The following is a 112,177-nucleotide window of genomic DNA, read 5'->3' as shown; positions in this document are numbered from 1 at the left end:
GGAGAAGCCGTCGCGCAGGAAGACGTTGAACCGGGTGAAGGCCGGGCGCCGCGCCGAGGGGATGTATTCCTTCAGGGCGATGACGCTGGGCAGCCGGATGGTGTGGCGCGGCGAGCGCACCAGGGTCTCGTATTCCGACAGCACCGAGACGCGGTCGAGATAGACCGCCTTCACCGCGTCCTGCCAGGACCACAGCGACAGCGGGAAATAGGACAGCGGACGAAAATCCGCGTTCAGCACCAAGGCCGGGAAGCCGCCGGGAGATGCTCCCGGGCTTCCCGCAGACATCCCGTCAGGCAAGCGCCGCTCCTTTCAAGCTGCGCGCATCAACCTCTGGGGCCGGACCGAGCGGATGGGCCCCAGATATCGTGGCGCCGCCGGTGTGCAGCGGATTCATGACAGCCCCGCACGGCCGGCGCAACCTCCGGCCATGCGGGTTTCACGGCGCTGTCACGCAGTGGTGTCGAGCCGCGCGGCGGCGCGCTGCAAAAACAGCGCGCCGGCCGACAGCCCCGCATCGTCGATGCCATGCGCCAGGCGGGGGCAATAAAGCGCCTCCACGGGGACACCCGCGGCGCGCAGCGCGGATTCGGCGGCGCGGCTGGCGGCGGCGGGCACCACCTCGTCCGCCTCGCCATGCACCAGCAGCACCTCGGGCCGGGCGGCGATCTCGCCCGCCAGCAGTTCCTCGCCGATCAGCCGGCCGGAATAGGCCAGGATGCCGGCGGGCGCGACCTTGCGGCGCAGCCCGGTGAAGAGCGCCATCATGGCGCCCTGGCTGAAGCCCATCAGCACCACGGCGCTTTCCGGCAGGCCGGCGGCGGCGGCCTCGCGCGCGATCATCTCGTCCAGCAGCGGCCGGGCGGCCTGGGCGCCGGCCAGCACCGGGGCGGGGCGGCGGTCGGCCAGGCTGAACCACTGGCGGCCATAGGGCCCGCCCTCGCAGGGATGCGGCGCGTGCGGCGAGATGAACAGCGCCTCCGGCGCCGCCTGCGCCCAGTGCGGCGCGAGGTCGATCAGGTCGTTGCCATCGGCGCCGTAGCCATGCAGCAGGAAGACGAGCAGCTTCGGCCTGCCCCCTGCCTTCGGTCCCCAACGCGGTCCATCGAGTGCGGCCATGCGCCATCCCCTTGCTGCGGTCAGGCCGCATCCGCTACGCGCGATCGGCCATGGCCGCAACCACCGTCACGCGCTTCGCGCCCAGCCCCACCGGACGCCTGCATCTCGGCCACGCGCACAGCGCCCTGCTGGGCTGGCGGCTGGCGCGCGAATCGGGCGGGCGCTTCCTGCTGCGCATCGAGGACATCGACCCGGTGCGCTGCCGCCCCGAATTCACCGCCGGCATCCTGGAGGACCTGGCCTGGCTGGGGCTGGACTGGGACGGCCCGGTGCGCGTCCAGTCCGAGCACCTGCCGGACTACCGCGCCACGCTGGAGCGGCTCTCGGGAATGGAACTGCTCTACCCCTGCTTCTGCACCCGCGCCGACATCGCCCGCGAGGTGGCGGCGATCGGCCATGCGCCGCACGGGCCGGACGGGCTGCTCTACCCCGGCACCTGCCGCCGCCTGGGCGCCACCGAACGCGCGGAGCGGATCGCCGCCGGCCAGCCCTACGCGCTGCGGCTGGACATGGCGGCGGCGCTGCGGCGGGCGCCGCGCCCGCTCTCCTTCCTGGAGGTCGGGCGTGGCCGGCTGCGCTGCGACCCGGCGCGCTTCGGCGACGTGGTGCTGGCGCGCAAGGACATCCCCGCCTCCTACCACCTCTGCGTGACGCGGGACGATGCGTTGCAGGGCGTGAGCCTGGTGACGCGGGCCGCGGACCTGCTGCCCGCCACCGACCTGCACCGGCTGCTGCAATCTCTGCTGGGGTGGAAGGCGCCGCGCTACCGCCACCACCCGCTGCTGCTGGGCGCCGATGGCCGGCGGCTCTCCAAGCGCGACAACGCCCCCACCCTGGCGGCGCTGCGCGAGGCCGGCCACGGCCCGGCGGCGGTGCGGGCCATGGCCGAAGGCGCGGCGCGGGGCTGAGCGGCCCGCGCCGCGGGGCAGGCCGCGTCAGGCGCGGCCGTAGGTGTCCTCGAAGCGGACGATGTCGTCCTCGCCGAGATAGGAGCCGGACTGCACCTCGATCAGGGTCAGCGGGATCATGCCCGGGTTCTCCATGCGATGGACGCAGCCCAGCGGCAGGTAGATGGACTCGTTCTCCCGCAGCATGATCCGCTCCGCGTCGCGCTCGACGATGGCGGTGCCGGCCACCACCACCCAGTGCTCGGCGCGGTGGAAGTGCTTCTGCAGGGACAGCTTGGCGCCGGGCTTGACCGAGATCTTCTTCACCTGGAAGCGGTCGCCCTTGATCAGCCCCTCATAGTGGCCCCAGGGGCGATACATGCGCCGGTGCTCGGTGGCCTCCTTGCGGTTGGCCGCCTTGAGCTGCTCCAGCAGCTTCTTCACGTCCTGCGCGCGGTCGCGGTGCATGGCCAGCACGGCATCGTCCGTCACCACCACCACGGCGTCCTCCAGGCCCACGACGCCGGTCAGGATGCCCTCGGTGCGGACATAGCAGTTGCGGGCCTGGTACAGCTCCACCGGCCCCTGCGTGGCGTTGCCCGCGGCGTCCTTGGACGAGACCTCCCACAGCGCCGCCCAGGAGCCGACATCCGACCAGCCGATATCGGCCGGCACCACGGCGGCGTGGCTGGTCTTCTCCATCACCGCGTAGTCGATGGAGATGTCCGGCGCCCGGGCGAAGGCCGCCGGGTCGAGGCGGATGAAGTCGAGGTCGCGGGTGGCGCCTTCCACCGCGCCGCGCACCGCCGCCAGAAGGTCGGGCGCCAGGCGCTCCAGCTCGGCCAGCAGCGTCGCCGCGGTGGCCACGAACATGCCGGAATTCCAGAGATGCTGGCCGCCGGCCAGGAAGCGGGCGGCGGTGCCGGCATCGGGCTTCTCGACGAAGCGGGCGACGGCGGCGACGCCCTCCAGCCCCTCCAGCGGCTCGCCCGCCTCGATATAGCCATAGCCGGTCTCGGGCGCGGTGGGCTTCATGCCGAAGGTGACGATGCGGCCGGCGCGCGCGGCCTCGGCCGCCTTGCCGAGCGCCGCGTGCATGGCGGCGGTGTCGGCGATGGCGGCATCGGCCGGCATCAGCCACAGCACGCTCTGGGTGTCCTCCTCATGCGCCAGCAGCGCGGCGGCGGCGATGGCCGGGGCGCTGTTGCGCGCCGTGGGCTCAAGCACGATGCGCGGATTCTCGATCCGCGCCTCGCGCAGCTGCTCGGCCACCAGGAAGCGGTGGTCCTGGTTGGCGATCACCAGGAGGCTGGCGAAGCTGGGGCCGACGGCGCGGTTCGCCGTTTCCTGCAGCATCGAGTGCTGCGACAGCAGGGGCCAGAACTGCTTGGGGAACCCTTCGCGGGACAGCGGCCAGAGACGGCTGCCCGTCCCGCCGCACAACACCACCGGCACAATGCGCTGCTGTCCCGTGTCCGCCATTTGTAATACTCCGCTCACAAATTCCGGAACAACATAAAGGACAAGCCAGAAAATAAAAGCCGCCCCAGGCGGTAAACCTGGGGCGGCTTCAGGCGCGGACTGGACGGCGGGGCTTCAGCCCGCCATCGCGGCTTCCTTCTTCTTGCGCAGGCCGGGCAGCAGCATGAGGCCCAGCGCCAGGGCGGAGATGGCCAGCAGCACGCCGCTGATCGGGCGCTCGACGAACACCATCGGGTCGCCGCGCGAGAGCAGCATGGCGCGGCGCAGGTGCTCCTCCATCATCGGGCCGAGCACGAAGCCCACCAGCAGCGGCGCCGGCTCCATCTTGATCTTGGCGAAGACGTAGCCCAGCACCGCGAAGAACACGGTCTGGTAGACGTCGAACACGTTGTTGTTGATGGAATACACGCCGATCGCGCAGAAGGTCAGGATCGCCGGGTACATGTACTTGTAGGGCACCTGCAGCAGCTTCACCCACATGCCGATCATCGGCAGGTTGATGACCAGCAGCATCAGGTTGCCGATCCACATGGAGCAGATCAGGCCCCAGAACAGGTCCGGCTGGCTTTCCACCATGCGCGGGCCGGGCTGGATGCCCTGGATGATCAGCGCGCCCACCATCAGCGCCATCACGGCGTTGGAGGGGATGCCCAGCGTCAGCAGCGGGATGAAGGAGGTCTGCGCCGCGGCGTTGTTGGCCGCCTCGGGACCGGCCACGCCCTCGATCGCGCCGCTGCCGAACTCGGCCTTACCGCGCGCCATCTTCCGCTCCATCATGTAGGAGCCGAAGGAGGCGAGCGAGGCGCCGCCGCCGGGCAGGATGCCGAGCGCCGAGCCAAGGATGGTGCCGCGCAGCACGGACGGCGTCGCGCGCTTCCATTCCTCCTTGGTCAGGAACAGGCTGCCGACCTTGGCCGACAGCACCGAGCGGACCTCGGGGCGCTCCAGGTTCAGGATGATCTCGGCGATGCCGAACACGCCCATCGCCATGGCGGCGAAGTTCAGGCCGTCCGACAGCTCGGGGATGCCGAAGGTGAAGCGCTGCTGGCCGGTCTGCACGTCGGTGCCGACCAGGCCGAGCGCCACGCCCAGTACCACCATGCCGACCGACTTCACCACCGAGCCCTGCGCCAGCACCGATGATATGACGAGACCCAGCAACATCAGCGAGAAGTAGTCGGCCGGCCCGAAGGAAAGCGCGACCTCGGTCAGCAGCGGCCCGGAGGCGGCGACCAGGATGGTGGCGACCGAGCCGGCGAAGAAGGAGCCGAGCGCCGCGATGGCCAGGGCCGCGCCCGCGCGGCCGTTGCGGGCCATCTTGTAGCCTTCCAGCGTCGTGACGACGGCCGAGACCTCGCCCGGAAGGTTCAGCAGGATGGCGGTGGTGGAGCCGCCATACTGCGCGCCGTAGTAGATGCCGGCCAGCATGATGATGGCGGTGGTGGCGGGCTGGCCGAAGGTGATCGGCAGCAGCAGCGAGATGGTGGCCACCGGGCCGATGCCCGGCAGCACGCCGATGGCGGTGCCGATCAGGGCGCCCAGCAGCGCGAACAGCAGGTTGTCGAAGCTGAGCGCGACACCGAAGCCGTGGGCGAGGTTGGAGAAAAGAAGTTCCATGGTTTTCCGGGCGCTCTCAGAAATTCGGCCAGACGCTGACGCGGATGTCCAGCTCGTGGATGAACACCCACCAGCACAGCACGATGAGGAAAATCACGGTGCCCAGCACGCCGATCGGGCGGTGTTCCGGCTCGGCCAGGGCCGCCACCACCACCATGGCGGCGATGGCGAGGAACAGGCCGCCCTGATCCAGCAGGATGCCGAACACCGTCATGCCGGCCAGGATCAGCGCCAGCTTGCGCCAGCCCGGGCTGACCGCCAGCACGCCGAGACCGATGACGAGCGCGAGGCCCAGCGCGTACCAGTTGCCCGAGAGCGCCGGCACCGCCGCCAGCAGGGGGTAGGCCACCAGCGTCGCGGCGATGGCGAGGGCAAGGGTGACGAAGTCGACCTTGGTCCATTTCTCCAGCGGGTCCGCGCCGCTGAACAGCGAGATCACCAGCACGATCGCGCCGAGGCCGAACTCCAGCCAGAACACCAGCATCGGCATGTAGCCGGGGCCCATGCGCCGCGCCGAGCCCAGCGTGTGCTCGGTGTTCAGCCACAGGCCGATGATTGACAGCACCACCAGTAACAGACCGGAGGCGAGGTCTTTTGCATTGATCCTCATGCCTATTCCTTCTTGAACCCCACGCGCCGCAGGCACGCCTAAATATCTCCGGAGACCGGAAAGGGCAGCCTCGCGAAGCTGCCGCCGAATGCGCGGGCGTCCTGCTCCCGGAGGGGCAGGATGACAATGCCCGATGGTTGGACGATGTCAGGCCACCGTATCAGCCAGCCTGCCGGACATGATCGAGAGCGGCCCGGCGGCAGTCATGGCCGAAGACCTTCTCAGCCCGCATTGCGGTTCCGGCGTCCCACTCGCATCCTCCCCCCAGACGCTGAATGGCGGCAACCTATGGCACCGGAATGCACCGGGGCAAGGTACCAGATATTCATGAACAAAAGTTCATGAATGCTGCAACGCAATAAAATTCCGGAACAGAGCCGGTTCCTGGCGGAATGGGACAATCGAGGCCATGACAAACGAATTTCTGTTCAATGATACAACACAGTGGTTGCACAGCTCGGCGCAGCAACAAGCACCGCATCTTGTCTCTCTACGCCGCGATATCCATGCGCATCCGGAACTCGCCTTCGAGGAGGTCCGCACGGCCGGCCTCGTCTCCGCCGAACTCGGCCGCCTGGGCATCCCGCACCGCACCGGCATCGGCCGCACCGGCGTCCTTGGCGTCATCGAGGGCGGGCGCCCCGGCCCCACTCTGGCGATCCGCGCCGACATGGACGCGCTGCCGATCCATGAGGAAACCGGCCTGCCCTATGCCAGCACCGTGCAGGGCAAGATGCATGCCTGCGGGCATGACATCCACACCGTCACCCTGCTCGGCGCCGCGGCGCTGCTGAAGGAGCTGGCGCCGCGCCTGGCGGGCCGCGTGGTGCTGGTCTTCCAGCCGGCCGAGGAAACGCTGCAGGGCGCCGCCGCCATGATCGCCGATGGGGCGGCGGACGGCATCGACATGGCGCTCGGCTTCCACAACCACCCCGACATGCCGGTCGGCCGCTTCGGCTACGTGCGCGGCGCCTGCCTCGCCGCCGCCGACCGCTTCGACCTCGTGATCCGCGGCCGATCGGGCCACGCGGCGCACCCTTACGCGGCGGTGGACCCGATCGTGGCGGCGGCGCATTTCGTCACTCAGGCGCAGACCGTGGTGTCGCGCGAGGTGAGGCCGCTGCACCCGGCGGTGGTCACCATCGGCCAGTCCTCCGGCGGCACCACCTACAACATCATCCCCGAGCGGGTGGCGCTGAAGGGCTCCGTCCGCACCCTGCACGCGGCGGCGCGGGACACGGCGGAGGCGGCGCTGCGCCGGCTGGCGCAGGGCGTCGAGGCCGGCTTCCGCGTGGAGGCCAGCATGGACTACCAGCGCATGGTGCCCGCTCTGGTGAACGACGACCGCGTGCTGCAGCCGGCACTCGCGGCACTCGAGGCGCAGTTCGGCGCGGCGCTGGTGGCGGAGGGCGAGCCCAGCATGGGGTCGGAGGACTTCTCCGCCTTCGCCAGCCGCGTGCCGGCCTTCCAGCTCCGCATCGGCTCCGGCGCCCCGGGCCGCGACGATGCCCTGCACAATGCCGGCTACCAGCCGGATGAGGGCTGCATCCCGGCCGGCGTCGAGGCACTCTCGCGCATCGCGCTCGACCTGCTTTCGCGCGCCTCCTGAAGCGGAGCTGAACCTGGCATGAAGATCTGTGTATTCGGCGCGGGCGCCATCGGCGGCCATGTCGCCGCCCGCCTGGCGCTGGGCGGCGCCGAGACCAGCGTGGTGGCGCGCGGCGCGCAGCTCGCCGCCATCCAGCGGGAGGGGCTGACCATCGAGGCGCCGGACGGCACCCGGACCGTGCGCGTCGCCGCCGGCAGCGCCGCCGAGCTGGGGCCGCAGGACGCGGTGATCGTCACCGTCAAGGCGCCCTCCCTGCCGCAGGTGGCGGAGGCCATCGCGCCGCTGCTCGGGCCGGAGACCACGGTGGCCTTCGTGATGAACGGCATCCCCTGGTGGTATTTCGACCGCCATGGCGGCCCGCTGGAAGGCCGCCGCCTGCCCGCCATCGACCCGGGCGACAGGCTGCGCGAGGCCGTCGGCATCGGGCGCACCCTGGGGGGCGTGGTCTATTCCGCCTGCACCGTGACAAGCCCGGGCGTGATCAAGGTGGAGCACGCCAACAACCGGGTCATCCTGGGCGAGCTGGATGGCAGCGTCTCGCCCCGCGCCCAGGCCATCGCCGGGGCGCTGAGCAGGGGCGGCATCTCCGGCGAGGTGACGGATGCCATACGCCGCGAGGTCTGGGCCAAGCTGATGGGCAATCTCAGCCAGGGGCCGTTCACCATCCTGTCCCGACAGGGCATCGGCGGCACGCTGGCCGACCCCACGGTGCGCACGGCCATCCTGCGGGCGATGCGCGAATCCATGGCGGTGGCCGCGGCGCTCGGCCATCCCTTCGAATACGACCTGGAGAAGCGCGTCGCCTCCTCCTCCAGGCTGGCGCACAAGCCCTCCATCCTGCAGGACCTGGAGCTGGGGCGGCCGATGGAGGTGGAGGCGCTGTTCCGCACGCCGCTGGAACTGGCCCGCATGGCGGGGGTGGAGACGCCGACGCTGGACCTTTCGGTGGCGCTCGCCACCCAGGCCGCCACCGCCGCCGGGCTCTACGCGCCACCCGCCGGCTGAGGGCGCGGGGCCGGGGGCGGACCGCCCTCCCCTGGCCCCGGAGCAGCGGAACCGCCGGCCGCCGCCACCGGCAGGGCGGTCTGCCCCAGCACCCAGCCTTCCCAGCGCCGCACCCATGGATCGTCCGGCACGAAGTCGGGCCGCGCGCCGTCCAGCACGCCCACCAGGCAGAGCAGGCCGAACATGCTGTCGAGCCGGTCCTCGCCGGCCGCATCGGCGCCGAAGCCGTCCAGCACCGCCTGCTCCAGCGCGCGGGAAGGCCGCACCGCGAGCCGCGCCATGGCGAGCAGCAGCGACGGGCCGGCGGCGCGGCGCGCTTCCCGGTCCCGCTTGCTGCCGGGCAGGAGGATGCCGAGCTGGCGCATCGCCTCGGCCGGATACACCTCCGCCAGCACGGCGTGGCCGGGCTCCAGCAATTCGGCCAGCCCGCCCTCGAAGGGCCAGAAGCGCAGCCTGGCGCCCGCCGCGAGCGCCGGCGCCAGCCAGTCCCGCCAGGCGGCGATGGCGGCCTTGCCGGACTGGTTGGCGCCCAGCGTCCAGAACACCGGCGCGCCGGCCGGGCGCTCGGCGGTCGCCATGTCGCACAGGCGGCAGAGCCCGGCGGCATCGGGCAGGCCGAGCGCCCGGGCGTGCGACAGCCGCGTCATCCCCTTCAGCCCGCGCGCCGGGTAGAAGGGGCGCGCCGGCGAGACGGTCTCCAGCGTCGGGCTGACCACGAAGAAATCCGGCGTGGCGGACAGGCCGCGCAGGAAGTGGCGGAAATCCCGCTCCGGCCGCTGGGCGGCGAAGCCGCGTGGCAGGCCCAGCGGCAGATCGAGGCCAAGCGCCAGCGGCACGCCCTCCGCCAGCAGCCCGGCCACCAGCGCGGCCGGGTCGCCCACCGGGCGCGGCGCCTCCGCGCGCCACCGCCCGCCGCGCCGTCGCGCGATGCTGACCCAGCGCTTGCGCGGATCGGTGCTCCAATCCGCATGCGCCGCGATCATCGAGACATCGTCGTCCACCGGAGGAAGCCGCATGCCCTACACCCGCACCGCGCGCCTGCTGCACTGGGCCACCGCGCTGGCCGTGCTGGCCATTGCGGCGCTGGGCCTCTGGATCGCCTGGGCGCCGCCGCAGGAGGAGGCCTTCAAGCTCCGCCTCTACAACATCCATGAGAGCCTGGGCATCACCGTCCTGCTGGCGACGCTGCTGCGCCTGTTCTGGCGCTGGCGCCACCCGCCGCCGCCGGTCCATCCGCCGCCCCCGCCCCTCCTGCAAGGCGCCGCCTTCGCCACCCATGCCGCGCTCTACGCGCTGCTGCTGGCCATGCCGGTGGTGGGGTTCCTGGCCACCAATGCCTGGGGCTTTCCCCTCTCGCTCTTCGGGGTGATCCCGCTGCCGAGCCCGGTCGGCCGCAGCGAGGCGCTGGCGCCGCCGCTCACCGCGGTGCACGGATGGATGGCGCTCGCCCTCGGGCTGCTGGTGGCGCTGCATGCCGGCGCTGCCCTTTGGCACCACTGGGCGCGGGGCGACGACACGCTGCGCCGGATGCTGCCGCGCCGCGCCGGCCCGGGCGGCGGCTGAGGCCGGCGCCAAGTTTCGTTGCGGCCCGCGGCGGCGCCAGTCTATGCCGGAGGGCGGAGGCCGCCGCGCCTCCGCGAACAGCCGAGAAGCGCCGCCAAGGCGCTCAGGAATGGAGGATCCGTCTTGCCCATCGCTTCATCCGCCGGGTTTGGCCGCCGCGCCCTGCTGGCCGCGGCCGCCGGCCTGCCGGCCCTGGCCCCTGCTTCCGCCCACGCCCAGGATGCCGCCTTCCCGACCCGGCCGATCAGCCTGATCGTGCCCTTCCCCCCCGGCGGCACCACCGACATCTCCGTGCGCGCCCTGGCGGAAGCGGCCTCGCGGCACCTGCCGCACCCGATCATCATCGAGAACAAGCCGGGGGCGGCCAACACGCTGGGCGCCGCGCAGGTGGCCCGCGCCAAGCCGGATGGCTACACCCTCACCCAGTTCCCCGCCTCCGCGATCCGCGTGCAGATGCTGCAGAACCTGCCCTACGACACGCTGCGCGACTTCACACCTATCCTCTGCGTCACCGGCTATCCCTTCGTGGTGGCGGCGAAGCGGGGGCGGTTCACGGGCGGCTGGAAGGGGTTCATCGAGGCGGCGCGCCAGGCGCCGGGCAAGCTTTCCTATGGCAGCACCGGCGCCAACGGCACGCCGCATGTCCACATGGCCGAGCTGCTGCAGCGCGAGGGGGTGGAAGCCACCCATATCCCCTTCCGCGGCGATGCCGACGGGACGCAGGCGCTTCTCGGCGGGCATATCGACGTGATGGCGGGCTCCACCAGCCTCGGCGGCGTGGTGGATGGGGGGCAGGCCGAGTTCCTGGTCGCCTGGACGCCGGAGCGCCTGCGCCGCTGGCCCAACGTCCCCACCCTGCGCGACCTCGGCTACGACAAGGTGGTGACCACGCCCTTCGGCATCATGGCGCCGGCCAGCCTGCCGCCCGCCATCCAGCGCCGGCTGCACGACGCCATGGCCGCCGCCCTGCGCGACCCCAGCTACCTGGCCATGCAGGAGCGCTACGACATGCTGCCCGAGTACCGCGACAGCGCCGCCTATGCCGCCCTGCTGCGCGACATGGTGCGGGAGGAGGCGGCGCTGATCGAGCGGCTGGGGCTGAAGGGAAGCTGAGGCGGGCTCAGCCGAGCGGCTTCTGGGCGCGCTCCAGCAGCCGGGCGAAGAAGCCCGGCTTCTTCGCCGGCTCGGCGGCCCTGGCGGCGCGCGCGGCCAGGGCCTCGCGGTCCTGCGCCTTCATCGACAGCCACTTGTCGAGGCTGACGCCCGCCTTGGCGGCGCGCTTCGCCTCATAGGCCCGCTGCCCCTCGGTCATCCGCGCCGGCTGCTGCACCTTGCCCGTCATATCCTGTTCCTCTTTCCAGGCCCTCGCCGGCCTGCCGCCCGGGGGTGAATGCCGCGCCGCGCGGCGGCCCGCAAGCGCTTCCCCGGGCCCGCCCCCCAAAGATGGCTTGCATCCCGGCGCCAGGGCATGACCCTCTGCCGCCATGGAAGCGAAAGTCAAAGCCGGGCTCTGGGCCCAGATGGCGTTGCGGCTGGCCGACATGGCCGGCCGCCCCGGCATGGTGCTGCGCAAGGGAGACCCGGATTCGGGCGGCATCCTCTGCGTGCTGCGCGGGCGGCAGGGCTGCGTGGTGCTGAGCCAGGCGCGCGACGGCGAGGGCCGCCCCGCCTGGATGCGCGGCACCGGCCCGGACCCGGTGCCCGAGCCCGTGGCCGACGCCTATGTGGAGCGCCAGCTGAAACGCGACCCCGATCTCTGGGTGCTGGAGTTCGAGGCGCCGGACCTGACGCCGCCCTTCGAGGCGCGGATCCTCTGAGCGCGGCAGCCCGGCGAGCCTCCCACCCCGCCGCTCAGAGTACCAGGTCGAGCGAGGCCAGGGCGCCCACCCCATTGCCCAGGAAGCCGAAGCTCACCGTGGCATCCTCGGCGATGCCGCCATTCCAGGCGGCGTTGCGGATCACATAGCCGGCGGCGTCCCGCGCGACGATCTCGGCGTTCCAGATCTGGGTGATCTCGTAGGGCGTGTCGAGCCGCAGCTGCCAGCCCTGCACGGCGCCGCGGCCCTCATTGGTCAGCGCCACGCTGGCCTGGAAGCCGCCGCCCCAGGCGTTCACCACCGAGACGCTGCCTTCGAGCCCGCCCTCCTCCCGCGGCGGCTCCACGGGCGGCTCCACGGGCGGCTCGACCGGCGGCTCGAGCGGCGGCGGCGGAGGCTCCGCGTCGTCGTCGAGGATGGTGCCGGTGCCGCTCATGTCGCCCGCCGTAGCGCCGCGCGGGCTGGAAAGCACCACGGAGAAGGTCTCGTCCGCCTCCGCCAGCCTGTCCGGCGCGATGGCGATGGCGATGGTCTTGCTGGTCTCGCCCGGCTCGAAGCGCAGCGTGCCGGAGGCGGCGGTGAAGTCGCCCGCGCCCGCCGTTCCGGGCGCGGTGGCCCAGTCCACCAGCACCGCCTCGGTGGCGGCGGCGGAAAGGGTGGCGGTGAACAGCATGGTCCGCGCCGCGGGCTGAGCGCCGCCCCCGCCATCGGGCCCGCCATTGGGGATGTCGCCGAGGTCGAATTGCAGCGGCTCCAGCCACTGCATCTTGCTCTCGATCACGGTGTGCCAGTCATCGGCCAGGATGCCGCCCGTGTCGCCGGAGTTCGGGTTCCAGGACCACCAGGTCCAGCTCACCCCCTGCTCGCCGGCCGCGATGTCGATGTCCCCATCGAGGTCGAGGTCGCCCGAGAGATAGCCGGTGATCGCCTCCAGCCAGAGCAGGTCCTTCGGATCCTGCAGCCTGGTGCCGAACTCGCCGAGCAGCACGGGGGCGATGTTCTCGCGGTAGAGATAGCCCCACATCTGGTCGAACTTGGCGGCCAGCCCCGCCTCGAAGCCGGGCTGCTGGAACCAGGGCTGGGCGTAGATGGAGTTCGGGTAGTCATGCGCCGAATAGACCAGCTTGTCGGCCACCGAGAGCTGGACCGGGCGGTTCCGCGCCCCCATCAGGTTGCCGCCCCACCAGTAGTTGTCGCCCTGGTGGCTGCCGACGCCCTCGACGATGATCAGCCAGTCCGGATTGGCGGACAGCACGGCATTGCCCGCCCGCTCGGCCGCCGCCGCCCAGTCATTGGCGCCGCCGCCGCCCCAGTTGCCAGCGTGTGGCTCGTTGTGCAGGTCGGCGCCGACCACCGCCGCCTCGCCCGCATAGCGCGCGGCCAGCATCTTCCAGTCGGCGATCCACTGCGCCTCGGAATAGCCCGCCTCGTACCACAGCCCGTTGCCGGAGGTGCCGGCGCCGGCGCTGCTGCGGTGGTGGTCGAGGATGATGCGCAGCCCGATCTCGCCGGCGTAGCCGATGATCCGGTCCATCACCTGCAGGCCGGTGAGGCCCTGAAGATCGGCGTTCTTGGAGAAGTCGATGCCGTTCGGCACGGCGGCGGTGTGCAGCAGCTCGGAGGAGAAGGGCAGGCGGATGGTGTTGAAGCCCTCCGCCTTCATCTGGTCCATCATCTCCCGGTAGCCGCGCGCCCACAGCCCGTGCGGGGCGAAGTTGGCGGATTCGAGCCCGAACCAGTTCACCCCCGCCAGCTTCACGGCATTGCCGTCCGCATCGACGATCTGGTTGCCCCGCGTGCTGAGGAAGCCGCTGGCCTCGCCTCCACCGCTGCCGCTGGCCGGGTCGCCCTCCGCCAGGCTGGCATCACCGATGTCATTGCGCGGCGGGGGGGGCGCGGCGTCGTCGTTGCGGATGGTGCCGGTGGCCTCCGCATCGGCCAGCGTCGCGCCGGAGGGGCCAGAAAGGCGCAGCAGCAGCGTCTCGTCCGCCTCCACCGCCCGGTCGCCCAGCACCGCCACGCGGATCGTCTTGCTGGTCTCGCCGGCGGCGAAGGTGAGCCGGCCCTGCGAGGCGGTGTAGTCCGCCCCGGCCGTCGCGGTGCCGTTGCCGGTGGCGTAGTCCACCGTTACCGCCTGTGTGGCGGCGCGGTCCAGCGTCACGGTGAAGACCAGCTCCCGCGTGCCGCCATCGCCTTCCGCCACGGCGGCATCGGCGATGGAGATGGCGGGCATGGCTTCCCCGCCGCCCATGGGCGCGCCGTTCAGGCTGAGGCCCTGGGGCTGGACCGCCGCGCTGCCGCTGGCCTGGAAACCGATGCTGGCGGTGCCGCCCGCCGGCACGGCGGCGTTCCAGGACAGGTTCCGCAGCACGTAGCGGGTGCCGACATGGCTGACGATCTCGGCGCCCCAGAGATTGGTGATCTCGAAGCCGGAGTCGAAGGTGACCGTCCAGCCATCCAGCCCCCCTTCCCCGCCTTGCAGCAAAAGGTTGCCGATGAAGCCGCCGCTCCACTGGTTGGGCACGCTGTAGGTGAGGGTCGATGCCATGGGCAGCCTCTCCGCCAGGAAATGACCGGCCCATCCTAGCCCAGGTGGCGGGAGGCCTTGCAGCCGGAGATTTCATGTCCTGCGGGGTTTTTCACTCCCCGGCTGTGAAGGAATGGCGGGGAGGAGCGGCTTTCCGCCCCTTCCCGCCATGCCCGGTCAGACGGCGGTGGCCATCTTCACCGGCGGCTTCAGCTCCGGCGGCAGCGGGCAGACATAGGGGCTCTCGGCGAGGCGCGCGGCATGGTCGGCCTTGGCGCGCTCCACCAGCCCCGGGTCCCGCAGCGCCTCGACGGCGACGCCCGCCATCACCTTGGCCACATGCACCATGCCCTTGTGGGCGATGCCCGACTTGCCCTGCGCCGTGAGCTGCCAGCTATGCCCCGGCGTGCCGATGGCATAGGTGGCGCCGCGCGCCTGCACCGTCGGCACCGCCCAGGACACGTCGCCCACATCGGTGGAGCCCACCATGGCCACGCCCTTGGCCTCCAGCGGGATGATCTCGTCCGCCAGCGGCACGCCGCGCCGCACCGGCACGCCCATCCGCTTGAAGGCCGAGGCGATGTCCTCGTCGGAGAGCGTCTTCTGGAAGGCGGCGGCGAGCGCGCGGTCCTCGTCGTCGAAGGGCGGCGGGCCGAGACGCTCAAGCTGGTCCTGCAGGGCGCGCTCCAGCGGCGTGTTGGCCAGCAGGTTGGAGACGGCGGAGACCACCTTGGTGGAGACGGTCGTCTCGGTCATCAGCGCCGCGCCGTCGGCCACCTTGCGGACGCGGGCGATCAGCGCCTGCAGCCCCGGCAGGTCGGTGGCGCGGATCAGGTAGCGCACCTTGGCCGTGCCCTGCACCACGTTGGGCGCGATGCCGCCGGCATCGAGATAGGCGTAGTGGATGCGCGCATCCGACGGCATGTGCTCGCGCATGTAGTTGACGCCGACATTCATCAGCTCCACGGCATCCAGCGCCGAGCGGCCGAGATGCGGCGCGGCGGCGGCGTGGCTGGAGCGGCCGGTGAAGGAGAAGTCGATCCGGCAATTGGCCAGCGAGTTCGCCTCGTTCACCGCCGCGAAGGGCGCGGGGTGCCAGGAGATGGCGAGGTCCACATCCGAGAAGCAGCCCTCGCGCACCATGAAGGCCTTGGCGGCGCCACCCTCCTCGGCCGGGCAGCCATAGTAGCGGACGCGGCCCTTGATGCCGTTCCTGGCCAGCCAGTCCTTCACCGCGGTGGCGGCCAGCATGGCGCCGGCGCCGAGCAGGTTGTGGCCGCAGCCATGCCCCACGCCGTCGCCCGGCAGGGGGCGGTGCTCGGCCACGCCGGCCTCCTGGCTGAGGCCGGGCAGCGCGTCATATTCGCCGAGGATGGCGATGACCGGGCCTTCCTCGCCCGCCTCGCCCATCACGGCGGTGGGAATGCCGGCGAGATCGGTGGTGACGCGGAAGCCATGCGCCTCCAGCGCCGCCTTGTGCTCGGCCGCCGAGCGGAACTCGGCATAGGCCAGCTCGGGCATGTCCCAGATGCGGTCGCTCAGCTCGATGAAGGCCTGCTGGCGCTCATCGACAAGGCGCCAGATTTCCTCGGTGTTGTGCATCGTCAGCCCCTCTCCGTCGCAATGGCGGAGCCAAACTGCGGCCGGGGCAGCGGCTTGTCGAGGCCCCGCCGGCCTCAGCGCGGGGCGGCCAGGGCCTCCATCCGGCGCAGGCCGCGCGCATCGGCCAGCACGGCGGCCAGCTCGGCGCGCGGCAGGCGGGCGGCTTCCTCCAGGGTCTCCGCCTCCTCCAGCTTCGCCAGCCCCAGCAGCAGCGCCGGGTCCAGCGGGTCCAGCCGCGGGCGGCGCGGCGGCGGCAGCATGCCCCGGTGCGCCTCCAGCAGCGCCGGCTCGCGGAACAGCCGCCGCACATCGGGCTCCGGCGCCGCCGCCGCCAGCTCCCGCTGGAGCTGGCGGGCGCGGGACAGCACGGCGGGGGCTTCCCGCTCCTCCGGCGTCAGCAGCAGGCCGAGCCGGCGCAGCCCGAGGCCCACGTCGCGCCGCGCCGTCAGCGCCGCGAGCGGGATGGCCAACGCCAGCCCCAGCACCACGGGCGACATCCACAAGGCGAGATAGGGCGAGACCAGCCAGGCGGCGGCGCCGAAGGCCAGGCCGAACAGCGTGTGCCGCCAGTAGAGCCGCGCCACCTGGCCGAGCGGCACGCTGCCATCGTCGCGCCGCTGCGCGTTCCAGCCGGAATCGTGGCCGAGCAGGATGCCCGCCACATCGGCCGACTGGGTCAGCATCGTCACCGGCGCCAGCAGGCCGGCCACCAGCGTTTCCAGCAGGATGGACAGGAAGGCGCGGATGGCGCCGCCGCTGCCCCGGCGGTCCCGGGCGTGGAACAGCAGCGCGAACCAGGCCATCAGCTTGGGCGCCAGCAGCAGCGCCATGGTGCCGATGAACACCCACATGGCGCGCACCGGATCGACCACCGGCCAGTCCGGGAACAGGCTGGGCTGGCCGGCGGGGAAGTATTCCGGCCGGATGAAGCGCGCCTGCACCGCGAGCAGCACGCCCATGATCAGGAAGACCAGCCAGATCGGCGCGGTGATGTAGGAGCCGATGCCGGTGAGCAGGTGCAGGCGGCTCACCCAGTGCAGCCCGCGCGCCGGCAGCACGGCGGCGTGCTGGAGGTTGCCCTGGCACCAGCGCCGGTCACGGATGGCGAGGTCCATCAGCGAGGGCGGGCTTTCCTCATAGGTGCCGCGCAGCCAGGGCACCATGTGGATGGCCCAGCCCGCGCGCCGCATCAGCGCCGCCTCCACGAAGTCGTGGCTCAGGATGTGGCCGCCAAAGGGCTTGCGGCCGCGCAGCTCCGGCAGCCCCGCCGCCTCGGCGAAGGCGCGGGTGCGGATGATGGCGTTGTGGCCCCAGTAATTGCCCTCCGTCCCGTGCCACCAGGCGATGCCCTCGGCGATCAGCGGGCCATAGACGCGCCCGGCGAATTGCTGCATCCGGGCGAACAGCGTGTTGCCGCCGGCGATGATAGGCAGGGTCTGGATCAGGCCGACATCCGGGTGCCGCTCCATCGCGTCGGCGAGGCGCAGGATGGTGTCGGCCTCCATCACGCTGTCGGCGTCGAGCACCAGCATCTGCGGGTAGGCGGCACCCCAGCGGCGCACCCAGTCGGCGATGTTGCCGGCCTTGCGCTCGGTGTTCTTCGGCCGCCGCCGGTAGAAGATGCGCGCGGCATCCCCCGTGCGCTCGCGCAGGCCCAGGAAGGCCGCCTCCTCGGCGACCCAGATCTCCGGCTGGGTGGTGTCGCTGAGGATGAAGATGTCGAACCGCGCCATGGCCCCGGCGGCGGTGAGCGATTCATGGATCGCCTGGAGCCCCGCCATGACGCGGGATGGATCCTCATTATAGGTCGGCATCAGCAGCGCGGTCTTCACGCCCGGCATGGGCGGGGGGCCGTCGGGCGCGATGCCGAGCCGCCGGTCCGGCCCCGCCAGCAGGCGCAGGAAGCCGCACACCGCGCTGCTGAAGGACAGCGCGATCCAGGCGAAGAGCACCACGAACAGCGCCAGCACGACGCCCTGGAGCGCCGTGGGCCGGCCGCTGTTCAGCACCAGCCACATCTCGCGCCCGGCGAAGGCGGTGAGCGCGATGGCGGCGCCGATCACCAGCAGGCGCCGCAGCCACACCAGCCGGGGCCGCGAGGGCAGCCCCCCTTCCCGCCGCGCCGGGCGCGCGCGCAGCGACTGCACCGGCATCTCCAGCGGGGCCTCGGGCGGCAGGGCGCGCCAGCCCTCCTCTCCGGGCCCGGCGGCGGGCGCCGCCCTGGGCTTCAAGCCGTCCATCGGTAGAGCAGCGTCTCGGCCACCGCCTCGCCGCCCGCCTTCATCTCGACGCGCAGCTCGACCATGCGCGCATCGCCGGGGAACAGGTCGAAGCTGATGCGCCAGCCCTGCGTCTCGGGATTGCGCTGCGCCACCACGTTGCGGACCTCGCCCGTGCTGGCGCTGACATTGACCTCCGGCCTGGCATCGGGCGCCAGGTTCTCCAGCGCGCCGCCGGCGGCGTCGAGCACGAAGAGGCGGCCGCCCTGGGTCCAGGAGGCGCCGGAGCGGGCCTCCGTCACCCGGCCGAGCTCCAGATTGCCCGGCGCCTCGTCGCACCAGTGCAGGCGGAAGGTGTAGCGGTACTCGCCCTTGGCGCGCAGCGGCTCCTTCGGCCGCCAGAAGGCCACGATGTTGTCGTGGATCTCCCCGGTGGTCGGGATCTCGACGAGCTGCACCGCCCCCTCGCCCCAGTCGCCGATCGGCTCGACCCAGAGGCTCGGGCGCTTCTCGTAGCGGGCCTCCAGGTCCTCGTAGCTGTCGAAGTCGCGGCGGCGCTGCATCAGCCCGAAGCCGCGCGGGTTGACGTCGCCGAAGGCGGAAAGCTGCAGGTCGCGCGGGTTGTTCAGCGGCCGCCAGATGCGCTCGCCACGGCCGGTGAACATCAGCAGCCCGTCGGAATCGTGCACCGCAGGCCGCCAGTCGTCGCGCCCGGCGCGGTTCAGCGGCGAGAACCAGAACATGCTGGTCAGCGACGCGATGCCGGCCGTGGCCATGTCCACGCGCGGGAAGACGGTGGATTCGACGTCGAACAGCGTGGTGCGGCCGGGGCGGATGCCGAAGCGGAAGGCGGCCGCGCAGGAGGGGCTGTCGAGCAGCGCGTGCACGGTGATGGCGTTCACCCCCTCGCGCGGGCGCTCGACCCAGAAGGCGCGGAAGAGCGGGAACTCCTCGCCCTTCGGGTCGGCGGTGCCGATCGCCAGGCCGCGCGCCGAGAGGCCGTAGATGTGGCCCCGCGCCACGGCGCGGAAATAGCTGGCGCCGAGAAAGGCGCAGACCTCGTCATAGTAGTCCGCCCGGTTGATCGGCGCGTGCAGGCGGAAGCCGGCGAAGCCGAGATCCTCGCTGCCCGGGCGCGGCAGGTTCTGGAAGTCGAACAGCTCGGGATTGTAGCGGATGGGTCGCGCGGTGCCGCCCGCCACCTCGTACATCTCGACGCGCGGCTTGTAGAGGAAGCCGCGGTGGAACATCTGCATCTGGAAGGGCAACCCGCCCTCGCGCCACAGCGCCTGGGCGGGGCGGTAGCGGATGTCGCGGTACTGGTCGTAGGTGAGGTCGTTCAGCGCCGCGGGCAGGTTCTCGGCCGGCGCCTTGAAGGGCTGCTGGGCCAGGCGCCGCGCCATCTCGCGCACCGTCCCGCCATCGAAGGGCGTCTCCTCCGGCCCCGCCGCCTGGGCCTCGGAGAAGTGCGCCGTTTCCTCCGCCAGGAGAACGGTGGACAGGGACAGGGCGGCGAGCATGGCGTCGCGGCGGTTCACGGCGGGTAACTCCCTTTTTCGGCGGCGACCAGCGAACGCGAGACCCGGGCGCGGGTTGCGCCCATGGCCACGCTGACGCCGCGCCCTTCTGATCGGGCGCCGCGAATGCGGTGAAAATAGGCCTTTTTTCAGGCCACGGCCGTGAAGCTGCCATCCTCCGTCAGATATGAGAGCACGCCGGTGCGGATGTCGAAGGAGCCGCCATGCAGGGACAGGCTGCCCTCCGCCACCCGGGTGGAAATCCACGGGAAGGTCATCAGGTTGCGCAAGGAAAGCTTCACCGTCTCCAGCTCGCACTGGGCCTGGGCGGCGTCCGGGTCGGCCGGCGCGCAGGCCAGGGTGCGGCGGCGCGCCTCGGCGGCGATGCCGGTCATCCAGGGCTCGACGAAGTCCTGCGCCCCCGGCGGGAAGCCGCGCAGCAGCGCCTGCACGCCACCGCACATCGCGTGGCCGAGCACGATGACGCGCGGCACCTTCAGCACGCAGACGCCGAATTCCAGCGCCGCGCTGGTGCCGTGATAGGAGCGGTCCGGCTCATAGGGCGGCACCAGGTTGGCCACGTTGCGGACGATGAACAGCTCCCCCGGCGCGGCGTTGAACACCATCCCCGGATCGACCCGGCTGTCCGAGCAGGCGATCACCAGCGCGCGCGGGCTCTGCCCGTCCCGCGCCAGGTCCTGGAACAGGCGGCGCCGCTCCGGCCAGACCTCGGCCCGGAAGCGGCGATAGCCGTCGAACAGCGCCTTCAGGTCATCCGGCGTGTCGGCGGGCGGCTGCTGCATTGGGGTCTCCTTGGCGATATTCCTGGTGGCGGGCAGACGGGCCGTCTCCCCGCGCCGGGAAATGCGCGGTTCGGGCGCCATGTCAACCGCCACGGCCAGGGCGCCGCGCAACGGAGGAGCGTCGCCCGGGAGCGGGCGGGTGGCGCGGCCGCTGGGCGCTTGCGAAAGACCGGGCGCAGGGGCCGGGCCACGGGCCTGCCGGGCCAAGCTGCCCGCCGCCGCTTTCCACGGGGGGCGCTTGCCTGCCGGGTGTGTCCATCATGTCACGGCATGGGCTTTCGGCGCCGGGCGCGCCGCGCCACTCATGCGGCAGCGTGGGCAAGCCTGTCGCGGCTTGTTGACGGAGGGAGATCGCAGCCGCTAAATCGAATGAGAAGCATTCTCAATTCAGGATTCGCCGATGACCCTCCAGAGCGGGCACAAAGCCTCGACCTCGCATGCCGCCTGGATGGCGAGCCTTGCCATGGGGCTGCCCGGCGCGGCCCTGGCGCAGGGCGCGGCCGCCCCGGATGGCGGCGTGACGCTCCCGACCGTCGATGTCCAGGGCACCGCGCCGGCCAACACGCTGCAGCGGGCGGCGCCGGTCGGCCGCCTGCCCGGTGCGGTGCAGGACACGCCGCAGACCATCAACGTCATCCCGCGCGAGGTGCTGGAGCAGCAGAACGTCACCACGCTGGAGCAGGCGCTGCGCAACGTTCCCGGCATCACCGCCTCGATCGGCGAGGGCAATGGCGGCGTCTCGGGCGACCAGTTCCGCATCCGCGGCTTCAGCGCCCAGAACGACATCTATGTCGATGGCCTGCGTGACTTCGGCGCCTACCAGCGCGACGCCTTCACCTATGAGGACGTGGCGGTGCTGAAGGGCCCGTCCGGCTTCGCCCTCGGCACCGGCTCGGTGGGCGGCGGCGTGGCGGTGAACACCCGCCTGCCCCGCCTCGGCAACAGCTATTCGGCCACGGCCACCGGGGGCATGGGGCCCTTCGCCCGCGGCACGGTGGACATCAACCAGCAGATCGGCGAGACGACGGCGCTGCGGCTGAACCTGATGGGCCAGTCAAGCGAGGTGGTCGGGCGCGACAATGTCGACAGCCGCAAATGGGGCATCGCGCCGTCGATCGCCTTCGGCCTCGGCACCGACACCACCTTCTCGCTGCACTACCTGCACTACGAGTACGACAACGCCACCGATGCCGGCGTGCCGGTCATCACCCTGCCCGGCCGCACGGTCGCCCGCCCCGCCACCGAGTACGGCCTGCCGCGCTCGACCTATTACGGCGTGTCCGGCGACCGCGACAAGGTGACGGTGGACCAGGTGACGGCACGCCTCAGCCACCAGGTGAGCGACTGGCTGACCCTGGCGAACGACACCCGCGTGGGCTTCTACGACCGCGACTACGCCTTCAGCCCGGTCAGCTGCGCGGCGGCCTGCGCCACGAGCTTCCTCAATGGCGGGAACCCCGCCATCGGCTACACGGGCGGCAACTCGCCCTATTCGCAGAGCAGCTGGTCGGTGCAGAACATCAGCACCGCCACGGCGCGCTTCACCACCGGGCCGCTGCGGCACGAGCTGGTCGGCGGCATCGATGTCTGGCACGAGGAGATCGACCGCAGCGGCTATTCCTACGCCACCGCCCGCAGCGGCACGATCTATGGCGGGATCAGCGACGTCGCCCTCCCCGTCAACCCGCGCTCCACCAACAGCCGCGAGACCGACACCACCGCCTTCGGGCTGTTCCTCAATGAGCGCGTGTGGCTGACCCCGCAGCTCTCGCTGATCGGCGGCCTGCGCTGGACCCGCTACCAGGTGGATTACGAGGCCGGCACCCCCGGCGCCGCGCCATCCACCGACATCAGCAAGTCCGTCAACGTGGTGGACCCGCGCGCCTCGATCGTGTTCGAGCCGGCCAGGGGGCAGACCTTCTACGCCACCTACTCCACCTCCTCGACGCCGCCCGGCTCCTACTTCAGCACCTTCCCCGCGGCGGTGAACTCCTTCAACGCCGATCTCGACCCGGAGCGCAACACGCTCTACGAGGTCGGCGCCAAGCTGAGCTTCCTCGGTGAGCGCCTCGGCCTCTACGGCGCGCTGTACCGGATCGACAAGTCGAACGCGACCGAGTTCGACGCGGTCAGCAACACCATCTCCCAGACCAGCGACGAGCAGCGCAACCAGGGCATCGAGATCGGCGTGACGGGCCAGGTCACGCCCGCCTGGACGATCAACGCCAACTACACGGCGATGGACAGCGAAACGCGCAAATCCACCAACGCGGCCAATGTGGGCAAGCGGGTGCAGTATGTTCCCGAGCACGCCGCCTCGGTGTGGACCACCTATGAGTTCAACCGCGAACAGCCCTGGAACCTGACGGTGGGCGCCGGCGCCACCTACCGCGGCCAGGTCTACCTGAACGCCGACAACACCGCCGAGGCGCCCTCGGGCCTGGCCTTCGATGCGCTGGTCTCGCACCGCATCAACGACAACCTGCGGGTGCAGGTGAACGGCTATAACCTGGGCAACGCGCTGAACTACGAGGCGATGTTCGGCAACCGGGTGGTGCCCTCGGCCGGGCGGACCGTGCTGTTCACCCTGGCGGCGGATTTCTGAGCCGCGACACGTCCCGGAGGAGCGCCACGCCGCGGCGCCCCTCCCCCTTTTCCTTCTCGCCCTGAATCGATCACATCATGCTGGTCCGCATCCCCCAGGTCCTGACGCCCGAGGAAGTCGCCTATTGCCGCCATGTGCTGGAGCAGGCCGCCTGGGTGGATGGCCGCATCACGGCCGGCGAGCAATCGGGCAAGGCCAAGCACAACCTCCAGGTGCCCGAGGATTCGGCGCAGGCGCGGGAACTGGGCGACATCATCCTGCGCGCGCTCGGGCGCAACCCGCTCTTCACCACGGCGGCGCTGCCGCTGCGCGTCTTTCCGCCGCTGTTCAACCGCTACGACGTGGGCATGACCTTCCACGCCCATGTGGACAACGCCATCCGCTTCCTGCCCGGCGCGATGCAGCGCATCCGAACCGATGTCTCCTCCACCCTCTTCCTGACGCCGCCGGAGGAATACGATGGCGGCGAGCTGGTGATCGAGGACACCTATGGCGTGCAGAGCGTGAAGCTCCCGGCCGGCGACATGGTGCTCTACCCCGCCACCAGCCTGCACCGGGTCGAGCCGGTGACGCGCGGCAGCCGCTGGTCCTCCTTCTTCTGGACCCAGTCCATGGTGAAGGATGACGGGCAGCGCCGCCTGCTCTACGAGATGGACCTCGCCATCATGCGCACCCGCGCCGACCTGCCGGACGACCATCCCGGCGTGCTCGGCATGACGGCCGCCTACCACAACCTGCTGCGGCAATGGGTGGAGATGTAGCCGCTCCCGCCTGTCCCCCCTTCCGGCGGCCCCCCGGCGGCGGCTCCGGCCGCCATCGATACGGCCGCGAACACAACCGGTTGACAGACCAGACCCCACGCAAATGCGTGTTGCTTCATGGGGCACAACCCTTCATGGAGGGCCCTGGCTCGCCCTGCCTGCCACTTTCCCCGGCGCAGGCGCCACCTGCCCGCATCGGCGCGGCACGAGCCTCCGGAATCCCCTTCAAGCCCGGCGTGAACAGCCGGCCCAGGACTGCCTTCATGATCAGATCCCGGCCTGTCGAAATCGATGGCCGCTTTGTTGGCGTCGCCGTGACCCAGGATGGTTCGCTGCGCTTCATTGCGGTCGATCCCGCGGCACGCGGTGCCGAGGGCACGGTGTTTCCGTCCCTGGCGGCCATGCAGCGCCGCGTGCGCGCCGCCCTGCTGGAGAGCAACCTGCCGCCGGTGCGCCGCGCCGGTTGAGGATCCTTGCCGGCCCTGCTGGCTAAGACGCCACGAAGCGGCCATTCTCTCCCCCCTGTGCAGGTGGCGAATGGGAACTGGCCCAGGCCGTCCTTCCGCCCCATTGTTTCTGAGGGAATGACCTGGTGCGTATTGTTGTTACAGGCGGCGCGGGCTTCATCGGCTCCGCGCTGGTGCGTCATCTGGCGCTGGATCTCGGGGCGGCCGTCCTGGTGATCGACAAGCTGACCTATGCCGGCGACCGCCGCTCCATCGCCGCGTGCGAGGACAAGCCGGGCTTCGGGTTCCTGGAGGCCGACATCGCCGATGGCGATGCCATGCGCGCCGCCTTCGACCGGTTCCGCCCCGACGCGGTGATGCACCTGGCGGCCGAGAGCCATGTGGACCGCTCCATTGCCGGCGCCGCGCCCTTCGTGCACACCAACGTGGTCGGCACCTTCGCCCTGCTGGAGGCGGCGCGCGGCTACTGGAACGCCCTGGAGGGGGATGCCAAGGCCGCCTTCCGCTTCCTGCACGTCTCGACCGACGAGGTGTATGGCTCGCTCGGGCCGAACGACCCGGCCTTCAGCGAGACCACGCCCTACGACCCCCGCTCGCCCTATTCGGCCACCAAGGCCTCGTCCGACCACCTGGCGCGCGCCTGGCACGAGACCTATGGCCTGCCCACCATGGTCACCAACTGCTCCAACAACTACGGGCCCTACCATTTCCCCGAGAAGCTGATCCCGCTGATCATCCTCAACGCGCTGGAGGGCAAGCCCCTGCCCGTCTATGGCGATGGCAGCAATGTGCGGGACTGGCTGTTCGTCGAGGACCATGTGCGGGCGCTGGCCACCGTGGTGCGGCAGGGCCAGCCGGGCGAAACCTACAACATCGGCGGCAAGGCGGAGATGCGGAACATCGACGTGGTCGAGGCCGTGTGCGACCTGCTCGACCGGCTTCGCCCGGACCCGGCCGGCCCGCGCCGCCGCCTCATCACCTTCGTCACCGACCGCCCCGGGCATGACCGCCGCTACGCCATCAATCCCGGGAAGATCGGGCGCGAGCTGGGCTGGCAGCCGCAGGAGACCTTCGCCACCGGCATCGAGAAGACGGTGCGCTGGTACCTGGACAATGCCTGGTGGTGGCAGCCGCTGCGCGAGGGCCGCTATGCCGGCCAGCGCCTGGGACTGCTGGAAACCACGCCCGCCGCCCGCGCGGGGTAGCCGGCGCAGGCCGGCTTTGGCCGGTTATCGCGCGCGGCTTCGTGATGCAGCCGCCGCGGCCGGCCCGGAACCTGACCTAGCCCGACCTGGGACAATGGCTTACGAAGCCGGCCGGCACCGCGCTGGCCGGCTTCGTGCCGTGGTGCCACGGAGCCGTTGCGAATTCTTCACGGCTCCGGCCTTGCCAGAAGGGCGGCCGGCTGGTCTGGTGGAGGCGCAACGTCACGCGATCGCGGATGGAGGGCGTGCCCATGCCCGAAGACTGGATCACCAAGGTTTCCGACCTCACCCTCTGCCTCAGCGGCTATCCGATCCGCATCCGGCTGCACACCGGCCGGGCGAAGCCCTATGCGCTGGAGGTCGATGGAGAGGCCGTGCGCAGCTATTCCTCGCTCTCCCAGGCGCGGCATGAGGCCCTGCGCAGCGCCGCCGAATGGGACAAGCGGGTGGAACAGGCGCTGGCCGACGGCACCGCCTGAGAGACGCGCGGGAAGAACAACAGAAAAGCCGGCAACCATCTGGTTCCGGCTTCCGAAATCCCGAAGGGGAAGGTGGGAATGGTGGGCGCACTAGGGCTCGAACCTAGGACCCGCTGATTAAGAGTCAGCTGCTCTACCAACTGAGCTATGCGCCCCACCGGGACGTTTTGGCTTGTGGCCGCCGCGTCCGTGAGGGGGCTTTTACCCGATGGCCGCTGGAAGGCAACCCCCTTTTCGCGACTTTTTTCATTCGCGCGCCGCGCCGAATTCCGCGTCGCGGTGGACATGCACGGAGATCAGCAGGCCGAAGCCCAGCATGCTGGTCAGCATGGCCGAGCCGCCATGGCTGATCAGCGGCAGCGGCACGCCGCCCACGGGAATGCTGCCGGTGACCATGGCGATGTTGACGAACACATACATGAAGTAGTTGACGCCGAGCCCGATGGCGACGAGGCGCCCATACTGGTGCCGGCAGCGCAGCGCCACGGCCAGCGCGAAGAACACGACCAGCGCCAGCAGCGCCAGCGTGCCCGCCGCCCCCACCAGCCCGAACTCCTCGGCCAGCATGGTGAAGATGAAGTCGGTCTGCTTCTCGGGCAGGAAGTTCAGGTGGCCCTGCGTGCCCTGCAGGAACCCCTTCCCCCAGATGCCGCCCGAGCCGAGCGCGATCTTGGACTGGATGATGTTGTAGCCGGCGCCCAGCGGGTCGCTCTCGGGGTCGAGGAAGGTGTTGATGCGGGCGCGCTGGTAGTCGTGCAGGTGCTCATAGGCGATCGGCGCGACGATGGCCGCGGCGGCGATCAGGATGGCGAACTTCCACCACCGCACCCCCGCCGCCCAGAACACCGCGCCGCCGATCATCAGCGTGATCAGCCCGGTGCCGAGATTGGGCTGCTTCAGGATCAACCCCACCGGCAGCAGCACCGCGGCCACCGGCGGCAGCAGGAAGATCGGGTTGCCGACGCGCTCCCAGCTGGCGCGGTGGAACCAGTGGGCCAGCGCCAGCACCAGCATGATCTTCATCAGCTCGGAAGGCTGGAGCTGGATGGGGCCGAGCTCGATCCATCGCTGCGCGCCCTTGCCCACCTGCCCGTGCAGCGCCACCAGCACCAGCAGCGCCACGCCCGCCGCGTATCCGGCCCAGGACAGCCGCGCGATCAGGCGGATATCGACCAGGGCGATGGAAAGCATCATCACCAGCCCGAAGCCGAAGCGCAGCGCGTGGCGGCCGGCATAGGGCTCCGGCGCGCCGCCCCCGGCGGAATAGAGCGCCACATAGCCCACCGCCGCCACGGCGCAGAGCAGCAGCACGAAGCTCCAGGGGATCAGCCAGAGCTTCTCCAGCACGCCCGTGCCGCGGTCGCGCAGCAGCAGGCGGCGCTCGAACACCGTCACCGGCGGCGCTCCTGGCCATGGCCTGCGGCGGGATCGGGGATGGCGGCGGCGGCCTGCCGGTCGGGCGGCGGGGGCGCATCGGGGCGCAGGCGGTTCATCACCTCCACCATCACCTCCCGGGCGAGCGGCGCGGCGGCGCCGGAGCCGCTGGTGCCGTGCTCCACCACCACCGAGAGGGCGTATTGCGGGTTCTCATAGGGCGCGAAGGCCACAAACAGGGCATGGGGCCGCCATTCGCGCGGCAGCGTCTCCACTCGGAAGCCGCGCTCGCGCTGCTCGCGCGAGACGCGGCGCACCTGGGTGGTGCCGGTCTTGCCCGCCATGGCCCCCAGGGCGGCGGGCAGCCGCGCCACGCGCGCGGTGCCGCCCTCCTCGTTCACCACCGCCCACATCGCCTCCCGCACCAGCCGCAGGTCGCGCTCCGGCAGGCCGAGGCCCGGCCAGTCCTCCGCCCTCACCCCGCGCACGGGCTGGCCGCCAATGGCGCGGGTCAGGTGCGGCTGCACCGCCCGCCCCGTGGCGAGCCGCGCCGTCATGGTGGCGAGCGAGAGCGGCGTGAGCTGGTAGAAGCCCTGGCCGATGCCATGCACCACCGTGTCTCCCAGGTTCCAGGCCTTGCCCTGGCGGGTGCGCCATTCGCGCGTGGGGACGAAGCCCGGCCGGGTGCCCGGCAGCTCCAGCTCCAGATCGACACCGAGGCCGAGGCGCTTGGCCATGGCGGCGATGCGGTCGATGCCCATGCGGCGCGCCGCCTCGTAGAAATAGACGTCGCAGGAATGCTTCAGCGCCGCGCGGAGATCCATGCCGCCATGGCCGCGCCGCTGCCAGCAGTGGAAGCGGCTGTCGCCGAGGTCGTAGTGGCCGGGGCAGACGATGCGCTCGGCCGGCGTCACCACCCGGGCCTCCAGCGCGGCCAGGCCCACCACCATCTTGAAGGTGGAGCCCGGGGCGTAGAGCCCGTTGGTGGTCTTGTTGATCAGCGGCGTGGCGCGGCTGCGCGTCCATTCCCGCCATTGCGCGGCCGAGATGCCGGAGCTGAACAGGTTGGGGTCGAAGGAGGGCTGGCTGGCCATGGCCAGCACCTCGCCATTGCGGGCATCGAGCACGACGACGCTGGTGCCCTCCCCGATCCGGCCGCGCACCGCCTTCTGCAGCGCGGCATCGACCGAGACCTGCAGGTCCTGCCCGCGCACCCCCTCGCGCCGGTCCAACTCGCGAATGACGCGGCCCACGGCGTTGACCTCCATCTGCACCGTGCCGGCGCGGCCGCGCAGCACCCGGTCGTGGTGCCGCTCGATGCCGCTGCGGCCGAGGCGGATGCCCGGCAGCAGCAGCAGCGGGTCGTCGTCGTCCTCCGTGTCGGCGGGGGGCGCCACATAGCCCACCACATGCGCCAGGTGCTCGGCATAGGGGTAGTGGCGGGTGGTGCCGACATCGACGCTGATCCCCGGCAGGTCCGGCGCGTTGACCTCGATGCGCGCCATCTCCTCCCAGGACAGGAACTCCCGCACCACCACCGGCACGAAGCGGCGGCGGCGGCGGATGTCGCGCTCGATGCGCGCGCGCTCGGCCTCGGTGAGCGGCACGAGGCGGCCGAAGGTTTCCAGCGTGGCGCCGACATCCTCCGCCTGCTCGGCGGTCAGCAGCACGCGCCAGTTCAGGTCGTTGGCCGCCACCACCCGTCCCGCCCGGTCCAGGATGCGGCCGCGCGGGGGGGCGATCAGGCGGGTGGAGACGCGGTTCTCCTCGGCCAGCGTGGCGTAGCGGTCCCCCTCCTCCAGCGCCAGCTTCTGGAGGCGGTAGCCCAGGAAGCCGAACAGCCCGAGCTGCCCCGCCCCCAGCAGCAGCGCGCGCCGGGTGAACACGCCGCGGCGCCGTTCCTCGTCCCGCTTGCTCATCTCAGGCCCGATCCTCCGCCCGGCGCATCGCCTTGTGCAGGCCGGTCAGCAGCGCCGCGATGGCGGGGTAGAAGCCGGCGCTGAGGGCGAACTGCACCAGCGCGGGCGCCAGGGCCGGCAGCCGCCAGGAGAGCACAGCCTGCAGCACGAAGCCCAGCGCCGCCGCCGCCGCCGCCACCCCCGCATAGGCCAGCCATACCACCCAGAAGGACTGCCGCACCAGGAAGCGGCGGATGCGCAGCGCCACGCCATGCGCCAGCAGCAGCGTCAGGATCCCGACGCCGAGCGGCGCGAAGCCCAGAAGGTCTTGCAGCAGGCCGAGCAGGAAGCAGGCCGGCGGCCCCATGGCGCCAGGCCGGAACACCGACCAGAAGAAGACGCAAGCCAGCGCCACCGCCGGCAGCGCCGAGGGCAGGCCGACGGGTGCCGAGGTCAGCACCATCAGCAGCGCCGTGCCCACCGCCGGGAAGGCGGCGCGCGCCACCGCGTCCAGCCGGCGCAACAGGCCCATGGGTGGCTGCGGCCGCCCCTTCATGCGGCGCGCGGGCCCCGCTCAGCGCCGCGCGCGGGGCTCGGGGCGGGCCACCGCCTCCGGCGGCAGGATGCCGGAAAGGCCGAACTCGAAGATGCGCAGCAGGTCCAGCCGGTCCAGCCGGGCGAACAGCTCCACCTCGGCCGCGCCGCCCTCCGTCCAGCGCACCACGCCGACCGGCAGGCCGGCGGGAAAGGCATCGGCCTCGGCGCTGGTCACCACCCGCTCGCCCTCCTGCGGCGGCGCGCCTTCCGGCCAGTGCTGCAGGCGGGGCCGGTCGCCATTGGTGCCCACCATCATGGCGCGGGAGCGGCTGCCCTCCAGCACCACGGGGATGCGGCTGTTCATGTCGGTCACCAGCAGCACGCGGGCGGAACGGCTGCCCACCTCGCTGACGCGCCCCGCGAGGCCCCGCTCGTCCAGCGCCACCTGCCCCTTGCGCGGCGCCTGGCCGGGCTGGGTGGAAAGCAGCACGGCGCGCGCATAGGTGCCGCCGGCATCGGCCACCACGCGGGCCGTCTGGAAGCTCGCCGCCCCCTCCGGCACGTAGCGGAGCTGGCGGCGCAGCAGGGCGTTCTCCGTCTCGAGCGCCAGGGCGGCGGCCTGCCAGCGGTGCAGCCGCTCGTTCTCGGCCCGCAGCCGGGCATTCTCCTCCCGCATGGCGGCCAGGAAGCGAAGCTCCTCCACCGCGTTCCGCACCGCGCCCACCGGCTCCGCGATCACGCCATAGATCGGCGCCAGCGTGTCGGCCAGCGTCATGCGGGCACGCTCCACCAGCCCCGTCTCGGCCTTGCCCAGCAGCATGGCGCCGAAGGCGGCGGCCACCAGGATGGGCATGGACAGGCGCGACAGGGCCTGACGCAGCGGAATGCTGAGACGGATCACACGGCCTCCACCCGCCCCGGAAGGGCGGCGCTGTTCCTCAATACAGGGAGGACAACGCTCAATACATGGAGGAGAGCACGTGGCGGAGCCGCTTCATTTCATCAAGGGCGCGCCCGGTGCCGAGCGCCACGCAGGCCAGCGCGTCCTCCGCCACCGAGACGGGCAGGCCCGTCGCCTCGCGCAGCACCTGGTCCAGCCGCTGCAGCAGGGCGCCGCCGCCGGTCAGCACGATGCCCTTGTCCACGATGTCGGCGGCCAGCTCGGGCGGCGTGTTCTCCAGCGCCACCTTCACCGCCTCGATGATCTGGCTCACCGGCTCGGCGATCGCCTCGGCGATCTGGCGCTGGCTCACCACCACCTCGCGCGGCACGCCGTTCATCAGGTCGCGGCCCTTGACCTCGGTCATCGGGCCTTCCTCGCCATAGTCGGGATAGGCGGCGGCGCCGATCTCCATCTTGATCCGCTCCGCCGTGCTCTCGCCGATCAGCAGGTTGAAGTGGCGGCGGATGTAGCTGATGATCGCCTCGTCCAGCTTGTCCCCGCCCACGCGCACGCTGCGAGCATAGACGATGCCGCCGAGGGAGATGACGGCGACCTCGGTCGTGCCGCCGCCGATATCGACGATCATGGAGCCGGAGGGCTCGGTCACCGGCAGGCCGGCGCCGATCGCGGCCGCCATCGGCTCCTCGATCAGCAGCACCTTGCGGGCGCCGGCGCTTTCGGCGCTTTCCTGGATGGCGCGGCGCTCCACGGCGGTGGAGCCGGAGGGGACACAGACAATGATCATCGGGCTCGCGAAGGAGCGCCGGTTGTGCACCTTGCGGATGAAGTGCTTGATCATCTCCTCCGCCACCTCGAAATCGGCGATGACACCGTCGCGCAGCGGGCGGATGGCGGCGATGTTGCCCGGCGTGCGGCCCAGCATCATCTTGGCCTCCTCCCCTACCGCCAGGACCTGCTTGCGGCCGCGGATGTCGGCGATGGCGACCACGGAGGGCTCGTTCAGCACGATCCCCCGGCCCTTGACATAGACCAGCGTGTTGGCCGTGCCGAGGTCGATGGCCATGTCGGCCGACAGGAAGCCGAACAAGCGCGAGAACATCAGGGAAAACCTTCCGGGTGGCGGGCGGGTCGGGAGCGGGGAGGCGGCGTCCGCCCGGCGGCGGTCCGGAGCGGAAGGCGCCGTGGATTACCGCCCTCCGCGGCCCCGCTCAAGCGGCATTGCAGATGACGATCGGGCAACCTTTCGCCCCCTGCCCCGTTTCATCCGCATGACCCTCCAAATTCTGCAAGGAGCATGTTGATGCGCAAGTCCTCTCTGGCCCTGCTGGCTCTGGCGAGCATCGGCCTCGGCGCCTGCGGCTACTCCACCGGCGACCGCGCCGCCTCGGGTGGCCTGCTGGGCGCGGGTGCCGGCGCGGCGGTGGGCTCGCTCACGGGCAATGCCGGCACCGGCGCCCTGATCGGCGGCGCGGCCGGCGCGGCCGGCGGTGCCCTGACCAACTCCAACCAGGTGGATCTCGGCCGCCCCGTCTGGCGCTGAGCCACCTGGCCCCGAGCGGCTTGGCGCCGGCCATCCGGCGCTGAGGCGGGCTGCCGGCACCGCCGGACACGCCGTGGCTCCCCCGGCTGGGAGCCACGGCGTTGCCATGTCCGGCGCCGGAGCATCGCCCGGGAATGGCTGCCGCGCCACGGCACGATGCGCGGAAAAGGCCAGGGAGCATGAACCCCCTGGCCCCTGCGGAGCGGCGGTGCCGCTCCGTGCTCGTGCCCGGCTCAGGCGGTGCGCATCATCTCGGGCGGGGCGGTGCGGGCGCGCTTGGAGAGCAGCTTGTTCAGCGCGTGAACATAGGCGCGGGCCGAGGCGATGATCGTGTCGGTGTCGGCGCCCTGCCCGTCCACCAGCTTGCCGTCCTCCTCCAGCCGCACCGTCACGCGCGCCTGCGCGTCGGTGCCGCCGGTGACGGACTGCACGGCATAGAGCTTCAGCGTGGCGTTGTGCGGCACCACCTGCTGCAGCGCGTTGAAGGTGGCATCCACGGCACCGTCGCCGCCCGCCACCGCCTCCACCTTCTCGCCGTCGATCTCCACGGCCAGCGAGGCGGTGGGGCGGGTGCCCATGCCGGTCGCCACCGTCAGGGCGAGCAGCTTCAGCCGGTCATGGGCGCGCACCACCTCGTCATCGACCAGCGCCACGATGTCCTCGTCGAACACGCTCTTTTTGCGGTCGGCCAGGTCCTTGAAGCGGCGGAAGGCGTCGTTCAGCTGGTTGTCGCCCAAGCTGTAGCCCAGGCTCGCCAGCTTGTCGCGGAAGGCGGCGCGGCCGGAATGCTTGCCCATCACCAGCGCGTTGGTCGCCCAGCCGACGCTCTCCGGCGTCATGATCTCGTAGGTGGTCTTGTCCTTCAGCACGCCATCCTGGTGGATGCCGCTCTCATGCGCGAAAGCGTTGCGGCCGACGATGGCCTTGTTGGGCTGCACGTCGAAGCCGGTGATGGTGGCCAGCAGGCGGCTGGTCTTGAGGATGTTCGTCGTCACGATGCCGGTGGTGTAGGGCATGACATCCGCGCGGGTGCGCAGCGCCATGGCCACCTCCTCCAGGCTGGCATTGCCGGCGCGCTCGCCGATGCCGTTGATCGTGGCCTCCACCTGCCGCGCGCCGGCCTCCAGGCTGGCCAGGGTGTTGGCCACCGCCAGCCCCAGGTCGTCATGGTTGTGGGCGGAGAAGATCACGCCATCGGCGCCCGGCACGCGCTCGCGCAGCATGGTGAAGATGCGCGTGAGGTCGGCGGGAACGGCGTAGCCCACCGTGTCGGGGATGTTGATGGTGGTGGCGCCGGCCTTGATCGCGGCCTCGACGCAGCGGCACAGAAAGTCGGGGTCCGTGCGGCTGCCATCCTCGGCCGACCACTCGACATCGGCCACGTGGTTGCGCGCCAGCGTGACGGACTTGGTGATGGCCTCCAGCACCTCCTCGCGGCTCATGCGCAGCTTGACACGCATGTGCAGGTCGGAGGTGGACAGGAAGGTGTGGATGCGCTGGCGGGCGGCGGGCTTCACCGCCTCGACGGCGCGCAGGATATCGCCGGGCGCGGAGCGCGACAGGCCGCAGACCACCGGCCCGTCCTTGGCGAAGCGCTGCGCGATGGACTGCACGCTCTCGAAGTCGCCCTGGCTGGCGATGGGGAAGCCCGCCTCCATGACGTCGATGCCCAGCTCGGCCAGGGCTTCCGCCATGCGCAGCTTCTCCTCCAGGTTCATGGAGAAGCCGGGGGACTGCTCGCCGTCGCGCAGCGTGGTGTCGAAGACGATGACGCGGTTGGGCGCGATGGTGCCGAAGCTGGGATGGTTGATGGCCATTGGAGGCGTTCCTTCGTTCTGACTTGGGCCGGGCCGGCATGGGCGCGCGAGGCACCCAGGGGTTCCCCTGAGCGAAGCCGGCCAGTCAGCCGGGCGTCACGCCCAGGGGCGGCTAAGTCGAAGGAGAAGGAGGCCGGAAAGGGCGCGCGCGGCCAGTGCGGCGGAGCCGCTGGCGAGGCCGGAGATGCGCGCGGTGGCGTTCATGCCGGCAACGATAGGCAGCACCCCCGCACGCCGCAAGCCCTTTTCTTTCCGCGGCGCGCCGGGGCCGGGCGCGCTAGCCGGCCGGCGGATGCACCTTCAGCCAGTGGCGGGCGATCTCCTCGCGCGTCGCCACCCAGACATCCCGCTGCGCCACCACATGGTCCAGGAAGCGGGCCAGCGCGGCGGCGCGGCCGGGGCGGCCCACCAGCCGGCAATGCAGCCCGACGCTCATCATCTTGGGCGCCACCGCCCCTTCCGCGCGCAGGAAGTCGAAGGCGTCCGTCAGGTGCTGGGTGAAGCCGTCATTCGCGGTGAAGCCGGGCGGCACCGCGAACTTCATGTCGTTGTTGTCGAGCGTGTAGGGGATGACGAGCAGCGGCCTGCCGGCCACGGTCACATAGTAGGGCAGGTCGTCGTCATAGGCGTCGCTGTCATAGAGGAAGCCGCCATGTTCGGCGACGAGGCGGCGCGTCCGCTCACTGATGCGCCCCGTGTACCAGCCCACGGGCGGCTTCCCCACCGTGCGGGTGATGGTCTCGACGCATTGCGCGATGTGCCGGCGCTCGGTGGCCTCGTCCACGTCCTGGTAGTTGATCCAGCGCCAGCCATGGCTGGCCACCTCGTGCCCCGCCTCGGCGAAGGCGCGGCCGATGCCGGGGTTCAGCTCCAGCGCGCGCCCCACGCCATAGACGGTGAGCCTCAGCCCGCGCTCGGCGAACATCCGCAGCACGCGCCAGACGCCGGCGCGGGCGCCGTAGTCGAACTGGCTTTCCTTGCCGATGTCGCGCTGGCCGAGCACCGGGCTGCCGCCCGGCGTCTCGTTCAGGTAGATCTCGCTGCCGGCATCGCCGTTCAGCACGCTGTTCTCACCGCCTTCCTCGTAGTTCAGCACGAAGGACAGGGCGAGCCTCGCGCCCCCCGGCCATTGCGGGTCGGGCGGGTTCGGGCCGTAGCCCAGGAAGTCGCGCGGATAGCCGCTCTCGGGCGCCAGGATCGTCATGGGGACGAAGCTTGGCGGCGCAGCGAGCGGGGCGTCAACCGGGTGGAGCGGCCATCGCCCTGCCCTTCATGGCCGCCCGGCGGCGCGGGCCCGGCGCTTTCAGGCCTTGCCGGCCGGCAATGTCCCACGCACCAGGGACTGGATGAAGGCGAGCTTCTCCACCACCGCGGGCGACAGCACGAAGGGATAGAGGTCCGGCGCGCCCATGCAGCGGTTGAGGCTGTTCACCGCGGCGGTCAGCGGCACCCAGGCATCCATCACCGGCTGGATCTCGGTGGCCCTGTAGGGGTCGAAATCCACCTCGGCGCTCATCTCTCCCGTGCGGTCGGCGCGCGGGTCGATGCCGATGCCGAAGGCGCGGGCCATCTCCAGCGTGTCGATGATGTGCAGGTAGTGTGCCCAGGTCTCGGCGAAGTCCTCCCAAGGGTGGGCGGTGGCGTAGGTGCTGACGAAGTTCTCCTGCCAGTTGGCGGGCGGCCCCTCGTTGTAGTGGCGCTGGAGCGCGGCGCCGTAGTCCTGGCTGTCATCGCCGAAGATGGCGCGGCATTCCTCCAGCCGGCCGCCGTCGCGCACCAGCCGGTCCCAGAAGTAGTGGCCGGATTCGTGGCGGAAATGGCCAAGCAGGGTGCGGTAGGGCTCGCCCATGGATTCGCGGCGCTTGACGCGCTCCGCATCGTCCGCCTCGACCAGCGCCAGGGTGATCAGGCCGTTGTCGTGCCCGGTCATCACGCGCGGCCCGTGCTCCTCCGGCGGGTCGGCCAGGAAGTCGAAGGCCAGGCCCTCCTCGGGATCCTCCAGCCGGTTCCTCAGCGGCAGGCGGAGGCGGAGGAAGCTGTACATGGCGCGCCGCTTGGCGCTCTCGATCTTGCGCCACTGCGCGGCATGCTCGGGATTGGACAGGTCGGGAATGGTGCGGTTGTGGCGGCAGGCGAGACAGAACTCCTCGGCGGCCTCCTCCGGCACCAGCCAGTTGCAGGCGTCATGCGCGGCATTGGCACAGAAGCGGTAGCTGCGCTCCCGGTCGGCGCGCGGCCGCCAGAGCTGCCCCGCGGCCTGGGAGGGCGTGGTGCCCTGCGCGTTGGGCGCCGGCCCTTCGGCGGCCTGGCCCGCCGCCTGCTGCGTGGCCGCCGCGCCCGTGGCGTCCTGCGCCACGCCGCCTCCCGGCTCGGCCGGGTCCAGCGCGGAAAGGCGGTTCACGCCAGGCACGTAGCCGAGCGTCGCGCCGCAGGATTCGCAGCGGGTGTTCTCGAAGTAGAGAAGCTGTCCGCAGACCTCGCAGTTGAAAAGCCGCATGCCGTCCATTCCTTGACCCGCCGGCGCCATCGCACCGGGCGAGGCTGGAACGAATCTGGCCTGCCGCGGTTGCGGCGGCGGAACAGGCAGCCCGAGGGCGCAGGCCTGGCCGGCGACATGGAAAGGGGCGCCGGAGCGCCCCTTCGCGGTTCAGTTCCTGGTCTTGTCCACCAGGGCGCCCTTGGTGATCCAGGGCATCATGGAGCGGAGCTTGGTGCCGACCTCCTCGATCGGGTGCTCGGCCAGGCGGCGGCGGGTGGCCTTGAAGCTCGCCTGGTTGACCTTGTTCTCCAGCATCCAGTCGCGGGTGAACTTGCCGCTCTGGATGTCGTTCAGGACGCGCTTCATCTCGGCCTTGGTCTCGGCGGTGATGATGCGCGGGCCCGTCACGTACTCGCCATACTCGGCGGTGTTGGAGATGGAGTAGTTCATGTTGGCGATGCCGCCCTCATAGATGAGGTCGACGATCAGCTTCACTTCGTGCAGGCACTCGAAATAGGCCATCTCGGGCGCGTAGCCGGCTTCCACCAGCGTCTCGAAGCCCGCCTTGATCAGCTCGACCAGGCCGCCGCAGAGCACCACCTGCTCGCCGAACAGGTCGGTCTCGCACTCTTCCTTGAAGGTTGTCTCGATGATGCCCGAGCGGCCGCCGCCGACGGCGGAGGCGTAGGAGAGCGCGATCTCCAGCGCATTGCCCGAGGGGTTCTGGTGCACCGCCACGAGACAGGGCACGCCGCCGCCCTTCTGGTACTCGCCGCGCACGGTGTGGCCCGGGCCCTTCGGCGCGATCATGAAGACATCGATGTCGGCGCGCGGCTCGATCAGGTTGAAGTGCACGTTCAGGCCGTGCGCGAAGGCCAGCGCGGCGCCTTCCTTCATGTTGGCGTGCAGGTGCTCGCGGTACAGGTCGCCCTGGCCCTCGTCCGGGGTCAGCACCATCACCACATCGGCCCACTTGGCGGCCTCGGCGGGGGAAAGGACCTTGAAGCCGGCGGCCTCGGCCTTCTGGGCGGAGGCGCCCGGACGCAGGCCGATCACGACCTCGGCCACGCCGCTGTCGCGCATGTTCATGGCATGCGCATGGCCCTGGCTGCCGAAGCCGATGACCGCGACCTTCTTGGCCTTGATCAGGTTCACATCCGCATCACGGTCGTAATAGACGCGCATCTCTGGCGCACTCCCCCGAAAGGTTCACACATTCCACGGCAGGACCCCCGCCCCGCCGCGCATCCTCGCCCGGGGGGCGGCCCGCCCCCCGGCCGTGCTCAGACGGTCAGGCTGGCCGTGCCGCGCGCGATCGCCACCGCGCCGGTGCGGCTGACCTCGGCGAGCCCGATCGGCCGCATCAGGTTGATGAAGGCGTCCAGCTTCTCGCCGCTGCCCGTCATCTCGAACACGAAGCTCTCGGTGGTGGCGTCCACCACGCGGGCACGGAAGGCGTCCGCCAGGCGCAGCGCCTCCTGCCGGGCGGAGCCGCTGCCCACCACCTTGATCAGCGCCAGCTCCCGCGTCAGGTGCGGCCCCTCCAGCGTCAGGTCCGCCACCTTGTGGACGGGCACCAGCCGGTCGAGCTGCGCCTTGATCTGCTCGATCACCATCTCGGTGCCGGAGGTGACGACGGTGATGCGCGAGAGGCGCCCCTCGGCATCCACCGGCGCCACGGTCAGGCTGTCGATGTTGTAGCCGCGGCCGGAGAACAGGCCGATGACGCGGGCGAGCACGCCGGCCTCGTTCTCCACCAGCACCGCGATGGTCGCGGCGCGGTGCGTCATGTCGGATGGGTCAGGCATCGTCTGTCCTGGAAGGGTCGGTCGGGATGAGGAAGGCGAGAGCGGAAAGGCGCGGCGCTCAGACGAGCGCCGTTCCCTCATCCGTCACCCCGGCGCCGCCGGTGATCTGGCCCGAGGCCAGCAGCATCTCGTTGTGCGCGGCGCCCGAGGGGATCATCGGGAAGACGTTTTCCTTCTGGTCCACCGCGATGTCGGCGATCACGGGGCGGTCGATGGCGATCATCTCGCGGATCACGCGGTCCAGGTCGTCCGTGCTCTCGGCCCGCAGGCCGACGCCGTGGAAGCTCTCGGCCAGCTTCACGAAGTCCGGCAGGGCCTCCGAGTAGCTCTCGCTGTAGCGGCCGCCATGCAGCAGCTCCTGCCACTGCCGCACCATGCCCATGTACTGGTTGTTCAGGATGAACACCTTCACCGGCAGCCGGTACTGCGCCAGCGTGGACATCTCCTGGATGTTCATCAGGATCGAGGCCTCGCCGGCGATGTCGATGCACAGAGCGTCGGGGTGCGCCACCTGCACGCCCATGGCGGCCGGCAGGCCGTAGCCCATGGTGCCGAGCCCGCCCGAGGTCATCCAGCGGTTCGGCTTCTCGAAGCCGAAATACTGGGCGGCCCACATCTGGTGCTGGCCCACCTCGGTGGAGATGAAGGTGTCGCGGCCGGTCTCGCGCGTCAGCTCGTAGAGCCGCTTCACCGCGTGCTGCGGCTTGATGATCTTGCTGTCCTGGACGTAGCGCAGGCAGTTCGCGCCGCGCCACTCGTCGATCTGGCGCCACCAGCCGGCCAGGCTCTCGCGGTCCTGCTGCGCGCCATCCGCCTCCCAGGCGGCGATCAGCGCGCGCAGCACGGCGGCGGCGTCGCCCACGATCGGCACCTCGACCTTGACGTTCTTGTTGATCGAGGAAGGGTCGATGTCCGCGTGGATCTTCACCGAGTCCGGCGCGAAGGCGTTGAGCCGCCCCGTCACGCGGTCGTCGAAGCGGGCGCCGATGTTGAACATCACGTCGCACCCGTGCATGGCGAGGTTCGCCTCGTAGGTGCCGTGCATGCCCAGCATGCCGAGGAACTGCGGGTCGCTCGACGGATAGGCGCCGAGGCCCATCAGGGTGTTGGTGCAGGGCAGGCCCGCCATGCGCACGAACTTCGTCAGCAGCGCGCTGGCCTCAGGGCCGGCATTGATCACGCCGCCGCCGGCATAGACCACGGGGCGCTTCGCCCCCTTCAGCAGCGCCACCGCCTTGGCGATCTGCGCCGCCTCCGGCTCGGTCTGCGGGCGGTAGGAGCGGTGCTCGGCCTGCGGCGCCGGCCTGTAGGGGCCCTTGCCGATCAGGATGTCCTTCGGCAGGTCGATCACCACCGGGCCGGGGCGGCCGGAGCGCGCCACATAGAAGGCATCGTGCACCGTCTCGGCCAGCTTGTTGATGTTCTTGACCAGGTAGTTGTGCTTGGTGGCGGGCCGGGTGATGCCGGTGGTGTCCGCCTCCTGGAAGGCGTCGTTGCCGATCAGGTGCGTCGGCACCTGCCCCGTCAGGCAGACGATGGGGATGCTGTCCATCAGCGCGTCCACCAGGCCGGTCACGGCGTTGGTGGCGCCGGGGCCGGAGGTGACCAGCACGCAGCCCACCTTGCCGGTGGAGCGGGCATAGCCCTCGGCCGCGTGCACCGCCGCCTGCTCGTGCCGCACCAGGATGTGGCGGATGGCGTTCTGGTTGAAGATGGCGTCGTAGATGGGCAGGACGGCGCCGCCCGGATAGCCGAAGATGACCTCTACGCCCTGCTCCTTCAGCGCGCGCAGTACGATCTCGGCACCCGTCAGGGACTGGGTGTCGGACGCGGCGGGAAGGATGGCGGAAGACATGCTGCTTCTGGCTTTCCTGTGGTTGCGGACCCGGCGGCGTGCGGAAGCGGTTCCCGCCGGGGCCCCCGATCTACGCGCCCGGATGGCCCGCGTCAACGCGCTAACAAACAAACGCGAAAATTTCCCTCAGTTCACTTTCCGAAAATTGCTCCATCCCTGTTACACGCGCATGGATCGTATGCGTCTCGCTGGGGGCGGCCAGGGCCTGGTGGCGGAACCAGGTGGCCTGCCGCTTGGTGTACTGCCCGATGGCCAGGCAGGCGCGCCGCCCCGCCTCCGCCAGGTCCCACCGGCCGGCCAGCATGGCGGAGACCTCCGGCACGCCATGCGCGCGCATCGCCGGCAGGGCGGGGTCCAGCCGGCGCGCCAGCAGGGCGCGCACCTCCTCCACCGCCCCCGCCTTCAGCATCGCCTCCCAGCGCAGGCCGATGGCGTGGCGCAAAGCCTCGCGCGGCGGGTCGATGCGCAGGGCGGCGAAGCGCCAGGGCGTGCCGTCCGGCAGGCGGGCGGGACCGGTGCCGCTCTCGCTTCCGCTTCGGGCCAGCCAGTCCGCGAGGCCCCGCCCGGTGCCGCGCCACACCTCCCAGGCGCGCGCCAGGCGCTGGCTGTCGGTGGGACGCAGCCGCGCGGCGGTGCCGGGGTCGGCCGCCAGCAGCCGGGCATGCAGCGCCGCCGGCCCCTCCGCCGCCAGCAGGCCACGCGCCTCGGCCCGCGCTTCCTCCGGAATGGGCGGGATCTCCACCAGCCCCTCCACCAGCGCCCGGAAATACAGGCCCGTGCCGCCGCACAGGATGGGCAGGCGCCCCGCGGCACGGGCCGCCTGCATCTCCTCCAGCGCCCTGCCCCGCCACCAGGCGACACTCGCCGCCTCGGCCGGATCGCGCTCGCCATAGAGGCGGTGCGGCACCTGCGCCTGCTCCCCGGGCGGGGGCTGCGCCGTCAGCACCGCGAGCCCGGCATAGACCTGCATGCTGTCGGTGTTGATCACCACCCCGCCCAGCCGTTCCGCCAGGCCCAGCGCGAGGGCGGACTTGCCGCTGGCGGTGGGGCCTGCCACCAGCAGGGCGAAAGCTTCACGCACAGATGGTTGATCCCTCATCGGCCAGCGGGCATGGTCCGCCCCCCATGCAGCATGTGCTCACCCTGATCGCGCCCGCAGGCCAACTGCAGGCGCCCCTCGCCGCGCGAGTCCGCGCCGCCCTCATCGCCCTCGGCGCCGATGCGGCCTCCCCCGAATGGCTCGCGGAGGAGGAGGCGCTCGACATCCCCTTCGCCCGCCTCGCCCCCGAGCAGGCGGACGCCGCCGCCCGCGCCGCGCTGGAGGGCTTGCCGGTGGACTGCGTCGCCCAGCCGGCGGAAGGCCGGCGCAAGCGCCTGCTGATCGCCGACATGGACAGCACCATCGTCACCAGCGAGACGCTGGACGAGCTGGCCGCCTATGCCGGGCTGAAGGAGCGCGTGGCCGAGATCACCCGCCGCTCCATGAATGGCGAGATCGACTTCTCCGCCGCGCTGCGCGAACGGGTGGCGATGCTGAAGGGCCTTTCCCTTTCGGCGCTGGAGGCCACCTGGGAGCAGACCCACCTGATGCCGGGCGCGGCCGAGCTGGTCGGCACGATGCGGGCGCATGGCGCGCATTGCGCCCTCGCCTCCGGCGGCTTCACCTGGTTCACCGGGCGGGTGGCGGAAAAGGCCGGCTTCACCAGCCACCACGCCAACATCCTGGAGGATGACGGCGCCAGCCTCACCGGCACCGTGGCCGAGCCGATCTTCGACCGCGACGCCAAGCTCGCCACCCTCAAGCGCCTCTGCGCCGAGCTCGGGCTGCCGCTCTCGGCCAGCATCGCGGTGGGGGATGGCGCCAACGACCTGGCCATGCTGGACGCCGCCGGGCTCGGCGTGGCGTTCCGCGCCAAGCCGGTGGTCGCGGCGGCGGCGCGGGTTCGGGTGGACCATGCGGATCTTCGCGCCCTCCTTTTCGCGCAAGGCTATCGCGCGGGGGAAATCGTCTCCTGAGGATGCGAGAATAAAAGAAAGGCCGGGGGAAGGAATTCCCCCGGCCCGTCTTTCACGCCGGCCCGGAGAGGGCGTCAGCCGGGGTTCCCGCTGCGCTCGGGCTGGAGGCGCAGCGGCACGAAGCGCTGGCCCTGGCCGTTCTCGATCAGCATCAGCGCGCTCGGGCGGTTCTGCTTGCGCAGGCGGGCGAGCTGCTCCTGCACTTCCTGCGGGGTGGAGACGCGGTTCTGCTGCACCTCCAGGATCATGTCGCCCGCGGTCAGGCCACGCTCGGCGGCGCTGCTGCCGGGCGAGACCTCGGTGATCACCACGCCGCGCGCATCCTCGCGCAGGCTGAAGCGCTCGCGCGTCTCGGGCGAGAGCGGCGCCACCTTCAGGCCGAGGCCCGAAAGCTCCACCGCCGCGCCGGGGCGCGCCTGCTGCGGCGCGGCGCCGGCCGCGGCCTGCTGCTCGGCCGGCAGCTCCGCCACGGTGACGCGCAGCGTCTCCTCCCGGCCGTTGCGCCACACCACCACCGGCGCCTCGGTGCCCACGCTGGTCTCGGCCACGATGCGCGGCAGCTGCCGCATCTCGCGCACATCCTGGTTGTTGAACTTCAGGATGACGTCGCCGTTCTGCACGCCGCCCTTGGCGGCCGGGCCGTCCTCCTGGGCGCGGGCGACCAGCGCGCCGCGGGCGCCGCCCGGCAGGGCGAGGCTCTCGGCGATCTCGTCCGTCACCTGCTGGATGTTCACGCCCAGCCAGCCGCGCCGCACCCGCCCGCCGTCGCGGAGCTGCGCCACGACGTTTTTGGCCAGGTTGGCGGGAATGGCGAAGCCGATGCCGATGGAGCCGCCCGAGGGGGAGACGATGGCGGTGTTGATGCCGATCACCTCGCCCTTGACGTTGAACAGCGGGCCGCCGGAATTGCCGCGGTTGATGGCCGCGTCCGTCTGGATGAAGTCGTCATAGGGCCCGGCATTGATGTTGCGGCCGCGCGCCGAGACGATTCCTGAGGTGACGCTGCCGCCGAAGCCCAGCGGGTTGCCGATGGCCAGCACCCAGTCGCCCACCTCGGCGGTGTCGGAGTCGCCGAAGGGCACCACCGGCAGCGGCTTGTCGGTCTTGACCCGCAGCACGGCGAGGTCGGTGCGGCTGTCGGTGCCGACCAGCTCGGCCCTCAGCGTGGTGTTGTCGTGCAGCACCACGTTGATCTCGTCGGCGCCATCGATGACGTGGTTGTTCGTCACGATGATGCCGGACGCATCGACGATGAAGCCGGAGCCCTGGCTCTGCTGGCGGCGCGGCGGCTGGCCGGGGCGCGCGCCCGGCGGCCGGTTACGCTCGAAGAACTCGCGGAACAGCTCCTCGAAGGGACTGCCCGGCGGGGCCTGCGGCATCTCGGGCGCATCGGGGCGGTTGCCGCGCGCCTGCAGCGTCTGGCTGGTCTGGATGTTGACCACGGACGGCAGCAGCTTGCGCGCCAGCGGCGCGAAGCTTTCCGGCGTGGTGGCGACAGGACCCGGTGCCGCCGGCGTGTTGGGCGCGACGGTCGCCGGCTGGGCCACGGCACGCAATGGCTGGGCAAGCGGCACGGCGACGACCGCGGCACTCAGGATCAGGGTGGCGAGACGCATCGGCAAACCTCGCTTGAAACAAGCTGAACCCGGACGCGGATCGGTCCGGCATGGGGAGAGAATGGGGCGGGCCGGGCGGCACCGGAAGGGCAGGCCGGCCCGGCAGGGGCGGAAAAGCTGTTACAAAGAGCTTCGCCCCCGCCCGGGTTGCAACGAAGCCTGACGGCGTGCCCCGCCCTCAGGCGCGCACCAGCAGGGTGGCGGCCATCACCGCCACCACCGCGACGCCGAGCCCGGCCATGCGCAGCCGCTCCGGCGGCTGCAGCGCGAGCGTCGCCAGGGCGCGGCGCATGGCGCCGGGGAAGGCCGCGTAGAGCAGTCCCTCCAGCGCCAGCACCACGGCGAGGCCGGCCAGCACCTCCATGGCCGTCATGCGCCGGCCCGGCTCAGTTGGCCGGCGCCGCCGGCGCCGCTTCCGCGCCCGGCGTGGGCCGCACGCCAGGCAAGGGAAGGCCCGGGCGGCTCTGCCGGAAGTAGCGGAAGAACTCGGAGTCCGGCGTCAGCACCAGCCGCGTCTCGCCCTCGGAGAACGCCTCCTGATAGGCCTGCATGGAGCGGTAGAAGCCGAAGAACTCCGGGTCGCGCTGATAGGCGTCGGCGAAGATGCGGATCGCCTCCTGCTCGCCCTGGCCGCGCAGCGTGTCGGCCTGCGCCTGGCTTTCGGCCAGGATCACGGTGCGCTCGCGGTCGGCGCCCGCGCGGACACGGGCCGCCACCTCGGCGCCCTCGGCGCGCGCCTCGCGCGCCACGCGCTCGCGCTCGGACTGCATGCGCCGCAGGATGGCCTGGGTGTTCTCCTCCGGCAGGTCGGCGCGGCGGATGCGGACATCCTCCACCGCCACGCCGAAGCGGCGGGCCTCCTCGTTCACCTGACGATTGATCTCCGTCATGATCCGGGCGCGATCCGAGGACAGTACCGCCAGCAGCGGCTCGCCACCCAGCACCCGGCGCAGCGCCGAGACCACCACCGAGGACAGCCGGGCGCGGATGCCCGCCTCCTGCGCGCCCACGGTCTGGAAGAACAGCAGCGGATCGGTGATGCGGAAGCGGGTGAAGCTGTCCACGATCAGCCGGCGCTGGTCGCTCAGGATCACCTCCTCGCCCGGCGCGTCATAGTCCAGCAGCCGGCGGTCGAAGCTGATGACTGTCTGGATGAACGGGATCTTGGCGTGCAGGCCGGGCTCGTTGATCACCCGGATCGGCTCGCCGAACTGCGTCACCAGCACCTGCTCGGTCTGGTGCACCGTGAACAGCGAGGAGGCGGCGGTGGCGAGGCCCACCAGGACCACGCCGCCCAGCAGCAGCATGCGGTTCATCGGGCACCTCCCTGCGCGGCGGCGGCGGGGCGCGAGGGCGCGTCGAGCACGGCGGGCGGCGCCGGCGGCGCGGCGTCGGAGCGCGGCGGCGCCGGCTGGCGGGTGGAGCCGTCCAGCGGCAGATACGGCACCACGCCCTGCAGGCGGTCATCCACCAGCAGCTTCGGGTTGCGGCGCAGGATCTCCTCCATGGTCTCGAGGTAGAGGCGGCGGATCGTCACGTCCTGCGCCACTTGGTAGGCCGACAGGATGGAGGTGAAGCGGGAAGCCTCGCCGCGGGCGCGGGCGACCTGGCTCTCCTTGTAGCCCTCGGCCTCCTGGATCATCCGCTGCCCCTCGCCACGGGCGCGGGGGATGATGTCGTTGCGGTAGGCCTCGGCCTCGTTGCGCATGCGCTCGCGGTCGGCGTTGGCGCGCTGCACGTCGCGGAAGGTGTCGATCACCTCGGCCGGCGGCTCCACCTTCAGCAGCTGGATCTGGGTCAGCTCGATGCCCGAGCCGTACTGGTCCAGGATGAACTGGGTGCCGGTGCGCACCGCCTGCTCGATCTGCGCGCGCGCTTCCGTCAGCGCCGGCTGGATGGGGGTGCGGCCCACCACCTCGCGCATCACGCTCTCGGCGGCCAGCTTCACCGTCTGCTCGGGGTTGCGGGTGTTGAACAGGTACTCGCCAGCGTCGCGGATGCGCCAGAACACCGCGAAGTCGATGTCGATGATGTTCTCGTCGCCCGTCAGCATCAGGCTTTCCTCGATCACGTCCCGGGCGGGGACGGGCCGGGTCAGCGGCGTGTCGCCGGAGGCGCGGAAGCCGACATCGATGCGGTTGATGCGCGTCACGCGCGGGGTGGTGACGCTCTCCACCGGCCAGGGCAGGCGGTAGTTCAGGCCCGGCATGGTGGTGCGGTCGAAGGCGCCGAAGCGCATCACCACGCCCTGCTCGTCCGGCTGCACGCGGTAGATGCCGCTGGCCGCCCAGAGGCCGAGCAGCACGACGGCGCCGAGGCCGATCCAGCGGCCGGCGCCGCCGCCACCGGGCAGGAAGCGGCGGATCGCCTCCTGGGCCTGGCGGATCGCCTCGTCGAGATCAGGGCCGCCGCCGGGACCGCGCCCGCCGCCGCCGCCCTGAGGCGGTTGTCCCCAAGGTCCACCGGGGCGTGGATTGCCCCATGGGCTGCCTCCTTGGCCGGATCCGCCACTACTGTTCCAGGGCATAGGCTGGCTGCTCTCCCGTCTACTTGTGCTCCCGGCCACAGACGCTTGCGCACAGGCGGTGCATGCGCGACAGGGCCGGACCATATGTCGCCCTGTCCGGGCCGGGGCGCAATGCATCCGCATCACGCCACAGCGAGGGCGGGGCCGATATTGTCCGGTATGAAGGGGTTTTCAAGCGATGTCGGAGTCACTGTCGGAGGCCGTTCGCGCCGCCCTCGCCACGCTGCGGGACCCGGAAAGCGGCCAGGACGTCGTTTCCTCCGGCATGTTGCAGGGGCTCTCGGCGCGCGACGGTATGGTGCAGTTCGCCCTCGCCGTGCCACGCGAGCGCGCCCGCGCGCTGGAGCCGCTGCGCGCCGCGGCCGAGCGGGCCGCCGCCGCCGTGCCCGGCGTGCTGTCCGCGACCTGCGTCCTGACGGCGCACCGGGACATCCCCGCCCCCGGCCCAGCGGCGCAGGGGCACGCCCATGCCCCCGGTCACGGCCATGCCCATGCCCACGGTCCCGCCCCGGCCCCCGGTGCCGCGCGCGCCACCCGCCCCGCCCCCGGCCAGGGCCCGATGCTGCTGCCGGATGTGGGGGCGATCATCGCCGTGGCCTCGGGCAAGGGCGGCGTCGGCAAGTCCACCACGGCGGTGAACCTGGCCGTGGCGCTGGCCGCCGAGGGGCAGCGCGTCGGCCTGCTGGACGCCGACATCTACGGCCCCTCCCTGCCCCAGATGCTGGGCACGCGGGAAAAGCCGCGCGCCACGGGCGGCCGCATCATCCCGCTTTCCCGCTGGGGACTGAAGGCGATGTCGATCGGCTTCCTGGTCGAGGAGGAGACGCCGATGATCTGGCGCGGGCCCATGGTGATGGGCGCGCTCGAGCAGATGCTGGGCCAGGTGGAATGGGGCGCGCTCGACGTGCTGGTGGTGGACATGCCCCCCGGCACCGGCGACGCGCAGCTCACCATGAGCCAGCGCGTGCCGCTGGCGGGCGCCGTCATCGTCTCCACCCCGCAGGACGTGGCGCTGATCGACGCCCGGCGCGGGGTCCGGATGTTCGAGAAGGTGAAGGTCCCGGTCCTCGGGCTGATCGAGAACATGTCCTACTACTGCTGCCCGAATTGCGGCCACACGGCCAACATCTTCGGCCATGGCGGCGCGCGCGCCGAGGCGGAGCGGATGGGCGTGGAGTTCCTGGGCGAGCTGCCGCTGAAGCTCGAGATCCGCGAGCTGGCCGATGCCGGCACGCCCATCGTCATGGCGCGCCCGGAAAGCGAGGAGGCGGGCCGCTACCGCGCCATCGCGCAGCGGCTGCGGCGGAAGCTGGGCGAGGGCGGCAAGGGCCCGCGCATCCTGGTGGACTGAAGGAGGGGTGGAGCGAAGGGCGGGAGCGCGGGCAGCCTCAGCGCCCGCTCTTCGCGCCCTGGCGGGGCGGGGCGGCGCTCCTGGCCTTTCCGGTCCGCATCACGCCGCGCTGGGGCGCTGTGGAGCGGCCGAGCGCGAAGCCGCCCACGCCGGCCAGCAGCAGCAGCGCGCCGAGGTCGCCCACCATGGCATGGGCGAGCGGGATGCCCACCAGCAGCACCGCCACGCAGACCCACACCGCCAGCCAGCGGCGCCAGGCGAAGCCCGCGATCAGGCCCTTCAGCCGCCGCCACGCTCCGCGGGGCTGTTGCGCGGCCTTTCCGCGCCCGCCATTGCGGCGCGGCGCGTGCTCGGTGGTGCGGGGTGCTGCGGCCATGGCGGCCCCTCCCAGGCGGCCCCCCCCTCAGCCGGCGCGGCCAAGCTGCTCCATCAGTTCGCGCCATTCGCGCTTGGAAAGGCCGCTGGTTTCCTGCGCCACCGCCTCGCCCGCCAGCAGCCGCTTCACCACGCCCAGCATCTGCGCGGACAGGGTGACGGCGCCGAGGCGGTAGTCGCGGAAGGCTTCCGCCACCGCCGGCACCCAGGCGTCGAGCACGCCGAGCATCGCCTCGGCATAGACGCGGATCTCGTACTGGGCATGCGGGTCGGCGCGCAGGCGCAGGAAGTGCAGCAGGTTCTGGAGGTCGGTCTTCCAGTACCACTGGGTATAGGCGTTCAGCGTCAGGTTCATGCGCGCCAGCTCGCGGGCCAGGCCCTGGCGGGCGGGGTCCAGCGTGTTGCCCGCCTCGTCCAGGTTCAGCATGGCCTGGTAGTGGTCGTAGTTGCGCATGGCGTCCTGGCGCAGCAGCTCCAGCACCTCCGCCGCCTCGGCGCCCTGCAGCACCGCGCCCCGCCCCTGCCGGTTGCTGGCGGACTGCGCCGCGAGCTGCTCCGGCGCCGGCAGGTAGAACTCCCGGTCCATGATGGAATAGCGGGCCGAATACTCGTTCACGTTCGCCGTGCGGTGGCGGATCCACTGCCGGGCCACGAAGATCGGCAGCTTCACATGGAACTTGATCTCGCACATCTCGAAGGGCGTGCTGTGCCAGTGCCGCATCAGGTAGCGGATCAGGCCCCGGTCCTCGTTCGCCGCGCGAGTGCCGCGGCCATAGGAGACGCGGGCCGCCTGCACCACCGCCGCGTCGTCGCCCATGTAGTCCACGACGCGGACGAAGCCGTGGTCCAGCACCGGCAGCGGCTCGAACAGCATGGCCTCCAGCGCCGGCACGGTGGGACGCCGCGTTTCCGCCCGCGCCGCCCGCGCTTCCGAGAGTTCCTGTTGCTGCGCGGCGGTGAGTTCCATGCGATCAAACCCTGGGCGTGCGGCGCCGCCCCGGCCCTGAGGGCCACGGCGGAGCCGGAAGTCTCGGAAAAGGCGCCGGGCACGGCGAGCGTGGCCCCGGGCACCGGAAGGGCCAGCATCTAGCCAAAAGGGCGCCGCTGAACCAGCACCCATCTCGGCGGGGCGGCAGGGGGCGGAGCAAGGCCCTGGCGCGCCAGGGCATCACGCAATTTTCATGAAAATTCCTTCATCTTTTTGCGGTCGATCAATCCGCCCGCCGCTGCCGTCGGGCCATGCTCCGCGCCGAATCGGAAAGGAGGCTCCTGTCATGGTCAGCACCAGCATCTTCCCCGGCCGCTACGTGCAGGGCGCCGGCGCGCTGGAACTGCTCGGCGAGGAGGCGGCGCGCCTTGGCCGCCGGCCGCTTGCCGTGGTGGACAAGGCGGTGGCGCCGCTGCTCGGCAATTCGCTGGCCGGCCAGGATGGCGCCCCCTTCGCGCGGGAGGCCTTTGGCGGCGAGTGCTCGGAGCCCGAGATCGCCCGGCTGGAGGCGGCGGCGCGCGCGGCGGGGAACGACCTCGTCATCGGCGTCGGCGGCGGTAAGGCGCTGGACACGGCCAAGGCCGTGGCGCACGGCCTCAACCTGCCGGTGATCGTGGTGCCGAGCCTCGCCTCCACCGACGCGCCATGCAGCGCCCTGTCCGTCATCTACACGCCGGAGGGCGCCTTCCACCGCTATCTCTTCCTGCCGCACAACCCGCAGGTGGTACTGGTGGACAGCGCGCTGATCGCGCGTGCCCCGGCCCGCTTCCTGGTGGCGGGCATGGGGGATGCGCTCTCCACCTGGTTCGAGGCGGAGGATTGCCGGGTGAAGGGCGCTGGCAACATGACGGGCCGCCCCGGCAGTGCCACCGCCCATGCCCTGGCGCGCCTCTGCTACGACACGCTGCTGGAATATGGCGAGCAGGCCTTGCGCGCCTGTGAGCAGCAGGTGGTGACCCCGGCGCTTGAGCGGATCATCGAGGCCAACACCCTGCTGTCCGGCCTCGGCTTCGAGAGCGGCGGCCTTTCGGCGGCGCATGCCATCCACAACGGGCTGACGAAGCTGCACGGCACCCATGCCTACTGGCACGGGGAGAAGGTGGCGATCGGCACCCAGGCGCTCGCCATCCTGGGCGGCCGCCCGCCGGCGCTGATCGACGAGGTGTTCGGCTTCTGCGCCCGCATCGGCCTGCCTACCACCCTGGCCGGGATCGGCCTCGGCGATGCGGATGACGCGGCATTGATGCAGGCCGCCGAGGCCGCCTGCGCGCCCGGCGAGACCATCCACAACGCCCCCTACCCCGTCTCGCCCGGCGCGGTGCTGGCGGCGCTGCGGGCGGGGGACGCGATCGGCCGTGGCATGGCCTGAGCGCCTGGCGCGCGGGCGGGGCGGATTTCGGGGGCCACCCCCTCGATTTCCGCCGCAGGCCGGACTATATCTGCCCCGTCCCCTCGGGGACTATGGCGATAAACGGCATGTGGAATAAGCGTTGCGGACCCGGGGGCAGTGCCCGGCGTCTCCACCAGCATCGCCGCCAGGGATCGTCTGGCGGGCTTCTGGGGACGAAACAGGCTCGACGCGCGTGGTAAAGCCATGTCTTTTGCCCGGCATTGTACCGCCGTTATCGGGCTATATCACAAGTGCCAACGATAACAGCCGCGAGGCTGTGGCGCTCGCTGCCTAACAATAGGTAAGCGCGGTCCGGGGGGAACCGGGCAACAGAATCCCCCCACTGATTGGCCTCTCCCGTTCCTTTCCTGACCCGGGCCACTTCCCGCACCCTGGGAGCATCCGGTATGGGTCATGCGTTTTCTGGGCGTCTGCCGGGGTATGCTGCATGACGGATGAGACCAGGCAGGCGGAAAGCCTGCTGCCTTACGATCGCTGGACCGAGGACGCGATGCGCGAGGTCGCGCTGCGGGCCCTGGAGCATGCGGGCGAGCACGGCCTGCCCGGCGAGCACCATTTCTACCTGACCTTCCGCACCGACCGGCCCGGGGTTTCCATCCCCGGCCACCTCAAGGCCCGCTACCCGGAGGAGATGACCATCGTCCTCCAGCACCAGTTCTGGGACCTGAAGGTCAACCGGGAGCAAGGCTTCGTCACCGCCGGCCTTTCCTTCGGCGGCGTTCCCGCCACGCTGGTGATCCCGATCTCCGCCATCACCGCCTTCTGGGACCCGCATGTGCGGGTGGGGCTGCGCTTCCCCTCGGCCGAGGGCACGGAAGCGCCCCGCCCGGCCGCGGCGGACGCCGCCCCCGCTCCCATGGCGGAACAATCCGAGGAGGGCCCGGCGGCTCCGGCGGAGCCCGAGGGGCCCGCCCAGGTGGTGAGCCTCGACGCCTTCCGCCGCCGCCCCGCGCGGGACTGAGCGGCACCGCCCCCCGGCGGGCCGCGGACCACGCCGGGCTGGCGCATCGGTTTGCCGCATTGGTTTGTGGGGCGCGCTGCGCTACCTACCTGTCTTCCGGCGCGACGCCGCCCGCCCGGCGGCGCCCTGCCCCTGCCGTATCCGCCCTTGCCGAGCTGCCGGAGCGTCCGATGACCCCTGACAACATCCCCCCCGCCGCCCCCCTGGCCGACACCCCGCTGAACGAGACCGATGCGGGCATGCCGGTTTCCCAGCGCAGCAAGGGCTTCCTGTACTCGCCGATGCTGCCGCTGGGCGAGGACCGGACGCCCTACCGGAAGCTGCCGATCGAGGGGGTGAAGGTCATCGAGGTCGAGGGCAGGAAGGTCCTCAAGGTCTCGCCCCAGGCGCTGGAGCAGCTCGCCTTCACGGCGTGCCGGGAGGTCAGCCACTTCCTGCGTCCCGGCCACCTGCAGCAGCTCTCCAACATCCTGAAGGACCCCGAGGCGAGCGCCAATGACCGCTTCGTGGCGCTCGACCTGCTGAAGAACGCCTCCATCTCGGCCGGCGGCGTGCTGCCCATGTGCCAGGACACCGGCACCGCCATCGTCTTCGGCAAGAAGGGCCAGCGCGTCTGGGTCGAGGGCAATGAGGAGGAGGCGCTCTCCTACGGCGTCCACCGCACCTATACCGAGACGAACCTGCGCTATTCCCAGATGGCGCCGCTCTCGATGTTCGAGGAGGTGAACACCGGCAACAACCTCCCCGTCCAGTTCGACATCTACGCCTCCCCCGGCGAGCACCATGCGGACGAGTTCCACATGATGTTCGTCCTCAAGGGCGGCGGCTCGGCCAACAAGACCTTCCTCTACCAGCAGACGCGCGCCGTGCTGAACAAGCCGAAGCTGCTCGCCTTCCTGGAGGAGAAGATCAAGACGCTGGGCACCTCCGCCTGCCCGCCCTACCACCTGGCCATCGTCATCGGCGGCACCTCCGCCGAGACGACGCTGAAGACGGTGAAGCTGGCCTCCACCCGCTACCTCGACGAGCTGCCCTCGACCGGCGACAAGTCCGGCCATGGCCTGCGCGACCGCGAGCTGGAGCAGGAGGTCCACAAGCTGACGCAGAACCTGGGCATCGGCGCGCAGTTCGGCGGCAAGTATTTCTGCCACGACGTCCGCGTCATCCGCCTGCCGCGCCACGGCGCCAGCCTGCCCATCGGCATCGGCGTGTCCTGCTCGGCCGACCGGCAGATCAAGGCCAAGATCACGCCCGAGGGCGTGTTCCTGGAGGCGCTGGAGCACGACCCCGCCCGCTTCCTGCCCGAGACGACCGACGAGATCCTGGGCGGCGAGGTGGTGAAGCTCGACCTCAACCGCCCGATGGACGAGATCCGCGCCGAGCTGTCGAGGCACCCGGTCAAGACCCGCGTCTCGCTCACCGGCACCATCGTGGTGGCGCGCGACATCGCACACGCCAAGCTGCAGGAGCGGCTGGACCGCGGCGAGGGCCTGCCGCAATACCTGAAGGACCACCCGGTCTATTACGCCGGGCCCGCCAAGACGCCGGAGGGCATGCCCACCGGCTCCTTCGGCCCCACCACGGCCGGGCGCATGGACAGCTACGTCGCCGCCTTCCAGGCCGCCGGCGGCAGCCTGGTGATGCTGGCCAAGGGCAACCGCTCCAAGGCGGTGACCAATGCCTGCAAGCAACATGGCGGCTTCTATCTCGGCTCGGTCGGCGGCCCGGCGGCCCGGCTGGCCCAGGACTGCATCCGCAAGGTCGAGGTGCTGGAATATCCGGAGCTCGGCATGGAGGCCGTGTGGCGCATCGAGGTGGAGGACTTCCCCGCCTTCATCGTGGTGGACGACAAGGGCAACGACTTCTACGACGGGCTGGAGTAAGAACGGCCATGCCGGCGCTCCGCCTCCTTGGCGGCGGGGCGCCGGCAGCCCACGCCCCGCCGGCGGGCTGGCGCGTTTTCCGGCCCGGGCGGAGCGACACCGCCGGGCGCAAGCCTGCCCGCCGCCGCGGGCTGAGGAGCACCGCATGGAACGTCGCCTGATCTCCTCGGGCAGCCGGTTCGAGGACGAGATCGGCTATTCGCGCGCCGTGGTGGCGGGGGACACCATCTATGTCTCCGGCACCACCGGCTACGACTATTCCACCATGACCATCGCCGAGGGCGTGGTGGAGCAGTGCGAGCAGACCTTCCGCAACATCGCCGCCGCGCTGGAGCAGGCGGGCGCCACCATGGACGACGTGGTGCGCGTCACCTTCATTGTGCCGCGGCGGGAGGACTGGCCGCTCTGCTGGCCCGTCACCCGGAAGTGGCTGGGGACCGCCCGCCCGGCCTCCACCATGCTGCATGCGGGGCTGCAGACGGATGCCATGCGCATCGAGATCGAGGTGACGGCCCGGCTGCGGCCGGCGCCGCATGAGCCCGTACGCGGCGAGGGAGGAAGCTGAGCATGCGTTTCGCGGTGGACCGGCTGGATCACCTGGTGATCACCTGCCGGGATGTGGAGATCACGGCCTCCTGGTACCAGCGCGTGCTGGGCATGGACCGCGAGGCCTTCGGCGAGCGGCGGCGCACGGCGCTGAAGTTCGGCGGTCAGAAGATCAACCTGCGGCCCGAAACGGCGACGCAGGAGGAATGGTTCACCGGCCCCGCCGCCGCCCCCGGCGGCCAGGATCTCTGCTTCGTCGTCGCCGTGACGGCGCAGGACGTGGTGGCGCACCTGCACGAATGCGGCGTGACGGTGGAGCTGGGCCCGGTGGCCAAGGCCGGCGCCCTCGGCTCCATCACCTCCGTCTATTGCCGCGACCCGGACGGCAACCTGATCGAGCTGGCCACCTACGGCGCCCGCGCCTGAGCGCCAGCCCCGCGAGGCCGCGCCGGGCGCATGCCCGGCGCGCCACCATAGCACCTCCGGGCCGCCACATTCCGGCGCGAATCCGCGCTACACTGGGCACGCAATGCCCAGGAGGGCGACCCGAATGACCCCGTTCCGCTCCTTGTTCATGGCCGGCGCTGTTCTGGCGGCCACCGGCCTCGCCAGCCCCGGCGCCCATGCGGGGGACTGGCACCGCCACCGCGGCGGCCATGGCGGCGCGGTGGCGGCCGGCATCATCGGCGGCCTGGCCGTGGGCGCGCTGGTGGGCGGCGCCCTGGCCGCCCAGGCGCCGCCGCCCCCCGCCTATTACGCGCCGCCGCCCGCCTATCCGGTGCCCCCGCCGCCCGTGGCCTATTATGCCCCGCCCCCGGTGGCCTACTACGTCCCGCCGCCCCCGCCTCCGCCCGTGGTCTATTACGAGCCGCCGCCGGTGGCCTATTACGCCCCGCCGCCGCGCCGCCACCACGGCTGGTGAGCCATGCTTGCCGGGCGGGCCGGATTCGGTGGCGCGGCAACCTACCCGGCCCCTCCGTCGCTCCCCACCTGAGCCGCACAGCAGGAAAGGGGGCGCCATGTCCGGGACACCGACCGAAACCCGCACCGAGACGGACAGCCTCGGCACCATCGAGATCGAGGCAGGCCGCTACTGGGGCCCGCAGACGGAGCGGGCCCGCCGCCTGTTCCGGATCGGCACGGAGCGCTTCCCGCGCATCCTGATCCGCGCCGTGGGACTGCAGAAGCAGGCCGCCGCCGAGGCCAACAAGGCCCTGGGCGAGCTGCCGCCCGAGATCGCCGACCCGGTCATCGCCGCCGCCGCCGAGATCGCCGCCGGCGAGCGGGACGCCGACTTCCCGCTTCCCGTCTGGCAGACCGGCTCCGGCACCCAGACCAACATGAACGCCAACGAGGTCATCTCGAACCGCGCCAACGAGATGCTGGGCCAGCCGCTCGGCAGCCGGAAGCCCGTGCATCCGAACGATCACGTCAACCGTGGCCAGTCCTCCAACGACAGCTTCCCCACCATGATGCACATCGCCGCCACCGAGGCGGTGGAGCACCGGCTGATCCCGGCGCTGGAGGTGCTGCGCGCCGCGCTGGAGAAGCGGGCGGAGGAATGGGGCGGCATCGTGAAGGTGGGGCGCACCCACCTGATGGACGCGGTGCCGGTGACGCTGGGCCAGGAATTCGCCGCCTGGGCCGCGCAGGTGGCGCATGGCCAGGACCGGCTGCGCGCCACCCTGCCCCGGCTGCGCCTGCTGCCGCAGGGCGGCACCGCCGTCGGCACCGGCCTCAACCGCCACAGGGATTTCGACACCGCCTTCTGCGAGCGGGTGCGCGCGCTGACGGGGCTCGACTTCCAGCCCAACCCGAACAAGTTCGAGGGCATGGGGGCGGAGGATTCCTTTGTGGAGCTTTCCGGGGCGCTGAACACCCTGGCCGTGTCACTCACCAAGATCGGCAACGACATCCGCCTGCTCGGCAGCGGCCCGCGCTCCGGCTTTTCCGAGCTGCTGATCCCGGCGGACGGGCTGTCCTCCTCCATCATGCCGGGCAAGACCAACCCGACGCAGTCCGAGGCGCTGACCATGGTGGCGGCGCAGGTGATGGGCAACCACACCGCCATCACCGTGGCGGGCGCGCAGGGGCACCTGGAGCTGAACGTCTTCAAGCCCGTCATCATCAACGCCACGCTGCAATCCGTGGCGCTGCTGGCCGATGCCGCCGAGAGCTTCGCGCATAACATGGTGGACAAGCTGGAGCCGAACCGCGACCGCATCGCCGAGAACCTGGCCAAGTCGCTGATGCTGGTGACGGTGCTGAACCCGCGCATCGGCTATGACAAGGCCGTCCAGATCGGCAAGAAGGCGCTGGCCGAGAACCTGACGCTGCGGGATGCCGCCGACCGGCTCGGCTATGTCAGCCCTGCGGATTTCGACGAATGGGTGAAGCCCGAGCAGATGGTCAGCCCCGGCGCCACCCTGGCCGGTGCCGGGTGACCGGCCTCCGATGACCGGCCTCCGATGACCGGCCTCCGATGACCGGCGCCTATCTCCAGAAGCGGTCCTTCACCCTGGCCGGCCACCGCACCAGCGTGGCGCTGGAGCCCGCCTTCTGGAATGCGCTGGAGACGATGGCGGCGGCCGAGGGGCTCGCCCTCTCGGCGCTGGTGCAGCGGCTCGACGCGGCGCGGGAGGACCCAGAGCTACCGCTGGCCAGCGCCTTGCGGGTGGCGGCGCTGCTCGGCCGCCGCCAGGCTGGCTGAGGCGGGGTTCCTCAGCCCTTCTCGCGCATCAGCCGCGCCTTGTCGCGCTGCCAGTCGCGGGCGGCGATGGCGTGGCGCTTGTCGGCCTTGTTCTTGCCCTCGCCCAGGCCGAGGACGACCTTGGCGATGCCGCGGTCGTTGAACAGGATCTCGAGCGGCACCAGCGTGACACCCTCGCGCGCCACGGCGCCCAGCAGGCTCTCCACCTGCTTCTTCTTCAGCAGCAGCTTGCGCGGCCGGCGCGGCTCGAAATGCGAGACGAAGCTGCCCGCCTGCCATTCGGGGATGTAGCTGTTGAACAGCCACAGCTCGCCATCCCGCTCGCCCGCCCAGGCCTCGGCGATGGCGGCGCGGCCGGCGCGCAGCGACTTCACCTCCGGCCCCAGCAGCACCAGCCCGGCCTCGTAGGTGTCGCCGATCTTGTAGTCGAAGCGCGCCTTGCGGTTCTGCGCGGCGGTGCCGTGGGAGATCAGCGATTTCTTGCGGGGCTCGGCCATTGTTCTCTCAGTCTCGCCCCCGCCCGTGGCGGGGATGCTGGGGTGGGGAGGAACGGCGTCCTTCCCGCCCCGGTTTCAGCGCGGCGGCGGCTCCGGTCCGGCCGGGCCGTCAGTTCAGCAGCCCGGCGCTCACCATGGCGGCCTTCACGCGGGCGCGGGTGCCCTCGGCCACGGGCGCCATGGGCAGGCGGCAGAAGGCCGAGGACTTGGCCAGCAGGCTGGCGGCATACTTCACCGGGCCGGGCGAGGTCTCGCAGAACATCGCGTCGTGCAGGGGGGTCAGCCGGTCCTGGATGGCCATCGCCTCCCCGATCCGCCCCGCCTCCCAGGCGGCGTGCATCTCGGCGCAGAGCCGCGGCGCCACATTGGCCGTCACGCTGATGCAGCCCACGCCGCCGGCGGCGCGGAAGGCGAGCGCCGTGTGGTCCTCGCCCGAGAGCTGGCAGAAATCGGTGCCGCAGGCCAGGCGCGTGTGCAGCGGGCGGGTCAGGTTCGCCGTCGCGTCCTTCACGCCCACGATGTTGGGGTGCTTCGCCAGCCGCGCCATGGTTTCGACCGACATGTCGATCACGCTGCGGGGCGGGATGTTGTAGATGATGATCGGCAGGTCAACCGCATCGGCGATGGCGGTGAAGTGCAGGTACAGCCCCTCCTGCGTCGGCTTGTTGTAGTAGGGCGTCACCACCAGCGCCGCGTCCGCCCCCGCCTCCTTGGCGTGGCGGGTCAGCGCGATGGCCTCGGCCGTGCTGTTGCTGCCGGCGCCGGCGATCACCGGCACCCGCCCGCCCGCCGCCTCGACGCAGAGCTCCACCACGCGGCGGTGCTCGTCATGCGACAGGGTCGGGCTCTCGCCGGTGGTGCCGACGGGGATCAGGCCGGCGGTGCCCTCGACCACCTGCCAGTCCACGAATTCCTGGAAGGCTTTCTCGTCCACGGCGCCGGCCTCGGTCATCGGCGTGATCAGCGCGACGAGGGATCCCTTGAACATCGGACGAAAACTTTCCTTCCCGGGGTGGCGAGGCGAGCGCGGCGGGAAGCGGCAGGTCATGCCGCCCGCCATCGAGGCAGAGGCCGGAAGCTAGGCGCGGCGAGGGCGCCACACAAGCGGCGCGCGCGCATGGTTGCCCTTCGGCCAGGCGGGACAAGGCGGGGCCGATCGGCTAGGCTGCGCCGCCATGTTCCCCGCGCCGCGCCGCCCCGCCCTCCGCACCGTCCCGCGCCACCGCCTGCCCGCCGCCCCGTTGCTGGCCGTGGCCCTTCTCGCTTGCGGCCTCGGGGCGCCGGCCCGGGCGCAGCCCTGGGCCCCGGAAGGCGCCCGCGCCACCGGCCGCGCCGCCATGGTGGCCGCCCAGGCCGGCCGCTGGAGCGAGGCCGAGAGCATCGCCAGCCAGGGCGCGGACCCGCTGGCGGCGAAGATCTTCGCCTGGCTGCGGCTGCAGGTGCGCGGGCTGGCCACGGCGCAGGAGATCGCCGACTTCACCGCCGCCAACCCGGCCTGGCCCCTCCGGCAGAGCCTGACGTTGCGCGGCGAGGAAAGCCTGCCCGTGCTGGCCGACGACGCGCTGGTCCTGCGCCTCTTCGCCCATGTCCCGCCGCGCGGGCTGGTGGCGGTGCGGCAATATGCCGAGGCCCTGCAGCGCCGGGGCGACGCCGCGGCCGCCCAGCGCGCCCTGCGGGAAGGCTGGCGCGACGCCCCGGCCGACCCGGGGGCCGAGCCCGGCTTCCTGGCCGCCTTCGGCACCGTGCTGACGCCGGCCGACCACCAGGCCCGCTATGAGCGCCTGGGCTGGACCCGACAGGGTGCCGCCGCCGCGCGCATGCTGCCCCTGTTGCCACCCGAGACCCGCCTTTCCGCCGAGCTGCGCCTGGCCATGGCCGCGGAGCAGCCGGGCGCCGAGGCCGGCGCCGCCGCCCACGCCGCCGGGGATCTCGGCCTTTCGCTGGAGCTGGCCCGCTACCTGCGCCGCCAGGAGCGCGACCGCGAGGCCGCCGCCGTGTGGCAGCGCGCCGAGCCCTTGCAGAACGACCTGTCCCCCCTGGCGGCCCGCACCATCTGGACAGAGCGGCAGGTGCTCGCGCGCAAGCTGCTGCGGCTGGGCGACGTGCCGGCCGCCTACCGCGTCGCCGCCGCGCATGGCCAGAGCGAGGGCGAGGGGCTGCACGATGCGGAGTTCCTGGCCGGCTTCATCGCGCTCCGGCGGCTGGAGGACCCGGCGCGCGCCGCGCGCCACTTCGCCGTGCTGGGGCGGGGCAGCGAAAGCGTCATCACCAATGCGCGGGCGCATTACTGGCGGGGCCGCGCGGCCGCGGCGCAGGGCCAGGCCGAGGCGGCGCGCGGCCACTACGCCGCCGCCGCCGGCCTGCCCGCCGCCTTCTACGGGCAGCTCGGCGCCCTGGCGCTGGGCGAGAGCGCGCCGCAGCTCGCCGCGCGCATCGCCGCCACCCGCGCGCCGCAGCCCGCCCCCGGCGCCGCCGAGGCGTTTCTCGGCAAGGAGCTGGCCCAGGCGGTGCTGACGCTCGCCGATCTCGGCGACACCGACCGCACCCGCGCCTTCCTGCTGCGGCTGGAGGAAACGGCGCCGGACGCCGCCGAGCGGGTGCTGACGGCGCGGCTGGCCAACAGCATCGGCCGCCCGGACCACGCGGTGTGGGTGGCGCGCCGCGCCGGCGCGGACGGGGTGATGCTGCTGCCCGAGGGCTGGCCCGCGCCCTACGCCCTGCCTTCCGGGGCCGCGGTGGAGCCCGCCTTCGTCTATGCCGTGACGCGGCAGGAAAGCAATTTCGACCCAGCCGCCGTATCCCCGGCCAATGCGCGCGGGCTGATGCAGCTGCTGCCCGCCACCGCCAGCGGCGTGGCGCGGCAGCTCGGCGTGGCGCACCAGGCGAGCTGGCTGACCACCCAGCCCGAGCACAACATGCAGCTCGGCGCGCAATACCTGGCCGACCAGCTCGCCCGCTTCGGTAACCTCGCCATGGCGGCGGCGGCCTACAATGCCGGGCCGCGCCGGGTGGATGAATGGCTCCTCACCTATGGCGACCCGCGCCTGCCCGGACAGGCCGGCGGCGCCGACATGATCGACTGGATCGAGCAGATCCCCTTCTCCGAGACCCGCAACTACGCCCAGCGCGTGGTGGAGAACGCCGTCATCTACCGCGCCCTGGCCGGCGAGGGCGCGCTCGACCATCCGCTGAAGCCCTGGTTGCCGGTGGGGGTGGCGCGCTGATGCCCGAATCCGCCACGCCCCTGCCCGCCCCCGCCCCCGCCCCCCTCCCCGCCCTGGCCGGAGGCGCGCTGCTGCCGCGGCTGGTGGCCAGCATGGGCGGCATCGGCCATCTGCGCCCGGCGCCGGGAAGCTGGGGCTCCGCCCTGGTGCTGCCGGCGGCGCTGCTGGGGCCGGAGGGCTGCCTCGCCCTCGCCGCCCTGCTCTCGCTGCTCGGCTGGTGGGCGCTGGAGCGGCTGCCCGCCGCCAAGGCCGATCCCGGCTGGGTGGTGGTGGATGAGGGCGCCGGCCAGTGCCTCGCCCTCGCCGCTCTGCCGGCGGCGGCCGGCGCGCCGGGGCTGATCCTGGCCTTCCTGCTGTTCCGCCTGTTCGACATCACCAAGCCCGGCCCGGTGGGCTGGGCGGACCGCCAGAAGGGCAGCACGGGCGTGATGCTGGACGACCTCATCGCCGGCGCCATGGCCGCCGCGCTGATCCTGGCGCTGCGCGCGGCGAGCCCGTTCTGGGCCCCCGCCCTCGGCCTGCCGGAGATGGGGTTCTGACCATGCTCGACGACGCCATCCGCGCCCGGGCCGCCCTGCTGCTGGAGGAACTCCAGGCCCGTGGCCTGACGCTCGCCACCGCCGAGAGCTGCACCGGCGGGCTGGTTTCCGCCGTGCTGACGGCCGTGCCGGGCTCATCCGCCACGCTGCTCGCGGGCTACGTCACCTATTCCAACGGCGCCAAGGCGCGGATGCTGGGCGTGCCGCAGGAGATGCTGGCGGCGCATGGCGCCGTTTCCGAGCCGGTGGCGCGCGCCATGGCGGAGGGCGCGCTGCGCGATTCGGGCGCCGACCTCGCCGTTTCGCTCACCGGAATCGCAGGCCCGGGCGGGGCCACGCCCGGCAAGCCGGTGGGGCTGGTGCATCTGGCGGCGAGCCGGCGCGGCGGCGGCACCCTCCACCGGCGCTGCGTCTTTCCGGGCGACCGGGACGCGGTGCGCGCGGCCAGCGTGGCCATGGCCCTCGAGATGGTGGGGCGGCAGGCCCGGGCGGATGCGGCCGCGCCGCCCGCTTGACGGCGCCTCCCCCGCGCGGCGCGCCGGGCGGACGGGGTGCCGCCCTCGCGGCATCGGGAATTCACCGCCGCGCTTCCGGCCTTTATGACGCAGCCGCCGGACTGGCGCGGCGTGCGGGCACGCCGCCGCGCGCCCCATGGCCCGGGCAGGTGACTTCATGGATTCGACTCAGGAATTGACCATACGCCTGCGCCAGCAGGCGCTGATCGCGGAGCTCGGCCTCGCCGCCCTGCGGGGCGGGACGTTGCAGGCGCTGCTGGAGATGGCGGCGCGGCTGGCGGCCAGCGGAACGGGGGCCCCCTTCGGCAAGGTGCTGGAATACCAGCCGCAGGAGGGCGCCTTCCTGCTGCGCGCCGGCATTGGCTGGCGCGAGGGCAGCGTCGGCGCCGCGCGCATCGGCGGCGGGCCGGAAAGCCCGGCGGGGCTTGCCTTCGCCAGCGGCGAGCCCGTCATCTCCAACGACCTGGCGGGCGAGCGCCGGTTCCGCGCGCCGCCCCTGATGGCCGCGCACGCCCTCCGCAGCGCCGTGAGCGTGGTGATCCGCGGCGCGGCCGGGCCGTTCGGCGTCCTGGAGGTGGACAGCCAGGAGGGTGGCGCCTTCACCGCGCCTGACGCGACCTTCCTGGAAGCCCTGGCCCACACGCTGGCCCTGGCGGTGGACCGCGAGCGGCGGGAGCGCGAGCTGGCGCGGCTCGCCGCCCTTTCCGCCGACCATGCCCGCGAGGCGGAGGAGGCGCGGGCCACGCGCGACGGGCTGCTGCGCGAGAAGGAGCTGCTGCTGCGGGAGGTGGACCACCGGGTGCGGAACAGCCTGACGGTCACGCGATCCCTGCTCTCGCTGCAGGCCCGCCTTTCCCCCGACGGCACGCGGGAGGCGCTGGAGGAGGCGACGCAGCGCGTTTCCACCATTGCTCTGGTGCATGACAGGCTCTACCGGGCGGATCGCATCGGCACGGTGGAACTGGGCAGCTACCTCCGCGGCCTGTGCGGCGACCTCGACCGCTCCACCGGGCTCGGCGACTCCGGCCGCGCCCTCCAGGTGCTGGCCGATGCGCCCGAATGCTTGGCCGACCACGCCATCACCATCGGCCTCGTCGTCACCGAGGTGGTGAGCAACGCCGCCAAGCACGGCGCCGGCGCCGTCCGCGTCCGGTGCCTGCGCGACCCCGCCACGGGCGGCCTGCGGCTGGAGGTGGAGGATGAGGGGGTGGGCCTGCCGCCGGGCTTCGACCCGGCGGAAAGCGACGGGCTGGGGATGCGCCTGATCCTGGCGTTGAGCCAGAAGCTGGGCGGCGAGCCGCGCTGGAACGGCCCCGCCTTCCGTCTCGACATCCCCGATCCCGCCACGCTGCTGGACTAGGCTTCCATGATTCCGCGCCGAAAGGGCGCGCGCCGGCCACCTTGCCGCTGGCGCCGTTCGCGGAACGCGGCTAAGAGCGCACCGCCATGATGACCGTCCTGCTCGTCCTGCACCTGTTCGTGACCCTCGCGCTGATCGGCGTCGTCCTGCTGCAGCGCAGCGAGGGCGGCGGGCTCGGCATCGGCTCCTCGCAGGGCATGGGGTCGTTCATGAGCGGCCGCGGCACCGCCAACCTGCTGACCCGCACCACCGGCGTCCTCGCCACGCTGTTCATGGTGCTGGCGCTCGCCATGGCGCTGCTGGGCCGCGGCGAGGCCCAGCGCGGCTCGATCCTGGATGCGCCGCCGCCGCCCGCGGCCACGGGCGAGCAGCCGCTCCAGCCCGGCGCCGCCCCGGGAACGGCCGCCCCGGCCCAGCCGGCGGCACCGCCACCGGCCTCGGTGCCCACCAACTGAGGATCGCGAATCGGGCGCCGGGGTCACCCCCAGGCGCCCGAACCGTTTTAATGGAGGCCCCGCTTCGGCGGCGCCGCCACCCCCGGGTCCGGCCGGACCCCTGCACTTTGGAAACATCAGCCTTGCCGTGCCACCGGGTTCCCGGCGGCCGCGCGGCGCGTTAGAAAGGTCGCCCATGACGCGGTTCGTATTCATCACCGGCGGCGTGGTTTCCTCTCTCGGCAAGGGCATCGCGGCGGCAAGCCTCGGCGCGCTCCTGCAGGCGCGGGGCTACAAGGTCCGCATTCGCAAGCTCGACCCCTACCTCAACGTCGATCCGGGCACGATGAGCCCGTATCAGCATGGCGAGGTCTTCGTCACCGACGATGGCGCCGAGGCCGATCTCGACCTCGGCCACTATGAGCGCTTCACCGGCGTGCACGCGACCAAGGGGGACAGCTTCACCTCGGGGCGCATCTACGCCGAGGTGATCGCCAAGGAGCGGCGCGGCGACTATCTGGGCGGCACCGTGCAGGTGATCCCCCACATCACCGACGCCATCAAGGACGCCGCCAAGGCGGACACGGACGGGCTCGACTTCGTGCTGGTCGAGGTGGGCGGCACGGTGGGCGACATCGAGAGCCTGCCCTTCCTGGAGGCGCTGCGCCAGCTGCACAACGAGCTGGGCCCGCAGCGCAGCCTGTTCATGCACCTGACGCTGGTGCCCTACATCCCCTCCGCCGGCGAGCTGAAGACCAAGCCGACGCAGCATTCCGTGAAGGAGCTGCTCGGCCTCGGCATCCAGCCGCAGATCCTGCTCTGCCGCTGCGACCGGCCGATCCCGGAGAACGAGCGCCGCAAGATCGCGCTGTTCTGCAACGTGCGCCCCGAGAGCGTGATCCCGGCGCTCGACGCCAGCTCGATCTACGCCGTGCCGCTGCAGTACCACCAGGAAGGGCTGGACCGCGAGGTGCTGCGGCATTTCGGCCTGTCCATCTACGGCGAGCCGGACCTGTCCAACTGGCAGCGCATCGTCCACCGGCTGGAGAACCCGGAGGGCGAGGTGAAGATCGCGGTGGTGGGCAAGTACATCACCCTGCTCGACGCCTACAAGTCGCTGGCCGAGGCGCTGGCGCATGGCGGCATCCAGCACGGCGTGAAGGTGAAGCTGGACTGGGTGGACAGCCAGATCTTCGAGACGCCGAACGCCGTCGAGCGGCTGTCCGGCGTGCATGGCATCCTCGTCCCCGGCGGCTTCGGCGAGCGTGGCGCGGAAGGCAAGATCGAGGCGGTGCGCTTCGCCCGCGAGCGCAAGATCCCCTTTCTCGGCATCTGCTTCGGCATGCAGATGGCGGTGATCGAGGCGGCGCGGAACCTGGTCGGGCTGGAGAAGGCCTCCTCCACCGAGTTCGGCCCGAGCGAGGAGCCGGTGGTCGGCCTGCTCACCGAGTGGCTGCGCGGCAATGAGCGGGAGAAGCGCCACGCCGAGGGCGACCTGGGCGGCACCATGCGCCTCGGCGCCTACCCGGCGGCGCTGGCCGAGGGGTCGCTGGTGCGCAAGGTCTATGGCCAGGCGCAGATCGAGGAGCGCCACCGCCACCGCTACGAGGTGAACATCGGCTACCGCGAGCGGCTGGAGGAGGCGGGGCTGCGCTTCTCCGGCCTGTCGCCGGACGGCCTGCTGCCCGAGATCGTCGAGTATCCGGACCATCCCTGGTTCATCGGCGTGCAGTACCACCCGGAGCTGAAGTCGAAGCCCTTCCAGCCGCATCCGCTCTTCGCGGGCTTCGTCGGCGCGGCGGTGAAGCAGGCGCGCCTCGTCTGAGGCGGCACCTGGCCGCCGTGCCGCCCCGCGCGGCGCGGCGGTGCCCATGACCGGCGCCCGATCCGGCGCCCGATACGGAAACGTGGGCGCCGGCCAAGCCCCCGCCCCTTGCCCTGTGCGCGTCGCTATCCTATCCGCCCAGGGTCCGACATCTCCTGTCCGACACACCGAGAGGGACCCGGAATGACCGCCATTGCCGACATCATCGCCCGCGAGATCCTCGATTCGCGCGGCAACCCCACCGTCGAGGTCGATGTCGTGCTGGACAGCGGGGCCATCGGTCGCGCTGCCGTCCCGTCCGGCGCCTCCACCGGCGCGCATGAGGCCGTCGAGCTGCGCGACGGCGACAAGGCGCGCTTCCACGGCAAGGGCGTGCAGAAGGCGGTGGCCAATGTGGAGGGCGAGATCTTCGACGCGCTTTCCGGCATGGACGCCACCGAGCAGGTCAAGATCGACGAGACGATGATCGCGCTCGACGGCACGCCGAACAAGTCGCGCCTCGGCGCCAATGCCATCCTCGCCGTGTCGCTGGCCACCGCCAAGGCGTCCGCCGAGCATTACGGCGTGCCGCTCTACCGCTATGTCGGCGGCGTCTTCGCCCGCACCCTGCCGGTGCCGATGATGAACATCATCAATGGCGGCCAGCACGCCGACAACCCGATCGACATCCAGGAATTCATGATCATGCCGGTCGCCGCCGGCTCCTCCGCCGAGGCCGCGCGCATCGGCTCCGAGGTGTTCATGAGCCTGAAGAAGGCGCTGCACGACGCCGGCCACAACACCAATGTGGGCGACGAGGGCGGCTTCGCCCCCGACCTGAAGTCGGCCGACGAGGCGCTGGGCTTCATCGCCAAGGCCTGCGAGGCGGCCGGCCACCGCGTCGGCGAGGACATCATGTTCGCCCTCGACTGCGCCTCCACCGAGTTCTTCAAGGGCGGCGTCTACGACATGGAGGGCGAGGGCAAGAAGCTCGACGCCGCCGGAATGGTGGACTACCTGGCCGGCCTCTGCGCCAAGTTCCCCATCATCTCCATCGAGGATGGCTGCGCCGAGGATGACTGGGAGGGCTGGAAGCTGCTGACCGACCGCCTGGGCGGCACGGTGCAGCTCGTCGGCGACGACCTGTTCGTCACCAACCCCGAGCGCCTGCGCCAGGGCATCGAGCGCCGGACCGGCAACTCGATCCTGGTGAAGGTCAACCAGATCGGCTCGCTGACCGAGACGCTGGAAGCGGTCGAGATGGCGCACCGCGCCGGCTACACGGCGGTGATGTCGCACCGCTCGGGCGAGACGGAGGACAGCACCATCGCCGACCTCGCCGTCGCCACCAATTGCGGGCAGATCAAGACCGGCTCGCTGAGCCGCTCGGACCGGCTGGCCAAGTACAACCAGCTCATCCGCATCGAGCAGGGCCTCGGCCCGGCCGCGCGCTATGCCGGCCGCACCATCCTGAAGCGCTGACCGGGGCACTGACCGGGACTGGGGCCGGGGCACTGGCAGGGCCTGGGGCCGGGGGTGTTGCCACCCCCGGCCCTCTCGATTTCGTGGCCCTGGCGCCACGCTGCCGCCCGAAACCAGGAGCGGCCGCTATCCTCCTCTTGCACAACGCCTTTTGCATGCCGTTAATCCGTGCTGCGGTGCGGAGAGCGGAGTGATTCCCATGCGGGCCATCAAGCGGACGATCCAGGTTCTGTGGCTGCCGCTGATCTTCGCGGGGCTGATCTGGCATTTCGCCTGGTACGCGGTGCATGGCCCCCGCGTGGGTTCCCTGGCGCGGGAAGCGAAGGCCGCCGAGATCGAGGCCGCGCGCATCACCCTCGCCCAGGCCGAGACGGAGCGCGAGGCCATGGAGCGTCGCGTGGCCGGCCTGCGCGGCGACCGCATCGACCGCGACCAGCTCGACGAGCGCGCCCGCGCCCTGCTCAACATGGTGGGCAAGAACGAGCTGGTGATGCCCTACGGTCCCAACAAGCGCCTCTTCTGAAAGCGCCTCTTCTGACCGGCCAGCGGACCCTCACCCGCCGCCCGCCAGCTCCAGCAGCGCGCGCGAGGCGCGGCTGGAATAGCGCTCCCGGTGCCGCAGCGCCTTGAAGCTGCGCGGTGGCAGCGCGATCGGCGCCTGCACCAGCAACCCGGCGGCCAGGTGCGGCCCCGCCGCCCGCTCTGACACCACGGTGGCGCCGCCATCGGCTTCCACGGCCGCCAGCACCGCCTCGTTGGAAGGCAGCTCCAGCGTCACGGACAGCGCTCCGGGGGAAAGGCCCGAGGCGCGCAGCAGGTCCTCGAAGGCGGCGCGGGTGCCGGAGCCGGCCTCGCGCATCACCCAGGGGCTTTCCGGCAACTCGGCCAGGGTGAGCGGCCCGCGGCGCGCCCAGGGGTGGCGCGGCCCCACCACGACCACGAGCTGGTCGCGCGCCAGCACGGTCTGGGAAAGCGCCGGCTCCGTCACCTCCCCCTCGACGAAGCCCAGCTCCGCCTCGCCGCGCAGCACCGCCTCCACCACGCTGGTGGTGTTGCCCGCCCCCACCTCCACCGCCACGCCCGGGCAGGCGGCGTGGAAGCGCACCAGCAGCGGCGGCAGCCAGTAGCTTGCCACGGTCTGGCTCGCCTGCACCCGCAGCGTGCCCCGCAGCGCGCCGCCAAGCTCGGAAAGCACCAGCTCCGCCGCCTCGGCGCGGGCCAACACGGCGGCCGCCTCGGCGCGGAAGATGCGCCCTTCCGCCGTCAGCTCGATGCGCCGCCCGATGCGGTGGAACAGGGCGATGCCATGCCGCCCCTCCAGGGCGCGGATGGCGGCGCTGACCGCCGATTGCGTCAGGTGCAGCGCCTCCGCCGCGCGGGTGACATGCTCGCGCTCCGCCACCGCCAGGAAGACGCGGAGCTGGTCCAGTGTCATGCGCGGCCTTTGCCTCCAATCGTTCGGTTTTATCGAACGGAATGACAAGAACAACCCGTTGGATTGAACAAGGCATGGCCGGCAGGATCGGCGTCACCCAAACGCAACGGTTCTGTCATGCCGCCCGCCTCCTCCGCCGCCACCGCGCCCGTGGCGCGTCCGACCTTCTCCTGGCTCCGGCGGATGGCGCCGGGCCTGCTGCTCTGCGCCGCCGTCTCGGGTGTGGCGGTGCTGCTCGCCCAGGCCCAGGCCGCTTTCCTCGGCCGCGCCTGGCTGGACCCGCTGGTGCTGGCCATTCTGCTCGGCACCGCGCTGCGCAGCCTTTGGCCGGTGCCGGCGCGCTTCGCCCCCGGCATCGCGCTCAGCGCCAAGACCCTGCTGGAGGTGGCGGTGATGCTGCTCGGCGCCTCGCTCAGCGTCACCGCCATGCTGGCGGCGGGGCCGGCGCTGATCCTGGGCATCGCCGCCGTGGTGGCCCTGGCCATCCTGTTCAGCTACGGCCTGGGGCGGATGCTGGGCCTGCCGAAGCGGATGGCCATGCTGGTGGCCTGCGGCAACTCCATCTGCGGCAACTCGGCCATCGCCGCCGTGGCGCCGGTAATTGGCGCCCAGGCGAAGGACGTGGCGAGCGCCATCGCCTTCACCGCGGTGCTGGGCGTGGGCGTGGTGCTGACACTGCCGCTGCTGGTGCCGGTGCTGGGGCTGAGCGAACTGCAATATGGCGTGCTGGCGGGGCTCACCGTCTATGCCGTGCCGCAGGTGCTGGCCGCGACGGCGCCAGTGGGCCAGCTTGCCGTGCAGCTCGGCACGCTGGTGAAGCTGGTGCGCGTGCTGATGCTGGGGCCGGTGGTGCTGGGGCTTTCCGTGCTGGCCGGGCAGCGGGGGGGAAGCAAGCCGGGGCTCGCCAAGCTGGTGCCCTGGTTCATCCTGGGCTTCCTGGGGCTGATGGCGCTGCGGGCGCTCGGGCTGATCCCGGAGGCGCTGCTGGCGCCGATCTCGGCCGTCACCGGTGCGCTGACCCTGCTCGCCATGGCGGCGCTGGGGCTTGGCGTCGATGTGCGGACGGTGGCCCGGGCAGGCGGGCGCGTCACCGCCACCGTCATGCTGTCGCTGCTGGCGCTGGGGCTGGTCAGCCTGCTGCTGATCCGGCTGGTCTAGGCCGGAGAAGGCCAGGGGGAAGGCATTCCCCCTGGCCCTTCTTCCGCCCGCGTCAGCGCCGGGCCTCGATGGCGTCCCAGATGGCCTTCTCCAGATGCACGCCGTCGAAGCGGGCGAGCTCCTGCAGGCCGGTGGGCGAGGTCACGTTGATCTCGGTGAGATAGTCGCCGATCACGTCGATGCCCACGAAGATCAGGCCGCGCTCCTTTAGCGCCGGGCCGATGCGGGCGCAGATCTCCTTGTCCCGCTCGGTCAGCTTCACCGCCTCGGGGCGGCCGCCGACATGCATGTTGGAGCGGCTCTCGCCTTCCGCCGGCACGCGGTTGATGGCGCCCATCGGCACACCATCCACCAGGATGATGCGCTTGTCCCCCTGCCGCACGGCGGGGACGTATTGCTGGATCATCAGCGGCTCGCGCGAGCGTTCCGCGTAGAGCTCCAGCAGGGAGTTGAGGTTGCCGTCCTCGGGGCGCAGGTGGAACACGCCGGCGCCGCCATTGCCGAACAGCGGCTTGACGATGATGTCGCCATGCTTCAGGCGGAACTTCCGCACCTCCAGCGGGTCGTGGGTGATGATGGTGTCCGGCATCAGATCCGGGAACTGCATCACGAACAGCTTCTCGGGCGCGTTGCGGACATGCGCTGGGTCGTTCACCACCAGCGTCCGGGGATGGATCATCTCCAGGATGTGGGTGGCCGTGATGTAGGCCATGTCGAAGGGCGGGTCCTGCCGCATCAGCACCACGTCCATGGTGGAGAGGTCGTGCTCCGCCGCCTCGCCCAGCGTGTAGTGGTTGCCCTTCTCGCGCCGCACCTCGACGGGCTGCATCCGCGCCAGCACCTTGCCCGAGGCCAGCGTCAGGTCCTTCACGTGGTAGTGCCAGAGCTGGTGGCCCCGCGCCTGCGCCTCCAGCATCAGCACGAAGGTGCTGTCGCCGTCGATGTTGATCCCCTGGATCGGGTCCATCTGGACCGCGACCTTCAAGCCACGCGCCATGGAATGCTCCGTGTGTGCCGTTTCGTCGCGCCAAGTGGTGGCACCGCCGGGCGCGGAATGCCAGGGGGAGGCTGCGCGGGCCGACATCGGCCATTGACCGCGCTTCCGCCACGCCCGATTCATGGCGGCATGACGATCCTCTCCGGCAAGGCCAGACTGGCCGGGGTGCTGGGCTGGCCGGCCTCGCATTCCCGCTCCCCCCGGCTGCATGGCCACTGGCTGCACCGGCACGGCATCGACGGCGCCTACATCCCGCTGCAGGTGCGCCCCCAGGCGTTCGCCGACGCCGTGCGCGCCCTGGTCTCGCTGGGCTTCCAGGGGGCCAACGTCACCATCCCGCACAAGGAGGCGGCCTTCGCGTTGTGCGATTCGGTGGCGGACACCGCCCGGCGCGCCGGCGCGGTGAACACGCTGGTGTTCCGCGGGGGCCGCATCGAGGGCTCCAACACCGATGGCTACGGCTTCCTGGAAAGCGTGCGGGAGCAGGCGCCGGGGTGGCGGGCGGAGGACGGCCCGGTCGTGCTGCTGGGCGCGGGCGGCGCGGCGCGGGCCATCGCCGCCGCGCTGCTCGATGCCGGCTGCCCCCGCCTCACCCTGGTCAACCGCAACCGGGCCCGCGCCGAGGCCCTGGCCGGGGCGCTGGGCGGCCCCATGACGGTGGCCGAGGCGCCGCCGCTGGACGATGCGGCGCTGCTGGTGAACGCCACCAGCCTCGGCATGGCCGGCCAGCCGCCGCTCGAGATCGACCTCGCGCCGCTCCCTGGCCATGCCGTGGTGGCGGACGCCGTCTATGTGCCGCTGGAGACGCCGCTGCTGGCGGCCGCCCGCGCCCGTGGCCTGCGCGGCGTCGATGGGCTGGGGATGCTGCTGCACCAGGCGCGGCCCGGCTTCGCCGCCTGGTTCGGGGTGGAGCCGGTGGTGGACCAGGCGCTGCGCGATTTCGTGGCCGCCGACATCCCGCGCCGCGCCGCATGAAGATCCTCGGGCTGACGGGCGGCATCGGCATGGGCAAGTCCACCGCCGCCGCCACCTTCCGCCGCCTCGGCGTGCCGGTGTTCGACGCGGACGCCGCCGTGCACCGCCTCCAGGGACGTGGAGGCCGTGCGGTGCGGCCGATCGGCGAGGCCTTTCCCGGCACGGTGCGGGACGGCGCGGTGGACCGCGAGGCGCTGCGCCGCGTGGTGCTGGCCGACCGCGCGGCGCTGCGCCGGCTGGAGGGCATCGTCCACCCGCTGGTGCGGGGCGAGGAGCGGCGCTTCCTGGCCCGCGCCCGCCGCGCCGGGCGGCGGCTGGTGGTGCTGGACATCCCGCTGCTGTTCGAGACCCGTGGCGAGGCGCGCTGCGACGCGGTGGTGGTGGTCTCCGCCCCCGCCCCCGTGCAGCGCGCCCGCGTGCTGGCCCGCGGCGGCATGACGCCGGAGCGGCTGGACGCCATCCTCGCCCGCCAGACGCCGGATGCCGAGAAGCGCCGGCGCGCCGACCATGTCATCCGCACCGGCCTGTCGCGCGGCCATGCGCGCCGCGCCATCCGCCGACTTCTGGAGCAATACCGATGAGCCGCGCCCTGGTGCTGGACACCGAGACCACCGGCTTCGACCCCGCCACGGGCGACCGCGTGCTGGAGGTGGCGGCGGTGGAGCTGGTCAACCTGGTTCCCACCGGCCGCTTCTACCACCAGCTCATCGACCCGGAGCGGGAGGTGCCGGAAGAGGCCACCAAGGTGCACGGCTTCACCTGGGACATGCTGCGCGACAAGCCGAAATTCGCCGAGATCGCGCCGGCAATGCTGGAGTTCCTGGGCGACGACCCGATCGTCGCGCACAACGCGCCCTTCGACTTCGGCTTCCTCGACGCCGAGCTGAAGAAGGCCGGCCACCGCCCGCTCGACCGCGCGCGGATGGTGGACACGCTGGTGCTGGCCAAGAAGCGCTTTCCCGGCCTGCCCAACAGCCTGGACGCGCTCTGCCGCCGCTACGGCATCGACAACTCCATGCGCACCTCGCACAACGCGCTGCTCGACGTGCAGCTGCTGGCGCAGGTCTATCTGGAGCTGATGGGCGGCAAGCAGCCGGGGCTGGCGCTGGCGGCGCGCCCGGTTGCCTCCAGCGCCTCCAGCATCCAGCTCGACGCCGCGCCGGTGGCGCGCACCCCGCGCCCGATCGTGCCGAGCGAGGCGGAGATCGCTGCCCACGCCGCCTTCCTGGGCAAGCTCAAGGAGCCGCTCTGGTCCGCGCTGCTGGGCGAGGAGAAGCCCGCCGGCTGAGGCGGGCGTCCCTTCCCGCCTCTAAGGCAGTTTCCGTTCGCCCTGGCTCACGTCCACTGCTCCAGCCTTCTGTTCTTGCGAGCATCTTCACCCGATCAGATGCTTTCATCTGATCGGGATCTGCTCTAGCTGTTCCAGTCGGGGGCGAAGTCCGGGTTCACGCGGCGCCAGTCCTTCGGCAGCGCGTCGATCGCGGCGACGTCCTCCGCCGTCAGCTTCTCCGCCAGGGGAACGGCGTCGAGATTGGCCTGCTGCGTCTCGCGCCGGCTGGCCTTGGGGATGGCCACCACCATCTCCTGCCGCAGCAGCCAGGCCAGCGCCACCTGCAGCCCGCTGGCGCCATGCCTGCGGCCGATCTCCGCCAGCACCTGCTGGCTGGCCAGCGCCCCCTGCCCCAGCGGCGAATAGGCGGCGAGCGCGATGCCGCGCGGCCGGCACCAGTCGAGCAGCGCCCGCTGCGAGAGCAGCACATGGTATTCCACCTGCAGGCAGGCGGGCTCGGCGCCCATCTCCTCCAGCCGCCGCATCAGGCCGAGCGGGAAGTTGGAGACGCCCCAGCGCCGGACCAGCCCCTCGGACTTCGCCCTTTCAAGCTCCGCCACCGCCGCCGCGAGATCCATGTCCGGGGCCGGCCAGTGGATCAGGAACAGGTCGAGGTAATCCGTGCCCAGCTTGGCGAGCGAGCCTTCCAGCGAGCGGCGCAGCGCATCGGGCGCCAGCTTGTCGTGCCACACCTTGCTGGTGAGGAAGACCTCGCCCCGCGCCACGCCGGAGGCGGCGAGGCCCGCGCCCACCTCCGCCTCGTTGGCGTAGCGGTCGGCGGTGTCGAGATGCCGGTAGCCAAGCGCCAGCGCGCTTTCCACCGCCGCCTGGCCTTCCGGCCCGGCCAGCTTCCAGGTGCCCAGCCCCAGCTTGGGGATGGCGATGCGGGACGATCGGGCCAGCGGGATCATGCGGTCTTCCTCGGCGGGAGGGGCGGATGCGGCGGGGACCGGGGCCGGGCCCGCCGCGCGGCGCAACCCTGGACATGGCCCCGGGGTTTCACCGGACATGCGGCCCTTCAGCCGGGCTCCTGCGCGAGCGACCGCCGGGCAGCTTCCGCCAGGAAGCCGCTGGCCACGGGCAGCACGGCGTCGTTGAAGTCGTAATGCGGGTTGTGCAGCTCGCACCCACCCTCGGCCGGACCGTTGCCGATCCAGACAAAGGCGCCAGGCACCTGATGCAGGAAGTGCGAGAAGTCCTCCCCCGTCATGGCCGGCCCGAGGTCGCGGCGCAGGCTGGTCACCGCCGCCGCAGCGCCAGCCGCCAGCTCGCGCGCCTCGGGGTGGTTGGCGGTGACGGGCACACCGCCCCAGACGCGGCTGGTGGCCTGCACGCCGAAGGTGGCGGAGACGCCCTCGGCCACGCGCCGCAGCCCGTCCTCGATCTCGCGGCCGATTTCGGGCTTGATGAAGCGCATGCTGCCCTTGATGGTCACGCGGGCCGCGATCTGGTTCTCCGCCTCGCCGCCCCGGATCATGGTCAGGCTGACCACGCCCGTCTCCATCGGGTCGATGTTGCGCGCCACGATGGACTGGCAGGCGACGATGGCGTGGCCGGCCGCCACCATCGGGTCGCGCGTCAGGTGGGGCAGCGCGGCATGGCCGGCATGACCCTCGATCACGATCTCGAAGCGGCGCCCGGCCGCCATCACGGCGCTGTCATGCACGGCGATGGTGCCGGCCGCCAGGCCCGGCCAGTTGTGCCAGCCGAAGATGCGGTCCATCGGGAAGCGCTGGAACAGCCCGTCCTTCACCATGGAGGCGGCGCCGCCGCCGCCCTCCTCGGCCGGCTGGAACACCAGCCGCACCGTGCCGGACCAGCTCTCGTCCTGCAGCAGCAGCGCCGCCGCGCCGAGCAGGGCGGTGGTGTGGCCGTCATGCCCGCAGGCATGCATCACGCCCGGATTGGTGCTGCGCCAGGCCAGGTCCTGCGCCGCTTCCTCGATCGGCAGCGCGTCCATGTCGGCGCGCAGGCCGACGCTGCGGTTGCTGCCGGGCCGGTGCAGGGTTGCCACGACGCCATGGCCCCCAACATCGGTGGCGATGTCGGTCACACCCAGCTCCTTCAGCTTCTCCACCACGAACGCCGCGGTCGGCCCTTCATAAAGGGTGAGGCTGGGATTGGCGTGGAGATGCCTGCGCCAACGCGTGAGTGTTTCGGCAAGGGTCGGGTCCATGTGCTAGGGCATACTCCCTAAGACGATGCGCCTCAAATCCCGACTTGCCCTTTTCGCCCTGTCCGCCGCCGTCGCGGGTGCCCTTCCCCTCACGGCCATGCTGCGCGCCGCCGCGCAGCCCGCGCCGGACAGCCGCGCGGAGGAAGCCGGGCCCGCCGCCGATCCCGCCGCGGCGGCCGAGGCCGAGAACAACCTGACCTATGCCGTCACCCTGCCGGAAACCGGCGACGAGGCGCTGGACACCGCCATCCGCAACGCCTCCAGCCTGGAGCGGCTGCGCGAAACCGCGCCTGTCGATGCCTATGGGCTGATCGGCCGCGCATTGGCGGAATCGGACAACATGCGCGACGCGCTGCGCTCCGAGGGCTATTACGGCGGCAGCGCCCGCGTCACCATCGACGGCCAGACGCCCGATACGCCCGGCCTCGCCGAGCGGCTGCTGGCCCGCCCGGAGGGCGCCGAGCCGGTGCCGGTGGCCGTCACCGTGGAGCAGGGCCCGCAATACCGCCTGGCCCCCGTGCGGCTGCAGGCGGAACCCGCCGGCGCCTCCATCGCCGATGCGGGCGAGACGGGGCTGACGGAGGGCGACCCCGCGCGTGCCCAGCCGGTCCTCGACGCCGAGGGACGGCTGCGCGACACGCTGCGCGATGCCGGCTACCCCTTCGCCGCCGTGCGCCGCCGCGTGACGGTGAACCACGACACGCGGCGCATGGAGGTGACCTTCACCATCGCCCCCGGCCCGCGCCCGCAATTCGCCCGGCCCGGCGTCAGCGGCGAGGAACGCACCGACAGCGCCCTGTTGGGGCGCATCGTGGCGCCGATGCAGGGCCAGGGCTTCAGCCAGAAGACGATCGACGAGACGCGCAAGGACCTGCTCAGCCTCGGCGTGTTCAGCACCGTGCGCGCCCGCGCGGGCGAGCGGCTGGACGAGGCCGGAAACCTGCCGGTCACCTTCACCGTGGCGGAGCGGCCGCTGCACGCCATCGGCTTCGGCGCCGCCTATGAGACGCGCTACGGCCCCACCTTCACCACCTACTGGGAGCACCGCAACCTGTTCGGCGGCGCCGAGCGGCTGCGGCTGGAGGCGGAGGTCAACCGCCTCGGCACCACGGGCGACACCAGCGACACGGGCGGCAAGATCGGCGCCAGCCTGCGCACCCCCTGGTTCGCCGGCCGCAACCAGACCCTGACCTTCGACATCGCCGCCCTGCGCGAGCGCCCCGACGCCTATGACCGTGACGCCTTCACCCTGGGCGCGCTGCTGGAGCGCGAGTTCTCGCCGCGCCTGACCTATGGCTTCGGGCCCCAGATCGAGTTCAGCCGCGTCACCCAGGACAACGTGACCACCAACTACCAGCTCATCGGCGTGCTGGGGCAGCTCCGCTGGAACGACACGGACAGCCCGCTGAACCCGAGCCGCGGCATCCGCGCCGCGCTGCTGGTCAACCCGATCTACTCGCTCGGCGAGAGCAACGCCTTCACCCGGCTGCGCGGGCAGGCCAGCACCTATCTCGACGTCAGCGGCGACAAGGGCAGCATCATCGCGCTGCGCGGCGTGGTGGGCAGCATCGTCGGCGCCTCCTTCGGCGGCGTGCCGCCGGACAAGCGCTTCTATGCCGGCGGCGGCGGCTCGGTGCGCGGCTATTCCTACCAGTCGGTCGGGCCGCGCACGGCCAGCGGCGAGCCGGCGGGCGGGCTTTCCCTGGTGGAAGGCAGCATCGAGCTGCGCCAGCGCATCAACGGCCCGCTCGGCATGGCGGCCTTTGTCGATGCCGGCTCCGTGACGCGCGACCCGACGCCCGATTTCGGCAACCTCAAGGTCGGCGCCGGCCTCGGCGTGCGCTACCTCACCGCCATCGGGCCGCTGCGCGCTGATGTCGCCATCCCGCTCAACAAGGAAAGCGGGGATTCCGCCTTCGGCCTTTATGTCGGCATCGGGCAGGCGTTCTGATGCGCCGGGTGTTCCGCTGGGCCCTGGGCCTGCTCGCCATCCTGATTCTGCTGCCCGTGCTGCTGGTGGGCGGCGTGCTGGTGGGCGCCAACACCGCGCCCGGCCAGCGCATGATCGCCGACCTGGCGCAGCGCTTCGTGCCCGGCCTCGTCATCGAGGGGCTGCACGGCCCGATTCCTGGCGCGCCCGGCTTCGCCCGCCTCACCATGGCCGACGCCAAGGGGCCGTGGCTGGAGGTGGAGGATGCGCGGATCGACCTCGACCTGCGCGCCCTGCTCTCGCGCGACCTGCGGATCGAGGCGCTGACCGCCCGCCGCGTCGCGCTGCTGCGCCTGCCTGAGGCCGGTGAGCCCGCGCCTGAGCCGGAGCCGCAACAGGAGCCGGGCGGCCCCATCCCCACCCTGCCCGACCTGCCCGTGGCGGTGCATCTGGACCGGCTGGCGGTGGAGCGCATCGAGATCCCGCGCGAGCTGGTCGCCGCCACGGTGGAGGAGCACGGCCCCGCCCCGGGCTTCGCGCTCTCGCTGAACGGCGAGGCCAGCCTCGTCGCCGCCGCGCTGCGGGCGAAGCTCGCCGTGCAGCGGCTGGAGGCGGAAGGGCGGCTCGACCTGGAGCTGGGCCTCGACCCGCAGGCGCGGCTGCTGGCCGACCTCCGCGCGCAGGAGCCTCCCGGCGGCGTGCTGGCCACCGCGCTCGGCATCCCCCAGGCCCCGGCCGAGCTGTCGCTGCGGCTGGACGGGCCCGCCAGCGGCGCCGATCTCCGCGCCAGCGCCGCCTTCGGCGAGCTCGCCGGCTTCAACGCCCAGGGCCGCGTGGCGCTGGACGCGGCGGGCGGCGGCGCCCTCACCCTCGATGGCCATCTCGACGCGCCCGCGAACCTCGCGCCCGAGCCGGTGCGCAACGTGGATTTCTCGCTGGGCGCGAAGCTGCCCGCCGGCGGCCAGCCGGAACTGGAGAATCTCCGCCTCTCGGCCAGGGCCGGCGAGATCACCGCGCGCGGCAGCCTGGCGCTGCTGGAGGCCGAGGCGCGCATCGCCAACTCCGCCGCGCTGGCGCCCCTGGTGCCCGAGATCGTCGGCTGGGATGGCATCACCCTCACTGCCCGCGTCGAGGATGGCGAGCGCATCCAGGCGCAGCTCCGCCCGCGCGGCCTGCGCGGGCCCGACCCGATGGGCGCCGTGCTCGGCCCCGATCCGGAGGCCGATTACCGTGGCACCGCCTTCCGCATCGACAGCCTGGAGGTGCGCGGCCAGGGTGCCCGCCTGCATGTGCAGGGCAGCGGCTGGGACGTGCTGGACCTAACCGCGCGGCTCGACGTGCCGGAGCTGAAGGCGGTCCGCCCGGAGCTGGCCGGCCCCCTCGCCGTGGATGCGCGCGTCACCGGGCCGGCCGCCGACCCGGCCATCCAGCTCCGGGCGGCGAGCCCCGGGCTGTTCGTCGCCGGGCGGCGGGTGGAATCGCCGGAGCTTGAGGCGGCGCTTCCCTCCGTCAGCGGCCGGGCGGGCACGCTGCGCCTGACGGCCCGCGCCGAGGGCCAGCCCGTGGACATCGCCCTGCGCGCGGCGCAGGAGGGCGAGCTGGTGCGGCTGGCCGAGGGCAACATCACCTTCGGACCCATCCGCGGCCAGGTGGCCGGCACGCTGAACACCGCCACCACCCTGTTCGACGGCCAGGCCAGCATCGCCGCCGAGAACCTCGCGCCGCTTTCACAGCTCGCCGGGCAGCCGGTGGCCGGGCGGCTGCGGGTGGAGGCCAAGCTGGCGCCGACGCCTGAGGGCCGCCAGTCCATCGACGCCCGCATCGAGGCGCCCGATGTGGAACTGGGCGGCCAGCGCTACAGCGCCAACGCCCTGGTGAAGGGCACCGACGCCGCCTTCGACTGGAACCTCCGCGCCGGGCTGCCCCAGGCCGATATCGAGGGCCGCGGCCGCTTCAGCCGCGACGAGCTCGGCATGCGGGTGGACATCGCCGCGCTGGAGGCGGCGCAGGGCGAGATGGGCATCCGCCTCGCGGCGCCCGGCGCCATCCTGCTGCCGAATTCCGGCGCGGTGGAGATCCCCGGGCTGCGGCTGGCCGCGCGGCCCGCCGGCAACCTCACCGTCAGCGGCCGCTGGGGGCCCGAGACGGCGGATATCCGGGTGGCGCTGGCCGCCCTGCCCGCCTCGCTGGTCAACATGTTCGCGCCCGAGCCGCGCCTGTCCGGCACGGTGGTGGGCGAGGCGCGCGTCACCGGCCCGACCTCGGCGCCGGAGGTGAACGCCACCCTCAACGGCACCGGGCTGCGGGCGGAGGCGCCCTGGTCGCGCGGCTGGCCGGCGGCCACGCTGCGGGTCGAGGCGCGGCGCGCGGGCAGCGGCGCGGTGCAGGCCAGCGCGGCGCTGCGCATGGGCAGCGTGGTGACGCTCGATGCCCGCGCCGAGCTGCCGCAGGGGCCGGGCACGAACGCGCCGCTTTCCGCCAGCCTTCGCGGGCAGGCGAACCTCCAGCCGCTGCTGACGCCGAGCCTGGGCGGCGGCGCCAACCGCGTCACCGGCCGCATCGCGCTCGATGGCGGCGCCTCCGGCACGCTGGATGCGCCGGTGCTGAACGGCACCGCCACCCTGTCCGGCGGCGAGGTGCGCAACCCGCTCTTCGGCCTGCGGCTCACCGGCATCAATGGCCGGGTGCGCGCCAATGGGGACCAGGTGGTGCTGGAGAACCTCGTGGCACGCGCCGGCGAGGGCAGCATCACCGCGCGCGGCAGCGCCCAGCCCTTGGCCGCCGGTATCCCGATCGACATCACCATCACCGCGCGCGACGCGACCCCGGTGCAGAGCGAGCTGGTGACGGCGCTGCTGGACGCCGATCTCCGCTTCACCGGCCCGTTGCAGACCGACCCCGCGCTGGGCGGCACGGTGCGGCTGCGCCGCGTGGCGGTGAACATCCCGCAGGCGCTGCCTGGCGGCGGCGTGCCGACGCTGGGCGATGTGCGCGAGCGCGGCGCCGACGCGCCCGCCCCTCCCCCGCCCGGCCCTCCCGCCCCGCCCATCCGCCTGAACGTGACGGTGGAGGCGCCGCAATCCATCCTGGTGCGCGGGCGCGGGCTGGATGCCGAGCTGGGCGGCACGCTGCGCGTCGGCGGCACGGCGGCGGACCCGCAGCCGGCCGGCGCCTTCACCATGCGCCGCGGCACCTTCCAGCTGCTGGACCGCCGCATCGTCTTCAACCGTGGCGCCATCACCTTCGATGGCGACCTGCAGCCGAGCCTGGACTTCCTGGCCAGCACCTCGGCCCAGGGCGTGACGATCAACATCACCGTCCTCGGCCAGCCTTCGGAGCCCGAGATCGGCTTCACCTCCGAGCCCGAGCTGCCGCAGGACGAGGTGCTGGCGCGGCTGCTCTTCGGCCGGCCGGTGGACAAGCTCTCGCCGCTGGAGATCGCGCAGCTCGCGGGCGGGGTGGCCAACCTGGCGGGCGTGGCGCCGGGCGGCGGGCGCGGCTTCCTCGGCCGCCTCGCCGACCGGCTGGGGCTGGACCGGCTGGGTGTCGGCAACCAGCAGGGCGGGCTGGAGAACCCCTCCGTGCAGGCGGGCGGCTATGTCGGCCAGGGCGTCTATGTCGGCGTCGAACAGGGCGCCGAGGGCGGGCCGCGCGTCGGCGTGGAGGTGGAGCTGACGCCGAGGCTGAAGCTGGAGAGCAGCACCGGCGGCGAGGCGGGCGAACGGGTCGGCCTGTCCTACGAGTTCGAGTACTGAGGGTCCGCGCGCCCCCGCCAGCGCGGCCCCGCCCGGCTCTCGGCGCCCGTTCCGCAGGCCCGCCGGCTGCGCTATGGTGCCGGCATGGACACGGAACGACTCAGGCCGGAGCCGATCGACCTGGGGCCCCTGCCGGGGCTCCTGGGCCATCTGCTGCGCCGTGCCCATACCCGCATGCTGCTGGACTTCACCGAGAGCACCGCCGAGTTCGGCGTCACCTCGGGAGAGTTCGCGCTGCTCTGCCTGGTGGAGGCCAATCCCGGCGTTACCCTCGGGCAGCTCGCCACGGCCGCGGCGCTGGACAAGTCCACGCTGAGCCCCGCCATGCAGCGCCTGACCGAGCGCGGGCTGGTGGAGCGCCATGCGGTGCCCCATGACCGCCGCGCCCAGGCCCTGCGCCTGAGCCCCGGGGGAGCGGCATTGCTGCCCCCCCTCAAGGACCGCATCGCGGAGCACGAGACCCGGCTGAGCCAGCCTCTCGAGGCGTCGGAGCGGGAGATGCTGATGCGGCTGCTCCGCAAGCTGAACGGTCTCTGAGGCTTTTCCCTCCCCTTCTTCCACCTTCTTCCGGATGTCCGCGCAGCAACAGGCGGACTCCACGCTCACCAAGGAAATGACGATCATGCGTGCCTTCGACGGCCAGATCTCCGGCAACCGCCCCATCTCCCGCACGCCCGAGGAGAAGAAGCGCCAGCTGCGCGACCTGAAGGAAGCCCTGGCGGCGCTCAAGCCACATGCCGCCGCCTCGCTGCGGGAGTCGCTGGTCGCCAAGATCAAGGCCCTGGAAGCCGAGCTCGCTCCCCGCCGCTGAACCCGCCCTCCATGCTGAAGCTGCGCCCGCCCTCCGCCGCCGTGGCGGGCATCGGGCTGATGCTGTTCGCGGCGATGTGCGGGGCGGGGGTGAATGCCTGCTACCGCGCCGCGCTGCGCGAGGGGCTGCCGGTGCCGCTGGTGCCCTTCGCGCGCGGGCTGATCACCCTGGCGCTGCTCGCGCCCTGGATCCTGCGCGCCGGCCCCATCGCGGCGCTGGCGACGCGCCGCCCCAGGCTGCACCTGGCACGCGGCGCCGCCGGCATCGCCACCTTCCTGCTGCAATTGCTGGCCATCACCCTGCTGCCGCTGGCCGATGCGGTGGCGATGATGAGCGCGCGTCCGCTCTGGGTGCTGCCGCTGGCGGCGCTGCTGCTGCACGAGAAGGTGCGGCGGGACCGCGCCCTGGCCGCCGCCATCGGCTTCCTGGGCGTGCTGATCATCGCCCGGCCCGGGGGCGACGTCTCCCTCGGCACGCCGGCCGCGCTGGCGGCGGGGCTGTGCAGCGCGCTGGTGCTGATCAGCTTCAGGGCGCTCTCCGCCACCGAGCCGCCGGCACGGGTTGTGGCGTGGTACTCAGTGCTGTCGGTGCTGTTCTGGGGGCCGGTCTCGGCCTTTGTCTGGCAAACGCCGGGGCTCTTCGCCATCGCCATGCTGGTGGGCGGCACGCTGTTCGCGCTGATGAGCGACCTCGCGGCCTCGGCCGCGGCGCGGCGGGCGGAGGTGGGCCTGCTGGCGCCGATCGAGTACGCGCAGATCCCGGCCAGCGCCATGCTGGGCTGGGCCATCTACGCGGAACAGCCGGGCTGGGGGCTGGCGGCTGGCACGGTGGTGATGCTGGGCGCCACGCTCTACCTGGTGCGGCGCGGCAGGCAAGGCTGAGCGGCGCGAGGCTGGACGGAGGGCAGGGCCGGGCGGCGCGAGGCCATCCTCGGCCAGGGCCGGCCCGGTCAGGCGGTGTCGCCTGGCCGGGCCGAGAGGCTGGCGGGATGCGGGGCCGGGCGGCTCCGGTCAGGAGGCCTTCTGGCCCGCCTCCGCCTTGCTGTCGGCGGGCTTGCCCAGCTCGTCCGGCTTGGCGGCGGCGGCGCCGGGCTTGGGCTTCTCCGGCGCCGGCAGCTCCACCTCGATCGCCAGCGTGCTCATGTCGCCGCCGCGGTCGAGGGAGATGTTCACCGCCTTCGGATCGATGGCGACATAGCGCGCCACCACCTGGATCAGCTCCTTCTGGAGGCGGGGCAGGAAGTCGTCGCCCGTGCGGCTGATGCGCTCATGCGCCAGCACGATCTGCAACCGCTCCTTGGCGGCACCCGCGCTTGGTGGCGGCTTGCTCTTGCCCCGAAAGACGTCGAGCCAGCTCATGCGGCCCTCCCCCCGAACAGGCGCGACAGGAAGCCCCTCTTCTCCGGCTCGATGAAGCGGTGCGGCCGGTCCTCGCCCAGGAAGCGGGCCACCGCGTCCTTGTAGGCCTGCCCGGCGTTGGACACATCGTCCAGGATCACCGGGCTGCCGGTGTTGGAGGCCTTCAGCACGCTCTCGCTTTCCGGGATCACGCCCAGCAGCGGGATGGCCAGGATCTCGCGGATGTCCTCGAGCTTGAGCATCTCGCCCTTCTCCACCCGCTCCGGCGCGTAGCGGGTGACGAGAAGGTGCTCCTTCACCGGGTCCTTCTTTTCCTCGGCGCGGCGGGACTTGGACTGCAGCACGCCCAGGATGCGGTCACTGTCCCGGACGGAGGAGACTTCCGGGTTGGTGACGACGATCGCCTGGTCGGCGAAGTAGAGGGCCAGCAGCGCGCCCTTCTCGATGCCCGCGGGGCTGTCGCAGACGATGTAGTCGAATTCCTGGCTCAGCTCGTCGATGATCTGGGCCACGCCCTCCTTGGTGAGGGCGTCCTTGTCCCGCGTCTGGCTGGCGGGAAGGATGGAGAGGGTGTCCACGCGCTTGTCGCGGATCAGCGCCTGGTTCAGCCGCGCCTCGCCGCTGATGACGTTCACGATGTCGAACACCACGCGGCGCTCGACGCCCATGATCAGGTCGAGGTTGCGCAGGCCGACATCGAAGTCGATCACCACCGTCTTCTTGCCGCTCTGGGCGAGACCGGTGGCGAAGGCGGCGGAGCTTGTGGTCTTGCCGACCCCCCCCTTGCCCGACGTCACCACGATCACTTGCGCCATTGAAACTCTCCTCTCTGCCGGGTGGGGAGCGGGCTCAGCCCAGCCGGTCGAACCGCATGTTCTCGCCGATCAGCCGCACCTGCGCCGGCTTGCCGATCGGCGCATCCGTCAGCCCTTCCCGCACGGCATAGTAGCCGGCGATGGAAACCAGTTCCGGATCGAAATTCATCGCGAAAACGCGCGCTTCCATGTTGTCGGCCCCGCCGGCGATGGCCCGCCCCCGCAGGGCGCCATAGACGTGCAGGTTGCCGTCCGCAATCACCTCGCCGCCCGGATTGACGGTGCCGTTGATGATAAGGTCGGCACCCTGGGCCCAGATGCGCTGGCCGGCCCGCACCGCGTGGTCGACGATCATGGTCGGGCGCATGGAGCCGGGCGGCAGGGGCGGCGCCGGCGGCGGCTCGCTGCTGGCCGGGGCGGGCTGGGGCGGCGGCACCGCCACCTCCTCCTGGGCACCGGCCGCGCGCAGCGGGGGGAGGCCCGCGCCCTGCGCCGCGGCCTTCATCTCCGGCGTGCCGCCCACCGTGCCGATGGGCATGATCTCGATGCGGCGCAGCTCGGCCGCGAGGGTCGGGAAATCGACCTCGTGCGGCGCCACCGCCAAATCGTCCAGCCCGATCACCAGCGGCGCGAAGCGCAGGAAGCCAGGGGCGCGGCGGAACTGGTCGCCAAGGGCGGGCACGATCACCTCGGGCCGCGGATCGAGCAGCCGGAGCACCAGGAGGTTGAAGTTCGCGCCGCGCAGCCGGAATGGCTCAAGGCGGGGATTGGCGGCGGGAGCTGACATCGTGCGCGGAAACGATCCTGGCTGGTCGGGTTGCGGAAATCCGGCAGTCCGGGCGGACCGGCCGCGGCATGATGCCATCAGCCAGCGCCCTGTTCGCCAGGAATTCTTCTTTTATACAAGGCCCGCGCGCCAGGGCGAAGCCCAGGCCGCGCAAACCCCGCCCGGCGCGGTCGTTTTTTGCCGCCCGGCGTGGGCGCCGCGCCACAGCCTGCCCGCAAAGGACCGCGCACCGCGCATGAGCAAGAGCATTCCCCGCCGCGCCGATTACCGGCACTTCCAGGACATCCCCACCCGCTGGGGCGACCAGGACAGCTACGGCCACATCAACAACGCCGCCTACTACTTCTACTTCGACACGCTGGTGGCGCTGTTCCTGGCGGGGCGCGGCCTGCAGCCCGCCCCGGCCGATCCCGGCTCCAGCCTGGCCGTGGTGGTGGAGACCATGTGCCGCTTCCACAGCCCGGCCTACTTCCCGGACGTGCTGGCGGGCGGGCTCCGCGTGGCCCGGATCGGGCGCAGCTCGGTGCGCTACGAGATCGGCCTGTTCCGCGCCGGGGAGGAACTGGCCTGCGCCGAGGGCCATTTCGTGCATGTGCAGGTGGACGCGGCGACCCAGCGCCAGACCGTGCCCGTGCCCCAGGCGCTGCGCGACGCCCTGGCCGCCCTGCTCGTGCCGGAAGCGGAGGCGGGCTGACACGCCCAGCCTGGCGGCGGCACCCGGGCGGGAATGGCCCGAAGGCCCGGGGACGCTGCCCCCGGGCCTGGGCCGACCGCATCAGCCCCGCGTGCCGGCTTCGGCCGACTTGCGCTCGATCAGCTCGATCTTGTAGCCGTCCGGGTCCTCGACGAAGGCGATGACGGTGGTGCCGAACTTCACCGGCCCCGGCTCGCGGGTGATCCTGGCACCCTCGGCGCGCAGCCTCTCGCAGGTGGCGTAGACATCCGGCACGCCGATGGCGAGGTGGCCGAAGGCGTTGCCCAGCTCGTACTTCTCGACGCCGTAGTTGTAGGTCAGCTCGATCACGCCCGCGCCGCTGCTTTCCGGCGCGTAGCCCACAAAGACCAGCGTGTACTTGCCGTCCGGCACGTCGTTGCGGCGCAGCTCCTTCATGCCGAGCAGGCGGGTGTAGAAATCCACGCTCCGCTCCAGGTCGCCGACGCGGATCATGGTGTGCAGGAAGCTGCTCATGGGTGTTTCCCTGTCAGGAAATGGTTTCGGACCAGGCCTCGTGGGACGGGTCGATGGCGAGCAGGAACAGGCCCGCGGCCTCGGCCGCCGCGGCCGTCGCCGCACGATCGACGATGATGGTGCCGTTCGCCTCGATGGCAATACCGCGCAGCCCCGCCGCGGCGGCGTTGGCCACCGTGTCCGGCCCGATGGTGGGCAGGTCCACCCGCCGGTCCTGGCCCGGCTTCAGGATCTTGACCAGCACGCCGCCCGGCCCCTCGCGCCGCAGCGCGCCGGCGCGGGCCAGCATGGCATCGGTGCCCTCGATCGCCTCCACGGCCAGCACCAGCCCCTGCTGCACCACCGCCCCCTGCCCCACATCGGCCCCGCCCATCGCGCGCAGCACGGCGAGGCCGCGGCGGATGTCGCGCCGCGCATCCTCATCGGGGAGATGGCTGGTCAGGGCTGCGGGCTCGCGCACCAGGAGATCCTCCAGAACGGCATAGGCCTCCATCGGGTAGAAGCCCTCCTCGAGCAGGACCCGCACCACGGCGGAGAGCAGCGAGTCGTCGCCGCCGAAGGCCTTCATGCCGATGCGCGGCAGCAGCCGCGCCGCGCCCGCATCCGGGCGCAGGGCGAAGAAGCTGGGGCGGGAAACGCGGCCGGCCAGCACCAGGTCGCGCGCCCCGGCGGCGCGCAGCCATTCCAGCATGCGGCCGGCGGCCCCGAGGCGGCAGACGATGTGCGGATAGGCGGCGTAGTCGCGCGGGTCGCCGAAGCCCTCCAGCACCACCACATGCGGCACCCGCCCGGCGGCGGCGGCGGCGGCGGCGGCGCGCTGCGGCAGCAGCCCGCCCCCCACGATCATCCCCAGCGGCCCCTTGCCGCTCGGGCCCGCCTCCGGCATCCGTATCCCGTCCAGCAGCCCGCCCGTCCTCGGCATCGGCTCAGCGCCCGGCAGCCGTCACGCCGCGGCCTCCGCGCCATCCTCCTCGTCCAGCAGCTCGCGGCCGGCGCGGCAAAGGCCACGGCGGCTGTCGGCGCGGATGAAGGCCAGGATCTCGCGCACCACCGGGTCTTCGCCGAAGCTCGCCTCGGTGACGGACACGCGGTCCTGGAACACGCCGGCGGTGCGGAACAGGCTGCGATAGGCGGCGCGCAGCGTGTGGATCTGGCTGCGCGGGAAGCCACGCCGCTTCAGCCCGATCAGGTTCAGCCCGGTCAGCCGCGCGCGGTTGCCCATGACGGCGCCGAAGGGGATGATGTCGGCCTCGACGCCGCTCATGCCGCCCACCACCACCTGCCGCCCGATGCGGACGAACTGGTGAATGGCGGCGCCGCCGCCGACGAACACCGTGTCGGCGATCTCGACATGGCCGCCCAGCATCACGTTGTTGGCCAGGATGACGTGGTGGTCGAGCGTGCAGTCATGCCCGACATGGGCGTTGACCATCAGCAGGCAGTCCGCGCCCACGCTGGTGATGCCGTGGCCGCCGATGCTGCCCCGGTGCACCGTGGCGTGCTCGCGGATCAGGGTGCGGGCGCCGATGACGACGCGGGTCGGCTCGCCCTTGTACTTCAGGTCCTGCGGCGCGAGGCCGATGGTGGCGAAGGGGCTGACCTGCACCTTCTCGCCGATCTCGGCATGGCCCTCGACGATGACGTGGGAGGCGAGCACCACGCCCTCGGCCAGCACGGCGTCCGCGCCCACGGTGCACCAGGGCCCGATGCGGCAGCCGGCGCCGATGCGCGCGCCCGGCGCGACGATGGCGGTCGGGTGGATCTCGGCGGTGGGGTGGATGCGGCCGTCGGCGGTGTTGTCTGTCTGCGTCACGCGTTCGAGCATCCGCTCAGCGGTCCATGATCATCGCGGCGTAGCTGGCTTCCGCCACGGCCGCGCCATCGACGCGCGCCACGGCGTTGAACTTCCAGACACTGCCGCGCTGACGGTCCTTGTTGATGTGAATCCGCAGCTGGTCGCCCGGCACGACGGGGCGGCGGAACTTGGCGTTCTCGATGCTCATGAAGTAGACGATCTTGCCATGGGCGCTCGGGCCCAGCGTCTCGACCACCAGCACCGCCGCGGACTGCGCCATCGCCTCGATGATCAGCACGCCCGGCATCACCGGATGGCTCGGGAAATGGCCCTGGAAGAACGGCTCGTTGATGGTGACGTTCTTGATGCCGATGGCGCTCTCGCCGAGCTTCATCTCCACCATGCGGTCGATCAGCAAGAAAGGGTACCGGTGCGGAATGGCGCGCATGATGCGCGCGATGTCGCAGGTCTCCAGGTTCTGCTTCTGCGCCGCCTCGTCCGAGGCCGGCTGTTCTTGCTGGTCCATGCCGATCAGTCCGTATGTCCTGGCCGCCCTGCCGGCGGCCCCTTCTGTTCTGCCAAGTCCCCTGCGCCGGCAGGACCGGCGGCGCCCTTCCGGGCACCCAATTTCCGCAGGAAGAGCGCGGCCCGCAAGGCGTCCTTCACCGGCATGGCGGGAGAGCCGGTCACATCCTGGCCGGGCGGCACGTCGCTCTGCACCCCGGCCTGCGCGCCGATCCGCGCCTTGCTGCCGATGTTCAGGTGCCCCGTCAGCCCCGCCTGGCCGGCGATGGTGACATAATCGCCGAGCCGGGTGGAGCCGGAGATGCCGACCTGCGCGACGATGACGCAGCCACGGCCGGTGGTCACGTTGTGGCCGATCTGCACCTGGTTGTCGAGCCGCGTGCCCGGGCCGAGCACCGTGTCGCCCAGCGCGCCGCGATCGACGCAGGCATTGGCGCCGATCTCCACCTCGTCGCCCAGCAGCACGCGGCCGAGCTGCGGGATGGTGAGGTAGCGGCCCTCCGGCGTGGGGGTGAAGCCGAAGCCCTCCTGCCCCACCCGCGCGCCATGGTGCAGCGTGACGCGGTGGCCGGCGACGCAGCAGATGGCGCTGGCATGGGCGTGGATGCGGGCGTCGTCGCCGAAGACGCAGCCGGGGCCGATGACGGCGTGCGGCCCGACATAGGCGCGCGCCCCCAGCACCGCACCCGCGCCGATGACGGCGAAGGGCCCGACCTCGCTGCCCTCCCCCAGCACCGCATCGGGCGCCACGCTGGCGGTGGGGTGGATGCCGGCGGCCGGCGCGGGGGCCGGGTGGAACAGCGCCGCCACCCGCGCGAAGGCGAGGTGCGGCGAGGCCACGGGCAGCGCCACGCAGCCTTCCGGCACGGCCCCAGCCAGGGCGGGCGGCAGGATCACCGCCCCCGCCTGGCTTTCCCGCAGCGCGGCGAGGTGGCGGCGCCCGTCCAGGAAGGCGATCTGCGCCGGCCCTGCCTCGTGCAGCGGCGCCACATCCTCGAAAAGACGCGCGCCATCGGCGGCGAGGCTGCCTTCCGGCAGCCCGGCCGCCGCGGCGATGCGGTCCAGGCGGTGCGGTCCGGTGCCCGCGTGGAAGCGCGGGTCCGCCGCCATCCCGCTCAGTTCCGCCGCGGCGCCTGCTGGCCCTGGGCCGGGCGGGCGGCCGCGGGCGTGGCCGCCGGCGCCGCCTCGTCGGCCGCCAGGTTGACCGAGCGCAGCACCTTGTTGAGCTGGGCGGAAACCTCGCCCGTCAGGTCGAAGGGCGGCTCGTTGTAGATGACCACGGCGCGCGGCAGCACCATGTTCACCTTGCGGCTGGCGGAGACCTGGCGGATCACCACCGCCAGCGCCTGCTCGATCTCCTGCAGCGCCTGCTGCGCCGCCTGCTCGATGTTGCGGCTGCGGTCGCGGAAGATGCGCTGGCTGTCCGTCACCCGCTCCTGCAGGTCGCGCTCCTTGTTGCGCAGCTCCTCGGGCGAGAGGCTGCCGCGCTGGTTGACCAGCTGCTGCTGCTCCTCGCGCCAGCGGGTCTGCTCGCGCTGCAGGTCGTCGTTCAGCTTCTGGCGCCGCTTCTCGATCTCCTCGCGCACCTTGTTGAAGGCGGTGGAGTTGCGCTGCACCTCGGGCACGTCAACGATGCCGATGACCGCGGTGGGCGGCGCCTCGCCGGGCGGCAGCGGCGCGGGGTTCGGCTGCACGGCGCGCTGCGCGGGGCGCTGCGGCGCCTGGGCCGGGCGCTGCGCTGGCTGCTGCTGCTGCGCCTGGCCGGGGGGGACGAACCATTCCTGCTGCTGGGCCACCGCCGCCCCGCCCGAAAGCAGGGTGGAGGACATCAGGGCCATCGCAAGCGCTGCGGAGACGCGTCGCGCCATGTTCGGGAAACTCCGTCGAATTAGGCTCAGAAGCGCGTGCCGAAGCCGAAGCGGAAGACCTGCGTCTCGTCGTAGGACTTCTTCACCACGGCCTGCGCCAGGTCGATGTTGATCAGACCGAACGGGCTGCGCCACGAGATGCCGACGCCCGCGCCCACGCGGGGGGCGGAGTCGTCGACGATGTTGGGTGCGGAATCGATGCCGGTGAGCGAGCCGACATCGATGAAGGCGCGGCCGAGCAGGCCGAGCTCGGACGGCACCGGGAGCGGGAAGCGCATCTCGGTGGTCTGCGTCCAGATGGTGCGGCCGCCCAGCGAGTCGGTGGTGTCCCGGTCGCGCGGGCCGGCGCCGGCGACGGCGAAGCCGCGCAGGTTCTCGCCGCCGAGGAAGAAGCGGTCGATGATCCGCTCGTCCTTCTCCTTGCCGCCATAGCTGAACATGTGGCCGACGCTCGCGGACAGGGCGAGCACATAGTCCGGATCGCCGAGCAGCCGCTCGAAGGGGATGTAGTAGGTGCCGTCGACGCGCGTGCGGAGATAGTTCACGTCGCCGCCGAGGCCGGCGAGGTCGGTGCCGAGGCGCAGCACATAGCCCTCGCGGGGGTCGAGGCGGGAGTCGCGCGTGTCGTAGGTCAGCGTCTGGCCGATCTGCGACAGGACGGTGACGCCGCTCTGCTCCTCGATGTAGATGCTGGCATCGTCCAGCACGTTGAACACGTTTCGGCGCGACAGGGTGTAGGACCAGGACTGGCGCAGCCGCTCGTTGAACTCGTAGCCGGCGCGCAGGCTGAAGCCGGCGCGGCGCTCCTCATAGCCCGAATAGTCGGTCAGGTCGCGCACCACGTAGAACAGGTCGATGCCCACGGCCAGGTTGCGATCGAGGAAGGACGGGTCGGTGACCGACAGGTCCACCTGGCTGCGGCGCTGCGCCAGGGTGGTGTTCACCCGCGCATCGACGCCGGTGCCCAGGATGTTGCGCTCGCGCAGGCCGAGATCGGCCAGCGCGCCCGCATCGGTGGAATAGCCGCCGCCGATCGAGATCTCGCCCGTGGCGCGCTCGACGACATTGGTGTTCAGGTTGACCTGGTCCGGCGTGGCGCCCGGTACCGGGTTCACCTGCACGTCCTGGAAATAGCCCAGGTCGCGGATGCGCTGGCGCGAGCGGCGCACCTGCGCGGCGTTGAACGCATCCCCCTCGGCGATGCGGAACTCGCGGCGGATGACGCGGTCCTGGGTGCGGGTGTTGCCGGTGATGTCGATGCGGTTGACGTAGACGCGCTGGCCTTCCTTCACCTCGAAGACCAGATCGACCTTCCGCCCCTCGCGGTCGCGCGTGATGCGCGGCTCCACCTCGACAAAGGGCGCGCCGGCGAGGTTGGCCTCGTCGGTCAGGGTCTGCACCATGCGCTCGACGGCGTCGCCGTCATACCAGTCGCCGGAGGAGATCTCCATCACGCGCTGCAGGCGCTCGGGCCCGACATTGCGCAGGCCGGAGGTGATCTCGACCTTGCCGACCCGGTAGCGCGGGCCCTCGTTGATCGTGTAGGTGACGAAGAAGCCGCTGCGGTCCGGCGCCAGCTCGGCCGTGGCGCCGGTGACGTTCACATCGGCGTAGCCCTGGCGCTGGTAGTAGCGGCGCAGCAGCTCGCGGTCGAAGTTCAGCCGCTCCGGCTCATAGGTGTCGGACGAGCTGAAGGGGCGGTACCACGCCGCCTCGCGGGAGGAGACGATCTCCTTCAGCCGGCTGTCCGAGAAGTTCTCGTTGCCCACGAAGTTGATGCGGCTGATCAGCGCCGCGTCGCCTTCCGTGATCTCAAAGACGAGGTCCACCCGGTTCTGGTCGCGCTCGATCACCTTGGGCTCGATGCGCGCGGCGAAGCGGCCGCGGCGGGCATAGAGCTCCAGCAGGCGCTGGCGGTCGGCCTGGGCGGCGGCGGGGGTGAACACGGCGCGCGGGCGGAGCTGCACCTCGGGGCGCAGCGTGTCGTCCGAGAGCTTGCTGTTCCCCTCGAAGGCCACCTGGTTGACGATCGGGTTCTCCTGCACCCGCACCACCACCCGGTCTCCCTGGCGGCCGATCTGCACGTCGCGGAACAGGCCGGTGGCGAAGAGGGTGCGCAGGCTGCGGTCCAGCCGGTCGGGATCGAAGGCGTCGCCCGGCTGCACCAGCATGTAGGAGCGGACGGTGTCCGCCTCGATCCGCTGGTTCCCTTCCACGTCGATCTGGCGGATGACGCCGTTGGCGGGCTGGGCCGCCGCGGGAGCGCCACGCCGGGTCTGCGCCGCCGCCTCGGGCGGGAGCAGCACGGGCATGAGGCAGGTGGCGGCGAGCAGGAGGGCGCGGGTAGCGTGCAAAGGTCGGATCCGGGCCGGTTGAAGGGGGCCAAGGGAAAACCGCCGAAAACGGGGCGTCTCGGGCCGCGGGAGACTACAAGGGAACGGCGCGCCCCGCCACCCCCACAAGGCTTCCGGCCGCTCATGAAGTTTCGGCAAGGGTAACAAGGTATTACCGCGCATTGCGCGAACGGCGCCTGAAGCGGGCGGGGAAAGGCGCCCCCTTCCCCCCCGCCCCCCTGCTCAGCCCGCCAGCCCGCTCACCCAGCGCACCACGCCCAGGCTCGACAGGTCGTTGAAGGTGGCGAAGATGAAAAGGGCGATCAGCAGCGCGAAGCCGGCACGGAAGCCATACTCGATGGCGCGCGGCGGCAGGGGGCGGCCGCGGACCGCCTCCGCCGCGTAGAACAGCAGGTGCCCGCCATCCAGCACCGGGATGGGGAAGAGGTTGATCAGCGCCAGGTTGACCGACAGGATCGCCATGAAGGAGACGAGGCTCGCCACGCCGAGCTGCGCCACCTGCCCCGAGATCTGCGCGATGCGCAGCGGCCCGCCCAGCTCCTCCGTGCCGCGCTGGCCGGCGATCATCTGCCACAGCCCGGCCAGGGTCTGCACCGTCACGTCCCAGGTCTGGGCGGCGCCGGCGGCCAGGGCGCTGAACGGGTTCATCCGGCGGAACTCCGTCGCGCCGCCGGAGATGCCGAGCACGCCCACCGTCGCCTCGCTGGCGGAGCGGCTGTCCGGCGTGGCGCGCAGCGCCTGCTCCTGGCCGTCGCGGCGGATGCGGATCTCCACCTCCTGGCCGGCGCGCGGCTGGATGTGGGCCTGGATCTGCTCGAAGCGGGACACCGGCATGCCGTCGAGGCTGAGAATGCGGTCGCCCGGCAACAGCCCGGCGCGGGCGGCGGCGCTGTTCTCCACCACCGTGCCGATCGTGGCGTTGGGCTGGGGCTGGCCCACCGTCATGTACAGCCCGGCGAACATCACGATGGCCAGCAGGAAGTTGGCGATCGGCCCGGCGGCGACGACGATGGCGCGGTCACCCACGCTCTTGTCGTGAAAGGTCTCGCCGGCGCGCCAGCGGGCGCGCTGCTCGGGCGTGGCGTCCTCCGGCCCCTCCTGGCCGTGCAGCTTCACGAAGCCGCCGAGCGGAAGCCAGGAGATGCGCCATTCGCAGCCGCGCCGGTCGGTCCACTGGCGGAGGGGGCGGCCGAAGCCGATGGAGAACACCTCCACATGCACCCCGCGCCAGCGGGCGGCGAGGTAGTGGCCCAGCTCATGGATGAAGACGAGCACGCCCAGCACCACGATGAAGGCGATGATGGAGCGGAAGGGCTCAGGCAACAGGTCCAAGGTCGCGTCTCCGGCCGAGGCGGGCGGCGCCGCGGCTTGCCGAGGGGTGTGCCGGGCCGGTGGGCCGGCGCGGCACGGTCATCATGCCACATGGCCGGCCATGTGGGGGGCATCCGGCGCGGCGCGCCGCGCGGAAGCCAGGTGGCGCGGCATGCCGCGCGGGGTTCAGGCGGCGCGGCGGGCGGCGCGCGCCAGGGCATCCTGCCGCGCCGTGGCGTCCAGCGCCAGCACGGCGGGGATGTCGGGGATCGGCGGGGCGCCCAGCGCCGCCAGCGTCTCCTCCACCACGGCGGCGATATCGAGGAAGCCCAGCCGGCGCTGCAGGAACAGGCCGACGGCCGCCTCGTTCGCGGCATTCAGGATGGTGGGGGCGCCGGCGCCGGCCCGCAAGGCCTCCCGCGCCAGCCGCAGCGCGGGGAAGCGCACGGGGTCGGGGGCGAAGAACTCCAGCCGCGCCAGGGCGGCGAGGTCCAGGCGCGGCACGTCCACCGCCATCCGTTCCGGCCAGGCCAGGGCGTGGGCGATGGGGGTGCGCATGTCCGGCGAGCCGAGCTGCGCCAGGATCGAGCCGTCGCGGTACTGCACCATGCCGTGCACCGCCGATTGCGGGTGCACCAGCACCGCCAGCTTCTCCTCCGGCACCGGAAAGAGGCGCGCGGCCTCGATCAGCTCCAGCCCCTTGTTCATCATGGTGGCGGAATCGATGCTGATCTTGGCGCCCATCGACCAGACGGGGTGGCGCAGCGCCTCCTCGGGCGTGACGCGCGCCATGCGCTCCAGCGGCATCTCGCGGAACGGCCCGCCCGAGGCGGTGAGCACGATCTGCTCGATGGCCTCCGGGTCGCGCGCGTCGAGCGCCTGGAAGATGGCGTTGTGCTCGGAATCGACCGGCAGCAGCGTGGCGCCGCTGGCGCGCGCGGCGGCCAGCACCAGCTCGCCCGCGCAGACCAGCGCCTCCTTGTTGGCCAGGGCCAGGGTGCCGCCATGGGACAGGGCGGCGAGCGCCGGCTCCAGCCCCGCGGCGCCGACAATGGCGGCCATGGTCCAGTCCGCCGGCCGGGCGGCCGCCTCCAGCACCGCCTCCCGCCCCGCCCCCGTGGCGATGCCGCTGCCGGCCAGCAGCGCCGCCAGCTCCGCACCGGCCGAGGCATCCGCCAGCACGGCGACCTGCGGGCGCAGCCGCAGCGCCTGCTCGGCCAGCCCCCTGGCATCCCGCCCCGCCACCAGGGCGACCACGGGGAAGCGGCCGGGCTCCGCCGCGTCCAGCAGCGCCACGGTGCTGCGGCCGACCGAGCCGGTGCTGCCGAGGATGGTGACGCTGCGCGGGCCGGGCGCCACGCGGCTCGGGCCGGGGGAAGTCAGCGCCACAGGGGCACCCCGTAGCCCACGCCGAAGGCCAGCAGGGCGGCCACCGGCGCCGCGGCCAGCAGCCCGTCCAGCCGGTCCAGCAGACCGCCATGGCCGGGGATCAGCATCGAGGAATCCTTCACCTTGAAGTGGCGCTTCACCGCGCTCTCCAGCAGGTCGCCGAGCTGGGTGGCGATGCCGAGGAGCGCCGCCACCATCAGCACCTTGACGACATCCGGATTGCCCGGCGCCAGCCAGTCGGCCGCCAGCCAGCCCACGCCCATGCTGCTGACGAGGCCGCCCGCCGCGCCGGACCAGGTCTTGCCGGGGGAGATGGCGGGCGCCAGCTTGGGCCCGCCGATCAGCCGGCCGAACAGGTAGGCGCCGATGTCGCTGGCCCAGACCACCATGAACAGGAACAGCACATTGCCGCGCCCGGCGTCGTTGTCGTGCCGCAGCTCGATTAGCGCGATGCCGGCCAGGCCGATATAGAGCACGCCGGCGGCGAGCCAGAGGGCGGGTGGCGGCGGGGCGGCGCGCCGGCGCAGGCGCGGCGCGCTGATCCAGGTGGCCAGGAAGCCCGCCAGCAGGCAGACCAGCCCCGGCACGGCCTGCCCGAACACCGAGAGCGCGCAGGCGACGAACACCACCGCCGGCACCGCGATGCCCGGCCAGGCCCGGCTGCGCAGGCCGCAGAGCCGCACCCATTCCCAGGTGAGCAGCGCGATGGCCACCGTCATCAGCGCCGTCCAGGGGATCGCGCCGAGCCAGATGCACAGCACCGCGCCCGGGCCCAGCACGGCGGCGGACAGCGCCCGCTTCTTCAGGTCGCGCCAGCGCTTGGCGGAATCGGCGGCGGGGGATGGCGGCTGGACGGTTCCGGCCATGTCTCAGCCCGCGCCCACGCCGAAGCGCCGTGACCGGCGGCGATACTCGGCCAGGGCCTGCTGCAGGTGTTCCGCCTGGAAGTCGGGCCACAGCACGTCGAGGAACACGAACTCCGCATAGGCCGCCTGCCAGAGCAGGAAGTTGGACAGGCGCTGCTCGCCCGAGGTGCGGATGATCAGGTCCGGGTCCGGCATGCCGCTGGTGGCGAGGCGGGACTCCAGCATGGCGGCGTCGATCGCCTCCGGGTCCAGCCGGCCGGCCGCCGCCTCGCGCGCCAGCGCCCGGGCGGCGGCGGCGATCTCGGCCCGCGCGCCGTAGGAAAGCGCCACGGTCAGGTTCAGCTTGGTGTTGTGGGCGGTGGCCGCCTCCGCCTCGGCGATGGCGGAGACCGTCTCGGGTCCGAAGCGCTCGCGCTCGCCGATGACGCGCAGCCGCACCCCGCCCTTGGCCAGGGCGTTCACCTCGTGGCGCAGGTAGAGGCGCAGCAGGCCGGTGAGGTCGCGCACCTCGTCGGCCGAGCGCTGCCAGTTCTCGGAGGAAAAGGCGAACAGGGTGAGCCAGGGCAGCCCCGCCTCCCCCGCGGCCTGGACGGCGCGGCGCACCGCCTCCACCCCGGCCTTGTGGCCAAGCGCCCGGGGCAGGCCGCGTGCCTGCGCCCAGCGCCGGTTGCCGTCCATGATCAGGCCCACATGGAGGGGCCCGCCCTGCGGTCCGGCCGTCTGGGGGGAGGACATATCCGGCAGCGCCGCCAAGGCGCCGCCAGCCAGTTTCTGGTTAAGAGGCGCCGCGCTCATGCTGCCGGTCAGACCGCCTTGATGTCCTTTTCCTTCTCGGCGAGAAGCTCATCGACCTTCTTGATCGTCTGGTCGGTCAGCTTCTGCACCTCGTCGGACCATTTCGCCGCCTCGTCCTTGCCGATCTCGGACTTCTTCTCCCAGCCCTTGATCTGCTCGTTGCCGTCGCGGCGCACGCCACGCACCGCCACCTTGGCGGCCTCGGCGTACTTGGCGGCCTGCTTGGCCAGCTCGTTGCGGCGCTCCTGGGTCAGCGGCGGCAGCGGCACGCGGATCACCTGCCCCTCGGCCTGCGGGTTCAGCCCGAGGCCGGAATCGCGGATGGCGACCTCCACGGCCTTGGCCGCGCCGCGATCCCACACCTGCACGGACAGCATGGAGGGGCCGGAGACGGAGACGTTGGCCACCTGGTTCAGCGGCTGGTTGGCGCCATAGACCTCGACGCGGATCGGCTCCAGCAGGGCCGGCGAGGCGCGGCCGGTGCGCAGGCCGGAGAATTCCTTCTTCAGCGACTCCAGCGCGCCATCCATGCGGCGCGTGAGGTCCTGCTTCAGCGTGTTCAGATCGGCAGGTGCGGCCATGCGGGAGCCTCCTTCTTCTTCTGTCTCAGAGATCGACCACGGTGGTGAAGCGGCCCTCGCCCTGCATCACGGCGGTGAAGGCGCCCTGCTCGTGGATGTTGAAGACGATGATCGGCAGCTTGTTCTCGCGCGCCAGGCTGATCGCGGCGGCATCCATCACCGCCAGGTCGCGCGCCAGCATGTCGAGATAGGTGAGCGTGGTGTAGCGCTCGGCGTTCGGGTTCTTGCGCGGGTCGGCGGAATAGACGCCATCCACCTGCGTGCCCTTGAACAGGGCGTCGCAGCGCATCTCGGCGGCGCGCAAGGCGGCGGCGGTGTCGGTGGTGAAGAAGGGGTTGCCCGAGCCGGCGGCGAAGATCACCACCCGCCCCTTCTCCATGTGCCGCTCGGCGCGGCGGCGGATGAAGGGCTCGCAGACGCTGCTCATCGGAATGGCGGACTGCACCCGGGTCGGGACGCCGGTCCGCTCCAGCGCGCTCTGCATGGCCAGCGCGTTCATCACGGTGGCCAGCATGCCCATGCTGTCCGCCTGGGCGCGTTCCATGCCGGAGGATGCGCCGGCGACGCCGCGGAAGATGTTGCCGCCGCCCACCACCACGCAGACCTCGACGCCCAGATCCACCACGCCCTTGATGTCCTCGGCGATGGCGCGGACCGTGGCGTTGTCCAGCCCGTAATCCCGCGTCCCCATCAGCGCCTCGCCCGAAAGCTTCAGCAGGACACGCTTATAGATCGGGCTCGGCATCGGTTCGGTTCCAGCGTCAGGGGCGGCAGGGTGTGCAGCGGGGCGGCACGATAGGCAGCGGGCCAGCGCGCGGCAAGCGCACGGCCCCGGGAGCGGGAGGGGCGCCCCCGCCGGAACCGTGCCCGGTCAGGCCGCGGCAGGGCCGCGAACCGGGCGGGGGGGGGGAAGCAGAAAGGCGGGGGCGGCGGCCCGCATGGCCGCGCCCCCGCCCCACTGTCTCAGGCCGGTGTCAGACCGTGCCGGCGGCCGCCGCGACCTCGGCGGCGAAGTCGCTGGCCTGCTTGTCGATGCCCTCGCCGAGCTGGAAGCGGGCAAAGCCCGTCAGCTTGGCGCCGGCCTTCTGCACGATGGCCTTCACGCGGCTCTCGCCGTCATGCACCCAGACCTGCTCCAGCAGCACCACTTCCTCGTAGTACTTGCGGATGCGGCCCTCGACCATCTTCTCGATCACGGCGGGGGGCTTGCCGGAGGCCTGGGCCTGCTCGGTCAGCACCGCGCGCTCGCGCTCCAGGGCGGAGGTGTCCACCGCCGAGACGTCCAGCGCCTCCGGGCGGGCAGCGGCGACATGCATGCCGATCTGGCGGCCCAGGGTCTCCAGGGCCTCCAGCTCGGACGCGGCCTCCAGCGCCACGACCACGCCGATCTTGCCCAGGCCCGGCTTCACCGCCGAGTGGACATAGGTCGCCACCGAGCCGGACGGCACGGTGAAGCGCTTGGCGCGGCGGATCGTCATGTTCTCGCCGATGGTGGCGATCAGGCGGGTCAGCTCGTCCTGCACCGAGTGGGTGGTGCCGGGGAAGGTCGTGGCCTTCAGCTGCTCCACATCGTCGCCTACTGAGAGGACCAGGCCGGCCACCTCGGAGACGAAGTTCTGGAACAGCTCGTTGCGCGCCACGAAGTCGGTCTCGGCGTTCACCTCGACCATGCCGGCAACCTGCGGGCCGGTGGCGGTGCCGATCAGGCCCTCGGCCGCGACGCGGCCGGACTTCTTGGCGGCGGCGGCGAGGCCCTTCTTGCGCAGCCAGTCGATGGCCGCCTCGGTGTCGCCGCCGTTCTCGACCAGCGCCTTCTTGCAGTCCATCATGCCCGCGCCGGTCTTCTCGCGCAGTTCGCGCACCATCGCGGCGGTGATCTCAGCCATGGGAAAGCTCCTGTCTCGCGGTCTGGTTCAGGCGATCGGCGTCAGGCCTGGGGCGCCACCGGCGCGTCCGGGCCGCCGACGGCCGCCTCGGCCTCGGCCACCGCCGTGCCCTCGACGCCCTCGGCCACGGCGCCCTCGATCCCGGCCAGGTCGTCCGCCGGCAGGTCCTCGCCCGCGCCGATGTCGACGCCCGAGGCCTGCAGCTCGGCCGAGATGCCATCGAACACGGCCGCGGCCATCAGGTCGCAATACAGGTTGATGGCGCGGATGGCGTCGTCATTGCCCGGGATCGGGAAGGCCACGCCCTCCGGATCGGCGTTGGAGTCGACCACGGCGACCACGGGGATGCCGAGCTTGTTGGCCTCCTCGATCGCCAGCTTCTCCTTCACCACGTCGATGACGAAGATGATGTCCGGCAGGCCGCCCATCTCGCGGATGCCGCCCAGCGCGCGGTCGAGCTTCTCGCGCTCGCGGGTCAGCATCAGGATCTCCTTCTTGGTAAGGCCCTGGGTGTTGCCGCCGAGCTGCTCGTCCATCTGCTTCAGGCGCTTGATGGAGCCGGTGATGGTCTTCCAGTTGGTCAGCATGCCGCCGAGCCAGCGGTGGTTGACGTAGTACTGGCCGCAGCGGGTCGCGGCCTCGGCCACGTACTCGGCGGCGGACTTCTTGGTGCCGACGAACAGCACGCGGCCACCGCCGGCCACCACGTCGCGCACGGTGCGCAGCGCGCGGTCCAGCATCGGCACGGTCTGCTGCAGGTCCAGGATGTGGACCTGGTTGCGCACGCCGAAGATGTACGGCGCCATGCGCGGGTTCCAGCGGCGGGTGTGGTGGCCAAAGTGGACACCGGCCTCGAGCAGCTGGCGCAGGGAAACTTCGGGCATCGCCATGGGGGCGGTCCTTCACGTCACGTCCGGTTGAGCCTCCGCGGCGCTAAGCCCGGGATGTCTCCCCGGGACCGGACCCTCATCGCCCGATGAAAGACGGAAGGGCGCACCGCGTGCGGAATGACCGGCCCGGGGAACGGACCTGGGCCGGCGCGCCGCATATGGCGCAAACGGCCCTCCGCCGCAAGCCTTATCGGCCTTCAGCCCGGCGGCGCGGAGAGTGCCACCACGCCGGGCAGCACCTTCATCTCCTGTGCCAGCCGGGGCGAGACGTTCCAGCGGCCGGGCAGCATCACCTCCACCTCCTGCCCCTCGCCCAGGCGCGGCACCAGGATGACGGTGCCCTTGCCCTGCCCCTCGCGCGCCAGCAGGGCGCGGATCGGCTCCACCGCCGCCATGTCCTCGATGCCGAGGCGCAGCATCTGCCCCACCCCGCTCGCCGCCTTGTCGAGCGATTCGACGGCCTGGGCGGTCAGCCGCAAGGTCTCGCCATCCATCCGCGCCTCGGCCGTGACCAGCAGCGCGGTGCCCTCGGCCAGCAGGGGCCGGTTCTTCAGCAGCGTCTCGGAGAACAGCGTGACCTCGACGCTGCCGGAGGAATCCGAGAGCCGCACCCAGGCCATGCGGCTGCCGGTGCGGGTGGTGCGCTCCTTGCTGTTCACCACCGTGCCGGCGATCTTGAGGATGCCAGCCCCCGCCTCCGCCCGCACCTGAAGCTGGGCGATGGGCGTGGTACGGAGCTTGCGGAGCACCTCCCGATAGGTGTCGAGCGGGTGGGCGGACAGGTGGAAGCCCACCGCCTCCGCCTCCTGCCCGAGGCGCTCCAGCTCCGGCCACTCGTTCACCTGCGGCATGCGCAGCGGCTCGGGGCTGGCATCGCCGCCGCCGAACAGGCCGATCTGGCTGGAGCCGCGCTCCTCGGCCGCGGCCTGGGCGCGGCGCAGGATCACCTCGGCGGCCGCCGTCATGCGCGCCCGGTTCTTCTCCAGGCTGTCGAAGGCGCCGGCGCGGGCCAGGTTCTCGAGCTGCATCTTGTTGAGCAGCTTGGGGTCCACGCGCTGGGCGAAGTCGGCCAGGGAGCGGAACGGGCCCTTCTCGTCGCGTGCCTTCACCATGTCGCGCATCGCCTGCATGCCGACGCGCTTGACCGCGGCGAGGGCGAAGCGGATGCAGGCCGTGCCATCCTCCCTCGTTTCCACGCGGAAGTCGGCCGCCGAGCGGTTCACGTCCGGCGGCAGCACGGGAATGCCGAGGCGGGCCGCCTCCTGCATGTGGTTGGCGAGCTTCTCCGTCTTGTCCATGTCGAAGGTCATGGAGGCGGCGAGGAAGGCCACCGGGTGGTTCGCCTTGAGATAGGCAGTGTGGTAGGCGACGAGGGCGTAGGCGGCGGCGTGCGACTTGTTGAAGCCGTATTCCGCGAACTTCTCCATCAGGTCGAAGATCTCGCCGGCCTTGCCCTCCGGCACGCCGTTCCGCACCGCGCCATCGACGAAGATCTTGCGCTGCGCCTCCATCTCGGAGCGGATCTTCTTGCCCATGGCGCGGCGCAGCAGGTCGGCGCCGCCGAGGGAGTAGCCTGCCACGTCCTGGCTGATCTGCATGACCTGCTCCTGGTAGACCAGGATGCCATAGGTCTCCTCGACCAGGTGGCGCATCGCCGGGTGCACCGGCTCCCAGGCCTCGCCATGCTTGCGGGCGCAATAGGCCGGGATGTTCGCCATCGGGCCCGGGCGGTAGAGCGAGACGGCGGCGATCAGGTCCTCGAAGCGGTCGGGGCGCATCATGCGCAGGCAGTCCCGCATGCCCTGGCCTTCGAACTGGAACACCCCGGCGGAATCGCCGCGCGCCAGCATGTCGTAGGTGCGCTTGTCGTCGAGCGGCAGGGCGGCGAGGTCGATGGCGTGCCCCTGCTCGGCCAGGATCTCCACCGCCCGCTGCAGCACGGTCAGCGTCTTGAGGCCGAGGAAGTCGAACTTCACCAGCGACGCGTTCTCCACATACTTCATGGAGTACTGCGTCACCAGCATGTCGGAGCGCGGGTCGCGGTAGAGCGCCACCGTGTCGATCAGCGGCTTGCGCCCGATCACCACGCCCGCCGCATGGGTGGAGGCGTTGCGGTAGAGCCCCTCCAGCACCAGGGCGGTCTCCATCAGCCGCTCCACCGTCTCGTCGGCCTCGCGCATCTCCTGCAGGCGGGGCTCGCCGTCGATCGCCTGTTGCAGCGTCACCGGCTTGGCCGGGTTGAACGGGATCAGCTCGGCGATCTTGTTCACCTGGCCATAGGGCATGCCCATGACGCGGCCGACGTCGCGCACCACCGCCTTGGCCTGGAGGCGGCCGAAGGTGATGATCTGCGCCACCCGGTCCTCGCCATATTCGCGGCGGACATACTGGATCACCTCGTCCCGCCGCTCCTGGCAGAAATCGATGTCGAAGTCGGGCATCGAGACGCGCTCGGGATTGAGGAAGCGCTCGAAGAGCAGGCCGAAGCGCAGCGGGTCGAGGTCCGTGATCAGCAGCGCCCAGGCGGCCACCGAGCCGGCGCCCGAGCCGCGCCCCGGCCCCACGGGGATGCCCTGCCCCTTCGCCCACTGGATGAAGTCCGCCACGATCAGGAAGTAGCCCGAGAAGCCCATCTTCTCGATCACGTCCAGCTCGAAGGTGAGCCGCTCGCGGTACACCGTGCGGGCCTCCGGCGTGTTGGGCGTGCCCTGGGCATCGAGCCGTGCCTCCAGGCCGCGCGCGGCCATGTCGCGCACCGTCTCGGCCTCGGTCATGCCGGGCTGCACCTTGGGGCAGATCGGCAACTCCGGCTTGCGGCTCTCGGCCATCACGGCGCAGCGGCGGGCGATGGCGAGCGTGTTGTCGCAGGCCTCGGGCAGGTCGGCGAAGAGGCGGCGCATCTCGGCGGCCGACTTGAAATAATGCTCGGATGTCAGCCGGCGGCGGTCCGGCTCGGCCAGGGTGCGCCCCTCGGCGATGCAGAGCAGCGCGTCATGCGCCTCGTACATCGAGGATCTGGCGAAATACACGTCATTGGCGGCGACGACCGGCAGCCCGGCGGCATCGGCCAGCGCCACGAGGGCGGGGTCCAGCCCGCGCTCGACCTCCAGCCCGTGCCGGGTCAGCTCCACCGCCAGCCGGTCCCCGAAGCTTTCCTTCAGCGCGTCCAGCAGGCGCAGCGCGGCATCGCGCCGGCCCTCCTGCAACAGCCGCCCCAACGGCCCGCAGGTGCCGCCCGTGAGCAGGAACACGCCCTCGGCGTGCTGCCGCAGCAGCTCCAGCGTGATGGCGGGCTTGCCCGAGGGGTCGTCCCGCAGGAAGCCGTGCGAGGAAAGGCGCTGCACGTTCTCCAGGCCCTGCGGGTTGGTGGCCAGCGCCACCACGCAGTCCGGGGCGAGGCGCAGCACCTCGGGGCGCGGGTCGGCCGCGCCGCGGGAAAGCCAGAGCTGGCAGCCCATGATGGGCTGCACCCCCTTGCCCGCGCAGGCCTTGGCGAATTCCAGCGCGCCGAACATGTTGGCCGTGTCGGTCAGCGCCACCGCCGGCTGGCCATCCGCCCGGGCCAGCTCGGCCAGCTTCTCCGCCTTGATGGCCCCCTCGGCCAGGGAGTAGGCGGAATGGGTGTGCAGGTGGACGAAGCTGTCGGTCATGCCCCTGTGCTTAGCACAGGCCGGGCCCACCCGAGGATAGGGCCTTCCTTTCCATCTCCACCCTTCCGCTTCCCGCCCTCCCCCTGGCCGCTGCGGCGGGAAGCGCCTATTTCCGGCGCCGAGGCGGCAGGAGAGCGCGCATGAACTGGTTCACCGGCTTTGTGGTCTATTTTCTGATCTGGTGGACGGTGCTGTTCGCCGTGCTGCCGGTCGGTGTCCGGCCTGACGCGGAGGGGGACGCCACCACGGGCGGCTGGCGCGGCACGCCGCAATCCCCTGGCCTGCTCAGGAAGGCGCTGTGGACCACCGTGATCTCGACCATTCTCTGGGCAGGCCTGGCGCTGCTGATCAACAGCCCCTGGCTCAGCTTCCGCGAAGGCTGGCTGGCTATGCCCATCAAGTAGGCAGGAATCTACAAAAAAAACCCCACCTGCCTGATATGGGGCAGATGCGTCTGAGGCGCCTGTTTTTGTGGCGTTTGAAGGGTGTTTTTGCGTTGCAGCGAATCACGGTGCCCTGCACGATCAGTCCCAGGAAGAGAGCTGGTTCTCTTCCTGCCGTGTGACTGGCGTTTCCTCCCTAAACTCGGGCCGCACCCTCAGGGTGTGGCCCTTTTTTTTCTGCTTGTATCGCCCACGGTGCAGCGCTCCAAGCAAAAACTCGGAATGAACGACTAAAAATGTCGTCAAGGGTAAACGTTTGGTATTTTTATTGCGGCGCAACATAGGATGCGGCCCTTACTTCCGGCCCGGGCCCCCTCCCCCTGGCGCATACGGCGCCGCGCCCTTACCTTCCGCCGGCCGTTTCTCCGACCGGAGCTGATCCCTTGCGCCTCTCCCGCGCCTTCCTGCCGACCCTCAAAGAAATTCCCGCCGAAGCGTCGATCGCCTCGCACAAGCTGATGCTGCGCGCCGGCATGATCCGCCAGACCAGCGCCGGCATCTATGCCTGGCTGCCGCTCGGCCTGCGCGTGCTGCAGAAGGTCAGCCAGATCGTGCGGGAGGAGCAGGACGCCGCCGGCGCCCAGGAAATCCTGATGCCGACGATCCAGAGCGCCGATCTCTGGCGCCAGTCCGGCCGCTACGACGACTACGGCAAGGAGATGCTCCGCATCACGGACCGGCATGAGCGCGAGATGCTGTTCGGGCCGACCAACGAGGAAATGGTGACGGACATCTTCAAGTCCTACGCCAAGTCCTACCGCGACCTGCCACGCAACCTCTACCACATCCAGTGGAAGTTCCGGGACGAGATCCGCCCCCGCTTCGGCGTGATGCGCGGCCGCGAGTTCCTGATGAAGGACGCCTATTCCTTCGACATCGACGCCGAGGCCGCTCGCCTCTCCTACAAGAAGATGTTCGTGGCCTATCTGCGCACCTTCGCCCGCATGGGGCTGAAGGCCATTCCGATGCGGGCCGACACCGGACCGATCGGCGGCGACCTCAGCCACGAGTTCATCATCCTGGCCGAGACGGGCGAGAGCCAGGTCTACCTGCACAAGGACCTGCTGGATTTCGACGTGCTGGCCCAGAAGCCCGATTACGAGGGCGATCTGGACCCCACCGTCGACTTCTGGACCAGCCGCTACGCCGCCACCGACGAGATGCATGACGAGGCGGCCTGGAACGCGGTCGGCGCGGAGAACCAGGTCTCGGCCCGCGGCATCGAGGTGGGCCACATCTTCTTCTTCGGGGACAAGTACTCGAAGTCGATGGGCCTGACCGTGGCGGGGCCGGACGGCAACCCGCTGGTGCCGCAGATGGGCAGCTACGGCATCGGCGTCTCCCGCCTGCTCGGCGCGCTGATCGAGGCGAACCACGACGAGGCCGGCATCAAGTGGCCGGACGCCGTGGCGCCCTTCCGCTGCGCCATCCTGAACCTGAAGCCCGGCGACCTCGCCACCGACGCCCTGTGCGAGAAGCTCTACGCTTCCCTCGGCGGCGATGCCGTCTATGACGACCGCCCCGAGCGCGCCGGCGTGAAGTTCAACGACGCCGACCTGGCGGGCTATCCCTGGCAGGCCATCATCGGGCCACGCGGTGCCGCCAACGGCATCATCGAGCTGAAGCGCCGCGCCACGGGCGAGCGCCAGGAGGTCTCCATCGAGGCCGCGCTGGCGCAGGTGCTCGGGAAGTAGCGGGCCGCATGTTCGGGGCGTTCGAACGGAAGGTCGCGTTCCGCTACCTGCGGGCGCGCAAGGGCGAGCGCTTCGTCTCGGTGATCGCCGGCTTCTCGCTGGTGGGCATCGCCCTCGGCGTCGCCACGCTGATCATCGTGATGAGCGTGATGAACGGCTTCCGGCAGGAGCTGCTGGGCCGCATCCTGGGGCTGAACGGACATCTCGGCATCCATGCCGCGTCCGGCGGCCCGGGCGGCGGCCTGCGCGACTATGACGACATCGCCGAGCGGGTGCGCCGCCTGGCGGGGGTGGCCAGCGCCACCCCCATCGTCGAGGGACAGGTGCTGCTGACCAGCGAGGCCGGCGGCGCCACCGGGGGCCTCGCGCGCGGCATCAGGCCCGAGGATTTGCGCGCCCGGCCGCTGCTGGCCGGCAACATCCGCGCCGGCACCCTCGATGCCTTCCAGGGCGAGGACGCCATCCTGATCGGCACGCGGCTGGCGCAGAAGCTCGGCGTGCGGCTGGGCGACAAGGTGACGCTGGTCTCGCCCCAGGGGCGGGCCACCGTGATCGGCACCGTGCCGCGCCTGCGCGCCTACACGGTGGTGGCGATGTTCGAGGCGGGGATGAACGAGTATGACAGCTCCTACGTCTTCCTCCCCCTGCCGGCGGCGCAGATCTACTTCCAGATGCGCGACGCCGCCTCGCAGATCGAGGTGTTCGTCCACGACCCGGACAATGTGCGGGCGGTGTCGCGGGAGATCGCCCAGGCGCTGTCCCCCACCCCTGTGCGGGTGCTGGACTGGCAGGCGGCCAATTCCTCCTTCTTCGCCGCGGTGCAGGTGGAGCGGAACGTGATGTTCCTGATCCTCACCCTCATCATCATCGTGGCGGCGTTCAACATCGTCTCGTCGCTGATCATGCTGGTGAAGGACAAGGGGCGTGACATCGCCATCCTGCGCACCATGGGTGCCACCAGCGGCGCGGTGATGCGCATCTTCCTCCTGTGCGGCACCTCGATCGGCGTGCTCGGCACCGCCATCGGCTTCGCGCTCGGGCTGGTGTTCTGCCTGAACATCGAGCACATCCGGCAGTTCCTGCAATCGCTCACCGGCACGCAGCTGTTCAGCCCGGAAGTCTATTTCCTCACCCGCCTGCCGGCGGTGGTGGACCCCGGCGAGGTGACGCAGGTGGTGCTGATGGGCCTCGGCCTTTCGCTGCTGGCCACGCTCTATCCTTCCTGGCGCGCCGCGCGCACCGACCCGGTGGAGGCGCTCCGCAATGAGTGAACGCCTGCGCCTCGCCGCCGTCGAGCGGCGCTACCGCACGGAGGCGGGCGAGTTGCCCGTGCTGCGCGGGGCCGACCTGTCCTTGCACGCGGGCGAGATCGTGGCGCTGGTGGCGCCTTCCGGCACCGGCAAGTCCACCCTGCTGCACCTAGCAGGGCTGCTGGAGAAGCCGGATGGGGGCGAGGTGTTCATCGACGGACGCCCCGCCGGCACGCTGGGCGACGAGGCGCGCAGCGCGCTGCGCGGCCGCAGCATCGGCTTCGTCTACCAGTTCCACCACCTGCTGCCGGAGTTCACGGCGGAGGAGAACGTGGTGCTGCCGCAGATGGCGCTCGGCACCGCCGAGAAGGCCGCCGCGCAGCGCGCGCGGGAGCTGCTGGCCGGCTTTGGCCTGGAAGGCCGGGAGCAGCACCGCCCCGGCCGCCTTTCGGGCGGCGAGCAGCAGCGCGTGGCCATCGCGCGCGCCCTGGCCAACCGCCCCGGCCTGCTGCTGGCCGACGAGCCGACCGGCAACCTGGACGTGGCCACCTCCGACCGCGTCTTCGCGCAATTGCTGGAGGCAGTGCGCGGCGCCGGCGTAGCCGCATTGATCGCCACCCACAACCCGGACCTCGCCGCCCGCATGGACCGCGTCGTCACCCTGCGCGACGGCAGGCTGGCCGCGGCCTGAACTGACAGAAAAAAGATGGGGTCCAGGGGAATTCCTTCCCCTGGCCTTTTCCTGTCCTCAGACCCGCAGCAGGTGGATCTCGACGCTCGGCCGCTTGCGCAGCCGCCGCCCCATCGCCTTGCGCAGCGCCGTGCGCGCCGCGTCCCGCAGCGTGTCGTCCTCGCGCTTCAGGGCCGGCGGCATGTCGGTCACGGCGCGGGCCAGCTCGTCGGCGATCTGCCCCGGTTCGGCATCGCCCATGTCGAACAGCCCGGGCGCGGACACCACCGGGTTGCCCAGCACCCGCCCCGACTGGTCCACCGCCAGCGAGGCCACGACGATGCCGTTGAACAGCATCCGCCGCCGTGCGCCCAGCACGCCGCCTTCCAGCGGCAGCAGCCGCTCGCCATCCAGCGCGAGCTGGCCGGTGGGCACGCCCTCCACCACCTCCGGCGTGGCGTTGCCGGAAAGCGGGCCGAGGCGCAGCACGTCGCCATCCTCCACCAGCACAGGCGTGGAGCCCATCTCGCGGGCGAGCGCGGCATGCTCCTGCAGGTGGCGCCACTCGCCATGCACCGGCACGGCGAAGCGCGGCTTCACCAGGGAATAAAGCCGCTTCAGCTCGTCCCGCGCCGGGTGGCCGGAGACATGCACCATGTGGTCGTCCGCCGTCATCACGCGGCAGCCGCCACGGGCCAGCTCGTCCTGCATGCGCAGGATGGCGCGCTCATTGCCCGGGATCATGCGCGAGGAGAAGATCACCGTGTCCCCTTCCCCGAGCGAGATGCGCGGATGGGTGTCGGCGGCGATCTTGGACATGGCCGAGCGCGGCTCGCCCTGGCTGCCGGTGCAGATGATCAGCAGCTGGTCGTCCGGCACGTCATCCGCGTCATCCTCGTGGATGAAGGGTTCGACCTCGCGCATGTAGCCGCACTCGCGCGCCGCCGCCTCGGCGTTGCGCAGGCTGCGGCCGAACAGCGCCACCTTGCGGCCCGCGGCCTGCGCGGCGAGCGCGATGGATTCCACCCGCGCCACGTTGGTGGCGAAGCAGGTGACGGCGACGCGCCCCTTCAACTGGCGGATCAGCGCGGTGAGGTTGCGGCGCACCTCCGCCTCGCTGCCCGAATGGCCCTCCACCAGCGCGTTGGTGCTGTCGCACACCATAGCCAGCACGCCCTCGCGGCCCAGCTCGGCGAAGGCGGCCTCGTCGGTCGGCTCGCCCACCAGAGGGTCGGGGTCCAGCTTCCAGTCGCCGGTGTGCAGCACGGTGCCATAGGGCGTGCGGATGGCGATGGATTGCGGCTCCGGCACCGAATGGGTGACGCGGATGAAGCGCAGGCCGAACGGCCCGAGCTGCAGCGAGCCTCCCAGCGGAACGGTGATCAGCTTCACCTGCCCCATCAGCCCCGCCTCCCCCAGCTTGCGGCGCAGCACGGCGGCGGTGAAGGGGCTGGCATAGACCGGGCAGCGCAGCTGCGGCCAGAGCGGCGCCACGGCGCCGATATGGTCCTCATGCGCATGGGTGATGACCAGGCCCAGCAGCTTGTCGCGGCGTTCCGCGAGCCAGGCGGGGTCGGGCACCATAACTTCCGCCTCGGGCTGCTCCGCGCCACCGAAGCCGATGCCGCAATCGATCGCCAGAAGCTGCCCGTCGCAGCGATAGACATTCAGGTTCAGGCCGATCTCCCCCGTCCCGCCAAGCGGGATGAAGGCCAAGTCTCCATTATTGTTCATTGATTCTCGCCAGTGGTGATGTTCATGCAGTCATGCCCCTGGGGGCAGGTTTCGTGGCCCTCGTCAGTCCGGCGCCTTTGCGGGGCGCGGACGCGTCAGGCAAATCCTTGAAACAACAGGTGGGGTGGCACTCCCGTCCCGCCAACAGGCCTTGCGCGTCCGCAGAGCGGGTATGCCGGAGTCTCGCCTGTCTCTGTCTCACGCCGTTCACATAACCCCAGCAGGGGGCGGATTGCATCGGCCGAACAGGGCCCATGCCGATCACGGATTGCGGACGGCGCGGCCGCTCAACCGGCTGTTGGCAGTGGCACAGGAACTATCTCGCCTGAGGAGATGGCCTGGAGGCTCGTACCGGTTCGCAGCAGAAGCCGCCCCTCGGGCGAGAGGCCCTCATAGGTTCCCTCCAGAATGCCCTCAGGGCGGTTCAGGCGCAGCCTGCTGCCCTGGGCCGGCCCCCGTGCCATCCAGGCGAGCCGCACGGGCGCGAAGCCCTGGCGCCCCTGGAGCTCGCGCCAGCGGTCGAGCGCCGCCAGCAGCGACCAGGCGAAGGCCACGGGCTCCGGCGGCACGAGGCCGGCCTGGCGGAGGCTGGCTGTCGGGCGGTCCGGCAGCACCGGCGCCTCGGCGAGGTTCACCCCGATGCCGCAGGCCAGCCAGCCGATGCCCCCATCCTCTCCGGGCGTCCCTTGCGTCAGGATGCCGGCGCATTTGGCGCCGTCCAGCAGCAGGTCGTTCGGCCATTTCAGCCGCAGCCGGGACGGGTCGGGCAGCAGCGGCGCCAGGGCGTCGGCCAGGGCGACCGCCATCAGCAACGACCATTGCGGCAATTCTCGCGCGAGCCCCTCGGGGCGCAGCAGGAAGGAGAGGTAGAGATTGCCGGGCGGCGAGCGCCAGTGCCGGCCCTGCGTGCCGCGCCCTGCCACCTGCCGACGGGCGAGGATGGCGAGGCCCTCCGGCTCCCCCTCCAGGGCGGCGGCCAGCACGCCATCCTGCGTGCTGGCCAGTTCGTCATGGACGCGCAGGCGCCACGCGGGAGCGGCGCCCGTCACCTCACCCCACCAGCGCGGCCACGGCCGCCTGCGCCGCGGCCAGGAAGGGCGCCGGGAAGGCGAAGAAGAAGACGGTGAACAGCCCCGTCCCCGCCAGCACGACGGAGATGCTCGTCGGCCGCGCGTCGAAGGCGTCGCCTGCGTCGAAATACATCACCTTGATGACGCGCAGGTAATAATAGGCGGAGACGGCCGAGGTCAGAACGCCGACCACCGCCAGCACCCAGTAGCCGCCATAGACCGCCGCCAGGAAGACGTAGAGCTTGCCGAAGAAGCCGGCCAGCGGCGGGATGCCCGCCATGGAAAGCATGAACACCGTCATGGCGAGCGCCATGGCGGGGTCGGACTTGCCGAGGCCGGCGAGGTCGTCGATCCCCTCCAGGGCGCGGCCGTTGCGGCGCATCGCCACCAGCACCGCGAAGGCGCCGACATTGGTGAAGAGATAGATGGCCATGTAGAGCAGCAGGCCGCGAATGCCGAGGTCGCTGCCCACCGCCAGGCCCATCAGCGCGTAGCCGACATGGCCGATGGAGGAATAGGCCATCAGGCGCTTGATGTTGCGCTGCCCGATGGCGGCGAGCGCGCCCAGGATCATGGAGCCCAGCGAGGCCAGGATCAGCACCTGCTGCCACTGGTCCACCAGCTCGCCGAAGGGGCCGGCCGCCACACGGGTCAGCAGCGCGATGGCCGCGACCTTGGGGGCGGAGGCGAAGAAGGCCGTCACCGGCGTCGGCGCGCCCTCATAGACGTCGGGCGTCCACATGTGGAAGGGCACGGCCGAGACCTTGAAGGCCAGGGCCGCCAGCACGAAGACCAGCCCGACCACCAGGCCGAAGGGCACGCCTTCCGTGGCGCCCACCGCGTCGGCGATGCGGTCGAAGTTGGTGGAGCCGGCGAAGCCATAGACGAGGCTCGCGCCGTAGAGCAGCAGGCCGGAGGCCAGCGAGCCCAGGATGAAGTACTTCAGCCCCGCCTCGGCCGAGCGCTCGCTGTCCCGGTTGAAGGCGGCGATGACGTAGAGCGACAGCGAGAGCAGCTCGAGGCCCAGATACAGGGCAATGAGGTCGTTGGCCGAGACCATGACCATCATGCCCAGGCTGCTGAACAGCAGCAGCAGCGGGAACTCGAACTTCGACAGCCCTTCCTTGACGTTCCAGTCCATCGCCACGAGCAGGCCGAGTGCGGCGCCCGCCAGCACGAGCAGCTTCATGAATCGCGTGAAGTCGTCCGACACGTACTGGCCGGCGAAGGCGGTGCCCTCGGGCTGCGCCAGCACCAGCACGGCGGCCAGCAGCATGGCGCCGAACACGCCCATGTTGATGGCGAAGCTGGTGTCGCGCCTCGGCAGCACGCCGGCCACCAGCGCGGCCAGACCGGCGGTCGCCAGCACCAGCTCGGGGAGGACGAGGGTCCAGTTCATGCCGGTCACATCCCGGCCAGGCGCGGCAACGCCATCGCGGCCTCATGCCGCGAGACGAGGGCCGCGACGCTGGCCTCGAAGAAGGAAAGGAAGGAGGACGGATAGATGCCCATCCACAGCGTCAGCAGGATCAGCGGCGCGAAGGTCACGTATTCGCGCGGGCTGAGGTCCAGCAGGGCCTTCAGGTCCTCGCGGGTGATCTTGCTGAACACGACCCGGCGGTAGAGGTAGAGCATGTAGGCGGCGCCCAGGATCATGCCGAGGGCGGCGCCGAAGGCGACCCAGGGATTGGCGTTCCAGGCGCCCACGATGACCAGGAACTCGCCGGGGAAGCCGGCGGTGCCGGGCAGCGCCACGGAGCCCATGGTGAACAGCATGAACACCAGCGCGTAGCCCGGCATGATCTTGGCGACGCCGCCATAGCGAGCGATCTCGCGCGAGTGGACCCGGTCGTAGAGCACGCCGACGCAGAGGAACAGCGCGCCGGAGACGACGCCGTGGCTCAGCATCTGGAAGATCGCGCCCGAGATGCCCTGGTGGTTCAGGGTGAAGATGCCGATCGTCACGATGCCCATATGGGCGACCGAGGAATAGGCGATCAGCTTCTTCATGTCCTCCTGCGCCAGCGCCACCAGCGAGGTGTAGACCACGGCGATGACGGAAAGCGCGAACATCAGCGGCGCGAACCACTCGGTGGCCTGCGGCAGCAGCGGCAGCGAGAAGCGCAGGAAGCCATAGGCGCCCATCTTCAGCAGCACGCCCGCCAGGATGACGGAGCCGGCGGTGGGCGCCTCCACATGGGCGTCCGGCAGCCAGGTGTGCACCGGCCACATCGGCACCTTCACGGCGAAGGAGGCGAAGAAGGCCAGGAACAGCCAGACCTGGGTGCTGGGCGCGATGGTCAGCTCGAAGAGCGCCGGGATGGAGGTGGTGCCGGCCTGGTACC

General features: G+C 71.7%; 103 protein-coding genes, 1 tRNA gene and 1 other RNA gene (2 of these 105 only partly in view). 45 read left to right on the top strand and 60 right to left on the bottom strand.

All coding sequences use genetic code 11. From position 1 onward, the window contains the following. Window positions 1–288, bottom strand: the beginning of a protein-coding gene (locus CR162_RS03705) for an HNH endonuclease (protein ID WP_099094174.1). 288 nt of this gene lie to the left of the window's left edge; the window shows 288 of its 576 coding nt (coding positions 1–288); it begins with the start codon at window positions 286–288; its stop codon lies beyond the left edge, outside the window. A 162-nt stretch (window positions 289–450) separates the two neighbouring features. Next, the gene (locus CR162_RS03700; RefSeq protein WP_099094173.1) at window positions 451–1,119 is read right to left on the bottom strand and encodes an alpha/beta hydrolase; all 669 of its coding nucleotides are present in this window, start codon (window positions 1,117–1,119) and stop codon (window positions 451–453) included. Between the two features lie 50 nt (window positions 1,120–1,169). On the opposite strand from CR162_RS03700, the gene gluQRS reads away from it, so the two are divergent. Further along, on the top strand, window positions 1,170–2,027 hold the full coding sequence (gene gluQRS / locus CR162_RS03695) for a tRNA glutamyl-Q(34) synthetase GluQRS (RefSeq protein WP_099094172.1): 858 nt from the start codon (window positions 1,170–1,172) through the stop codon (window positions 2,025–2,027). A 27-nt stretch (window positions 2,028–2,054) separates the two neighbouring features. Here gluQRS and CR162_RS03690 read toward each other — a convergent pair whose 3' ends face one another. The 3 genes from CR162_RS03690 to CR162_RS03680 form a co-directional block, all read right to left on the bottom strand. Next, entirely contained in the window at window positions 2,055–3,488 is a 1,434-nt protein-coding gene (locus CR162_RS03690; RefSeq protein WP_099094171.1) for a mannose-1-phosphate guanylyltransferase/mannose-6-phosphate isomerase, read from the bottom strand. 114 nt (window positions 3,489–3,602) lie between these two features. After that, the gene (locus CR162_RS03685) at window positions 3,603–5,105 is read right to left on the bottom strand and encodes a tripartite tricarboxylate transporter permease (RefSeq protein WP_099094170.1); all 1,503 of its coding nucleotides are present in this window, start codon (window positions 5,103–5,105) and stop codon (window positions 3,603–3,605) included. 16 nt (window positions 5,106–5,121) lie between these two features. Next, on the bottom strand, window positions 5,122–5,715 hold the full coding sequence (locus CR162_RS03680) for a hypothetical protein (RefSeq protein ID WP_099094169.1): 594 nt from the start codon (window positions 5,713–5,715) through the stop codon (window positions 5,122–5,124). A 409-nt stretch (window positions 5,716–6,124) separates the two neighbouring features. Here CR162_RS03680 and CR162_RS03675 point away from each other — a divergent pair, with 409 nt between their 5' ends. Both CR162_RS03675 and CR162_RS03670 read left to right on the top strand, forming a co-directional pair. After that, window positions 6,125–7,324 carry a M20 metallopeptidase family protein gene (locus CR162_RS03675; protein WP_099094168.1) on the top strand — a complete coding sequence of 400 codons (1,200 nt, stop codon included), beginning with the start codon at window positions 6,125–6,127 and terminating at the stop codon, window positions 7,322–7,324. A gap of 18 nt (window positions 7,325–7,342) precedes the next feature. Further along, window positions 7,343–8,329 carry a ketopantoate reductase family protein gene (locus CR162_RS03670; RefSeq protein ID WP_099094167.1) on the top strand — a complete coding sequence of 329 codons (987 nt, stop codon included), beginning with the start codon at window positions 7,343–7,345 and terminating at the stop codon, window positions 8,327–8,329. Here CR162_RS03670 and CR162_RS03665 read toward each other — a convergent pair. Further along, entirely contained in the window at window positions 8,308–9,345 is a 1,038-nt protein-coding gene (locus CR162_RS03665; protein ID WP_176559700.1) for a hypothetical protein, read from the bottom strand. The two genes, CR162_RS03670 and CR162_RS03665, sit on opposite strands and share 22 nt — an antisense overlap. Here CR162_RS03665 and CR162_RS03660 point away from each other — a divergent pair. Beyond that, window positions 9,344–9,892, top strand: coding sequence for a cytochrome b (locus tag CR162_RS03660; RefSeq protein ID WP_099094166.1), 549 nt, complete (start codon window positions 9,344–9,346; stop codon window positions 9,890–9,892). The genes CR162_RS03665 and CR162_RS03660 overlap by 2 nt on opposite strands. 123 nt (window positions 9,893–10,015) lie before the next feature. Continuing rightward, the gene (locus tag CR162_RS03655; protein WP_176559699.1) at window positions 10,016–11,005 is read left to right on the top strand and encodes a Bug family tripartite tricarboxylate transporter substrate binding protein; all 990 of its coding nucleotides are present in this window, start codon (window positions 10,016–10,018) and stop codon (window positions 11,003–11,005) included. A 7-nt stretch (window positions 11,006–11,012) separates the two neighbouring features. On the opposite strand, the gene CR162_RS03650 is transcribed toward CR162_RS03655, so the two are convergent. After that, complete coding sequence (locus tag CR162_RS03650) at window positions 11,013–11,234, bottom strand: hypothetical protein (protein WP_099094164.1); 222 nt, start codon at window positions 11,232–11,234, stop codon at window positions 11,013–11,015. A 142-nt stretch (window positions 11,235–11,376) separates the two neighbouring features. Between CR162_RS03650 and CR162_RS03645 the strand changes: the two genes are divergently transcribed. Further along, window positions 11,377–11,709 carry a DUF1491 family protein gene (locus CR162_RS03645; RefSeq protein WP_099094163.1) on the top strand — a complete coding sequence of 111 codons (333 nt, stop codon included), beginning with the start codon at window positions 11,377–11,379 and terminating at the stop codon, window positions 11,707–11,709. A 34-nt stretch (window positions 11,710–11,743) separates the two neighbouring features. Here the strand turns inward: CR162_RS03645 and CR162_RS03640 are convergent, their stop codons facing one another. The 5 genes from CR162_RS03640 to CR162_RS03620 form a co-directional block, all read right to left on the bottom strand. Next, on the bottom strand, window positions 11,744–14,257 hold the full coding sequence (locus CR162_RS03640) for a cellulase family glycosylhydrolase (protein WP_099094162.1): 2,514 nt from the start codon (window positions 14,255–14,257) through the stop codon (window positions 11,744–11,746). A gap of 156 nt (window positions 14,258–14,413) precedes the next feature. Next, window positions 14,414–15,838: a M20 family metallopeptidase gene (locus CR162_RS03635; RefSeq protein WP_099094161.1), complete on the bottom strand. Its 1,425-nt coding sequence runs from the start codon at window positions 15,836–15,838 to the stop codon at window positions 14,414–14,416. Between the two features lie 74 nt (window positions 15,839–15,912). Continuing rightward, window positions 15,913–18,078 carry a glucans biosynthesis glucosyltransferase MdoH gene (gene mdoH / locus CR162_RS03630; RefSeq protein ID WP_099094160.1) on the bottom strand — a complete coding sequence of 722 codons (2,166 nt, stop codon included), beginning with the start codon at window positions 18,076–18,078 and terminating at the stop codon, window positions 15,913–15,915. Then, window positions 18,066–19,577, bottom strand: a complete 1,512-nt coding sequence (locus CR162_RS03625) for a glucan biosynthesis protein (RefSeq protein WP_099094303.1) — start codon at window positions 19,575–19,577, stop codon at window positions 18,066–18,068. Before CR162_RS03625 ends, mdoH begins: the two co-directional genes overlap by 13 nt. A gap of 146 nt (window positions 19,578–19,723) precedes the next feature. After that, window positions 19,724–20,377, bottom strand: coding sequence for a carbonic anhydrase (locus tag CR162_RS03620; RefSeq protein ID WP_176559698.1), 654 nt, complete (start codon window positions 20,375–20,377; stop codon window positions 19,724–19,726). Window positions 20,378–20,777: 400 nt separating this feature from the next. On the opposite strand from CR162_RS03620, the gene CR162_RS03615 reads away from it, so the two are divergent. From CR162_RS03615 to CR162_RS03595, 5 genes are all read left to right on the top strand, one after another. Next, window positions 20,778–22,982 (top strand): TonB-dependent receptor, encoded by a 2,205-nt coding sequence (locus tag CR162_RS03615; protein WP_099094159.1) that lies wholly within the window; start codon window positions 20,778–20,780, stop codon window positions 22,980–22,982. 77 nt (window positions 22,983–23,059) lie between these two features. Then, window positions 23,060–23,743 (top strand): Fe2+-dependent dioxygenase, encoded by a 684-nt coding sequence (locus tag CR162_RS03610; RefSeq protein WP_099094158.1) that lies wholly within the window; start codon window positions 23,060–23,062, stop codon window positions 23,741–23,743. Between the two features lie 263 nt (window positions 23,744–24,006). Continuing rightward, complete coding sequence (locus CR162_RS03605) at window positions 24,007–24,210, top strand: hypothetical protein (RefSeq protein WP_099094157.1); 204 nt, start codon at window positions 24,007–24,009, stop codon at window positions 24,208–24,210. Between the two features lie 125 nt (window positions 24,211–24,335). Continuing rightward, entirely contained in the window at window positions 24,336–25,415 is a 1,080-nt protein-coding gene (gene rfbB, locus CR162_RS03600; RefSeq protein WP_099094156.1) for a dTDP-glucose 4,6-dehydratase, read from the top strand. A 251-nt stretch (window positions 25,416–25,666) separates the two neighbouring features. After that, window positions 25,667–25,894 (top strand): hypothetical protein, encoded by a 228-nt coding sequence (locus CR162_RS03595; RefSeq protein ID WP_141563062.1) that lies wholly within the window; start codon window positions 25,667–25,669, stop codon window positions 25,892–25,894. A gap of 79 nt (window positions 25,895–25,973) precedes the next feature. Here CR162_RS03595 and CR162_RS03590 read toward each other — a convergent pair. The 6 genes from CR162_RS03590 to CR162_RS03565 form a co-directional block, all read right to left on the bottom strand. Beyond that, window positions 25,974–26,049 (bottom strand) — tRNA-Lys (locus CR162_RS03590). 91 nt (window positions 26,050–26,140) lie between these two features. Beyond that, window positions 26,141–27,289 carry a rod shape-determining protein RodA gene (rodA, locus tag CR162_RS03585; RefSeq protein WP_245870103.1) on the bottom strand — a complete coding sequence of 383 codons (1,149 nt, stop codon included), beginning with the start codon at window positions 27,287–27,289 and terminating at the stop codon, window positions 26,141–26,143. Next, entirely contained in the window at window positions 27,286–29,187 is a 1,902-nt protein-coding gene (gene mrdA / locus CR162_RS03580; protein ID WP_099094154.1) for a penicillin-binding protein 2, read from the bottom strand. The genes rodA and mrdA overlap by 4 nt, the downstream gene beginning before the upstream one ends. Window position 29,188: 1 nt before the next feature. After that, window positions 29,189–29,698, bottom strand: a complete 510-nt coding sequence (mreD, locus tag CR162_RS03575; RefSeq protein WP_245870102.1) for a rod shape-determining protein MreD — start codon at window positions 29,696–29,698, stop codon at window positions 29,189–29,191. Between the two features lie 42 nt (window positions 29,699–29,740). Continuing rightward, entirely contained in the window at window positions 29,741–30,604 is an 864-nt protein-coding gene (mreC, locus tag CR162_RS03570; protein ID WP_099094152.1) for a rod shape-determining protein MreC, read from the bottom strand. Window positions 30,605–30,662: 58 nt separating this feature from the next. Further along, window positions 30,663–31,706: a rod shape-determining protein gene (locus tag CR162_RS03565; RefSeq protein ID WP_099094151.1), complete on the bottom strand. Its 1,044-nt coding sequence runs from the start codon at window positions 31,704–31,706 to the stop codon at window positions 30,663–30,665. A 201-nt stretch (window positions 31,707–31,907) separates the two neighbouring features. On the opposite strand from CR162_RS03565, the gene CR162_RS03560 reads away from it, so the two are divergent. Further along, window positions 31,908–32,147, top strand: coding sequence for a YMGG-like glycine zipper-containing protein (locus CR162_RS03560; RefSeq protein ID WP_099094150.1), 240 nt, complete (start codon window positions 31,908–31,910; stop codon window positions 32,145–32,147). 233 nt (window positions 32,148–32,380) lie between these two features. Here CR162_RS03560 and CR162_RS03555 read toward each other — a convergent pair whose 3' ends face one another. From CR162_RS03555 to miaA, 7 genes are all read right to left on the bottom strand, one after another. After that, window positions 32,381–33,964, bottom strand: a complete 1,584-nt coding sequence (locus CR162_RS03555; RefSeq protein ID WP_099094149.1) for a 2-isopropylmalate synthase — start codon at window positions 33,962–33,964, stop codon at window positions 32,381–32,383. Window positions 33,965–34,241: 277 nt separating this feature from the next. After that, window positions 34,242–35,168, bottom strand: a complete 927-nt coding sequence (gene puuE / locus CR162_RS03550; protein WP_099094148.1) for an allantoinase PuuE — start codon at window positions 35,166–35,168, stop codon at window positions 34,242–34,244. Between the two features lie 99 nt (window positions 35,169–35,267). Further along, entirely contained in the window at window positions 35,268–36,461 is a 1,194-nt protein-coding gene (locus CR162_RS03545; protein ID WP_099094147.1) for a zinc-binding metallopeptidase family protein, read from the bottom strand. A 150-nt stretch (window positions 36,462–36,611) separates the two neighbouring features. Then, entirely contained in the window at window positions 36,612–37,628 is a 1,017-nt protein-coding gene (ilvC, locus tag CR162_RS03540) for a ketol-acid reductoisomerase (protein ID WP_099094146.1), read from the bottom strand. Window positions 37,629–37,726: 98 nt separating this feature from the next. Next, window positions 37,727–38,251, bottom strand: coding sequence for an acetolactate synthase small subunit (gene ilvN, locus CR162_RS03535; RefSeq protein ID WP_099094145.1), 525 nt, complete (start codon window positions 38,249–38,251; stop codon window positions 37,727–37,729). Between the two features lie 58 nt (window positions 38,252–38,309). Further along, window positions 38,310–40,106: an acetolactate synthase 3 large subunit gene (locus CR162_RS03530; RefSeq protein WP_099094144.1), complete on the bottom strand. Its 1,797-nt coding sequence runs from the start codon at window positions 40,104–40,106 to the stop codon at window positions 38,310–38,312. Between the two features lie 100 nt (window positions 40,107–40,206). Further along, on the bottom strand, window positions 40,207–41,205 hold the full coding sequence (miaA, locus tag CR162_RS03525; RefSeq protein ID WP_099094143.1) for a tRNA (adenosine(37)-N6)-dimethylallyltransferase MiaA: 999 nt from the start codon (window positions 41,203–41,205) through the stop codon (window positions 40,207–40,209). 26 nt (window positions 41,206–41,231) lie between these two features. Between miaA and serB the strand changes: the two genes are divergently transcribed. Continuing rightward, a complete protein-coding gene (gene serB / locus CR162_RS03520; protein ID WP_099094142.1) occupies window positions 41,232–42,122 on the top strand; it encodes a phosphoserine phosphatase SerB in 891 nt (296 codons plus the stop codon). 74 nt (window positions 42,123–42,196) lie between these two features. Here serB and CR162_RS03515 read toward each other — a convergent pair whose 3' ends face one another. The 4 genes from CR162_RS03515 to hflK form a co-directional block, all read right to left on the bottom strand. Continuing rightward, on the bottom strand, window positions 42,197–43,738 hold the full coding sequence (locus tag CR162_RS03515; protein ID WP_099094141.1) for a DegQ family serine endoprotease: 1,542 nt from the start codon (window positions 43,736–43,738) through the stop codon (window positions 42,197–42,199). A 178-nt stretch (window positions 43,739–43,916) separates the two neighbouring features. Then, on the bottom strand, window positions 43,917–44,111 hold the full coding sequence (locus CR162_RS03510; protein ID WP_099094140.1) for a DUF2065 domain-containing protein: 195 nt from the start codon (window positions 44,109–44,111) through the stop codon (window positions 43,917–43,919). 13 nt (window positions 44,112–44,124) lie between these two features. Further along, window positions 44,125–45,054: a protease modulator HflC gene (gene hflC / locus CR162_RS03505; protein ID WP_099094139.1), complete on the bottom strand. Its 930-nt coding sequence runs from the start codon at window positions 45,052–45,054 to the stop codon at window positions 44,125–44,127. Beyond that, complete coding sequence (gene hflK, locus CR162_RS03500) at window positions 45,051–46,265, bottom strand: FtsH protease activity modulator HflK (RefSeq protein ID WP_099094138.1); 1,215 nt, start codon at window positions 46,263–46,265, stop codon at window positions 45,051–45,053. The genes hflC and hflK overlap by 4 nt, the downstream gene beginning before the upstream one ends. Before the next feature lie 178 nt (window positions 46,266–46,443). Between hflK and CR162_RS03495 the strand changes: the two genes are divergently transcribed. Then, entirely contained in the window at window positions 46,444–47,616 is a 1,173-nt protein-coding gene (locus tag CR162_RS03495) for an Mrp/NBP35 family ATP-binding protein (RefSeq protein ID WP_099094137.1), read from the top strand. Between the two features lie 37 nt (window positions 47,617–47,653). On the opposite strand, the gene CR162_RS03490 is transcribed toward CR162_RS03495, so the two are convergent. Then, the gene (locus CR162_RS03490; protein WP_099094136.1) at window positions 47,654–47,992 is read right to left on the bottom strand and encodes a hypothetical protein; all 339 of its coding nucleotides are present in this window, start codon (window positions 47,990–47,992) and stop codon (window positions 47,654–47,656) included. Window positions 47,993–48,019: 27 nt separating this feature from the next. Next, complete coding sequence (gene thyX, locus CR162_RS03485) at window positions 48,020–48,958, bottom strand: FAD-dependent thymidylate synthase (RefSeq protein WP_099094135.1); 939 nt, start codon at window positions 48,956–48,958, stop codon at window positions 48,020–48,022. Between the two features lie 307 nt (window positions 48,959–49,265). Between thyX and CR162_RS03480 the strand changes: the two genes are divergently transcribed. The 9 genes from CR162_RS03480 (at window position 49,266) to CR162_RS03440 (ending at window position 56,490) form a co-directional block, all read left to right on the top strand. Beyond that, on the top strand, window positions 49,266–50,348 hold the full coding sequence (locus tag CR162_RS03480; protein ID WP_099094134.1) for a glycerol dehydrogenase: 1,083 nt from the start codon (window positions 49,266–49,268) through the stop codon (window positions 50,346–50,348). Between the two features lie 38 nt (window positions 50,349–50,386). Continuing rightward, window positions 50,387–50,714: a transfer-messenger RNA gene (gene ssrA, locus CR162_RS03475) on the top strand. A gap of 103 nt (window positions 50,715–50,817) precedes the next feature. Next, entirely contained in the window at window positions 50,818–51,351 is a 534-nt protein-coding gene (locus tag CR162_RS03470; RefSeq protein WP_099094133.1) for an SspB family protein, read from the top strand. A 239-nt stretch (window positions 51,352–51,590) separates the two neighbouring features. Next, complete coding sequence (locus CR162_RS03465) at window positions 51,591–53,234, top strand: fumarate hydratase (RefSeq protein WP_099094300.1); 1,644 nt, start codon at window positions 51,591–51,593, stop codon at window positions 53,232–53,234. 145 nt (window positions 53,235–53,379) lie between these two features. After that, complete coding sequence (locus CR162_RS03460; protein WP_099094132.1) at window positions 53,380–53,799, top strand: RidA family protein; 420 nt, start codon at window positions 53,380–53,382, stop codon at window positions 53,797–53,799. A gap of 2 nt (window positions 53,800–53,801) precedes the next feature. Beyond that, window positions 53,802–54,206 carry a VOC family protein gene (locus CR162_RS03455; protein WP_099094131.1) on the top strand — a complete coding sequence of 135 codons (405 nt, stop codon included), beginning with the start codon at window positions 53,802–53,804 and terminating at the stop codon, window positions 54,204–54,206. A gap of 124 nt (window positions 54,207–54,330) precedes the next feature. Then, a complete protein-coding gene (locus CR162_RS03450; protein ID WP_099094130.1) occupies window positions 54,331–54,702 on the top strand; it encodes a hypothetical protein in 372 nt (123 codons plus the stop codon). A gap of 97 nt (window positions 54,703–54,799) precedes the next feature. Beyond that, window positions 54,800–56,224: a class II fumarate hydratase gene (locus tag CR162_RS03445; RefSeq protein ID WP_099094129.1), complete on the top strand. Its 1,425-nt coding sequence runs from the start codon at window positions 54,800–54,802 to the stop codon at window positions 56,222–56,224. Between the two features lie 38 nt (window positions 56,225–56,262). Beyond that, a complete protein-coding gene (locus tag CR162_RS03440) occupies window positions 56,263–56,490 on the top strand; it encodes a ribbon-helix-helix domain-containing protein (protein WP_099094128.1) in 228 nt (75 codons plus the stop codon). 11 nt (window positions 56,491–56,501) lie between these two features. Here CR162_RS03440 and smpB read toward each other — a convergent pair whose 3' ends face one another. Together smpB and dapA are read right to left on the bottom strand one after the other, a co-directional pair. After that, window positions 56,502–56,987 (bottom strand): SsrA-binding protein SmpB, encoded by a 486-nt coding sequence (smpB, locus tag CR162_RS03435; protein ID WP_099094127.1) that lies wholly within the window; start codon window positions 56,985–56,987, stop codon window positions 56,502–56,504. A 109-nt stretch (window positions 56,988–57,096) separates the two neighbouring features. Continuing rightward, window positions 57,097–57,975 (bottom strand): 4-hydroxy-tetrahydrodipicolinate synthase, encoded by an 879-nt coding sequence (dapA, locus tag CR162_RS03430; protein WP_099094126.1) that lies wholly within the window; start codon window positions 57,973–57,975, stop codon window positions 57,097–57,099. Window positions 57,976–58,162: 187 nt separating this feature from the next. On the opposite strand from dapA, the gene CR162_RS03425 reads away from it, so the two are divergent. The 8 genes from CR162_RS03425 (at window position 58,163) to CR162_RS03390 (ending at window position 66,868) form a co-directional block, all read left to right on the top strand. Beyond that, complete coding sequence (locus tag CR162_RS03425; protein WP_099094125.1) at window positions 58,163–60,211, top strand: lytic transglycosylase domain-containing protein; 2,049 nt, start codon at window positions 58,163–58,165, stop codon at window positions 60,209–60,211. Continuing rightward, window positions 60,211–60,750 carry a phosphatidylglycerophosphatase A family protein gene (locus CR162_RS03420; protein ID WP_099094124.1) on the top strand — a complete coding sequence of 180 codons (540 nt, stop codon included), beginning with the start codon at window positions 60,211–60,213 and terminating at the stop codon, window positions 60,748–60,750. The genes CR162_RS03425 and CR162_RS03420 overlap by 1 nt, the downstream gene beginning before the upstream one ends. Window positions 60,751–60,752: 2 nt before the next feature. Further along, a complete protein-coding gene (locus CR162_RS03415) occupies window positions 60,753–61,265 on the top strand; it encodes a CinA family protein (RefSeq protein ID WP_099094123.1) in 513 nt (170 codons plus the stop codon). Window positions 61,266–61,422: 157 nt separating this feature from the next. Then, entirely contained in the window at window positions 61,423–62,625 is a 1,203-nt protein-coding gene (locus CR162_RS03410) for a histidine kinase dimerization/phosphoacceptor domain -containing protein (protein WP_176559696.1), read from the top strand. An 86-nt stretch (window positions 62,626–62,711) separates the two neighbouring features. Continuing rightward, complete coding sequence (gene secG / locus CR162_RS03405) at window positions 62,712–63,080, top strand: preprotein translocase subunit SecG (RefSeq protein ID WP_099094121.1); 369 nt, start codon at window positions 62,712–62,714, stop codon at window positions 63,078–63,080. A 175-nt stretch (window positions 63,081–63,255) separates the two neighbouring features. Further along, the gene (locus CR162_RS03400) at window positions 63,256–64,884 is read left to right on the top strand and encodes a CTP synthase (protein ID WP_099094120.1); all 1,629 of its coding nucleotides are present in this window, start codon (window positions 63,256–63,258) and stop codon (window positions 64,882–64,884) included. A 183-nt stretch (window positions 64,885–65,067) separates the two neighbouring features. Then, window positions 65,068–66,345 carry a phosphopyruvate hydratase gene (gene eno / locus CR162_RS03395; protein ID WP_099094119.1) on the top strand — a complete coding sequence of 426 codons (1,278 nt, stop codon included), beginning with the start codon at window positions 65,068–65,070 and terminating at the stop codon, window positions 66,343–66,345. A 199-nt stretch (window positions 66,346–66,544) separates the two neighbouring features. After that, window positions 66,545–66,868, top strand: coding sequence for an FtsB family cell division protein (locus tag CR162_RS03390; RefSeq protein ID WP_099094118.1), 324 nt, complete (start codon window positions 66,545–66,547; stop codon window positions 66,866–66,868). A 30-nt stretch (window positions 66,869–66,898) separates the two neighbouring features. Here CR162_RS03390 and CR162_RS03385 read toward each other — a convergent pair whose 3' ends face one another. Further along, on the bottom strand, window positions 66,899–67,780 hold the full coding sequence (locus CR162_RS03385) for a LysR family transcriptional regulator (RefSeq protein ID WP_099094117.1): 882 nt from the start codon (window positions 67,778–67,780) through the stop codon (window positions 66,899–66,901). A 117-nt stretch (window positions 67,781–67,897) separates the two neighbouring features. Here CR162_RS03385 and CR162_RS03380 point away from each other — a divergent pair, with 117 nt between their 5' ends. Further along, the gene (locus CR162_RS03380; protein ID WP_099094116.1) at window positions 67,898–68,938 is read left to right on the top strand and encodes a YeiH family protein; all 1,041 of its coding nucleotides are present in this window, start codon (window positions 67,898–67,900) and stop codon (window positions 68,936–68,938) included. Between the two features lie 52 nt (window positions 68,939–68,990). Here CR162_RS03380 and gshB read toward each other — a convergent pair whose 3' ends face one another. Then, window positions 68,991–69,935 (bottom strand): glutathione synthase, encoded by a 945-nt coding sequence (gene gshB / locus CR162_RS03375; RefSeq protein WP_099094299.1) that lies wholly within the window; start codon window positions 69,933–69,935, stop codon window positions 68,991–68,993. Between the two features lie 129 nt (window positions 69,936–70,064). On the opposite strand from gshB, the gene CR162_RS03370 reads away from it, so the two are divergent. The 3 genes from CR162_RS03370 to dnaQ are packed head-to-tail and all read left to right on the top strand — an operon-like array spanning window position 70,065 to window position 72,198. Beyond that, window positions 70,065–70,910 (top strand): shikimate dehydrogenase, encoded by an 846-nt coding sequence (locus tag CR162_RS03370; protein WP_099094115.1) that lies wholly within the window; start codon window positions 70,065–70,067, stop codon window positions 70,908–70,910. Then, a complete protein-coding gene (gene coaE, locus CR162_RS03365) occupies window positions 70,907–71,491 on the top strand; it encodes a dephospho-CoA kinase (RefSeq protein ID WP_099094114.1) in 585 nt (194 codons plus the stop codon). Before CR162_RS03370 ends, coaE begins: the two co-directional genes overlap by 4 nt. Next, the gene (gene dnaQ / locus CR162_RS03360; protein WP_099094113.1) at window positions 71,488–72,198 is read left to right on the top strand and encodes a DNA polymerase III subunit epsilon; all 711 of its coding nucleotides are present in this window, start codon (window positions 71,488–71,490) and stop codon (window positions 72,196–72,198) included. The genes coaE and dnaQ overlap by 4 nt, the downstream gene beginning before the upstream one ends. A gap of 125 nt (window positions 72,199–72,323) precedes the next feature. Here dnaQ and CR162_RS03355 read toward each other — a convergent pair whose 3' ends face one another. Both CR162_RS03355 and CR162_RS03350 read right to left on the bottom strand, forming a co-directional pair. Next, complete coding sequence (locus CR162_RS03355; RefSeq protein ID WP_099094112.1) at window positions 72,324–73,151, bottom strand: aldo/keto reductase; 828 nt, start codon at window positions 73,149–73,151, stop codon at window positions 72,324–72,326. A gap of 107 nt (window positions 73,152–73,258) precedes the next feature. After that, entirely contained in the window at window positions 73,259–74,416 is a 1,158-nt protein-coding gene (locus CR162_RS03350; protein WP_099094111.1) for an amidohydrolase, read from the bottom strand. Window positions 74,417–74,441: 25 nt separating this feature from the next. Here CR162_RS03350 and CR162_RS03345 point away from each other — a divergent pair, with 25 nt between their 5' ends. From CR162_RS03345 to CR162_RS03325, 5 genes are all read left to right on the top strand, one after another. Continuing rightward, the gene (locus tag CR162_RS03345; RefSeq protein ID WP_099094110.1) at window positions 74,442–76,367 is read left to right on the top strand and encodes an autotransporter assembly complex protein TamA; all 1,926 of its coding nucleotides are present in this window, start codon (window positions 74,442–74,444) and stop codon (window positions 76,365–76,367) included. Next, a complete protein-coding gene (locus tag CR162_RS03340; RefSeq protein ID WP_099094109.1) occupies window positions 76,367–80,101 on the top strand; it encodes a translocation/assembly module TamB domain-containing protein in 3,735 nt (1,244 codons plus the stop codon). Before CR162_RS03345 ends, CR162_RS03340 begins: the two co-directional genes overlap by 1 nt. Before the next feature lie 84 nt (window positions 80,102–80,185). After that, the gene (locus CR162_RS03335) at window positions 80,186–80,638 is read left to right on the top strand and encodes a MarR family winged helix-turn-helix transcriptional regulator (RefSeq protein WP_099094108.1); all 453 of its coding nucleotides are present in this window, start codon (window positions 80,186–80,188) and stop codon (window positions 80,636–80,638) included. 85 nt (window positions 80,639–80,723) lie between these two features. Next, the gene (locus CR162_RS03330) at window positions 80,724–80,912 is read left to right on the top strand and encodes a hypothetical protein (protein ID WP_099094298.1); all 189 of its coding nucleotides are present in this window, start codon (window positions 80,724–80,726) and stop codon (window positions 80,910–80,912) included. A gap of 11 nt (window positions 80,913–80,923) precedes the next feature. After that, window positions 80,924–81,793, top strand: a complete 870-nt coding sequence (locus tag CR162_RS03325) for a DMT family transporter (RefSeq protein ID WP_099094107.1) — start codon at window positions 80,924–80,926, stop codon at window positions 81,791–81,793. Between the two features lie 129 nt (window positions 81,794–81,922). Here CR162_RS03325 and minE read toward each other — a convergent pair whose 3' ends face one another. From minE to minC, 3 genes are read right to left on the bottom strand one after another with little or no spacing between them, the layout of a single operon-like run. Next, window positions 81,923–82,270 carry a cell division topological specificity factor MinE gene (gene minE / locus CR162_RS03320; RefSeq protein ID WP_218014827.1) on the bottom strand — a complete coding sequence of 116 codons (348 nt, stop codon included), beginning with the start codon at window positions 82,268–82,270 and terminating at the stop codon, window positions 81,923–81,925. Next, on the bottom strand, window positions 82,267–83,085 hold the full coding sequence (minD, locus tag CR162_RS03315; protein WP_099094106.1) for a septum site-determining protein MinD: 819 nt from the start codon (window positions 83,083–83,085) through the stop codon (window positions 82,267–82,269). Before minD ends, minE begins: the two co-directional genes overlap by 4 nt. 34 nt (window positions 83,086–83,119) lie before the next feature. Beyond that, window positions 83,120–83,872, bottom strand: a complete 753-nt coding sequence (gene minC, locus CR162_RS03310) for a septum site-determining protein MinC (RefSeq protein ID WP_099094105.1) — start codon at window positions 83,870–83,872, stop codon at window positions 83,120–83,122. A 235-nt stretch (window positions 83,873–84,107) separates the two neighbouring features. Between minC and CR162_RS03305 the strand changes: the two genes are divergently transcribed. Further along, on the top strand, window positions 84,108–84,566 hold the full coding sequence (locus CR162_RS03305; protein ID WP_099094104.1) for an acyl-CoA thioesterase: 459 nt from the start codon (window positions 84,108–84,110) through the stop codon (window positions 84,564–84,566). A gap of 81 nt (window positions 84,567–84,647) precedes the next feature. On the opposite strand, the gene gloA is transcribed toward CR162_RS03305, so the two are convergent. The 16 genes from gloA to dnaE form a co-directional block, all read right to left on the bottom strand. After that, complete coding sequence (gloA, locus tag CR162_RS03300) at window positions 84,648–85,061, bottom strand: lactoylglutathione lyase (RefSeq protein ID WP_099094103.1); 414 nt, start codon at window positions 85,059–85,061, stop codon at window positions 84,648–84,650. A gap of 13 nt (window positions 85,062–85,074) precedes the next feature. Next, window positions 85,075–85,947 carry an LpxI family protein gene (locus tag CR162_RS03295; RefSeq protein WP_099094102.1) on the bottom strand — a complete coding sequence of 291 codons (873 nt, stop codon included), beginning with the start codon at window positions 85,945–85,947 and terminating at the stop codon, window positions 85,075–85,077. A gap of 57 nt (window positions 85,948–86,004) precedes the next feature. Then, complete coding sequence (gene lpxA / locus CR162_RS03290; RefSeq protein ID WP_099094101.1) at window positions 86,005–86,886, bottom strand: acyl-ACP--UDP-N-acetylglucosamine O-acyltransferase; 882 nt, start codon at window positions 86,884–86,886, stop codon at window positions 86,005–86,007. Between the two features lie 4 nt (window positions 86,887–86,890). Further along, window positions 86,891–87,382 carry a 3-hydroxyacyl-ACP dehydratase FabZ gene (fabZ, locus tag CR162_RS03285; protein ID WP_099094100.1) on the bottom strand — a complete coding sequence of 164 codons (492 nt, stop codon included), beginning with the start codon at window positions 87,380–87,382 and terminating at the stop codon, window positions 86,891–86,893. A gap of 5 nt (window positions 87,383–87,387) precedes the next feature. Further along, on the bottom strand, window positions 87,388–88,491 hold the full coding sequence (lpxD, locus tag CR162_RS03280; RefSeq protein WP_099094099.1) for a UDP-3-O-(3-hydroxymyristoyl)glucosamine N-acyltransferase: 1,104 nt from the start codon (window positions 88,489–88,491) through the stop codon (window positions 87,388–87,390). Between the two features lie 5 nt (window positions 88,492–88,496). Next, entirely contained in the window at window positions 88,497–89,249 is a 753-nt protein-coding gene (locus CR162_RS03275) for an OmpH family outer membrane protein (RefSeq protein ID WP_099094098.1), read from the bottom strand. Window positions 89,250–89,275: 26 nt separating this feature from the next. Beyond that, complete coding sequence (bamA, locus tag CR162_RS03270; RefSeq protein ID WP_099094097.1) at window positions 89,276–91,603, bottom strand: outer membrane protein assembly factor BamA; 2,328 nt, start codon at window positions 91,601–91,603, stop codon at window positions 89,276–89,278. Window positions 91,604–91,825: 222 nt separating this feature from the next. Next, window positions 91,826–92,935, bottom strand: a complete 1,110-nt coding sequence (gene rseP, locus CR162_RS03265; RefSeq protein ID WP_176559695.1) for an RIP metalloprotease RseP — start codon at window positions 92,933–92,935, stop codon at window positions 91,826–91,828. Window positions 92,936–93,100: 165 nt separating this feature from the next. After that, window positions 93,101–94,303, bottom strand: a complete 1,203-nt coding sequence (dxr, locus tag CR162_RS03260) for a 1-deoxy-D-xylulose-5-phosphate reductoisomerase (protein ID WP_176559694.1) — start codon at window positions 94,301–94,303, stop codon at window positions 93,101–93,103. Continuing rightward, the gene (locus CR162_RS03255) at window positions 94,294–95,169 is read right to left on the bottom strand and encodes a phosphatidate cytidylyltransferase (protein WP_099094096.1); all 876 of its coding nucleotides are present in this window, start codon (window positions 95,167–95,169) and stop codon (window positions 94,294–94,296) included. Before CR162_RS03255 ends, dxr begins: the two co-directional genes overlap by 10 nt. Before the next feature lie 3 nt (window positions 95,170–95,172). Continuing rightward, window positions 95,173–95,904, bottom strand: a complete 732-nt coding sequence (locus CR162_RS03250; RefSeq protein ID WP_176559693.1) for an isoprenyl transferase — start codon at window positions 95,902–95,904, stop codon at window positions 95,173–95,175. Between the two features lie 68 nt (window positions 95,905–95,972). Next, window positions 95,973–96,545 (bottom strand): ribosome recycling factor, encoded by a 573-nt coding sequence (gene frr / locus CR162_RS03245; RefSeq protein ID WP_099094094.1) that lies wholly within the window; start codon window positions 96,543–96,545, stop codon window positions 95,973–95,975. Between the two features lie 25 nt (window positions 96,546–96,570). After that, window positions 96,571–97,290 (bottom strand): UMP kinase, encoded by a 720-nt coding sequence (gene pyrH, locus CR162_RS03240; protein ID WP_099094093.1) that lies wholly within the window; start codon window positions 97,288–97,290, stop codon window positions 96,571–96,573. Window positions 97,291–97,519: 229 nt separating this feature from the next. Then, the gene (tsf, locus tag CR162_RS03235) at window positions 97,520–98,431 is read right to left on the bottom strand and encodes a translation elongation factor Ts (RefSeq protein ID WP_099094092.1); all 912 of its coding nucleotides are present in this window, start codon (window positions 98,429–98,431) and stop codon (window positions 97,520–97,522) included. A 41-nt stretch (window positions 98,432–98,472) separates the two neighbouring features. Continuing rightward, on the bottom strand, window positions 98,473–99,321 hold the full coding sequence (rpsB, locus tag CR162_RS03230; RefSeq protein ID WP_245870100.1) for a 30S ribosomal protein S2: 849 nt from the start codon (window positions 99,319–99,321) through the stop codon (window positions 98,473–98,475). 197 nt (window positions 99,322–99,518) lie between these two features. Continuing rightward, entirely contained in the window at window positions 99,519–102,971 is a 3,453-nt protein-coding gene (gene dnaE / locus CR162_RS03225; protein WP_099094091.1) for a DNA polymerase III subunit alpha, read from the bottom strand. Between the two features lie 140 nt (window positions 102,972–103,111). Between dnaE and CR162_RS03220 the strand changes: the two genes are divergently transcribed. The 4 genes from CR162_RS03220 (at window position 103,112) to CR162_RS03205 (ending at window position 107,049) form a co-directional block, all read left to right on the top strand. Further along, window positions 103,112–103,375 (top strand): DUF1467 family protein, encoded by a 264-nt coding sequence (locus CR162_RS03220; RefSeq protein WP_099094090.1) that lies wholly within the window; start codon window positions 103,112–103,114, stop codon window positions 103,373–103,375. Window positions 103,376–103,797: 422 nt separating this feature from the next. Continuing rightward, entirely contained in the window at window positions 103,798–105,108 is a 1,311-nt protein-coding gene (gene proS / locus CR162_RS03215; RefSeq protein ID WP_099094089.1) for a proline--tRNA ligase, read from the top strand. 8 nt (window positions 105,109–105,116) lie between these two features. Continuing rightward, window positions 105,117–106,379: a lipoprotein-releasing ABC transporter permease subunit gene (locus CR162_RS03210; protein WP_099094088.1), complete on the top strand. Its 1,263-nt coding sequence runs from the start codon at window positions 105,117–105,119 to the stop codon at window positions 106,377–106,379. Further along, window positions 106,372–107,049, top strand: coding sequence for an ABC transporter ATP-binding protein (locus CR162_RS03205; RefSeq protein WP_099094087.1), 678 nt, complete (start codon window positions 106,372–106,374; stop codon window positions 107,047–107,049). The genes CR162_RS03210 and CR162_RS03205 overlap by 8 nt, the downstream gene beginning before the upstream one ends. A gap of 57 nt (window positions 107,050–107,106) precedes the next feature. Here CR162_RS03205 and CR162_RS03200 read toward each other — a convergent pair whose 3' ends face one another. From CR162_RS03200 to CR162_RS03185, 4 genes are all read right to left on the bottom strand, one after another. Next, complete coding sequence (locus CR162_RS03200; RefSeq protein WP_099094086.1) at window positions 107,107–108,762, bottom strand: ribonuclease J; 1,656 nt, start codon at window positions 108,760–108,762, stop codon at window positions 107,107–107,109. A 287-nt stretch (window positions 108,763–109,049) separates the two neighbouring features. Next, on the bottom strand, window positions 109,050–109,811 hold the full coding sequence (locus tag CR162_RS03195; RefSeq protein ID WP_099094085.1) for a biotin--[acetyl-CoA-carboxylase] ligase: 762 nt from the start codon (window positions 109,809–109,811) through the stop codon (window positions 109,050–109,052). Between the two features lies 1 nt (window position 109,812). Next, window positions 109,813–111,231: an NADH-quinone oxidoreductase subunit NuoN gene (nuoN, locus tag CR162_RS03190; RefSeq protein ID WP_099094295.1), complete on the bottom strand. Its 1,419-nt coding sequence runs from the start codon at window positions 111,229–111,231 to the stop codon at window positions 109,813–109,815. Between the two features lie 5 nt (window positions 111,232–111,236). Next, window positions 111,237–112,177 carry the 3' portion of an NADH-quinone oxidoreductase subunit M gene (locus CR162_RS03185; RefSeq protein WP_099094084.1) on the bottom strand. 571 nt of this gene lie beyond the right edge of the window, so only the last 941 of its 1,512 coding nucleotides appear in the window; the start codon falls outside the window, past its right edge — the gene reads right to left on this strand; it ends in the stop codon at window positions 111,237–111,239.

Origin of the sequence: Teichococcus rhizosphaerae (assembly GCF_002631185.1) — a bacterium.
Lineage (GTDB): Bacteria > Pseudomonadota > Alphaproteobacteria > Acetobacterales > Acetobacteraceae > Pseudoroseomonas > Pseudoroseomonas rhizosphaerae.
The sequence above is the reverse complement of the archived record's forward strand: the minus strand, read 5'-3'. Positions and strand labels throughout refer to the sequence as shown.

Coding starts and splice junctions, on each gene's coding strand:
- CR162_RS03700 (WP_099094173.1), bottom strand. CDS start 1,119: ATGGCCGCACTCGATGGACCGCGTTGGGGACCGAAGGCAGGGGGCAGG.
- gluQRS (WP_099094172.1), top strand. CDS start 1,170: ATGGCCGCAACCACCGTCACGCGCTTCGCGCCCAGCCCCACCGGACGC.
- CR162_RS03690 (WP_099094171.1), bottom strand. CDS start 3,488: ATGGCGGACACGGGACAGCAGCGCATTGTGCCGGTGGTGTTGTGCGGC.
- CR162_RS03685 (WP_099094170.1), bottom strand. CDS start 5,105: ATGGAACTTCTTTTCTCCAACCTCGCCCACGGCTTCGGTGTCGCGCTC.
- CR162_RS03680 (WP_099094169.1), bottom strand. CDS start 5,715: ATGAGGATCAATGCAAAAGACCTCGCCTCCGGTCTGTTACTGGTGGTG.
- CR162_RS03675 (WP_099094168.1), top strand. CDS start 6,125: ATGACAAACGAATTTCTGTTCAATGATACAACACAGTGGTTGCACAGC.
- CR162_RS03670 (WP_099094167.1), top strand. CDS start 7,343: ATGAAGATCTGTGTATTCGGCGCGGGCGCCATCGGCGGCCATGTCGCC.
- CR162_RS03660 (WP_099094166.1), top strand. CDS start 9,344: ATGCCCTACACCCGCACCGCGCGCCTGCTGCACTGGGCCACCGCGCTG.
- CR162_RS03665 (WP_176559700.1), bottom strand. CDS start 9,345: ATGCGGCTTCCTCCGGTGGACGACGATGTCTCGATGATCGCGGCGCAT.
- CR162_RS03650 (WP_099094164.1), bottom strand. CDS start 11,234: ATGACGGGCAAGGTGCAGCAGCCGGCGCGGATGACCGAGGGGCAGCGG.
- CR162_RS03645 (WP_099094163.1), top strand. CDS start 11,377: ATGGAAGCGAAAGTCAAAGCCGGGCTCTGGGCCCAGATGGCGTTGCGG.
- CR162_RS03640 (WP_099094162.1), bottom strand. CDS start 14,257: ATGGCATCGACCCTCACCTACAGCGTGCCCAACCAGTGGAGCGGCGGC.
- CR162_RS03635 (WP_099094161.1), bottom strand. CDS start 15,838: ATGCACAACACCGAGGAAATCTGGCGCCTTGTCGATGAGCGCCAGCAG.
- mdoH (WP_099094160.1), bottom strand. CDS start 18,078: ATGGACGGCTTGAAGCCCAGGGCGGCGCCCGCCGCCGGGCCCGGAGAG.
- CR162_RS03625 (WP_099094303.1), bottom strand. CDS start 19,577: ATGCTCGCCGCCCTGTCCCTGTCCACCGTTCTCCTGGCGGAGGAAACG.
- CR162_RS03620 (WP_176559698.1), bottom strand. CDS start 20,377: ATGCAGCAGCCGCCCGCCGACACGCCGGATGACCTGAAGGCGCTGTTC.
- CR162_RS03615 (WP_099094159.1), top strand. CDS start 20,778: ATGACCCTCCAGAGCGGGCACAAAGCCTCGACCTCGCATGCCGCCTGG.
- CR162_RS03610 (WP_099094158.1), top strand. CDS start 23,060: ATGCTGGTCCGCATCCCCCAGGTCCTGACGCCCGAGGAAGTCGCCTAT.
- CR162_RS03605 (WP_099094157.1), top strand. CDS start 24,007: ATGATCAGATCCCGGCCTGTCGAAATCGATGGCCGCTTTGTTGGCGTC.
- CR162_RS03595 (WP_141563062.1), top strand. CDS start 25,667: ATGCCCGAAGACTGGATCACCAAGGTTTCCGACCTCACCCTCTGCCTC.
- mrdA (WP_099094154.1), bottom strand. CDS start 29,187: ATGAGCAAGCGGGACGAGGAACGGCGCCGCGGCGTGTTCACCCGGCGC.
- mreD (WP_245870102.1), bottom strand. CDS start 29,698: ATGGGCCTGTTGCGCCGGCTGGACGCGGTGGCGCGCGCCGCCTTCCCG.
- CR162_RS03565 (WP_099094151.1), bottom strand. CDS start 31,706: ATGTTCTCGCGCTTGTTCGGCTTCCTGTCGGCCGACATGGCCATCGAC.
- CR162_RS03560 (WP_099094150.1), top strand. CDS start 31,908: ATGCGCAAGTCCTCTCTGGCCCTGCTGGCTCTGGCGAGCATCGGCCTC.
- CR162_RS03555 (WP_099094149.1), bottom strand. CDS start 33,964: ATGGCCATCAACCATCCCAGCTTCGGCACCATCGCGCCCAACCGCGTC.
- puuE (WP_099094148.1), bottom strand. CDS start 35,168: ATGACGATCCTGGCGCCCGAGAGCGGCTATCCGCGCGACTTCCTGGGC.
- CR162_RS03545 (WP_099094147.1), bottom strand. CDS start 36,461: ATGCGGCTTTTCAACTGCGAGGTCTGCGGACAGCTTCTCTACTTCGAG.
- ilvC (WP_099094146.1), bottom strand. CDS start 37,628: ATGCGCGTCTATTACGACCGTGATGCGGATGTGAACCTGATCAAGGCC.
- ilvN (WP_099094145.1), bottom strand. CDS start 38,251: ATGCCTGACCCATCCGACATGACGCACCGCGCCGCGACCATCGCGGTG.
- CR162_RS03530 (WP_099094144.1), bottom strand. CDS start 40,106: ATGTCTTCCGCCATCCTTCCCGCCGCGTCCGACACCCAGTCCCTGACG.
- miaA (WP_099094143.1), bottom strand. CDS start 41,205: ATGAGGGATCAACCATCTGTGCGTGAAGCTTTCGCCCTGCTGGTGGCA.
- serB (WP_099094142.1), top strand. CDS start 41,232: ATGCAGCATGTGCTCACCCTGATCGCGCCCGCAGGCCAACTGCAGGCG.
- CR162_RS03515 (WP_099094141.1), bottom strand. CDS start 43,738: ATGCGTCTCGCCACCCTGATCCTGAGTGCCGCGGTCGTCGCCGTGCCG.
- CR162_RS03510 (WP_099094140.1), bottom strand. CDS start 44,111: ATGACGGCCATGGAGGTGCTGGCCGGCCTCGCCGTGGTGCTGGCGCTG.
- hflC (WP_099094139.1), bottom strand. CDS start 45,054: ATGAACCGCATGCTGCTGCTGGGCGGCGTGGTCCTGGTGGGCCTCGCC.
- hflK (WP_099094138.1), bottom strand. CDS start 46,265: ATGCCCTGGAACAGTAGTGGCGGATCCGGCCAAGGAGGCAGCCCATGG.
- CR162_RS03495 (WP_099094137.1), top strand. CDS start 46,444: ATGTCGGAGTCACTGTCGGAGGCCGTTCGCGCCGCCCTCGCCACGCTG.
- CR162_RS03490 (WP_099094136.1), bottom strand. CDS start 47,992: ATGGCCGCAGCACCCCGCACCACCGAGCACGCGCCGCGCCGCAATGGC.
- thyX (WP_099094135.1), bottom strand. CDS start 48,958: ATGGAACTCACCGCCGCGCAGCAACAGGAACTCTCGGAAGCGCGGGCG.
- CR162_RS03480 (WP_099094134.1), top strand. CDS start 49,266: ATGGTCAGCACCAGCATCTTCCCCGGCCGCTACGTGCAGGGCGCCGGC.
- CR162_RS03470 (WP_099094133.1), top strand. CDS start 50,818: ATGACGGATGAGACCAGGCAGGCGGAAAGCCTGCTGCCTTACGATCGC.
- CR162_RS03465 (WP_099094300.1), top strand. CDS start 51,591: ATGCCGGTTTCCCAGCGCAGCAAGGGCTTCCTGTACTCGCCGATGCTG.
- CR162_RS03460 (WP_099094132.1), top strand. CDS start 53,380: ATGGAACGTCGCCTGATCTCCTCGGGCAGCCGGTTCGAGGACGAGATC.
- CR162_RS03455 (WP_099094131.1), top strand. CDS start 53,802: ATGCGTTTCGCGGTGGACCGGCTGGATCACCTGGTGATCACCTGCCGG.
- CR162_RS03450 (WP_099094130.1), top strand. CDS start 54,331: ATGACCCCGTTCCGCTCCTTGTTCATGGCCGGCGCTGTTCTGGCGGCC.
- CR162_RS03445 (WP_099094129.1), top strand. CDS start 54,800: ATGTCCGGGACACCGACCGAAACCCGCACCGAGACGGACAGCCTCGGC.
- CR162_RS03440 (WP_099094128.1), top strand. CDS start 56,263: ATGACCGGCGCCTATCTCCAGAAGCGGTCCTTCACCCTGGCCGGCCAC.
- smpB (WP_099094127.1), bottom strand. CDS start 56,987: ATGGCCGAGCCCCGCAAGAAATCGCTGATCTCCCACGGCACCGCCGCG.
- dapA (WP_099094126.1), bottom strand. CDS start 57,975: ATGTTCAAGGGATCCCTCGTCGCGCTGATCACGCCGATGACCGAGGCC.
- CR162_RS03425 (WP_099094125.1), top strand. CDS start 58,163: ATGTTCCCCGCGCCGCGCCGCCCCGCCCTCCGCACCGTCCCGCGCCAC.
- CR162_RS03420 (WP_099094124.1), top strand. CDS start 60,211: ATGCCCGAATCCGCCACGCCCCTGCCCGCCCCCGCCCCCGCCCCCCTC.
- CR162_RS03415 (WP_099094123.1), top strand. CDS start 60,753: ATGCTCGACGACGCCATCCGCGCCCGGGCCGCCCTGCTGCTGGAGGAA.
- CR162_RS03410 (WP_176559696.1), top strand. CDS start 61,423: ATGGATTCGACTCAGGAATTGACCATACGCCTGCGCCAGCAGGCGCTG.
- secG (WP_099094121.1), top strand. CDS start 62,712: ATGATGACCGTCCTGCTCGTCCTGCACCTGTTCGTGACCCTCGCGCTG.
- CR162_RS03400 (WP_099094120.1), top strand. CDS start 63,256: ATGACGCGGTTCGTATTCATCACCGGCGGCGTGGTTTCCTCTCTCGGC.
- eno (WP_099094119.1), top strand. CDS start 65,068: ATGACCGCCATTGCCGACATCATCGCCCGCGAGATCCTCGATTCGCGC.
- CR162_RS03390 (WP_099094118.1), top strand. CDS start 66,545: ATGCGGGCCATCAAGCGGACGATCCAGGTTCTGTGGCTGCCGCTGATC.
- CR162_RS03385 (WP_099094117.1), bottom strand. CDS start 67,780: ATGACACTGGACCAGCTCCGCGTCTTCCTGGCGGTGGCGGAGCGCGAG.
- CR162_RS03380 (WP_099094116.1), top strand. CDS start 67,898: ATGCCGCCCGCCTCCTCCGCCGCCACCGCGCCCGTGGCGCGTCCGACC.
- gshB (WP_099094299.1), bottom strand. CDS start 69,935: ATGGCGCGTGGCTTGAAGGTCGCGGTCCAGATGGACCCGATCCAGGGG.
- CR162_RS03370 (WP_099094115.1), top strand. CDS start 70,065: ATGACGATCCTCTCCGGCAAGGCCAGACTGGCCGGGGTGCTGGGCTGG.
- coaE (WP_099094114.1), top strand. CDS start 70,907: ATGAAGATCCTCGGGCTGACGGGCGGCATCGGCATGGGCAAGTCCACC.
- dnaQ (WP_099094113.1), top strand. CDS start 71,488: ATGAGCCGCGCCCTGGTGCTGGACACCGAGACCACCGGCTTCGACCCC.
- CR162_RS03355 (WP_099094112.1), bottom strand. CDS start 73,151: ATGATCCCGCTGGCCCGATCGTCCCGCATCGCCATCCCCAAGCTGGGG.
- CR162_RS03350 (WP_099094111.1), bottom strand. CDS start 74,416: ATGGACCCGACCCTTGCCGAAACACTCACGCGTTGGCGCAGGCATCTC.
- CR162_RS03345 (WP_099094110.1), top strand. CDS start 74,442: ATGCGCCTCAAATCCCGACTTGCCCTTTTCGCCCTGTCCGCCGCCGTC.
- CR162_RS03340 (WP_099094109.1), top strand. CDS start 76,367: ATGCGCCGGGTGTTCCGCTGGGCCCTGGGCCTGCTCGCCATCCTGATT.
- CR162_RS03335 (WP_099094108.1), top strand. CDS start 80,186: ATGGACACGGAACGACTCAGGCCGGAGCCGATCGACCTGGGGCCCCTG.
- CR162_RS03330 (WP_099094298.1), top strand. CDS start 80,724: ATGCGTGCCTTCGACGGCCAGATCTCCGGCAACCGCCCCATCTCCCGC.
- CR162_RS03325 (WP_099094107.1), top strand. CDS start 80,924: ATGCTGAAGCTGCGCCCGCCCTCCGCCGCCGTGGCGGGCATCGGGCTG.
- minE (WP_218014827.1), bottom strand. CDS start 82,270: ATGAGCTGGCTCGACGTCTTTCGGGGCAAGAGCAAGCCGCCACCAAGC.
- minD (WP_099094106.1), bottom strand. CDS start 83,085: ATGGCGCAAGTGATCGTGGTGACGTCGGGCAAGGGGGGGGTCGGCAAG.
- minC (WP_099094105.1), bottom strand. CDS start 83,872: ATGTCAGCTCCCGCCGCCAATCCCCGCCTTGAGCCATTCCGGCTGCGC.
- CR162_RS03305 (WP_099094104.1), top strand. CDS start 84,108: ATGAGCAAGAGCATTCCCCGCCGCGCCGATTACCGGCACTTCCAGGAC.
- gloA (WP_099094103.1), bottom strand. CDS start 85,061: ATGAGCAGCTTCCTGCACACCATGATCCGCGTCGGCGACCTGGAGCGG.
- CR162_RS03295 (WP_099094102.1), bottom strand. CDS start 85,947: ATGCCGGAGGCGGGCCCGAGCGGCAAGGGGCCGCTGGGGATGATCGTG.
- lpxA (WP_099094101.1), bottom strand. CDS start 86,886: ATGCTCGAACGCGTGACGCAGACAGACAACACCGCCGACGGCCGCATC.
- fabZ (WP_099094100.1), bottom strand. CDS start 87,382: ATGGACCAGCAAGAACAGCCGGCCTCGGACGAGGCGGCGCAGAAGCAG.
- lpxD (WP_099094099.1), bottom strand. CDS start 88,491: ATGGCGGCGGACCCGCGCTTCCACGCGGGCACCGGACCGCACCGCCTG.
- CR162_RS03275 (WP_099094098.1), bottom strand. CDS start 89,249: ATGGCGCGACGCGTCTCCGCAGCGCTTGCGATGGCCCTGATGTCCTCC.
- CR162_RS03255 (WP_099094096.1), bottom strand. CDS start 95,169: ATGGCCGGAACCGTCCAGCCGCCATCCCCCGCCGCCGATTCCGCCAAG.
- CR162_RS03250 (WP_176559693.1), bottom strand. CDS start 95,904: ATGTCCTCCCCCCAGACGGCCGGACCGCAGGGCGGGCCCCTCCATGTG.
- frr (WP_099094094.1), bottom strand. CDS start 96,545: ATGGCCGCACCTGCCGATCTGAACACGCTGAAGCAGGACCTCACGCGC.
- pyrH (WP_099094093.1), bottom strand. CDS start 97,290: ATGCCGAGCCCGATCTATAAGCGTGTCCTGCTGAAGCTTTCGGGCGAG.
- tsf (WP_099094092.1), bottom strand. CDS start 98,431: ATGGCTGAGATCACCGCCGCGATGGTGCGCGAACTGCGCGAGAAGACC.
- rpsB (WP_245870100.1), bottom strand. CDS start 99,321: ATGGCGATGCCCGAAGTTTCCCTGCGCCAGCTGCTCGAGGCCGGTGTC.
- dnaE (WP_099094091.1), bottom strand. CDS start 102,971: ATGACCGACAGCTTCGTCCACCTGCACACCCATTCCGCCTACTCCCTG.
- CR162_RS03220 (WP_099094090.1), top strand. CDS start 103,112: ATGAACTGGTTCACCGGCTTTGTGGTCTATTTTCTGATCTGGTGGACG.
- CR162_RS03210 (WP_099094088.1), top strand. CDS start 105,117: ATGTTCGGGGCGTTCGAACGGAAGGTCGCGTTCCGCTACCTGCGGGCG.
- CR162_RS03205 (WP_099094087.1), top strand. CDS start 106,372: ATGAGTGAACGCCTGCGCCTCGCCGCCGTCGAGCGGCGCTACCGCACG.
- CR162_RS03200 (WP_099094086.1), bottom strand. CDS start 108,762: ATGAACAATAATGGAGACTTGGCCTTCATCCCGCTTGGCGGGACGGGG.
- nuoN (WP_099094295.1), bottom strand. CDS start 111,231: ATGAACTGGACCCTCGTCCTCCCCGAGCTGGTGCTGGCGACCGCCGGT.